Origin of the sequence: Vibrio hannami (genome assembly GCF_029589055.1) — a bacterium.
Classification (GTDB): domain Bacteria; phylum Pseudomonadota; class Gammaproteobacteria; order Enterobacterales; family Vibrionaceae; genus Vibrio; species Vibrio hannami.
This window is the reverse complement of record NZ_JARQZP010000006.1, coordinates 115,344-230,686: the sequence shown is the minus strand read 5'-3', so window position 1 is coordinate 230,686 and position 115,343 is coordinate 115,344. Positions and strand designations below refer to the sequence as shown.

Below are 115,343 nucleotides of genomic sequence, written 5' to 3'. Positions count from 1 at the left end.
TCGCAACCGACATCCTGGCGGGATCTCACCAAGCCTGAGTATTTTGGTCACCTGTCAGCGAGCACTCCTGCCCGTTCGGGAACCAACCAACTGATGCTCGAGAGTCTGCTACAGAAATATGGCTGGAACGAAGGCTGGAAGCTGATCATGAACATGGCTGCAAATCTGACAACCATTTCATCACGGAGTTTTGGTGTCAGTGACGGAGTCGCTAAGGGGCATTCTGCTGTCGGGCCGGTTATTGATAGCTATGCTGTTCGACTCAAGACAAGACTTAGTCATATCAGCTTTGTCTCTTTGTCTGACTTTACACTTATGCCGAGTTACGTAGGAATAATAAATACATCGAAGAACCACTCTTCTGCTGAGATCTTTATTCGCTTTTTACTCTCACAACCCGTGCAGGAGGGTTTGATACAGAAAACCCTTGCGAAACACTCTATGCGAGATTCTGAACTGGCTTTGTCACCTCACACAACTCTATCCACAGACTCAACTTTCAACAGAGAACTAGCTATACAGGTCCTCTTTGATCTCAGCATAACGAGACGGTTACCCGACCTATGTGAAACCTGGCTTTCCATCATCAGCGCAGAAAGAGAATACTCGCACTCTCCTAGCCACTTAGAGCAAATACAGAAGGCAAAAAACATCGCCTTTACCATGCCTGTAAGTCAGAGCACCGCGCTGACAGCACTAAGTAATGATGGTCACTATTCAAACCTAACTCAGCTTGAACGAGATCCCGAACGCCTTGAGGTATTGAAGTTGTGGCAGGGAAAGTTGGCCATTAATCTAAAAAAAGCCAACGAACTCATTGACTCGCTTCCTTACATGAAGGGTATCAACGATGGCAAGTAAGTATCACTCCATTGGAATGAAGCTCAGGCTTGCATTCACAGCCATGACGGTATTGATCACTGTGGTTAGTATGGTTTCATTTGCGACCTGGAATAGCCTGGATAATCACGTAGGAGACATACTTCATACAAATGTCCCCAAATACACTGCTAGCTCTCAATTAGAGTCCGCTAGTTTTCGTATTCATAGCATTGCTGAACAGCTATCTACAGCACGAAACAGATATGAACTTCGCGAGTCATATGAGGCCATTGCACAAGAGCTAAAGACTATTTATTCCACCCTGAATGAGCTTGAAGATACTATTCAGGTAAAAGATCTCAGGCAAGGCTACGCTAAACTTCAACGTAAAATAGATGATTATCACTCATCCATTTCCTTATCCATGAACTCAGAGCGCGACTTAAAGCAAATAAAGAAGCAGATTCAATGGCTGCACCAGGATATCTATTGGGAGTTGCAACCCCTTTATCAAGAAATGCTATGGCAATTATCGAGAAAAACGATGAGCAGGACGTATCTGAGTTTATCGATAATGTAATAACAATTCAGGAACTTATCGAGCAAGAAAAGGAACTTTTCAATATCATAGAAGAAGTTTCTATTGCTTCTTCTTTCTCTCAAATAAATAACGGCACTAAGGTTCTTCAATACCAGCTCGAGAAGCTGACCAATCAGAGCAACAAGATTGACTCTATACCATCAGCAGTAACCTACCTCCAGTTGCTTTCAAATTACGCCGAGCTATTACTTCCGGAAAAAATGCTACACAAAGCTTTGCTCAAAAAGCTTGAAAGCTATCAGGCCGTAGGTGAAGCAAGAGAACACGTAAATAACCTTCTTAAAGCTCAGCATCTTGGAATACAAAGCCTGGTAAGTGAAGCGGATGGTCATTTTGCAGATCTAAAGTCGAATACTTCGAAACAGGTTGCTTACGGAAATAATGTGCTACTACTATGTTTTAGCTTCTCAATTTTAACCAGTGTGATTTTAACCACCTACTTTATAAGAAATAAGATCGTGGGAAGGCTGACTACATTAGGCAATAACCTGGAAGCTATTGGGCAGGGGCGCTGGGATGTGCCTATATATTCTGCTGGCAGAGATGAAATTAGCTTAATAAACCAAAAACTATCTACTTTTATCGATCAGATGAAAGAGATGGAACGTACTAACGCATTGAATCTGTTAAATAATACGCAAGCAAGTATTATTACCTGTGAGCTCAACGGTTGTATCGAATCCATCAACCATTCTGCAAGGCAACTATTCTGCAAAGATACAAAACAGGCTAAATCGCCACTATGGCAATGGTTCCCTGAACAACATCGCTCTCAAATTCAATCACTATTCGAAACCACCAGCCAACTACGAACTAAAGGCCATGATTCTGTTTCGATTACATTTGGAGATAGTCACTCTCCCAGCTTTCTGAAGCTGGACTTACACCAATACCTCCAGGGAAGCCAAACTAAGGTCATCGTTACTATCACGGATATCACCGAGCAAATAGAGATAACTCACCTGCTCGAGAAAAGAGTTGCTGAAAAAACCCAATCACTTCAAAACACGAATATGGAGCTCGTACAAGAAGTAGAAGAGAGAAAGCGCACCGAACAACACCTGAAATCTACGCAGGACGAACTGGTTCATGCTGCCAAAATGGCCGTTGTCGGCCAAACGATGACAAGCCTGGCGCATGAACTCAATCAACCTCTCTCCGCAATCTCAGCGTATCTTTTTAGCGCTAAATACTCGATAAACGCCTCTAATTATGACTCAGTAAATCAGTCACTGACAAAAATAGAGGAGCTCACCGAACGAATGAGCAAAATCATCAATAATCTGCGTCAGTTTGCACGCAAAAAGCCAGGTGATAGCTCTCCGGTGCGTGTAGAACTTTCTGATGCAGTCACTAAAGCGGTTGAAATTATTAGTAGCAAAGCAAAACAACAACAAATAACTATCGAGTCTTTCGTACCTGATGATTTAGCGACATGCGCAGAAGCGGTCCAGATAGAGCAGATTCTTATAAATCTTTTGGTCAATGCATGTGACGCCGTTTCCGAAGCCAACAATTCCAAAGGAAACTGGATAAAAATAGAAGGATATACAACAGAAAAAAACACTATCTGCCTGACCGTATCTGATAGCGGTGACGGATTTAATCACGATGTAATTGATAAGATTTTCACCCCATTTACAACAACAAAAGAAGTTGGATTAGGGTTAGGCTTAATGATATCTCAATCACTGATATCGCGCTTTAATGGCAATATTTATCTAGCCTCTGACCTAAATGGTGGTGCCACGGTTGTAATGGAGGTGCCTTGCTATGAAAGTTGATAACACGACCACTGTACTTATCGTTGATGATGACCAGGATGTACTTGATTCATATAAACACTTGCTGTCCATTACAGACATTCAATCACTTTGTCTTGTCGACCCGACACAGGCGTTGAAGGCTCTTCCACGAGATTGGCCGGGAATAATTGTTCTGGATATGTATATGCCACAGATGAGTGGTATGGACCTTCTGGTTCAGATAAAAGAGTTTGATGAAAATATTCCCATCATATTAGTGACAGGCCATGGCGATATCCCTATGGCAGTTAAAGCCTTGCAACACGGCGCATGCGATTTTCTTGAGAAGCCAATCAATCCGAATGAATTTCTTCAGTTAATCACGCGGCACCTTAAAGTCCGAAACACTTTTTTCCAACGCAAAGAGGAGTTAAGTAAAAGTGTCAAAAGGCACTTTATTGGAAAATCAGCGCGCAGCAAGTTAATCAGAGAACATATAGTGAAACTCTCAATGCTAGATAAGCACATATCTATTATTGGAAAACCTGGCACAGGCAGAAGTCACGTCGCTTCATTGATTCATGAATATCGTCATCAGACTAATGAGAATCTCATAAAAATTAGTGGTCATCAGGTTAAAGGCTTTGCCGAAATTGAGTCTGTGTTTAACCAAAATGCTTCCAGTACCATTTTATTCCGTGGTATCGAAAATCTGGATCTCGAAATCCAACAACAGCTATTAGATACCCTGCTATCTCAGGAACACAAAGCCATATTCAATATTCGTATTATCGCCCTATTTGAAGAAAGCCCGGAAAATCTGATCGCTAACCAACAACTGGTTCCCTCTCTCTATTACATATTGAATCAGGGACATATTGAGGTTCCGCCTCTAGTGGATCGCCCTGATGACATTGCCCATCTGTTCCATCACTTTCTAAAACAGAGCTGCAGGACATTAAATAAAGTTTTGCCGGAAGTAAGTGCAAATTATCTGTCAGTACTCAGAAGTCACTTATGGCTCGGAAATGTAAGGGAGTTAAAAAATGTGGCTGAACTGTACGCTGTCGGCATTGTAAAGCTAACTAAACAAGAACGGTTACATAGTTCCGAGAGTCACGAAACGCCTCTTGACTGCCAGGTTGACAACTTTGAAAAGCAACTAATTGAGGATGCCTTGTTCCTTCATTCTGGCAAAGTTACGGAAGCCGCAAACCATCTGAAGATTCCACGAAAAAAACTTTATCTCAGGATGAAGAAACACGGGTTAGAGAAAGAAGCATTTAAAAGCCGTTAAACGGCTTTTAAATCACTCTGGAAAACTGCTGCTGTCTTGCTCTGTCACGCAAGTACTTATCGAAACACATACAGATATTACGAATCAGCAAACGACCACGAGGGGTTACTTTAATTGTCGTCTCTGAGTCTTCCACCAGCTCATCGTTGATAAATGTCTGAAGTAGCTTTAGGTCTTCATCAAAGTACTGGCTGAACTTAAGGTCGAATCTCTGTTCGATTTTTGTCTTATCCAGAGAGAAGTTACAGATAAGCTCTTTGATTACTTCACGGCGAATCAGGTCATCACCATCTAGAGAAACGCCTTTCCACAGCGCATGGCGCATTTCGTCCACCTGAGCATAGTAGTGCTTCAGCTCTTTCTGGTTCTGAGCATAACAGTCTCCAACCATAGATATAGCAGACACACCAAAACCAATCAGGTCACAGTTACCCTGAGTTGTATAGCCCTGGAAGTTACGATGCAGAACACCTTCACGTTGAGCCACAGCCAGCTCATCATCAGGTTTAGCGAAGTGATCCATACCAATAAACTGATAGCCAGCGCCCGTTAAGGTCGCAATTGTATCCTGCAGGATCGCCATTTTTTCTTCTGCTTTCGGCAGCTGATCATCTTTGATCTTACGTTGAGCTGCGAACAACTTAGGCATGTGTGCGTAGTTAAATACAGACAATCGACCCGGCTGCATCTTCAAAACCTGCTCAAGTGTTTCAGCGAAACTTTCCTGAGTCTGTAGAGGCAGACCGTAGATTAAATCCAGGTTTGTAGAACGGAAGCCAAGCTCTTTCGCTCGCTCAACCATCGCAAAAATAAACTCTTCATCCTGCTCACGGTTTACCGTTTTCTGAACTTCTTTGTTAAAGTCCTGAACACCAATACTTAAGCGGTTAAAGCCTTCTGCACGTAAATGGTCCAACATATCCAGTTCGATTTCACGAGGGTCAACCTCGATACTGATTTCAGCATCGTCTTCAAATTCGAATTCTGTGTTTAGCAGCTCCATCAAGCGAGAAATCTGCGCTTTTGTCAGGAAGGTTGGCGTACCGCCACCAAAATGCAGCTGAGTAACTCGCCTTTCATTGAGCAGGAAAGCTCGTTGACGAATCTCATGTTCAAGCGCATCAAGATACTCATCTGCTTTATGGGAGTGTCTGGTTATAACCTTATTACAGCCGCAGTAGTAGCATAGCTTGTGACAGAAAGGGATGTGGATATAGAGTGACAGCGGACGATCCGGGTACTGACGACACGCCATATCAAACTCAGCAATCGTAAAGGCCTCATGAAATTCAAGAGCGGTTGGATAAGATGTGTATCTCGGGCCAGAATAATTGTACTTCTCCAGGATTGACTGATCCCATACGATTTGTTCACTAGACATAGCTTTAATTCCAATTTACGACTTTAATTTGGCTGTGACCGTTTATTTTGCCATATCAGTATGATATGAATGTGTATTAACGGACAGAATACGGAAGAAATGTTCAGAAGTGCTAGATGGATCACTAGCCCTTTTGAGGTATGCACTTGATTGATACAGATAAAGGGCTCTTGCCCCAAATAGGAGCAAGAGTTTAAGCAATTATGCCTGAGTAACTGTGATCTGATCCTTCGGAGCTTCGCTTAGCGGAGCTATGCGAGTTTGAAGCTGTTTTAACTCTTCAGTGATCGCATCCGTTAGTCGAGATTCCGCTTTATGACGCTCTAGATCCTGCTTCATTCGCTCACGCTTCTCTAGCTTCTGGCGCTCCTCACCACGGGCAAAATCTTTTACTACACTGAACAGCTCGAACAGTGCAGGATATTCCTTTTCGACATCGATTCTGTGCTCACCCTGAACGTAATCAAGGATGTGATAAACACGGATACTAACTTCCGCCAAATCACACTGCTTTTGAATACCAGCCAGACAAAGCGTATCCACGCTCTCAAAGATGTTAGCATTACGCTTAGCAATAGAGATATCCATAAACTCCTGACGAAGTTTACTTTGCTTACGAACCTTCAGAATTAAACTAAGGGCGTATCCGGCAAGCGCCAAAATAACCATCCCAGCAAGTATTATTAGTACAGTTAGGTTCATCAGCTACTCCTTAGCTTTTGAAGTCGTTTAAATCCAGATCTTCAAACTGAGATAACAGGTCGTCATCGGAAGACGCTTTCTTAGGTTTTGCAGCTTTAACCGGCTCAATTTCTTCAGCTGGTTCTTCCATCTCTTCAGGTTCGATGAGTCCTAACTGGTTCATCAGAACTTCAATACGATCTAACTTCTCATCGACGTATTTTTGCAATCCTGCACCTAGCTTCTCACCGTTGTCGATACGATCCAGCAATACATTCAGTTGCGCATCATTTTCCAGCATCTCCAGCTCTTTCTCAGCAGAAATACGGCGCTCTTTCTTAGTTTGCTTTGGCTTCGCTTCAACGATCAGAGGAATTTTCTTCTTACTTCCAATACGCGGATCTTTTGCTTGTGAAGCCTTTCTCTCTTTAGTTGCAACAGATTCAGCGTTTCTGTTACCTGTTTTAAGCCCTTTACGCTTCTTCATTTTCTTGCGCAAACGACCTTCAACATCTGCTTCACTTCGGTTTCTAGTTACAATCAGGTCTACGTCACCGGTAGAACCTGGCTTTCTCGATTTTTTCTTTCGACTCATTACTGGGGTTTCCTCAGTAAAATTACATCATTACCAATAAATTCTAGTTGGAGATTATCTCTCTCGGCCAGATGCTGAAACGTTTCTCTGCTGTAGAAACAGACATGCGTAAGGTCATTTTTATAATGCCAACTTGCAAACGCATCTTTATCTATAACTAGCTTAGTCATAATACCAAGCCAGCCTCCAGCCTTCACTAGACTTAACCATTGTTGCCACACCAGATTCGGTTGATACAAATGCTCAATCACCTCAGTGGCTGTCATAAAGTCATATTCGTGCTCGAGCACTTTGGTGTCCGGGTGATAATAAATATCATACAACGCAACTTTATGACCTTGTTCTTCCAATAAAAGAGAGAGTGTCGGACCAGGCCCACAACCAAAATCCAGACCATGCTGACTTTCTACAAGTCTTTCTGTCATAGGTATAGACATTCTTGACAGAAACCTACGATACCCATCATCCAGAGGATCATTGTTGTGCAGATCATAGAAGGCTTTTTCTCTCTCTGCATCTAACCTGTATTCCTCTGGCACAAATACCAGCATACAGTGCTCACACCGATAATAAGGGCGGTGTTTATCCTGATAAAATAGCTGCGAATTCGTCTGCTCACACAAAGGACAAGTGTACATAGATGCATCCTTTAATTAGGGGATGCGAAACATAGCAGAAAAGAGAGCATAAGTGGAGTAAAAAAGCAGCAGGCGTCTTAAGTAATATTCACGTAAATTGTAATATCACTGTGCTGACCAACAGTCACCCTAAGAGTAAAATTAAATGATTAAACTACCACTATACTCCTGGACTCCACCAACTATGTTGCAAAAACTGCTTAAACCCTTTTCTATCCTACTTATAGCAGTATCATTGTCAGCCTGTTCATTGCTGGAAGTTAAGTTTGACTCTCAGACAACGCCGCTAACTCAACAAGAGCTAAATATGCGTATTCTGACCCGTGAATACGCTAAAACGTTTTTTACTCAGGTTGAGGATAGTGCCGAGCGCACCTCTCGCTTATACGCACCAAATGATAAGCAGAACCAAACAAATATCCTTTTGTGGCAAATCTACGCGCTTGAAGGAATGCAGCAGTCAGCCTATCAGGTTTCTCCCACGGCTGGTTTGATTGACTCCTGGGTGTTCACTCTACAAATGGAACAGTTCTTCGAGACTGGTGCTGGTAAAGCGCTCTTTGATGACGACGATGCGGTGTTAACCAGTAAAGCACTGACGACCAAGATAGAACAGCTAGCCAGGCGTATGCTGGATGATCAGTCCTATCAATCTAGTAGCAAGTTTGTACTGGAGTTTGCCAATAACCATCGGTTTGAAGAGATCTGGTTTCGACGCACCCCAGCTTTTGATGCCTGGCTAAAACACCAGGGGCTTGATGAAACCGAAGCAGTAAGCACGCTTGGCACTATGCCGGAAGCTTTGGGTGACGTCTCCGACCGTTTGAGTCTGGTTTCAGAGCAAACACCGAAAATTATGACCTGGAAAGCAGAACTGATTGCTTTAAACAGTACAGTTAGTGGTGAAAAAGTTAACCAGACTTTGGAGAGCATTACGCAATCGTCTGATAAATTTCAGGACTTCGTGGTAAACAATCCCGAATATATGCAGTTTCTCGCGAAGCAGATGGGTAAAGAGCTACAGCCACTACTCAATGACCTTAACTCAATGACCTCAGAACAGATGGTCAAACTTGGTGAAGAGCGACAAGCATTTGAGAAAATGGTAGAGCGCGAGCGCACCGAAATTGGGGTGATGGTATCCGAGCAACGAGCACTAATGACCAAGGATTTGGACAAATTATCTAAGGATGTGGTTTCTTTAGCGATACAAGAACTAACCAGGCTAATCAAAGATGTTCTGATCTACTTTATCCTGTTCGTACTCGTTATCTTCTTTGCGCCATTTGGGCTTGGATTCTTTATCGGTAAGAAGGTCGGCAAGAAATAGCGTCCTGCGGAAATAAAAAAAGCGATAGAAACCTATCGCTTACTAAATTGCCTGAAAAAGTGGCAAATAAACTGTGTGTGCAAACTGCGAACAAACACAACATTCCTTATGTTGTTAGTGCTTTCCGTGCAAATTCTCGTTTGCCATCATCCTGATGCGTTTTACTACTCCTACAACATCCTGTTGCAAGGCTCATCCCAAGCCGTATCCTTAACCTGTTTCATCCTAGAAACGAATTAACCATCCATGTTCCAATGACTCCCTGCCATTGGTTATCTTCTTCCTGAAGAACAGTAGCTCCTTGCTTGAGGTATAATTTACTCTATTCCACCTTTCAGACAAGAAAGAGAAATAAAAAAGCGTATCTTTTTTTCTAAAGAATTTTTCAGGCCATGCTTTTCAACAAGTTATAAAAAGCATTTTCGAAACAAATGGCAGATGTCTCACAAGGTACAAAGACATATCCCACTATGCTTACATTTACAGCCAGTGAAATTAGTCACAAAAAAAGCCACAACAGAACATTTCTCGCCGTGGCTTTAAAAATTTTAGAGCTATCTGCTATTAGTGAAGACCACCAACATACTTAGATAGAATCTCAATATCTTCATCAGTCAGAAGTTTTGCAACATCTTGCATCATGCCATTCAGATCGTTGCTTCGTTCACCTTTACGGAACTTCTCAAGCTGCAGTTTAACGTAATCTGCGTGCTGACCAGAGATCTTAGGGAATCCTGACAACTCAGTGCCATTACCTCTTGGGCCATGACATGCAATACAAGCGGTTAAGCCACGCTCTTTGTCTCCAGCGAGGTAAAGTACCTTACCTTGCTCTACAACATTTTCTGGGGTTGAGTTGTCAGAGATAGGAAGAGATGCATAGTAAGCAGCCAGATCTGCCATATCCTGCTCAGAAAGTGGCATTGCCATTGGGCTCATTACCGGGTCGTAACGCCCTTTTTCTCCAGCTGTTTCACCACCAAGCTTTAACTCTGCAAGCTGTTTTTTAATGTAGGTTTCGTGCTGACCTGCCAATTTTGGATAGTTAGTAATAAGGCTATTACCATCTGCACCATGACATGCAACACAAGTTGCGGTTTTTGCTTTGCCAGCCTCAATATTCCCTTGAGCCCAAACAGTAAAGCTGGCAAACAGGCTCAAGATTAGCGCTAATTTTTTCATGACATTCCATTATAATTATTGAGCTTCCAGTACCACCTATAAATTATTGTCGTGATACAATAGGCGACCTTTCGTGTGTATTTTACACAAATTAACAAAAAATCAATCAACTGACTACATAAAGTCAGATGGAGTTAACATTGAGCGTTAAAATTCATTACCAAAATACGCATTTCATCACTAGTGCACCCGACATTCGTCACCTTCCCGAGGATGAAGGGATCGAAGTTGCTTTTGCAGGACGCTCAAATGCAGGTAAATCAAGTTCTTTAAACCGCCTGACTAATCAACGAAATCTGGCAAAAACCAGTAAGACACCAGGCCGAACTCAGCTGATTAACCTTTTCAAGGTTCAGGAAAACTGCCATATCGTAGACCTTCCGGGATACGGTTTCGCTCAGGTACCTCTGGAAATGAAGAAAAAGTGGCAAAAGTCATTGGGTGAATATCTTCAAAAGCGTGAATGTCTGAAAGGTCTGGTTGTGTTAATGGATATTCGTCACCCGATGAAAGATCTCGACCAGCAACTAATTTACTGGGCTGTTGAATCCAATATCCCGGTTCAGGTACTACTTACTAAAGCAGACAAACTGAAAAGTGGTGCAAGAAAAGCAACCCTTCTAAAGATCCGTGAAGCTTCATTAGCGTTTGGTGGTGATGTAAAAGTTGATGTTTTCTCTTCTCTGAAAGGCATCGGTGTCGATCAGCTAAGAAACACTCTGGACAGCTGGTTTGCACCTGCGCTTGAGATGAACAGCGTTATTGATGCCGAGGACGCTGAAAGCGACGAAGCAGAATAAAAGCTACAAGCTCCCATAAAAATCCCCACCTGATAAGGTGGGGTAACGGGAGAGAATTAGGAGGTATTTATTATTATCCGAACATGATTCAATAATTAAAATTAAATCGCAACAACCTCTCCTTCTAAATCCATCATCGGTCTCGTTTTATCTGAATAAAACAACTCCCAAAGCTGACAACACCCATACATTTTAAAATGCACCACTTTTTTTATCTATAAATAACCACACCAAGAAGAACTAAAATTACAATACTTAAATAAAGACGACTTAGCGATAAAATACCAATAAACATAAGGTTATTAGTGTTTACTAAAATTATTTAACTATTTGAAAGTGATTTCTTTGGATAACTTTGAAGATTTATGGAAAGTACCCAGCGTCAAATGAGTTACGCTAAGTAATTGATTTTATTAAAACTGGCTTTGGTTCGACTTTTTATTTCGCCCAATAAAAAACGCCCCGGTCAAAAACTGACCGGGGCGGCTGAATCAGCCTAATCCAATAACGTGAAACAAAAGGTCTGAAAGATAGAACATCTTACCTCTGTACCCTACGAGAGTTAATGTACAACAATTGAGCGTCTTTGCAAACCCTTTTTGTAATTTTTTTTCATTAAACTTTTATTTAGCTACATACATGAGCTTCTGGCATAAAACTTTATTCAAAAATAAAATAAGCCAGCGCTGTGCGCTGGCTCATACTATTTTTTACTTTTTAGCTAAAAAGTGTCTAATGAGCCTGATCCCAGTTATCACCATGTCCAGCATCAGCAACTAAAGGTACATCCAGAGTAGCGGCTGATTCCATTAGGTTTTGTACTTTACTTTCAATTTCAGTTAATGCGCCCTCTTCAACTTCAAATACAAGTTCATCATGTACTTGCATTAACAGTCGAACCCGATCATTACCTTCAGTCTGAATCCATTCATCAACCAGAAGCATCGCCTTCTTAATAATATCTGCGGCAGTACCTTGCATTGGGGCATTAATCGCAGCTCGTTCAGCAGCTTTTCTGCGCATTCCATTCCGTGACTTGATCTCTGGTAAATGCAGACGACGTCCAAATAGAGTCTCAACATAACCCTGCTCTGAAGCCTGAGCCCGGGTGTCTTCCATATACTGCATAACGCCAGGGTAGCGCTCAAAATAGGTATCCATATAGCTCTGAGCTTCACCACGAGGAATCCCTAACTGTTTAGCCAGACCAAATGCGCTCATGCCATAAATTAGACCGAAGTTAATCGCTTTGGCTCTACGACGTTGCTCGCTGCTTACCTGCTCAATATCAATACCAAGCACTTCTGCTGCGGTTGCAGCATGGATATCTTTGCCATGCTTGAACGCATCAAGAAGAGCCTTATCACCCGACAAATGAGCCATAATTCGCAGCTCAATCTGGGAGTAGTCCACTGCAAGAATCTTCCAACCGTGAGGTGCAACGAACGCCTGACGTATACGACGTCCTTCTTCGTTACGGATTGGGATGTTCTGCAGATTAGGATCCGTAGACGATAAACGACCTGTAGCTGTAACCGCCTGATGATAAGAGGTGTGTACCCTTCCTGTCTCTGGGTTAATCATCTTAGGTAGTTTATCTGTGTAGGTAGATTTCAGTTTAGCCAGACCACGATATTCAAGGATACGTTTTGGCAACGGGTAATCCAGCGCTAGCTCCTGAAGCACTTCTTCATTGGTTGATGGCGCGCCAGAAGGTGTTTTCTTCACAACTGGCAAGCCCATTTTCTCAAATAAAATAGCCTGCAACTGTTTTGGAGAGCTTAGATTAAACTCTTCACCGGCAATCTCATACGCTTCCTGCTCTAGCTGTTCAAGACGAACTGCAATTTCCTGCGACTGCGCACCAAGCAACATATCATCAATAAATACACCCGCCCTCTCTATTCGAGACAGCACTGGAACAAGAGGCACTTCTATCTCTTCATAGACCGACTTAAGCTTTTCATCCTGATCGATATTTTCAATCAGACGATTATGAAGGCGCAGAGTGACATCTGCATCTTCCGCTGCATAAGGCGCTGCCTGCTCTAGATCAATCTGGTTAAAAGTCAGCTGGTTTTTACCTTTACCCGCAATGCTTTCAAATGAGATACAGCTATGTTGTAAGAAGCGTAATGCAAGGCTATCCATATCATGCTTGCCACCCACGCTGTTATATACGTAGGAAGCCAGCATAGTGTCATGCTTGATACCTTTCATCTCGATATCGTAACGAGCAAGCACGCTTGCATCGTACTTTAGGTTCTGACCTACTTTTGCCTGACTTTCATCTTCAAGAATAGGCTTTAGCTGTTCAAGAGCCCACTCTCTGTCCAACTGCTCAGGTGCATCCAAGTAGTCATGCGCAACTGGTACATAAGCAGCAACTCCCTCTTCAACCGCAAACGACAGACCAACAAGGTTCGCGACCATATAATCCAGACTGTCAGTTTCCGTATCAAAAGCAAAAACATCAGCAGCTTTTAGTTTATCCAGCCACTTAGTGAAACTTTCTTTATCCAGAATCGTTTCATACTGGCTACGATCGATCGTTACTGCAGAGGTATTCATTTCACTAGCAGCTGAAGATGGCGTACGACCAGACTTTTCATCAGCCTCAACAACTCCAGTTCCACCTTCAAGCAACTCGTTCAGCCATGATTTGAAGGTTAACTTTCCATAAAGCTGTATCAGTTCATCTTTATTTGGATCCGCTTTAACAAGAGACTCTATCGTTTCTTCCAGCTCCACATCCAGTTTGATGGTTGCTAGCTCATAAGATAGGAAAGCATTCTCTTTGTTGTCCACCAGCTTCTTAGCCATGGTTTTAGAACCACGGAAGCCAAGTGCAGCAATATCATCTAGCTGTTCATACAGTTTATCTAGGCCACCGATACCCTGAAGTAAGGCTGTCGCGGTTTTATCACCAACACCTGGTACACCAGGAATGTTGTCGACTTTATCTCCCATGAGCGCCAGATAATCGATGATCAGCTCAGGTGGAATACCAAACTTCTCAACCACACCTTCACGATCCATCACAACATTCGTCATGGTGTTAATAAGTGTGACATTTTCATCCACCAGCTGAGCCATATCCTTATCACCCGTACTGATCAATACAGGCATACTGGCTTTTGAAGCTTGCGAAGCAAGGGTGCCAATCACATCATCGGCTTCAACACCCGGAATAGATATAAGAGGTAATCCCATTGCTTTAATAACATTGTGCAAAGGTTCAATCTGGCATCGAAGATCATCAGGCATTGGCGGACGATTAGCTTTGTACTCTGGATACATGTCATCCCGGAAAGTTTTACCTTTGGCGTCAAAGATAACGGCAATTTTATCTGACGGATATTGCCTCATCATGCTTCTAAGCATGTTCACTACACCGTAAACAGCATTGGTAGGAATGTCGCCATTGCTCATAGTGCCTGGGTATGCGTGAAAAGCTCGGTAGAGATAGGATGAACCATCGATAAGAATGAGTGGGTTTTCTGGAATGCTTGCCATGCGCTTCTAAATCCAATGAGTAGAGTAAGATGCGCTAAGGATGCCATGAAGTTGTTTACGATTCTATGCTGAGTATGTGAGATTCAGAGTAAATCACCATACCTCCTGTGGATAAGTCTGTTTGTAACTTAAGATCACATTTTTGACACTTACTTTTCTAGAGTAAGAAATCAATAATAAGTCTTTAAATTACATATTCTTACAATCAGATCTAACCATAATTAGGAGATCCTAAAATGATCACTCAATGTGGAAAAGTTATCTGAGGGTTAATAGATAGATAACTAATGAAAAAGGACGTAACAGAGCATTTTATGCTAGATCTGCTAAGTGATTCCTACAAAAAAAGAAAGCGACATCTTTCGATGTCGCCTAGCATAAGTGGTAAAGCGAGAACTTCGGAGAATGTTATCTATTTACCCTAAAGCTTAAATTACACTGGAAGCAATGTGAGCAATGTCGTGTCATTCAAGAAGTTAAAGTAAATTCGTTTCCGAAGATTCCTTAACTCCTCAAGACAAGTTAATAATAACCATTCTCATTTGAGAGTCAACACCTAATTGATAACTTTTCTCATTTATTTTTCTTCAATGCTCTCTTTCGCTTTTGCATTGTCTTCAGCCAACCAAAGTGCCACATCTTTAGCAAAATAAGTAAGGATTCCGTCCGCACCTGCTCGTTTAAAGCATAGTAACGATTCAAGAACAATCTCTTTCTCTTTCAACCAACCATTTTGAATCGCAGCTTTATGCATCGCATATTCACCAGACACCTGATAGGCGTATGTCGGCACCTGTAGCTCAGATTTAACTCTTCGAACAACATCTAGATATGGCATACCTGGTTTCACCATCACCATATCAGCACCTTCGTTGATATCCATCGCAACTTCGTGCAACGCCTCATCGCTATTTGCTGGATCCATCTGGTAATTCTTCTTGTTACCACCTTTCAGGTTTGAAGCAGAGCCGACTGCATCACGGAAAGGGCCATAGTAACTTGAAGCATACTTCGCTGAATAAGCCATGATTTGTGTATAGATATATCCAGCTTCTTCAAGAGCTTCGCGGATTTTTCCAATACGGCCATCCATCATGTCAGAAGGCGCAACCACATCTGCACCCGCTTCTGCGTGTGAAAGTGCCTGCTTAATCAATACTTCTGTAGTTTCATCATTTAGCACATAACCGGTTTCATCGATAATTCCATCCTGGCCATGTGTGGTAAAAGGATCTAATGCAACATCGGTAATAACACCCATATCTGGTACATGCTCCTTCAATGCCCGCACGGCTCTTTGAACCAGACCTTCAGGGTTATAAGCTTCTTCAGCATTCAGGGTTTTTACGTCCTGATTAACGACCGGAAATAGAGCAATAGCAGGAACGCCAAGCTTAGACAGCAGTTGAGCTTCTTCGATCAACAAATCGATAGATACACGTTCAATACCCGGCATCGACTCAACAGCTTCACGCCTGTTCTTACCCATCAATACAAACATAGGGTAAATCAGGTCATTTACAGATAGCTGATTCTCAGCCATTAGACGGCGGCTAAAGTCGTGTTTACGCATACGACGCATTCTGCGCCCCGGAAATTGTCCTTGAATTGAAACGCTCACAAGAGTCTCCTGACTACATTAAAAAATACTTCAACATCATATCACTACAGGGATTGCAGACCAGTTTGTAGCTTGAAAAATAACTATCCAGAATACAATTTTGAGATATCACCGTATAATCTACCCATTAAAGATTAGAGACGACAGACCCATGATTGATACCCATGCCCATATTTATGCCCAGGAATTTGATAACGACAGAAATGAAGTGATTTGCAGAGCGGTTGAACAAGGTGTAAACCAGATTCTGATGCCAAACATCGATCTGGAATCCATTGCACCTATGCTAGAAACTGAAAAAGCATACCCAGAAATCTGTCGATCAATGATGGGACTTCACCCTTGTTATGTGGATGCTGATGTAAAGCAGACCCTTGCTACGATTCACTCATGGTTTGAGAAGCATAACTTTATTGCAGTGGGTGAAATTGGTATCGATTTATATTGGGATAAAACCTATCGGACTGAACAAGAGTTTGCGTTTGTTACCCAACTTAACTGGGCAAAAGAGATGGGACTTCCTGTCGTCATTCATACCCGAGACTCTATTTCCGAAACATTAGAGCTGTTAAAAGGGGAACAGGATGGCTCCTTAAGTGGCGTATTTCATTGCTTTGGCGGTTCAGTAGAAGAAGCAAAAGCAATTACGGATTTAGGATTCCACCTTGGACTTGGTGGTGTATCTACATTTAAAAATGGCGGTATGGATAAGGTGATACCACATCTGGACTTAAAAGATATCATTCTGGAAACAGACTGCCCGTATCTTGCTCCGGTGCCGCATCGTGGTAAGCGTAATGAACCTTCATATACCGAACTGGTCGCTAAAAGAGTGGCGGATTTGAAAGAGTTGACTCTAGCTGAAGTCGATAAGTTAACGACTAACAATGCGACTAAGCTGTTTAAGCTTTAGACACTAAAAGAGGAGCTCATTCGCTCAACAAGGAAGCCACCACTATACAAAAAACTGTCATCCCTACGAAGGCAGGAATCTATGCTCTTTTACTGTGTTGATTAGATTCCCGCTTCCGCGGGAATGACTACGACGTTAGGATTCACTGCTCTCTTCGGCTTCATCACGTCGGGTATAGAAACGCGCAAAGAACAGTCCCACCTCAAACAGTAAACACATAGGTATAGCAAGAAGTGTTTGAGAGATCATATCTGGTGGGGTCAGCATCATGCCGACAATAAAGGCACCTACCACTATATAAGGGCGCTTTTCAGAAAGGCTCTTAACATCTGTAGCACCAGTCCAGCAAAGCAAAATAATCGCTACAGGAACCTCAAAAGCGATACCAAACGCTAAAAACAGAGCTAACACAAAATCCAGATAACTGGATATATCCGTAGCAAACTCAACTCCACCTAGCGATATTGCAGTGAAGAAGCCAAACACCAGCGGGAACACCACGTAGTAAGCAAAGGCAACGCCACAATAGAACAACAATGAGCTAGAGAACATCAACGGCATAATGAGCTTACGCTCATGCTTATACAAACCAGGAGCCACAAATGCCCAAACCTGATAAAGAATAAACGGTACTGCTATAAATACAGATGCGATCAAAGTTAACTTTAACGGCGTAAAGAACGGTGATGCTACGTCTGTTGCAATCATTGTTGCGTCTTCCGGCAATCGCTCAATTAGAGGCGCCGAAATAAACTCATAAATATGGTTCGAGAAATAGATTAGCGCTATAAAAATGACAAGTACCGCCGCCAATGCTCTAAGCAGGCGGTTTCTCAACTCTAAAAGATGGCTAATAAGTGGCTGCGTCTGCTGATTCACCGACGACATATAAACCTCACTGAAAAACAAAAAGAGCTGCATATCGGCAGCTCTGTCTATATTGCCGAATAATAAATTACGTTATTACTCAGCCTTTTTTCTTTCTCGGATTCAGAATTCTGCTCTTTCGCAGCCGCAGGAGCATCGTTAGCAAAAGGTCTTTGCACATCTTTTGCAGCCTGCTTAAGCTCCTCAACCGACGCCTTCAGATCTGGAGATAACTCTTCCATACTCATCTGCTCAGCTTTTTTGAGGTTCTCTTGCATTTCCTGAATCTTTAGTTCATGGGAGAGCTCATCTTTCACTCCGTTCGCCATGGCTTTCGCACCATTGATGAACTTTGCCACACTACGAATAGCAGTTGGCAAACGCTCCGGTCCTAATACGACTAGACCAACGACTGAAATTAATATCAGCTCCCAAAAACCGATATCGAACACGGTTTATGCCTGCTCTTTGTCTTTTTTAACTTCTTCAGAAGAAGCTTGTTCTTTCTTCTGCTCAATATTCTGAGGCTCAAAGTCTGCGTCTTTCTCTGTCGACTTAGAAGTTGGCTCATCATCGTTCATTGCTTTTTTGAAACCTTTCACTGCTGAACCTAAATCACCGCCCATATTACGTAGCTTTTTAGTTCCAAACAGCAACACAACGATTACAGCAATAATAAGTAATTGCCAAATACTAATACCACCCATTTCCAATACCTCGGGGATTATTATTGAACATGAAATTTATTCCGCTAAGTGTACTATTTTTTAATGTACGCACGCCAACTTAGCAGCCAAAATGTGACACCAGTAATGCCGCTACCCAAAGCGAGGTAGTTATACGGGCCGATCACCAGTATCGTAGAGCATACGACGAGAGTTGAGCCAATACCAAGTAATAATTTACCTTTTGCGTGATTTCGCTTGGTTTGTTGATAGCCCTGATAGATTTTATCCATCTTTTGGTCTATTTCACGACCTCGTTTTAACCCATCGTAAATCAACTCTGGCAACTCTGGGAGTCTCTCAGCCCAAAAAGGTGCCTTTTCCTTCACCGCATCGATTACCGCCTGCGGACCAACCTGATGCGCCATCCAGTTTTCAAGAAACGGCTTGGCGGTAGCCCACAGATCCAGCTGAGGATATAACTGTCTTCCCAGCCCTTCTACATAGAGCAGAGTTTTTTGCAGAAGTACCAGTTGAGGTTGTACCTCCATGTTGAATCGACGCGCTGTATTAAACAGGTTTAACAACACATGACCAAACGATATCTCACACAGCGGCTTAGCAAAGATAGGCTCACACACCACGCGTATCGCGAACTCAAACTCCTGTACATTGGTATCAACAGGCACCCAGCCCGAATCAACATGAAGTTGAGCAACTTTATGATAATCACGGTTAAAGAATGCAAGGAAGTTTTCCGCCAGATAACGTTTATCTTCGCTATTAAGGGTTCCTACAATTCCGCAATCCAGGCCGATCCATTGAGGGTTTTCCGGATGGTCATACTGTACAAACACATTTCCGGGATGCATATCTGCATGGAAGAAACTATCGCGGAAAACCTGAGTGAAAAATACACTCACTCCACGCTCAGCCAATAGTTTCATATTGGTGCCGTTTGCCCTGAGCCCCTCGATATCAGACACCTGAATCCCATAGATTCGTTCTGATACCATTAGTGTTTCGCTACTAAAGTCAGGAAGCACTTCTGGCACATACAGCTCTTCGCTGCCTTCGAAGTTTCTGCGCAACTGAATGGCGTTTGCGGCTTCACGCCTTAAATCCAGTTCATCAAGTAACGTTTTTTCGTACTCGCGCACAACCTCAACTGGTTTAAGCCTGCGAGCATCAGGTAGTGCTTTAGCTACGATACGCGCCATTCGGTACATCAATTTGATATCCGCGTCGATAATAGGGCGGATATCCGGACGAATGACTTTAAGAACAATTTCCTGTCCGGTTTCTTTTACTTTGGCAGTATGAACCTGAGCAATTGAAGCCGAAGCCAACGGCTCGATATCAAAATCGGTGAACCAGTTTTCCAGAGGACCACCCAGTGCTTCCTCCATTTGCTCTTTAGCCAGGGAGCCATCAAACGGCTCTACCTGATCCTGCAGTAACGCTAACTGATCAGCTAAGAATGGCGGAAATAAATCCCGACGGGTGGACATCATCTGCCCAAACTTAATCCAGACCGGACCAAGTTCTTGCAGAACAAGCCTTAACCGAACCCCTAAATCTTTGTCTGCGTGCTTGTTTTTCAGCCAGAATAGAGCTTTTCTGGCTAACAATGGCGTTCTGGTAAGTTGATGATCCGGGAGTAGCTCATCCAGTCCGTATTCCAGTTGGACTTTGGTTATTTTGTAGAGTCTTTTCAGTTCTGTTGGAGTCATGCGTGCTCCAACAGCTTATTCAGGCGAGATTCTAACTGCTCTGCCTTCGATTTAACGTCATCAACCTGATCACAAAAATAAGCGACTTCCAGTGGTGGCGGAGCAATTTTCCACTCTTCGGTAAGCGCCTGCCCCAGATGATTTTCGTGTTTTTTTGCCTGCTTCTTAACCCAGCAGCCGAAATATTTTGCGCTCTGAACAACAGAGTGAGCAACAATATCGCCGGTATAGCGAGACATCCACTCTTCAATGTCCGGTCTGATATCTTTAAGCAACTGAGAAAAGTGCTGAACGAGCTTAATGTCACCTTCAAGCTCAACTTTCTCTTGCTTGATTAGTCTGGTGATATTGGATTCATCCCGTAGTTCTGGAAGCGCGGAAAGATGAAGCGAGACATAACAATCTGGCTGACCTTCATATCTGGCCAGCACATCAACCTGCTGGCTGAAGATAAATGTCAGTGTTTTATTCACTTCGATAAGGTGAATCTGTAATACCTGCCCCTTCAAGCGGAGCAGTTGCTTACTCTGCTCTGGGCTCTCCTTGAGCAAAGTATTGAGTGCAGTTTCAATGGCAGCCGTTGCCATTGGGTCAAGTGACATTAACTCAGGCATAACGTCCTCAGAATTTATAGCCACGGTGAAGCGCAACGATTCCGCCAGTCAGGTTGTAGTAGCTGGTCTTCTCAAAACCCGCTTCATCCATCATGCCCTGGAGCGTGTCTTGATCTGGGTGCATACGGATAGATTCAGCCAGATAGCGATAACTCTCTGAGTCATTAGCAATAATCTCTCCCATCTTAGGAAGCAGGTGGAAAGAGTATGCGTCATATATCTTGGATAACGGCTCTAGTATTGGCTTAGAAAATTCAAGAACCAGAAGACGGCCACCCGGCTTAAGAACGCGGAACATTGAGCGAAGCGCTTTGTCTTTATCTGTTACGTTTCTCAGGCAGAAGCTTATCGTAATGCAGTCAAAATAGTCATCAGGAAAAGGGAGCTCTTCCGCATTCGCCTGCACGTAATGCACATTCCCGACAACCCCTGAATCTCTTAACTTATCACGGCCAACATTCAGCATTGAGTTGTTGATATCAGCAAGGATTACATGACCTTTTTCGCCAACAATACGTGAGAACTTTGCCGTCAAATCTCCGGTGCCACCGCCAAGATCCAGAATTCTCTGACCAGGGCGAGCGCCACTGCAATCAATAGTAAATCGTTTCCAGACCCTGTGAATGCCCCCAGACATCAGGTCATTCATGATGTCGTATTTAGTCGCTACCGAGTGGAAAACCTCGGCAACTTTGGCAACTTTTTCTTCTTTGGCAACGGTTTTAAAACCAAAATGTGTCGTTTCTTCAGTTTGAGCGGCTGAATTTGCGTCTAAGCTTATATCTGTCATTATTTCCCTCACTGGCATCCACTAATTCCTCGAAGAGGATGCGAGCGCTCAGTTTACTTTATCCTTATCGGGATGTCTTTCTACCAGAGCCTCATTTTGGTTAATTTCTAACAGGCTGGTAGAAATGGGCTTTTTAATCTCAACACCCAACTCTTTAAAGCTTTCTGCCTGACGCAAAACATTTCCCCTACCTGTAGCCAGCTTGTTCATCGCGCCCTGATAGTTCTGACTCGCTTTATCTAATGAGCTGCCAATAGACTCCATATCATCCAGGAATAGCCGAAGCTTGTCGTACAGTTTGCTCGCTCTTTCTGCTATCACCTGAGCATTTTGATTCTGTCTTTCATTCCGCCAGAGGTTATCAATGGTTCTTAAAGCGACCAGCAGCGTTGTCGGGCTCACCAGGATAATATTGTTCTCCATAGCATCCTTTACGAGGGAAGGATCAGCTTCGATAGCAACCTGAAACGCAGGTTCCACCGGGATAAACATCAGCACATAATCAAGAGAATGAATACCTTTTAGCTTATGGTAGTCCTTTTGGCTCAAACCCCGGATATGTCCTCTAATCGCGGTTAGGTGATCGCTTAACGCCTGAGATTTTTCCTCATTCGATTCCGAATTAAAGTAACGCTCGTAAGCAACCAATGCCATTTTTGAATCGATAACCACTTGCTTGTTGTCAGGTAAGTGAACAATCACATCCGGTTGATAACGCTTGCCAGCTTCATCTTGTAGACTAACCTGCGTTTGATATTCGTGTCCTTCTCGTAACCCCGACTCAGCAAGAACTCTGGCTAAAACCACTTCCCCCCAGTTGCCTTGTTGCTTATTGTCACCCTTCAGAGCCTGAGTGAGATTCACTGCTTCGCGAGTCATCTGTTCGTTCAGCTTCTGTAAGCTTTTGATCTCATGAACTAAGGTATGGCGCTCTTTGGCTTCATTACCAAAACTGTCTGTTACTTGTTTTTTAAAGCCCTCTAACTGTTCTTTTAATGGCGAGAGTAAGCCTTCTAAGCTCTGACGGTTCTGTTGGTCAACTTTGGCAGTTTTGGCCTCAAAGAGTTGGTTAGCTAAATGCTCAAACTGTTGTTTTAACCTTTCCTCTGCCTTCTCCAGTAACTGAAGTTTCTCAAGATTCGCTTTGCTCTCTTCCCGATGACGCGCATCCTGCTCACGCAGATCTGCGGTTAGTTGTGCAATATCATCCCGCGCCTGGCTCAGTGCCTCTACATGATTCTGTCTCTCCTGATTAACAGCATCGAAGTGACGCAGCTTTTCCATCGCTGCCATTAGTTTGCCGTGCGATTGCTTGAGCTCAAAAGCAGCTTTGTCGCGCTCTATATCCAGCTCATCAAGCTCACTCTGACTTTCAGCCAGAGCTTTTTCTGCTTCTGCCAGCCGGGTTAAGATCAGTTGCTGCTCAGATTCTGCTTTCTGCTTTTGAAGTTCTAAGCTGAAATTCATTTTCTGCTTAATCCACCAGCCAGATATAAATGCCGCAGCACATCCACTGCCCAGAACAGAAATGACGATAAGCTGATTCTCAATAATCCACTGCATACGTTAACCAAGTTACTTTTTTGAAAATCTTATGTAGATACTGGATAAATGTCCAGCCATGAATAGTATCGTTGTATTCTGTACACTGTGCGCGTCAGACTAATACTAAGAATCAAATAATGAAAAACGAGAAACACGCGTTGGCTTTTGGCTTATCAGCGGTGCTACTTTGGTCCACCGTCGCAACCGCATTTAAGCTAACTTTACAGGAATTTACCCCTATACAGATGCTTGCTGTCGCCAGTTTGGTTTCTGCATTGGCACTGATTTTTATCTGTTACTTTCAGGGCAAGCTTGGGCAGCTTTATACAACGTTTTTTTCCAATCCTCTTTACTATCTGGTTCTCGGGCTGATTAATCCCCTTGCCTACTATTTGATCCTGTTTAAGGCTTATGACTTACTTCCTGCCTCTCAGGCTCAGCCATTAAACTACAGCTGGGCAATTACTCTGACCTTAATGGCAGCGGTCTTTCTCGGACAAAAAATTCGTAAGCAGGACTGGATCGCTTGTGTGCTCGGCTATGCTGGTGTTGTGGTAATAGCGACAAAAGGCGATGTTCTGGCGCTAAACTTTGACAGTCCTCTGGGTGTTGGCCTGGCTCTGTTGTCTACTTTGCTTTGGGCGGGGTACTGGATTCTCAATACCAAAAACAAAGCCGATCCAGTTGTTGGTGTCCTGCTTGGCTTTCTGGTTGCACTACCATTCACATTCGGAATTGCTTTCTTTGAAGGGGCCAGCTGGAACATTACAAGCAAGGGATGGATGGCTGTCACTTATGTGGGGCTGTTTGAAATGGGTGTGACTTTTGTTCTTTGGTTGTCAGCACTAAAAGCAACCTCCAACACTGCAAGAATCAGCAATCTGATTTTTATCTCTCCGTTTATCTCACTCATTTTGCTTGCTTATATAATCGGAGAAACAATCCCACCTTCGACTCTTGTTGGCCTGGTCATGATTGTATCCGGATTAGTCATCCAGCAGATTAAGGGAAAAACAAAAGCCGCTACTAGCTAAATAGCTGGTATGCCAGCTCATAACCCTCACCCCTAATTTCATTGATAATATCTACAGTATCAGGGGTAAAGCCCAGTATTTTACTGCATGGGTGCATGGTCACAAAAGTTACTTTATCTCTGTCTAAAAGAGAGTCCCATGCCTTGTGCACATCAATAGAGAAACGAAGCAAATAAGCCAGTTCGGGGGACACTTTCGCCTTAGCCGGTGAGTGAGAGTGAGCAATGGCATCGACCATTTGAGGAGGAAACTCCCACGCCTGAGCCAGTTTTGCTCCAATAGCAGGAACATCGGTACCAAGTACGTCTCTTTGCACTGCAAACGGCTTCTCACCACCTTCAATTCGCTGGGTAATGATTTTAGCTTGCTCTGGCGCATTGGCGTGTATCATCAACAAACCTATGTTGTGAAGCGTACCTGTTGTAAAGACTTCATCCGGATCCAGATTTGCACGAGGTGCCAGTTGACCAGCAATCATCGACACTTCAAAGGTATTAGCCCAATAATCCTTCAAGCTAATGGTCTTTAATTTTGGGAAAGCTTGAGACAACACCGAAGCGCGAACCAAAGAACGAACAGACTCACTACCAACCCGAACAATGGCTTCATTAATGGAGGATACCTCCCTACGCCCGCCAAATTGGGCAGAATTAGCCAGCCTCAACATTCTGGTACTAAGAACCTGATCCATTGAAACTTTCAAAGCAAGCTCATTAAAGTCAAAATCTAACTGATTCACCATATCAAGAATTTCATTCAATACCTTTTCCAATCTTGGGAGTTCTTCTATTTTTTTTAGTAACTCTTCTTGATTCATCAGCTCAGCCTCTATTCAACTTCCCTATAAAATATAGTTCAAAACGCCATAAGTCGACGGCTAATTTTTGTTCAATTAGCAGCAACGAACTCGCTACAAGCTTCCCTGTCACAAGACTGAAAAAAAATAACTAAGAACCCAAAAAACTCTGACATGCTAATTACCTGGTTTAGATACAGTTTTCTGATTCAATACCAACCTGAATTACTCATGCGTCGTTATTTAATTTTGTCTCTAAGCCTATTTGTCCTAATAGCCTGCTCTTCCAAACCTATTCTTAAGGCAATAAATCAAAGCCATTTTTTTGCGGAAAATGTCTATCAGAATATGTCTGCAAAAAATGAAGCCAATCTATATAAAGCCCCGAAGACTTCCGACTGGTCAAAAAAAGGCGTTGTAATACAGGGAGTTCCCAGAGGTGACGCGACACCAGAATTTTGGTCTGAAGATATCGTCAACAAATCTCTTACTTCCAGCGAGCCATGGAATGCTATCACCGGCTGGGTAACCATTTTTGAAGCCAGTAAGAACAAAGCTCGCAATGTTCGTGTCGCTCTGGGTGATATGGATATATGGGTATTACGAGGAAAAAGTGTGAGGCACGCTAAGTGGGAAAATATCACTCCTTCAGGTGCAAACATCAGTTGGGCAGCATACTTTGCAAATAATATGATTCAGCTTGAGTCAAACGCTCAAAACAGATCTTCAGATAAAGAGTTTGTCAGTTACTCTTTAAGTAATCAGCGCTTTCCAATCCATGGTGGAACTCACAACATCGCCATGAATGGTAAAGATGTGCTTGCTTCTTTTATCAGGGTCAAGGCATGGCTGGAACCTGATAACAAGAGCCTGACAAGTGATGTAAATAAAGCAAAAGTGCTTATGAGTGTGGGAGCTGACTACTATCCATCGGTTGAAACGTCAGTAAGAAAAGGCTCGTTTGCAAACGCAAACTACCTGCCAGGAGCCGGTGGCAGCCGCTTTAAGTACCTGACGACGGAGCCATCCTGGTTCTATATGGCTACCGTAGCAGCCGACGATTTGTCCAATGTGGACAAAAGCAGTGAGTACTATAAGTCTGGCGGCAGAACTTATTTAACTAAAGATGAGTGGTTAAACAACCACCCTAACCTGTTGATTAATTGACAACAGCCTTAAATCAGCCCAATAGCGAACGTTTTCCTGCTCGTGAAGTTTCTATGACATTTAGAGGTAGTTAACTAATTTAGAATTTGTAAACCTCCACATATGTTTAGGTTTTCAAACTCTATGAAACACACTTTAGCTATCTCTTTAAGTCTTTTAGCTTTATCTGCTTACGCAAACGAACCATCCCCCGTTAACCAGAGCACAAACTATGCTACAGATGCCTATAACTCTATGGCTTTGTGGAACGATGCTCCTTTATATAACGCTCCAACAGTTCCTTCTTGGGCATATCGTGCCGTTATCGTGCAGGGCATACCACGAGGAGATGCCGCACCATCCTGGTGGTCAGACTCAATCATCGATAAATCAATTACAACAAGCAACTCTTGGAATGCTATAACTGCATGGTTTTCAGTTTTTGAAGGTGAAGATAATACAGCTCGCAATGTTCGTGTTGCTGTTGGTCCAACAGATATCTGGATACTAAGAGCAAGTAAAGCAGATGACGATACCAGAGATGCCATATAGGAAAATATTACATCGTTTGGTGAAGAGATTCGTTGGGCAAGCTATACCGACAATAATATTGGCTCTTTTATCTCCCCAGCAATTAATCGCCCTCTAGAAAACAAAACTGTATCGTATCCTTTAAGCGACAATCGTTATCCGATTCATGGTGGTACAAAAATGTTGTACGTACATGGAAAAAATATAAGAGCTATACTGATCAGAATGAAAGCTTGGTTAATACCAGACGACAAATATCAGATTGATGATACAGAGCAAGCAAAGGTGCTAATGAGTATCGGTGGTGACTACTACCCTACAACCAACTCAACAGTATCAAAAGGCTCATTTGCGAACGCCAACTATCTGCCGGGAGCTGGTGGCAGCCGTTTTCAATACCTGACAACCGAACCAACCTGGATATATATGGTAACCGTATCTCCGGACGATTTATCAATTGTAGATAAGAGCAGTGAGTACTATAAGTCTGGCGGTAAAACTTACTTAACCAAAGAGGAGTGGTTGAACAACCACCCTAACCTGTTGATTAATTGACACTAGGCCAAAGCAAACGTTTGCCTGCTCGTGAAATTTCTATGACATACAGAGATAGTTAACTAACTTAGAATTTGAAAACCTCCACATATGTTTAGGTTTTCAAACTCTATGAAACACACTTTAGCTATCTCTTTAAGTCTTTTAGCTTTATCTGCTTACGCAAACGAACCATCCCCCGTTAACCAAAGCACAAACTATGCTACAGATGCCTATAATTCTATGGCACAGTGGAATGATGCTCCTTTATATAACGCTCCCACAGTTCCTGCCTGGGCATATCGTGCCGTTATCATGCAAGGTGTACCACGTGGGGACGCTGCACCTTCCTGGTGGTCAGACTCAGTCATTGATAAATCAATTACAACAAGCAACTATTGGAACGCTATAACTGCATGGTTTTCTGTTTTTGAGGGAGAAGATAATACAGCTCGCAATGTTCGTGTTGCAGTAGGCCCAACGGATATCTGGGTATTGAGAGCACGCAAAGCAGATGAAGATACCCAAAATGCCAAGTGGGAAAATATTACATCATTTGGTGAAGAGATTCGTTGGGCAAACTATACCGACAATAACATCGGTTATTTTATCTCCCCGGCAATTAATCGCCCTCTAGAAAACAAAATTGTATCGTATCCTCTGAGCGACAATCGTTATCCGATTCATGGTGGAACAAAAGTATTGTACATGCATGGAGAAAATGTAAGAGCTGTACTGATCAGAATGAAAGCCTGGTTAATACAAGACGACAAATATCAGGTTAATGATACAGAGCAAGCCAAGGTGTTAATGAGTATCGGTGGTGACTACTACCCTACAACCACATCAACAGTATCAAAAGGCTCATTTGCGAACGCAAACTATCTGCCTGGAGCTGGCGGCAGCCGTTTTCAATACCTGACACCCGAACCAACCTGGATATATATGGTAACCGTATCTCCGGACGATTTATCAATTGTAGATAAGAGCAGTCCATACTTTAACTCAGGAGGAAAACCTTACATAACTAAGGACGAATGGTTTGATAACCATCCAGACTTGCCAGCAGAGCTAAAGGCTACGCCCACTGACCAGCAACAAAACCGCTACTCCAGCACCACTGGAAATTGAACCCACCGAGGTGACCGCTTACGTCGAGCACCTCACCGATAAAGAAGAGTCCGGGGATGGTTTTAACTTCCATCGTTTTGGAAGAGATATGATCGGTGTTAACGCCTCCCAGAGTTACCTCTGCAGTTCGGTACCCCTCAGTGCCGTTTGGTTTAATTTCCCAGTTCTCTAGCAAGTGAGTAATTGCACTCAACTCTTTCTGGTTAAACTGCTTAAGTGGTTTGTCGCTTAGATCTTTTCTATCGATAAGCTGTTCGACAAGTCGCTTAGGCAGCACCTTAGCAAGTGTATTTTTGAGGCTTTGATTTGGATGCTTCTCTACTGAGCGGGAAAGAAGCTCCTCTACATCCGTTTCCGGGATCAGGTTAATAGTTACCTTTTGCCCTACTTTCCAGTATGAAGAGATCTGCAACACCGCTGGCCCTGACAGCCCTCTATGCGTAAACAGTAGGGCTTCTTTAAAGCTTGTGCCATCTTCCGCTGTTATCTCGGATGGAATAGCGATGCCGGAAAGCTCTGAAAGCAGCTCTTTGTCTTCTTTGTGTAATGTGAAAGGCACTAAGCCAGCCGTTGTAGGAACCATCGTTAGCCCAAATTGTTCTGCGACTTTATAACCAAAAGGTGTTGCCCCAAGTTTAGGCATAGATAAACCACCAGTTGCGATGACTAAAGAATCACACTCAACCAATTCTGTATTGGCATGCAACTGAAAGCCCGTGTCTTTTTTCTCGATTGAGTGTGCGTCCACCTGATACTGGAACTCAACATCTAGTCCATTGCACTCCTGAAGAAGCATTGAAACAATTTCTTTCGCTGAATCGAGACAGAACAGCTGACCATGATCCCGCTCTTCAAACTCGATGCCATATTTTGAAACTAGAGCAATAAAGTCCCAGTTGGTATATTGAGACAGTGCTGATTTAACAAAGTGAGGATTCTGGCATAGATAGTTGGAAGCACTCACGTCGTAGTTGGTGAAGTTACACTTGCCGCCACCAGAAATAAGGATCTTTCGGCCAGGCTTTTTGGCATGGTCGAGTACAAGCACTTTTCGTCCACGCTTACCTGCTTCAATGGCACACATCAAACCTGCGGCACCAGCACCAATAATAACAACGTCGACTTTTTTACTCATACCCATCCAGTCCAAATAAAAAGGATGTACGAAAATCGTACATCCTTACATAAAGAATGAGTATTTTAGCGCCTCTGCACGCCGATGCCAATCAGCAGCAGACGAATACTACAACAGTATAGATGCTAACAGCGTCACCCCTAACAGGGAAACAAACAGAATAAACAGCTCTCTTACCTTCTCACACTTTCTCAAAAATACTGGATCGTGGTGATGTAGATACTCTTTGTCTCTGATATAAGAGAACAAACGAACCTGTTTGGTCATGTTTCCGTGCCCGGTAAAGAATCCTCCACCATCAACTTGCTGATAAAGCAGCGGGTGAGCTTCCCGCATAACATAAATGAGTGAGCGCAGTGCACTTAAATAACGAGCCAGGTTGACACACAGAACAACCATCAATGCAAAAAGAACTGTATCTCCATTGATCATCTTTTCCTCCCTACATCTTCTAGGATGCCAAAGGAAAAGACGATCGCGGTATCTTTCCTTTACACTGAGTTACTCAGCTGAAGCTGCATCCATAATAGAAGACGAACCTTCTTTTGCCATCACTGCTAAGTCCTTATCGATAAAGAACAGCGCTTTACCATCTTCGCCGACAAGTTCCAGCTTATCTAATATCCCTTTAAACAATTTCTCTTCCTCGTGCTGTTCTGCAACGTACCACTGTAAGAAATTGAACGTTGAGTAATCCTGGTTAGTAAACGCAGCATGAGCAAGTTTATTGATTTTTTCAGTAATCATCTTTTCATGCTCATAGGTCTCGCGGAACACTTCACCAAGGCTTTCGAAGTCGAAACGTGGAGCTTCAATTGCGCCTAATACAGGCATAGCTCCTGTCTCGCTGACATAGGTAAACAGACGCTGCATATGCTCCATTTCCTCTGTCGCATGAGCTCTTAAAAACTCTGCTGCCCCTTCGAATCCTTGATCTTCACACCAAGCACTCATTTGTAAGTATAGATTGGATGAGAAAAATTCTAGGTTAATTTGCTCATTTAATTGATCGACCATAGCTTGAGACAACATATTTTCTCCTTTTTAACGTCCTTTTTAAGGCATTCTTAGTCTTATCCCACTATAGCACGAAGTCACCTTGATATTTGTCCCATTTTGTAGCCTCTAAACCTGAATGAGATCATAACGACAAAAAATATCTGGATTAGGTGCTAATCTTTATTTGTATTAGAGAGTTAAAGGTGTATTTGGGATTTAATGGAGATGGCACTATGAGTTACAAACATATACTTGTTGCAATAGATCTTACCGACGAAAGCAAAGTTCTTATCGATAAAGCTGTGGCTCTGGCTAAGCCGCTTGATGCCGAAATATCTTTTATACATATCGACGTGAACTACGCAGAAATCTATACCGGCTTAATTGATATCAATCTGGCAGAGACTCAGAACCACGCAATGGAAGCTTCAATGACTCAGCTAAACAACCTGGCTGATCATGCTAATTATCCAATTAAGCATACTTTAGTCGGAAGTGGCGATTTAGGTTACGAATTAAAAGATGCAATTAAGCAAAGAGATGTCGATTTGGTTATTTGCGGGCATCATCAGGACTTCTGGAGTGTGCTCTTGTCTTCAACCAAGCAACTACTTAACAGCGTACCAGTTGATATGTTGGTCGTTCCACTACATGACGAATAATGATCGATTAACTCAAAACAAATCAGGTCGCGTTTGCGACCTAATTTGTTAGTGAATAGCCTGATTGGATGGCGAATCATTAGAATTGAGCAGTGCCAGATCAATATGAGCCATCTCTTTCTCTATCCTTTGATGCTTTTTAACCATCTTCTTTTGCTTTTTAAGCACTTTTTCTAGCTTTTTCTGATATTTTTTCTGCTTCTTTGCCTCTTTTTTAGCCTTTTTCAGCGCATTTTTAGGGAGCGCTGCTTTATCTTCCCGAGGCTTAAAATCAACTTTTTCTGTTTTCTCATGTGAAATAGCAAGAGGTTTACAAAGAGAGGATTTTTCGATGGAAGAGCGTGCACAAGACCCACATAAATATTGAGGCTGAGAAACCAATCTGGTTATCTCACCAAAACTTTCTGTAATGTCATGCCGTCTTAATTTGCACAATCGCTTCGCCATTTTACCGCTCCCAGCAAAGTGTAATGATAATGATTCTTTGTTAGGTATAACGTTTTAGAGGGACGAATACAAGGAGAATTTTTGAGCGATTGTTTAACTTAAGATCTAACTCATTGAAGCCAGTACATAAACGTCAAAACGATTTTTTTTGGTTTCTATAGCCATGGTCGGCTTTTCATTTGCCAGCCAGCTAGCGTAGTTTGGTCTTTTCACGACAACACGTTTTCCTGCAAGCTTAATCGCCGGGGCTAAAAGGGAGTCGGCATCTTCATCGGCACCAACAAGTGACTGAAATACCCGCATCTCTTTTTTAACTAGCGCACTTTTCTTTTTGTTTTCCGGATGTGGATACATTGGATCCAGATAAACAACATCTGGCTGTTCGAAGTCAGGATCATTTGCTAGCTCATCCAGAGCATCATGACTAGAGGCATGTACCATCGACATTCTTTCTGATACCCACGCTCCGATCTCCGGGTCTTGCTTGGCTCTCTCCAGTCCGTCACTTAATAGCGCCGCAACAACCGGATTTCTTTCAACCATCTTAACTTTGCAGCCTAATGAAGCCAGAACGAAAGCATCTCGCCCCAAACCAGCAGTACCATCGAGTACTGTTGGCGTTGCACCTTTGTTCAAACCAGCGGCTTTCGCAATCGCCTGACCTTTTCCACCACCAAACTTCCGCCTATGACCAACAGCGCCACCAACAAGATCAACATAAATAGCACCCAGTTTAGGTTCATCAAGCTTACGCAACTCAAGTCTTTCGTCCGTTAACACCAATGCAAACTCACTGCTATCATCGTGCGTCAACTGCCACTCAGAAGCTATTTTTTCCAGTACTGACAATTTAGCTGGGTCTTCACATATTAGTTGTAGTTGCAAGGTATTCTCCGAAACTCTGGTGCTAAGCGCGGCGTATTCTAACGCAACTCGGGCAGTAACTCACTGACGAGTTCATCCAATGGTTTAGGGCGGGCGATAACATACCCTTGAGCAAAGTCTACTCCCAGCTCTATAAGGTTTTCGAGTATCTCTTCGTTTTCAACAAACTCAGCCACTGTCTTTTTGCCCATTTGTTTTGCAAGATCATTTATTGACCGCACCATAATGTAGTCGGTCTCGTTTCGATCCATGTCCCGAACAAATAAGCCGTCAATTTTCACAGTATCAACCGGTAGTTTTTTCAAATAACCAAATGATGATAGACCAGAGCCAAAATCATCCAGCGCTATTCTGCACCCGCACCGCTTAATCTTTGAAAAATGTTTAATGGCCTGGTCAACATTTCCCATTGCGGCTGTTTCAGTAATTTCTATCGCCAGCTTACTTCCCGGAACAGCACTATGCTCAATAGCATCAACCAAAAAGTTAATAAACTCGGTATTACCAAAAGACTGCCCCGAAAGGTTAATGGCACATGTACCCAAATGAGTAACAACTTCCGGGTGCGACTCAAGCCAGGCCAACGCCTTCGTTACCACCGCTTTATCGATTAGGTGTGCAACATTGTATTTTTCAGAAGCCGGCATAAAGATTCCCGGAGAGATAAAGTCACCGTTGATATCCCGGATACGTACTAGGATCTCGAAACCAATATAGTTTTTCTCTTGCTCCTCATCCAAACTCAGGATTCTTTGTGCAAACAGTTCAACCCTATCCTTGGCCAAGGCATCATGAACAAGGTTAACGCTTTCCATTTCGAGCTGACGACGCTGTAAGTCCTCATCGTCAACATGATAAAGGTGATATCGGTTACGCCCTTCCTCTTTTGCTGCATGGCAAGCCGTATCTGCCTGAGCGTGAACCATCTGAGTCGAGGTCGCAGTGTCATCAATCAATCGAATGCCCAATGAGCAGGTAAGGCTCAGAACAATTTCATCCCATGTAAATGGATTTGAAGCGAGAGAGTTGATGATGTTTTTTGCAATTTTCTTAGCATCAAGCTCAGTACAGTCTCGCAGAAGTACCGCAAACTCATCACCACCCATTCTGGCCAGAATCGCTTTATAAGGCAGGACAGACTCAATAATCGACGCTGCAAACTTGATAGCAGAATCTCCGGCTTCATGCCCAGCGGTATCATTAAGAACCTTCAGTTGATCGAGATCGATGTAAAGCATCGCATGGGTTCTGAGTTGATTGTGTACCTCTTTAAGAGCATCCCCAAGTTCTGCTTCAAAATGGTTCCTATTAAAGGCTTCCGTAAGTACATCATACCGAGCCTGGTATTCGAGCTGCTCGGTCAATGAATGAATTTCTGTGATGTCCTCACCAACAATCAACAACTGCCCGGTATCATCGAGTGGGCGAATGTTCTCCCGAATCCATAAAGTGCGTCCACTTTGATGCCTGTAGCGTAGTTCCCTACGCCATACGTCTTTCATTGCCCGTTGTGGCTGTAAAAGCATCTTTCTAGCCGGTAAAGAGCTTTCATCAATATAAAAGTCAGTAAGATGGTGTCCGAGTATCGCCATCTCTTCGTAACCCAACAACTCACTGGTAAAGCGGTTTGCAGCCTGAACTCGGTTACGTTCATCCAGCGTCAGCATCATGACTGGTTGCTGCTCATAATAGACCCGCATCTTAGACTCACGCTCAACCAGTTTCTGCTCTGTTAACTTTTCAGAGGTAATGTCTGTCCCTTCAAACAGAAATTGATTTTCTTCTTTCTCTAAAGAGGGAAGCGGATTAATCACGATATCAAGCAGACGACTTCCAGTCTCCTGACAAAGCACCTCCACATCCAGGCGAATAGATAAATCGTTACTCCGATTTTCAAAGTAGCCAAGCATCTTAGTTCGGCTCTCTTCCTCCCACCCTTTGTGGTGCCAAATCGGTTTATCCAGATTTAATCCCTGCCCAAATAGTAAATTATGTAGCTTGTTGTTACAGGAAATCAGCCTTCCATGCTCATCAAGAATGCCGATGTACTGGTGACTTTGATCGAAGATAGACTCTAAGAGTAACTGACTTTGCTTAGCGCGCTTTTCACTCGCTTTCAGCTTTTGCATGTAGTAAAGCAGTGACAAAATAATCACGAGTAAAAACAGTATGCTAATGACAACATACGTGAGCTGGGAGGACTGCATCACAAGAACTTCGGAGGTTGTTGCCTGAGCCAGGCTACTCCAGAGCAGAGCAATAACGAACATGAATTTGTGCACAACCAACAATTCCTTAAGATAATTAACCCAAACTCAGGGATCACTTATAGTATCACTGTAGCTAATAAAATATACTTTTACGATTCAACAAGTTCGATTGACGCAGGTATCAATATGGATTCGACTATTCGTCTGGATGATCTGGACAGAGCCATTCTAAAAACACTGCTGGAAGATGCTCGCAGGCCATATGCTGAAATGGCAAAGCAATTTGACGTTAGTCCAGCAACTATCCATGTTCGCATTGAAAAGATGAAGGCAGCCGAAATCATTGAGGGTACTGAGGTTATCGTGAACCCTAAGAAGCTGGGTTACGATGTTTGCTGCTTTATCGGGATTAATTTAAACGCCGCGCGCGACTATCACTCTGCGCTGGAAAAGTTGAATGCTCTGGATGAGGTGGTGGAAGCTTACTACACAACCGGTGCCTACAATATCTTTGTAAAGCTTATGTGTAAGTCAATTGAAGAACTGCAGTATGTACTGATTGATAAACTTCAGGCGATCGATGAAGTACAGTCAACGGAGACGCTTATCTCGCTGCAAAACCCGATTAATCGTAATGTGAATCCATAAAAAACAGAACCGGAGATCTGGCTTCTCTTTAACGGGAATTAGCCAGATAATCGTATTGTCAGATACATTTTAAAGAGCATTTTTCAATGCTCAACTATCGTCATTCCTTATAGCGAGGCACGAGCGTTGTAAGGAATCTATTCTGAAGTAGATCACGGACTTCGCTCTGGCTCATCCGAGATGACGGATATTTTAGCAAAAAGGCTCGATTTCCGAGCCTTATAATTTGTTTACCTTATGCACTAATTCCTGCATGTCTTAGCAGAGCATCAATTTCTGGCTCACGACCTCTGAATCGCTTGAACAACTCCATAGGCTCTTCACTACCACCCATTTCCAGGATGTTGTTAAGGAAGCTCTTACCTGTGTCCGTGTTGAAGATTCCTTCCTCTTCAAATCGAGAGAATGCATCTGCTGAAAGCACTTCAGCCCACAGATAGCTATAGTAGCCAGCACTGTAACCACCAGCGAAAATATGACTAAATGCGTGAGAGAAGCGGTTCCACTCAAGGCTTGGCAAAACAGCCACCTTCTTCTTAACCTCTTCTAAAGTCTCTAGCACTTTCGCACCAACCTCAGGATCGTACTCGGTATGAAGGGTGAAATCGAATAGTCCGAACTCTAGCTGACGAAGGATAAACATCGCAGACTGGAAGTTCTTCGCTGCTAGCATTTTTTCAAGCATCTCTTTAGGCAGAGCTTCGCCAGTTTCGTAATGACCTGAAATAAACTTCAGCGCTTCCTCTTCCCAGCACCAGTTCTCTAAAAACTGGCTTGGAAGCTCAACCGCATCCCATGGAACACCGTTAATACCAGAAACAGAAGAGACATCAACCTGTGTCAGCATATGATGAATACCGTGACCAAATTCGTGGAATAGCGTCACTACTTCGTCGTGAGTAAACAGCGCTGGTTTGTCACCAACCGGCTTGTTGAAGTTACAGGTCAGATACGCGACCGGAGAAATCAACTCACCATCATCAGTTACACGGCGAACTCGGCATTCGTCCATCCACGCTCCACCTCGCTTATGCTCACGAGCATAAAGATCTAGATAGAAACTGCCGCGTAGTTTGCCTTCGCTATCCAGAATATCAAAGAAGCGAACCGACTCATGCCAGGTATCCACGCCTTCTTTTTCAACAACCTTCATCCCGAACACGCGGCTCAGCACTTCAAACAACCCGTTAACCGCCTTTGATTCAGGGAAATAAGGACGAAGTTCTTCGTCAGAGATTTGGAACAGATGCTGTTTCTGTTTTTCGCTGTAGTAAGCAATATCCCAAAGATTAAGCTCTGTTACACCAAACTCTTTTTCAGCAAATGCTTTTAGCTCCTGGACTTCTCTTTCGCCTTGCGGTTTAGCTTTAGCGGCTAAGTCATTCAGGAAGCCAAGCACTTGCTCTGGTGTTTCTGCCATTTTGGTTGCCAGTGACTTCTCACTGTATGTGCCAAAGCCAAGCATACGGGCGATTTCATGACGCAGCTTCAGTTGCTCGACCATGATTTCACTGTTGTCCCACTTAACTGCATTCGGACCACGATCAGAAGCACGAGTTACGTACGCTTCATACATCTCTTTTCGCAGTTCCTGATTGTCACAGTACGTCAATACAGGAAGGTAAGAAGGAATATCTAGCGTAAGCAACCAGCCCTCTAACTCCTTAGCCTGTGCTGCTGCTTTCGCAGCATCCAGAGCTGATTCTGGCATTCCTGCTAGCTGAGCTTCATCAGTAATGTGTTTGCTCCAGCCCATTGTGGCATCAAGTACATTGTTCGAGAACTGAGAGCCTAGCTCTGACATGCGCTTGCTGATCTCACCATATCTATGCTGCTCATCAGCAGGTAGGCCGATTCCCGATAGTTCGAAATCTCGAAGTGCGTCTGTAATCGTCTTCTTTTGAGCCTGGCTCAAGCCTTCAAACTCATCACTCGCCTTAATCGACTTGTATGCCTCATAAAGCCCTTTGTGTTGTCCAACCCAGGTTCCGTACTCAGATAGCAAAGGAAGGCAGCTTTCGTAAGCGTCTCTTAGCTCCTGACTATTCACTACCGAGTTCATATGGCTGACAGGTGACCAGATTCGGCTTAAGCGATCATCCACTTCTGCCAAAGGAGCACAGATATTGTCCCAACCCGGTTCGCGGTTACCCTGCAAAACCTCTTCAACTTTTAAACGACAATCAGCAATCGCTTTTTCAACTGCTGGTTTTACATGTTCAGGCTTAATCTGAGAAAACGGTGGGAGATCTGTAAAAGTAAGGAGTGGGTTGGGCATATAGAATTCCTTGTTTATTTTTTCTTATTTATACTGAAGTGACCTAGGTTATAAGTGTAGGCCGCTTATAGTATTTTCAATAGTGGCGTATAATTCATGATATTGAAAGTTCACCATTAATCACACTTAGCAGGTAATACCCTTTCAGCTGACTCAATTCAGTATAAAACCGAAAGTGAACTATTGCATAGAAGTGTTTCGCGAGAAGAAATTGTTAAGTTACCGACATAGCTTTCACGCCGGCAACCATGCTGACGTTGTAAAACATATCGTCCAGAGTCTAATTCTGGATTCTCTGAAGCAAAAAGATAAACCATTTGTTTATCACGATACTCATTCGGGCGTTGGCCGATACGATCTTACCCACGAATGGTCTGAGAAGACCGGGGAATACAAGCAAGGCATAGAAAAAGTCTGGCAAAGCACATCTATACCTGAAGAGGTACAAAGCTACTTAAAAGCGGTGCAAAACCTCAACGAAGGTTCAGATCTTCGTTATTACCCCGGCTCACCAAGGGTTGCCAGAGCTCAGATTCGCCCACAAGATCGGATGGTGCTTACTGAACTTCATCCAAGCGACTACCCTCTTCTTCAACAAGAATTTCACCGCGATAGACAGGTAAAAATATTTAAAGAAGATGGCTTTCAGCGCCTCAAAGCAAGCCTGCCACCAGCAGAACGTCGCGGACTTGTATTAATCGACCCGCCATACGAACTGGCAAAAGAGTATCGCGATGTTGTAAGAGCTATAGCACAGAGCCATAAGCGCTGGGCAACTGGTATTTACGCTATCTGGTATCCGGTGGTCAATCGCTCAGATATCGACGATATGATCGAAGGGTTAGAAGGACTGGGTATTCGTAAAATTCTGAAAATCGAGCTCGCGGTCTCACCAGACACTAACGAACGAGGTATGACTGCGTCGGGCATGATTGTTATCAACCCACCCTGGAAGTTGGAACAACAGATGAAACAAGTTCTACCTTTCCTAAAGGAAACAATCGCGCCAGTAACCGGAAGCTATAAGTTAGATTGGATTGTTCCTGAATAAGAATTGAACTTTCACCGGTCTAACCCAATATGGGAATTATATCTAAGTAAAAATAATAATTTGGAGAAAGTAATGGCAACGCATTTTGATTATATCTGTATCGGCGGCGGTAGTGGCGGTATCGCATCAGCAAATCGCGCATCAATGTACGGCGCGAAAGTCGCTTTGATTGAAGCCAAAGATCTTGGTGGTACTTGTGTAAACGTTGGTTGTGTACCTAAAAAGGTGATGTGGCATGGTGCTCAGGTTGCTGAAGCCATCAATCTATACTCTGAAGATTATGGTTTTGATGTAGATGTTAAGAGCTTCAATTGGGATAAACTGGTTGAAAATCGCCAGGCTTATATTGGTCGAATCCATCAGTCGTATGACCGCGTTCTTGGCAACAACAAGGTTGAAGTCATTAAAGGCTTCGCTAAGTTTGTTGACGAAAAGACAGTAGAAGTAAACGGTGAGCACTATACCGCTGATCATATTTTGATTGCTGTCGGTGGCCGCCCTACTATACCTAATGTTCCGGGTGCAGAATATGGTATCGATTCTAACGGCTTCTTCGAGCTAGACGCGCTTCCAAAACGCACTGCGGTTATCGGAGCTGGTTATATTGCCGTTGAGATCGCAGGCGTACTGAATGCTCTGGGAAGTGAAACTCACCTATTTGTACGTAAGCAATCTCCTATTCGTACTTTCGACCCGATGGTTATCGATACTTTGGTTGAGGTAATGGAAGCGGAAGGCCCAACCCTACATACTCATTCAATTCCAAAAGAAGTTGTGAAAGAAGAGGATGGAAGCCTTACTCTGCACCTTGAAAATGGCAACACTCAGAACGTTGATACCCTAATTTGGGCAATTGGACGTCACCCGGCTACGGATGCTATCAATCTTGGCGTAACTGGTGTTGAGCTAAATGATCGCGGCTATATCAAGGTCGATGAGTATCAGGAAACCAACGTTAAAGGCATCTACTGCGTTGGTGACATCATGGAAGGCGGTATTGAGCTGACTCCTGTAGCTGTAAAAGCTGGTCGTCAACTATCTGAGCGTCTGTTTAACAGCAAGCCTGAAGCGAAAATGGATTATGAGCTGGTTCCTACCGTGGTATTCAGCCACCCACCAATTGGCACTATCGGGTTAACTGAGCCAGAAGCCATCGAAAAATACGGTGAAGAGAATGTGAAGGTTTATTCTTCGAGCTTTACTGCGATGTACACAGCGGTCACTCAGCACCGTCAACCATGTAAGATGAAGTTGGTTTGTGCTGGTGAAGACGAAAAAGTTGTTGGCCTACACGGTATTGGTTTTGCCGTAGACGAAATGATTCAGGGCTTTGGCGTAGCAATGAAGATGGGCGCAACCAAAGCGGACTTCGACAGTGTGGTCGCGATACACCCAACTGGTTCTGAAGAGTTTGTTACCATGAGATGATCATCAGTATAAGAAAATAAATATCGGCCCATGCTTACATGTATGGGCCGTTTTTTTATGAGCGCTTATAGCACACCTAACATCTGTGTATTCCACATGCTCTGCCCTAGAGTGAATTTGCCTTTTTACTACTAAGGTGCAAAGATTTACCTGTTCAATGAATAGACAGCAGGGATATGAAATGCGGATACTTTTTCTCGCACTCTTCGCTCTTATTGGCAATGGATGTAGCACATACAGTTCTGTTGATAACGTTCCTATCGAGGATTCGATGGGCAAGAAAGCTTATTCTTTTGAAAACTCCGTTAAGATGCTAAATGATGGGAAATATACCATTGTTATTGCCATGTCAGGAGGTGGAACCAGGGCTGCGGCGCTATCGTATGGCGTCTTAAAAGCTTTACATGAGCAAGCTCACCCAGTGGTGCAACATAGCAACTTGTTAGATGAAGTAGACGTGATGAGTGCCGTATCCGGTGGAAGCTTCACTGCTGCATATTACGGCCTGTATGGAGAGCGCATCTTCTCTGATTACGAGAAAGACTTTCTCTATCATGATGTCGGTGGAGATTTAACGACGCATTTTTTTAATCCGTTCTTGTGGTTTTCTACACAAGGACTCACAGAAAAAGCCGTTGGTTATTATCAAAGAAACCTGTTTGGGGATGCGACCTTTGCCGATCTTCAACGGGAAGGCAGCCCACTTATTATCTTGAATGCATCAGATCTTGGGAATGGTGTCCGCTTTTCATTCCTTCAAGAATACTTTGATTTCGTTTGCTCTGACTTGCTTGAATACCCTGTAGCCAATGCAGTTACAGCCTCCTCTGCTGTCCCCGTTTTGTTTAATCCGATTGTGCTAAAAAATTATGACACCTGTGAAATCGACGACAGTTTCTTAATGCGAGACCTAGAGGCACTGCCTCCAATAACGCGCGATACACTAAAGGGGTTGGCCAGCTACGGGAACAAGGAACAACGTAAATATATTCATTTAGTGGATGGGGGAATTACAGACAACCTGGGCCTGCTATCACTATACGACATTGCTGATCTGGGTAATGGGAAAATGGAGTTCTTAGAGCAAACCAAGGATCAAATTCTTCCCCATTACGTGATTATTTCTATAGATGCATCCGCCAAGCCAGAAACCGACCTCGAGAGCTCACCGCTAGCTCCAGGAATTACAGAAACTATTTCGGCAATGACGGATGTTCAGCTTCATCGATTCAATGCAACCACGTACGGACTGATTGAAAAGTGGCGAGAGGACTATACAGCAATGACATCCAAAATGATGGGAATTGGTGTAGAAACGTACCTGATTAATATTAATCTCTCTGAACTTGCTGTAAAAAACGAGGAAAAACACCGTTTATTAAACAACATACCAACCAGCTTTTCTCTCGAGAGCGAAGAAATTGATGCGCTCATTAAAGAGGGAGAAACTCAACTGCAAAACCACCCCGACTTTATCCGATTCTTAAGCAACATATCGGAACAGGCTAACTATCACTCGAAGTCTCATTAGTTTATCAAACTGCCATATAGTGAGAACCTGTTTACCGCTTGAAAGTGCTAGTACATAACATAATAAAGCCCGGAAAAACCGGGCTAAATTTATGGTTTTAAAAGGTGTCATCAATCCATACAGATAACATTCAACAGTGACGTTCCTGTTAATTGAGTCACTTTTCCGCTGGTAAACAAGCCGCGCTTGCCTTTACCCCAATACGGCAAGTGAAGTGGCAGACTTTTTTGACTCATCTTTTTAGAATCAATAAGTTGCTGCCAACTTGTTTCGTCAACCAATGTCATTCCTATATTGCTGCAAATCATATTCGATTTATCATAACTCAAGCGATTCCAGGCAATACCGTGTTCCATATAGAACTGTTCGTTACCCTCCATCAAAAATGGAATAACAAACTTCTTAGACCCGACTTTTACTTCTCGTCTGATAACAATAGAGTCATCGCCAACAGCTTGTGACGTTTTTTTGGCAGGTTGTGTTTTTTGGGTTACAACTTCAGGCTTTTTCGGCTCAGCTTTAGGAGCCACTACTTGTGGTTTTGGAGTTGGTTTCGGCTTAGGTGTTACAACTGGTTTTGGCTTCGACGCTTTTTTAGGTTCCGACTTGGCTTTGGTATTCACAGCTCGCACAAAAGAGTCTTTATATGCCGTAATTTCCCTTATTAGCTTCGCTTCGTATTGCGCTACTCCAAACTGATCATAAGGGCCAATTAAGCAACGATGCCCTTTAGCTTCCGGTTTCAACCAAACATCGACACTGATTTTCTCATAAATTTCCTGAACATCACCTAGCGCTAAAGGCTCAGGGAATACGCCACATTGAATCCAGAAAAGGTCATCATTCGCAGACGGCTTTCTGCCCCACAACCCTTTACCTATAGGACACGCCTCAGATAGCACAGGCAGTTCATTATTCGAGTTTTGCCTCGCTTCACACACATACTCTTCATCGGCTAAGGCTGAGCCAGAAAAAAACAATTGGCCGGATATAAGCAGAGATACAGCTAGTAAAGACTTACCTGTCAGAAAGTTTTTCATACGTCCTTCTCTAAACCTTAAATTTAACGCTTATTTTTTGACACTTGAAACTTATAGATCATCCAATGCAAAAAAAGAGCCGTATTTGATACGACTCTTCTAGTTTATGTAGCTTTAAGGTTAAAGATCAATCGGTTTGGTCACCCTTTGTATATTTTCGGGTTAAATACATCCCTTAACCAGTCACCCAACAAGTTGATTACCAGAACCAGAGTTACCAGAACAAACCCTGGGAACGCAGTAATCCACCACGCACCAGAGAAAATGTAGTTAAATCCGATACTAATTAAGGCACCTAGCGATGGCTGATCAACCGGAAGACCCAGACCAAGGAAAGAAAGCGCCGCTTCTGACATGATAGCGTTTGCTACCTGGACTGTTGAGATAACCAAAATTGGAGACAGGCAGTTCGGCAGAATATGACGGAACATAATGCGTGGAGACTTAAAGCCCATTACGCGAGCTGCCTCAACGTACTCTTTCTTCTTCTCTGCAAGAACCGATGCACGAATAGTACGAGCATACTGTGGCCACTCAGCCACACCGATAATCACCACCAGCATGATAACCGCATACTGACTATAGAACTCACTGCCAAAGCTAGCTTTAAAGATTGCCGACACAATGATGGCAACCATCATGGTAGAGAACGAAAGCTGCACATCAGCAAAACGCATCAGGAAGCTATCAATACGGCCACCAAAGTAACCCGCAGACAGGCCAATGACGATACCCAAAAACAACTGAAGTCCTACGGCTAAGAAACCGATAGTCAGGGATAGGCGAGAACCGTAAAGAATCGTCGAAAGAATGTCACGACCTTGTTCGTCAGTACCGAGGACGAATCGCTCATCACCATCTTCCATCCATGATGGAGGAAGCTCTGAGTCCATAATATCAATAGAGGACAGGTCATATGGGTCTGACGGCGCGATCAGCGGTGCCGCAATCGACATAACCAGGAATAACATAAATACGGTAAAACTAGCCATCGCCACTTTGTCGCGAAGGAAGTAGTACATAAAATCAGATTGTCTGAAACGCTCCCAACGACCTGGAACTGTATTTTCTTGACTCATTCTTAAGCTCCTTTACCAGTCAGGTTTACAGTTGGGTTAATCAGACCATACATAAGGTCAACGATGGTGTTGGTTACTACAAACACAAGACCAACAAAGATTACGTATGCTGTGATAAGTGGCGTATCAACCCGGTTTATTGCTTCTAAGAATAGGAACCCAGTACCCGGCCATTGGAATACCGTCTCTGTAAGAATGGTATACGCAACCATGGTACCAATCTGAACACCACCAACAGTAAGTACTGGAAGCATGGTATTTTTCAGAGCGTGCTGATAGTAAATTTTGTTCATCGCCAGACCTTTTGCCTTAGCGAACTTAATATATTCTGAGCTCAGTACTTCCAACATCTCAGAGCGAACAAGGCGAATGAATAGCGGCAGCATAATGGAGGCCAGTGCGATACTTGGCAGTATCAGATGTGCAAGACCATCCATAGTAAAGAAACCAGACTCCCACCAAGTACATTAGCGGTTTCCCCTCGACCATAGGAAGGTAACCACTGCAGCTCTATAGAGAAAACATACATCAACATAATCGCGGTAAGGAATACCGGGATGGAGATACCAACACTACTCAAGGCCATCACTACCTTAGTAAATATACTTTTTGGATGGATAGCGGAATAAACCCCGAGTGGGATTGATAAGCAAACAATTATTAAGGACGCACCGAACACCAGTTCAAGTGTCGCCACCAGTTTATCGAGAATAACCTCTGTCGCTGGTTTTTTGAAAAAATAAGATGTACCAAGGTCGCCATGAAGCGCATTGGTTACAAATCTCGTATATTTGGTAATAAACGGGTCATTCAGGCCAAGCTCATCACGAAGAGCCTGACGCTCTGCTTCCGAGACTGACTGACCAACAAGCTCACGCAACGGGTCACCCAGGTTATCTTGTATTGCAAACGCCACAAGGCTGATTACAAACATCACTATTATTGCCTGATACAGGCGCTTGACCAGAAACGAAAACATTCCCTGTCCCTCTGTAAATCAATATTCAGTCTTAAATTTCAGTCTAAAAATGGCACCCAGCCCGACTGAAATAAGGCAAGGCACCAAAAAATAATCACTAAGCTCATCATTCCTGCGAAGGCAGGAATCTAAATAACCTGATCATCAACTTATACTTACTAATGAGCGTTATTAGATCCCGGACAATCGCTTAGGCGATTTCCGGGATGACGGCTATGTGTTTTTTATTTAACTTCCAGGTCACCGAAGTACGGGAAGTTCATTGCGTTCACGATAGGCGCGATATCAACGTTAGATTTTGCACCCCAAGCAAGGTTCTGCCAGTGTAGAGGTACAAACGCAGCTTCGTTGTAAAGCGTTGCTTCAACCTGCTGTAGCATCTTCGCTCGCTTAGCTGGATCTGTTTCAACGTTAGACTCTTCAACCAGACGGTCTACATCAGCATTTGAGTAGTGACCACTAGTTGTACTGACCACGACCGGTTTCTTCGTTACGAGTCATTGTCAGGAATTCAGAGAAGTTCGCAGAATCCTCTGTATCCGAGTGCCAACCGATCATCATCATGTCTGCAGCACAAACATCGAACTCAGGCCAGTACTGCGCTTTAGGAAGAGTTTTCAGATCAACCTTGATACCGATCTTAGAAAGCATTGCAGCCGCTGCTTGAGCAATCTTCGCATCGTTCACGTAACGGTTGTTTGGAGCCATCATTGTTAGAGAGAAGCCATCTGCATAGCCAGCTTCTTTCATTAGCTCTTTAGCTTTTTTCAGGTCGTAACGAGGAACAAGGTTCGCATCGTAACCAGCGTAGCCTTCTGGACCTTGCTGACCAGCAGTTGTCGCGAAGCCTTTCATGATTTTCTTCACGATACCTTCGTTGTTGATCGCGTGTACAATCGCCTGACGAACACGAACATCTTTAAGCGCTTCGTTGCTGTTCTGGTTCATCTGGAAAGTGATGATACGAGTACCAGGTAGCGTTACCAGATCAACATTTTTCGCATCTTTAACGCGCTTGTGGTCGTTAGGTGCAACTGGTGCAATCATATCTACGTCACCAGAAAGAAGTGCAGCAACACGAGTTGCGTCTTCTTTGATTGGCACTAGAGTTAGCTTATCTACGTTACCTTTAGACTCTTTGTCCCAGTAACCATCAAAGCGAGCGAACTCTACTTTTACGCCCTGCTCACGTGATGTAACAGTGAAAGGACCAGTACCAGATACGTTTGTAGATGCGAAAGAGTTACCGTGCTTAACAACTTCAGCTTTATCTTTACCGTCAGCAGTTTCACCAGAGTAGAACTTGCTGTCCATTGGGAAGATGTAAGTTGCAGTCTGTAGCACTAGAGGGTAAGCACCAGTAGAAACGATATCTACAGTGTAATCATCCACTTTAACCATCTTCTCATATGGTGCAAAGATAGCTTTAAAGTCTGGAGAAGCTTTCAGACGATCGAATGTCCATACAACATCGTCTGCAGTCATCATGTTACCAGAGTGGAATTTCACGCCTTCACGTAGTTTGAAACGGAAAGTTTTGTCGTCTACACGTTCCCAGCTTGATGCCAAGCGAGGTTCAAAATCCAGTTTTTGTGTGTAGCGGACTAGAGGGTCAAATACCATGTGAGACATTTGCAGTGTACCACCAGATAGCTGCTCATGCGGGTCCAGTGATACTGGGTCTGCATCGTAAGCTACTGTGATATCTGCAGCAGCAGCGCTAAAAGATAGGCCAGCAGCCATTAGAGCCACTGCTAGTTTGGTCTTAATGGTTTTCATTGCATAACTCCTTATGCGGGAATCCGAATCCCTGTTTGTTTTGTTGTATTTGCTTCTGTTACTTTTGTTGTTCCAGAGCTGATTGGCTCAAGAAATCTTTCTGTCTGCTGAGTAAAACGGCATCCCAACAGACAAAAATTCGACAGCTTATAATTCCTCACGAAGTCCGGTAAATTCCGGCATCAATGAGATAAGTTGCTTGCTGTATTCGTGTTGTGGTTCTTTAAATAATTGTTCTGTAGGAGCTACTTCCAGTAGCGTACCCATCTTCATCACACCAATGCGATCACACATCTGGCGGATAACTGGTAAGTCATGGCTGATAAACAGCATGGTCAGATTTAGCTCATCCTGAAGGTCTTTTAGCAGGTTAAGGATTTGAGCTTGAACCGATACATCTAGTGCCGATGTTGGTTCATCACAAATAAGAAGACGAGGACGAGTCGCCAATGCACGAGCTATCGAAATACGTTGGCGCTGACCACCAGAGAACTCATGTGGATACTTCACACCTGCCATTTTTCCTAAACCTACATGCTCTAGTAGATCGTTTACGATTTGGCGAGTCTCTGCCTCGTTACGTGTCAGTTTATGGAAACGAATAGGCTCTGCAATGATATCGAATATCTTCATTCGCGGGTTCATTGAGGTGTATGGGTTCTGGAACACCATCTGCATCTGACGACGCATTGGGCGACGTTCTTTTTCAGATTTCAAAGAAGTAAGGTCAACGCCTTCAAACGTTACTTTACCTGCATTTGGTTCATACAACCCTGCAATTACTCGTGCGATAGTAGATTTACCAGAACCAGATTCACCTACCAGCCCAAAGGTTTCACCCTCAAATACTTCAAAGCTTACGTCATTAGATGCCTGAACATACTCACGACGGCTTTCAAACAGCGAGTCTTTGGTTACAAAACGCAGACTCACATTCTCAACATTTAATAGAGGGCCCGCATATGAACGATGATCCTGGCTCTGACCAAGCCAATGGTTCTTAACATCAAGAGGCTCCATTTCATGAGCTTCTTCTATATAGCTAACAAGAGGGAAGCGATCCAGTTTTCTATCTGAGCGAGGTACAGCTGAAATCAGGCTGCGAGTATAGGAGTGATCTGGGTCGCCAAGTACTTTTTCTGTCTTGCCAAACTCAACCAAATCACCACGGTACATTACTGCAACTTTATCGGTAACGTTAGATACTACACCCATATCGTGGGTAACCAGCATACAGCCTACATTATTCTTAACACACAACTCACGGATAAGGCTCAGGATCTGATCCTGGATGGATACATCCAGAGCAGTTGTTGGTTCGTCTGCGATAATTAGATCCGGTTCACCAGCCAATGCGATAGCGATTACCACACGCTGACGCATACCACCAGAAAACTGGTGAGGGAACTGTTTGAGACGGTTTTCTGGTTGAGGTATACCAACCTGCTTCATCAGATTCAGAGCTCTTTCGTAAGCTTCTTCATCAGACACCTTCATATTGGTGTGAATCGTCTCTTTTAGCTGGTGCTCGACAGTAAAAAGAGGGTTTAGAGATGTCATCGGATCCTGGAAAATAAAGCCGATTTTAGATCCGCGAACTTTGCGCATCTCTTCTGGCTTCAGACCCGAGATTTTTCCCCATCAAGATAAACATCGCCGCTTGCGATGAGGCCAGGAGGGCTCAATAGATCGATAACAGCATTGCCTACCGTTGATTTACCTGCACCAGACTCACCTACAACACCTACAATCTCACCACGTTCAATAGAAAACGATAACTCCTTTACCGCTGCATGCACACCATGACGCGACGGATATTCGATACGTAGGTTCTTAACTTCTAAAAGGGACATTACCAGACCTCTAAACTGCGTGGGCATCTAGCCCAGTCTGCAAAATTGATTCCATTCATCACCAGAATAAAGTACTGGCAAAACACTAACTGACAAATTTGGCAAAAAATTCACACAAAAGCAACAATAATAGGATAAAAGATGGTAAAAAAGTGGATTTGAAGCATAGTTGCGTAATATTTATGCATGAAATGTGGTTTTTATGCATAACCATCCACGCATCAAATAATCCATATTTCGTTAACACATCAGAATAATTCACCAATAAACACAAAAACATCAAGATCAGAAGCCAAAATTACAACTAATGACATATGAATTATTATTCCAGCCCAATTTTAACAAAACAAAAACAAACACCACAAACCAAGGTCAGGTTAGAGCATAAACCTAGAAAACAACAACAAACCCAAACATAACACTAATTCACATTAGAAATAGCATACGCTATATCCATTGTTAAATTAGGCTATTTACACTATTAAAGTAAGGAGTCGCTGTTTAGATCGGAACAAAGATATAAACATAGACCAAAGTGCACCATTTTGATCAGAAATCTTGCCCCGAACTGGGGAAAGTTAGAGGTAAAAGCGGTTAGGTATCCAAGTTTACTGAACTACAGATGCAAAAAAACCCAGCATTTCTGCCGGGGTTCAATATAGTGGTCGGTGAAGAGGAATTCGATCGGACTGGCGTTCCAGCCCCCGACCTCAGCTTGCAAAGCTGATAAAACGAAAAAGGCCTCGTCGTTTGACGAGGCCTTGTGTAATGGCTGGTGAAGAGCCAATTCAAAGAACAGGCGAACCCCAACTGGTTATCCATATTTACAGTTCTGCAGATACACAAAACCCCAGCATTTCTGCTGGGGTTCAATATAGTGGTCGGTGAAGAGGGATTCGAACCCCCGACCCTCTGGTCCCAAACCAGATGCGCTACCAAACTGCGCTATTCACCGACGTAGTTTTGGCTCAGAAATTCGATTCAGAGGGTCGCCCTCTGATCCGCTATTCCTAAACCCGGAGATGCACTATCAAAAAGCGCTATTCACCGACTTTTATTTTGTTTAGAAGCTCTAAACAGGAAGCTAAAGCTACCTAAATAATGGGGTGGCTAACGAGACTTGAACTCGCGACAACCGGAATCACAATCCGGGGCTCTACCAACTGAGCTATAGCCACCACTGAGAGATGTAAAAGCCCCAGCGTTTCGCTGGGGCTTCCTTGTAGTGGTCGGTGAAGAGGGATTCGAACCCCCGACCCTCTGGTCCCAAACCAGATGCGCTACCAAACTGCGCTATTCACCGACTAAGATTTCGCTTCGAATCAATTCAAAGCAGGAAGCAAAGCTACCTAAATAATGGGGTGGCTAACGAGACTTGAACTCGCGACAACCGGAATCACAATCCGGGGCTCTACCAACTGAGCTATAGCCACCACTGATTTCACCGATATAAACACCCTCCGGGATAAATGGCGCGCCCGAAAGGATTCGAACCTTCGACCTTTGGCTCCGGAGGCCAACGCTCTATCCAGCTGAGCTACGGGCGCATGCCCTATCGGCGAGTGGAATAATACGTATATCACCATGCCTCGTCTAGCTTTTTTTGCAGTTTTTTTATTATTTGTTGTCTTTTTCAACAGTTAGGATGTGATTAACCGCTAATCATGGTGATCTTGCTGTTTATCGCAACATATTTACAGGATATAATCACGCGACATTTACAATAAGTTAACAAACAATTATCAGCGAATTTATCTAATACAAACACTCTAACAATATTAGTAGATAAGCAAACCTTATAAAAATGAAAACTGTAAAGTGAGCAAAATGGATATGTCTCGAAAATTAATTTGCGTGTTATTTGCTGCAATCACGACCTTTTCTACCGCGACTTTAGCCTCTAAAGTGAGTGATGAAGAGTATCAAGCTATTGCAGATCGTATTAAGCCCGTTGGCGATGTTTACCTTGCTGGTGCAGAGCCTGTTGTTGAAGAACCTACTGGCCCTCGTGATGCAGCCACCATTTACAATACCTTCTGTACTGCATGTCACTCAACTGGCGTGTCTGGTGCTCCGATAAAAGGCGACGCTGGACAGTGGGCACCGCGTATCGCTCAGGGTAAAGATATAATGAACGACCATGCGATCAATGGCTTCAATGCTATGCCAGCAAAAGGGTCATGTATGGATTGTTCAGACGATGAAATCATCGCAACCATAGAGTATATGATTGAAGGTCTATAAATAGAAAACGACTGACAGGTACAAAAAGGATTGAGTGATTTGCTCAATCCTTTTTTTGTTCTAAGAGTTATTTCTTAAATAGAGATTTGAGATTGGCAATATGCGCCTGACCTTTTGCCATCCTTTCTTCCTGAGATACAGGTTTCTTAACGGTTTCCCACTCCACATCATCAAAAGGAAGCTCATCGAGAAAGCGACTGTGCTGAGGTTTGATGAGTTCACCAAACTGACGACGCTCTTTGCATAGAGTAAATGTCAGCTCTTTCTGAGCCCGTGTAATTCCTACATAAGCCAGACGACGCTCTTCCTCAACATTTTCTTCATCAATACTGGTTTGGTGTGGCAAGATGCCTTCTTCTGACCCCATCAGATATACATATGGAAACTCAAGCCCTTTGGACGCATGAAGTGTCATTAGCTGAACCTGGTCGGCATCGTCGTCATCTTCACCTCGTTCCATCATATCTCTGAGAGTCAGCCTCTGAACCACTTCTTTTAGTGTCTTCTCTTCCTGATCGTAGTTATCACCCTCGAGGTCAGCAACAATCCAGCTATAGAGATCTGAGACGTTCTTCATTCTCATTTCAGCAGCTTTGGCGCTTGAAGAGGTCTCGTATAGCCAGTCTTCATAGTTTATGTCACGAACAAGAGAGCGAACCGCTTCAACTGTATTTCCTCTCTCAGCGTTATCTGATATCGCAACAACCCACTGGGTAAACTTGCGCAGGTTATCCAGACCACGGCCAGATAAATGTTGTTCCAGTCCAAGCTCAAAGCTCGCCTCAAACAAACTCTTACCTCGCATATTGGCGTAACTGCCCAGCTTTTCTAAGGTAACTGGGCCAATTTCCCGACGAGGTGTATTTACGATTCGAAGAAACGCATTATCATCATCCGGATTCACAAGAACCTTCAAGTACGCCATGATGTCTTTAATTTCAGCCCTAGCAAAGAATGAGGTACCTCCGGAAATCTTGTATGGAACCCGGTTCTGCATTAATGACTTCTCTATGAGTCGAGACTGGTGATTCCCTCGATATAAAATCGCATAGTCTTTATAGTTGGTACGATTCAAGAAGCGATGCGCAATTAGCTCACCTGTTACCCTTTCTGCTTCATGGTCTTCGTTCTTTGCAGTAAGAACTTTTATCTTTTCCCCCTCAGGGATTTCAGAAAATAGTGTTTTCTCGAAAACATGAGGATTGTTTGCGATCAGGATATTCGCAGCCCGAAGAATACGGCTGGTTGAGCGGTAGTTTTGCTCAAGCTTAATTACTCTCAGATTTGGATAGTCCTGGCTAAGCAGAACCAGGTTCTGAGGCTTAGCACCACGCCATGAATAGATGGACTGATCATCATCACCCACAACGGTAAGCCTTCCACGCTCACCAACGATCAGCTTAACCAACTCATATTGACTGGTGTTGGTATCCTGATACTCGTCCACTAACAAGTAGCGAATTCTGGATTGCCAACGTTGGCGCACTTCTTCATTAGTTTTGAGAAGTAATACCGGCATTAAAATGAGATCGTCAAAATCCAGAGCGTTATAGGCTTTCATCTGGTTCTGATACATTTCAAAGCAGAAGGCAAATAAGTGCTCCTGTTCTGAGCGAGCGTTCGCCTTGGCCTGCTCTGGAGAAAGCATGTCATTCTTCCAGTTTGAAATAGTACTCAGTAACATACGAAGCAGATCTTTATCGCCATCTAGCTGCTTTTCTGTCAGTTCTTTCAATAACGCTAGCTGATCCTGGTCATCAAATAGCGAGAAACCCGCTTTTAAGCCAAGCGCTTTGTATTCGCGTCGAATGATATTCAAGCCAAGGGTATGAAAGGTGGAAACCATTAACCCTCGGGATTCTTTTTTCCCAAGAGTCTGAGCAACACGTTCTGTCATCTCCCTTGCGGCTTTATTGGTAAAGGTTACCGCAGCGATATTTCTGGCTTTGTAATCACACTGCTGCACGAGGTAAGCAATTTTGTTGGTAATAACTCGTGTCTTGCCTGAACCAGCACCAGCCAGTACCAAACATGGTCCTGATACAAATTTTACGGCTTCGTCCTGTCTTGGGTTGAGCTTCATCGAGTTACCTGAATCATACTGAAGAATTGGCTGCCTATAATAATCGCATGGCGACATTTTTACTACGGCATCTAGCCTTACACTATTTTCTACAGAATGTGATCTCTTTCCGCTGAAAACCGTACAAAATATAACCGTAAAAAGTTTGCGGTTGAAAAACTGTAACTAAATGTGAAACAATGAATGAACGTTCATTCATTTTGATAGAAACATGGTAGCAAATACATCAGACAAGAGAGTCTTAATTCTTAATGCAGTTGAAAAACTAGTGGCAAAAGAAGGATTTGAAGGCATTTCTATGCAAAAGCTCGCGAAGGAAGCAGGTGTTGCTGCAGGTACTATCTATCGATATTTTGAGGATAAAACTCACCTTTTAAGAGAAACACGCCTACATAGTACAGCTAAAACAGCTGATATCATTCAGGCTGGTGTTTGCGATGATCTCCCTCTTAAAGAGAGATATCGAATCTTTTGGCTAAATATCTGGAAATACGCTCAAACTAAAAGCGCGGTACAAGCTCACCTGTTATACGAGCAGTTTCAACCAGATGATATAGAGCAAGTTCAAAAGCTCGAAAAAGAGATGTTTTTCAAGATAGAACAGATGTTTGATGAAGGAAAATTAAACGGATTATTTAAGAATCTTGACAATAATTTGCTGGCAGGCGTTAGCTTGGAAACAAGCGCAACACTCGCCAGGAAGCAGAGAAAAAGTTGTGCAAAGCTAACTGAAGAACAGATAGAGCAAGCTATCGAAGCCAGTTGGGATGCATTAATAAAACACTGATTTGGGGATCAGAAAACGATGAAAATGAAAAAAGTTGGGTGGATGCTAGGAGCACTCATTGTAGCTGGCGGGCTATTTGGCACCGTTATCTACAGCAAAATTACCGGCTTTCAGCAAATGAAAGAAGCGATGGCAAACAGGCCAGAGCCAGAATTTCCGGTAACTACAGTAAAAGTAGACACTGTGAATTGGATTCCAACCATTCAGGCAATAGGCTTTATTGAACCAAATCAAGGGGTGACTCTTACTTCCGAATCAAACGGTGTTATTAAGAAAATTGAATTCCAGTCTGGTGAAACTGTCAGCAAAGGTAAGAAGCTTGTCATTCTTGATACTGAAGTAGAAAAAGCAAACCTGGAAAGTGCTAAAGCGCGATTCCCAGCCGCTCAAGCAAAATATAAGCGATACGAAGGGCTTTATAAAAAAGGTTCTGTATCGAAAGAGTCTTTTGATAGTGCTGAAGCAGACTATTTCTCTCTAAGAGCCGATATCCAGGCACTTGAAGCAGCTATTGACCGTAGGGAAATATCGGCACCATTTGATGGTATTGTTGGTATTCGAAACGTGTTCCTTGGCCAGTATTTGCAGCCAGGTACTGAGATCGTCCGCCTTGAAGATACCAGTGTAATGCGCTTACGCTTTACTATTCCTCAAACTGACATTTCCAAAATTTATCTTGGCCAGGAAGTGGATATCGCTGTTGAGTCATACCCAGAAGAGACCTTCAAAGGCTCTATCTCAGCAGTGGAACCAGCTGTAGATCACCAGACTGGTCTGGTACAGGTTCAGGCAGATATTCCAAACAATGGTGGAAAGCTTCGTAGCGGCATGTTTGCTCGAGCTGAAGTTATTCTTCCAACTATCCACGATCAGGTCGTTCTTCCGCAGACCGCTATCACTTATACCTTATATGGTGACAATGTTTATGTTGCTTCTGAAGTAGATGGAGCACTGCGTGTTCAGCAGCAGGTTGTAAAAGTTGGTGAACGTAAAGAAGATATTGCACATATCCTCGAAGGCGTAAAAGCCGGAGACGTTATTGTGACTTCAGGACAGATTCGTCTGAGAAACGGCGCAAAAGTAAAAGTTGTTGAAAGCGACGCGCTTAATACTCCTGATGAAACACCAATGCTCTAATCAGAGGATTTAAAATGCGTTTTACAGACATTTTTATTAAACGTCCGGTACTTGCCGTATCTATCAGCTTTTTGATAGCACTGCTTGGTTTGCAGGCTATCTTCAAAATGCAGGTACGAGAATATCCGGAAATGACGAATACCGTGGTAACAGTCACAACCAGTTACTACGGTGCAAGTGCCGATCTAATTCAGGGTTTTATTACTCAACCTCTAGAGCAGGCCATCGCTCAAGCAGATAATATCGACTTTATGACTTCACAGTCCGTTTTGGGTAGTTCAACCATTACGGTAACAATGAAGCTGAATACAGATCCTAACGCCGCGCTATCAGATATATTGGCAAAGACTAACTCTGTTCGTTCTCAGCTACCTAGTGAAGCTGAAGATCCAACGGTAACCATGTCTACGGGCTCAACAACTGCGGTTCTTTATATTGGTTTCACCAGTGATGAACTAGCGTCGAGCCAGGTTACGGACTACCTTGAGCGAGTTATTGATCCACAGTTATTCTCTGTGAATGGTGTTTCTAAAGTCGATCACTATGGTGGTACCAAATACGCAATGCGTATATGGCTGGATCCAGCAAAGATGGGCGCTTATAAGTTAACCGCAACAGAAGTAATGAACATTCTGAGAGCGAATAACTACCAGTCTGCAACTGGTCAGTCTATTGGTGAGTTTGTTCTTTATAACGGTAGTGCAGACACTCAAATCTCTAGTGTTGATGAACTAAAACAGCTGGTTATTAGGCAAGATAATGGCGAAGTCATCCGACTAAGTGATATCGCGAAGGTTACCAGAGAAAAGAGCCACGATTATGTAAGGGCAAATGCTAACGGGCGCGAAGCTGTAGTTGCAGCAATAAATGCAGCGCCTAGTGCAAACCCGATCAATATTGCTAAAGACGTTCTTGCTATTCTCCCTGAATTGCAAAAGAACATGCCTAGCAATATTGAAATGAACGTTCTTTATGACTCGACGGTTGCAATCAACGAATCGATCAATGAAGTAATTAAGACTATTGCAGAAGCTGCCCTTATTGTATTGGTGGTAATAACCCTGTTCCTGGGTTCCTTCCGAGCAGTAATCATTCCAATTGTTACTATCCCTCTATCACTAATTGGTGTAGCGATGGTAATGCAATCAATTGGATTCTCCTGGAACCTAATGACGCTGCTGGCAATGGTTCTGGCAATCGGCCTAGTGGTGGACGATGCTATCGTTGTTCTTGAAAACGTAGACCGTCATATCAAACTTGGTGAGTCTCCTTTCAGAGCTGCCATTATCGGTACTCGTGAAATCGCAGTTCCAGTTATTGCGATGACTTTAACACTTGGTGCTGTATACGCTCCTATCGCAATGATGGGTGGTATTACCGGCTCCTTATTTAAAGAGTTTGCATTAACACTGGCAGGTTCGGTATTTGTATCAGGTATCATTGCACTAACATTGTCTCCAATGATGTGTTCAAAGATGCTTAAGGCACACGATAAGCCAAGCTGGTTTGAAAGTCGAGTACACAGTTTGCTTGACCGAATGACCGAGGGTTACTCGAAAATCCTTGGTAAAGTGATGCAAAACCGAGCTTCTATAATTCTGTTCTCGGTACTCGTAGTAGTTGCGCTTCCTGTCTTATTTAAGCTAATCCCGAGTGAGCTAGCACCCTCAGAAGATAAAGGTATTGTTGTGCTAATGGGTACAGGCCCATCCAACGCAAACCTCGATTATCTTCAGAATACTATGGCTGGTGTAAACGAGATTATGGCCGAACAGCCTGAAGTTGCCTATTCACAGGTATTTGTTGGTGTTCCTCAGTCGAACCAGGCGTTTGGTATTGCTTCTATGGTTCCATGGAGTGAGCGTGAAGCAAGCCAGGCTGAAGTAACAGGTCGTGTTGGCAAACTGATTAAAGATGTTCCCGGGATGGCAGTTACTGCGTTCCAGATGCCAGAACTTCCTGGTGCTGGTTCTGGTCTGCCGATTCAGTTTGTTATCACAACACCAAACAACTTCGAAAGCCTGTTCCAAATTGCTACCGATGTACTGGTTGAGACGATGCAGAGCCCGAACTTCGCATTCTCTAACATTGACCTGAACTACGATTCAGCAACAATGAAGATCAGTATCGACAAAGATAAAGCTGGTGCATATGGCGTGACGATGCAAGACATTGGTATTACGCTAAGTACTATGATGGCTGATGGTTACGTTAACCGTATAGACCTTGATGGTCGTTCGTATGAGGTTATTCCTCAGGTAGAACGTAAATACCGCTTGAACCCAGAAACAATGAAGAATTACTACGTTAAATCTTCAACTGGTGCAGCGATTCCTCTGAGCAGCCTGATTGAAATTGATGTAGTTGCTGAACCAAGAGCGCTACCACACTTCAACCAGCTAAACTCCGCAACCATTGGTGCAGTACCTATGGTTCCAATGGGAGACGCAATCGCATGGTTTGAGGACATCGCAGAAACCAAGCTACCTGCTGGCTATACTCATGATTACATGGGTGAAGCTCGCCAGTTTGTGACTGAAGGCAGTTCACTAGTGACAACCTTTGGTCTGGCACTGGCGATTATCTTCCTAGTTCTGGCTATTCAGTTTGAATCATTAAAAGATCCAATCGTAATCATGGTATCTGTACCACTGGCAATATCAGGAGCTTTGGTTGCTCTGGCCTGGGGCTTCGCAACGATGAACATCTATTCGCAAGTAGGGCTTATCACGCTAGTTGGCCTGATAACCAAACACGGTATTCTTATTTGTGAAGTTGCAAAAGAAGAGCAGCTAAACCATGGCAAGAATCGAATGGAAGCGGTAATGGAAGCAGCGAAAGTTCGTCTTCGCCCTATCCTGATGACAACAGCTGCGATGATTGCAGGTCTGATCCCGCTAATGTACGCAACTGGTGCAGGTGCCGCTCAGCGCTTCAGTATCGGTATTGTAATCGTTGCTGGCCTGGCTATAGGTACACTGTTTACTCTGTTTGTTCTTCCGGTGATTTATACATTCCTAGCCGAGAAGCACAAGCCACTTCCAGTGTTTGTTGAAGACAAAGACCTGGAGAAACTGGCAAGAATTGATGAAGCAAAAGCGGCTCAAAGAGAAGTTTCTGCTCATCACTAATAAGAGCTAGTTAGGTTAAAGGTCACTTCGGTGGCCTTTTTTATTGGGCATAGCGTATTAAATTGCATAAAATGAGCGCATATCAAAAGGAGTTTTATTAGTTATGTTTGACCCAAAAAAATTAGAACAAGTTGCTAAGCAAATTCATGAGTCTATGCCTGCACCAGTGAAAGAGCTGGGTGCGGATGTGGATGCAAAAGTCCGCCAGGTAATTCAAGGCCAGCTAAACAAGCTGGATGTAGTAAGCCGTGAAGAGTTTGATGTACAAACTCAGGTTCTGCTTCGCACTCGCCAGAAGCTAACAGAGATGGAGCAGAAACTGGCAGATCTTGAAGCTAAGCTTTCTGATAAAGAATAAATAGAGGTTTTAGAGAGCAATGGGGCACTGGCGATTGGGTTAATGTTTCTCAGGACACCGTGAATACATCCCTGTAGGCTTGGACACAGCATCCATGCTGTGAACACCTGATAAACATCAGCCCAACCACCTCTCACTACCTTCTAAATTAACAAAGGGCTTGGTCAAAACCAAGCCCCTTGTCTTTAGAACCTTTAGGGAAGTAAATTACGCAGGGTTATGGGTTGAGTTCAAGGAAAAGGCGCGGAGTTTACGATAGTAAATGAGCACCTTTGACGCAGAAATCAGCCCATAGGACCAGTAATTTAGCCGCCAACGGCGATACGCTTCATATCAGTCATGTAACCACGTAGCTCTTCACCAATGTACTCAACTGGGTGGTTGCGGATAGCTTCGTTAACTTCAATCAGAGTCGCGTTATCAACCTGGTTTGAAGTTTCACCTAGACCTTTACCGATTACGTCAGTACCAACTTTAGGCATGAACTTCTCGCGTAGAAGCGGAGTAGCAACGTTAGCAAATAGGTAGTTACCGTATTCAGCTGTGTCAGAGATTACTACGTTCATTTCGTATAGACGCTTACGAGCAACTGTGTTTGCGATTAGCGGTAGCTCGTGTAGAGATTCGTAGTATGCAGACTCGTCGATGATACCTGAAGCTGTCATTGCTTCGAACGCTAGCTCAACACCTGCACGAACCATAGCGATCATCAGGATACCGTTATCAAAGTACTCTTGCTCTGGGATTTCTACATCTGATTCTGGGTAGTTTTCGAACGCAGTCTCACCAGTCTCTGCACGCCAGCCTAGAAGGTTAACATCATCGTTAGCCCAGTCAGCCATCATTGTGCTTGAGAACTCACCCTGGATGATGTCATCCATGTGCTTGTTGTAAAGTGGACGCATTAGCTCTTTTAGCTCTTCAGAAAGCTCAAACGCTTTGATTTTCGCTGGGTTAGACAGACGATCCATCATGTGAGTGATACCACCGAACTTGAGTGCTTCCGTGATAGTTTCCCAGCCGTACTGAAGAAGTTTACCAGCGTAACCAGCATCGATACCGTCAGCAATCATCTTCTCGTAACATACGATAGAGCCAGCCTGTAACATGCCACAAAGGATGGTTTGCTCACCCATAAGGTCAGATTTAACTTCTGCAACGAAAGAAGACTCAAGACAACCCGCACGGTGACCACCTGTAGCTGCAGCCCAGGCTTTAGCGATATCCCAACCTTCACCTTTAGGATCGTTCTCCGGGTGAACAGCGATTAGTGTAGGTACACCAAAGCCACGCTTGTACTCTTCACGTACTTCAGTACCAGGACACTTAGGTGCAACCATTACTACTGTAAGGTCTTCACGAATCTGCATACCTTCTTCAACAACGTTGAAACCGTGAGAGTAACCTAGCGCAGCGCCTTCTTTCATTAGAGGCATTACAGTTTCAACAACATTTGTGTGTTGCTTATCTGGAGTCAGGTTAACAACAAGGTCTGCCTGAGGAATTAGTTTCTCGTAGCTATCTACCACAAAGCCATTTTCGCTCGCGTTTTTGAACGACTGACGCTTCTCATCGATTGCTGCCTGGCGCAGTGCATAAGAAACATCAAGGCCAGAATCACGCATGTTAAGACCCTGGTTAAGACCCTGAGCACCACAACCTACGATTACAACTTTCTTACCTTTCAGGTAATCTGCTTCATCCGCGAACTCTTCGCGATCCATGAAGCGACAACGACCTAACTGGTCTAGTTGCTGACGTAGGTTTAGTGTATTGAAATAGTTAGCCATTTTTAAAGACTCCTTTAAGAAACTTTCCGTTGGTCGACTTTCTTTGTCGAATGTCCACATACTAATGCAGGATTTAAATTGCTTAAAGTGATATATTCACAATTAGTTATTGCGCTTTACGCAACACACTTTATCGAGAAAATAATGACTTATGAACATTAAAAGCCTGCAGTTATTTATCCATTTGTGCGATAGCAAAAGCTTCAGCAAAACCTCGGCTGCTATGCACATCAGTCCTTCAGCACTTAGTCGTCAGATTCAGAAACTTGAAGAAGAGGTAGGTCAAAGCCTCTTTATCCGGGACAACAGAAGTGTAGACCTAACCAACGCAGGTAGAAAACTTTTTACCTGTCGCTTTATCAATTACTGGGGATTGGCACTCATATCGCTCTGATCTTTCAGAACAATCTAAAGAGCTGGAAGGGGAGATACGACTGTTCTGTTCTGTAACTGCTAGCTATAGCCACTTACCAGATCTACTTAATGATTTTCGCCTAAACTACCCGCAGATAGAACTCAAGCTCTCTACTGGCGACCCGGCACAGGCAATAGATAAGATTCTAGAAGACGAAGCGGATATCGCTATATCTGCAAAGCCAGAGCAGTTACCAGCAAGGCTGGCTTTTGAGACTATCAGTACAATTCCATTATCAGTTATTGCTCCAAATGGGGTTAGTAGCTTCTCATCCGAATTACAGAAAGATGATCCGGATTGGAATCAAATCCCGTTTATTCTTCCAGAAGCAGGTACGGCAAGAGATCGAGCCAATAGCTGGTTTAAAAAAATGAAGATTAAACCCAATATTTATGCTCAGGTATCCGGTCACGAAGCGATTGCAAGTATGGTGGCGTTGGGGTGTGGTATAGGAATTGCGCCTGATGTTGTGATTAACAACAGCCCGGTAAAAGATAAGATTCAGAGGCTCAAAGTGGACTCTATTAAACCATTTGATCTTGGTATCTGCTGCAACCGTTCAAGACTAAACGATCCGCTTGTTAAAGCCTTATGGGAGCTAGCCGAAGGGAAATTTATCGCTCCTTAACGTCTACCATTCTAAAACGAAAAAAGCCTTCCAAACGGAAGGCCTTCTATACAAACAAAGTCTTATATCTCTTAGCTTTGTTGTTTTAAATTAAAACCTGGCAATGTCCTACTCTCACATGGGGAAACCCCACACTACCATCGGCGCTATTGCGTTTCACTTCTGAGTTCGGCATGGAATCAGGTGGGTCCACAATGCTATGGTCGCCAAGTAAAATTCTGTTGTTTGCTCTCTAGTTATAAGAAACTGGTGCTGATACCCAGACTCGAACTGGGGACCTCATCCTTACCAAGGATGCGCTCTACCACCTGAGCTATATCAGCAAATTTGCAGTTGCTTCAAGAGCAAAAAACCCGTTCTGAGAACGGGTTCTTATGATTTAAAGCCTGGCGATGTCCTACTCTCACATGGGGAAGCCCCACACTACCATCGGCGCTATTGCGTTTCACTTCTGAGTTCGGCATGGAATCAGGTGGGTCCACAACGCTATGGTCGCCAAGCAAATTCTTTAATTCGGAAAGCTGTTTCTATGTTCTCTACACATTCAATTCTGTTCTTGGCTCTGAGCCCACAAAACCCTTTGGGTGTTGTATGGTTAAGCCTCACGGGCAATTAGTACAGGTTAGCTCAACGCCTCACAACGCTTACACACCCTGCCTATCAACGTCGTAGTCTACGACAACCCTTTAGGACACTTTAAGTGCCAGGGAGAACTCATCTCAAGGCTCGCTTCCCGCTTAGATGCTTTCAGCGGTTATCGATTCCGAACTTAGCTACCGGGCAATGCCATTGGCATGACAACCCGAACACCAGAGGTTCGTCCACTCCGGTCCTCTCGTACTAGGAGCAGCCCCTTTCAATTCTCCAACGCCCACGGCAGATAGGGACCGAACTGTCTCACGACGTTCTAAACCCAGCTCGCGTACCACTTTAAATGGCGAACAGCCATACCCTTGGGACCGACTTCAGCCCCAGGATGTGATGAGCCGACATCGAGGTGCCAAACACCGCCGTCGATATGAACTCTTGGGCGGTATCAGCCTGTTATCCCCGGAGTACCTTTTATCCGTTGAGCGATGGCCCTTCCATTCAGAACCACCGGATCACTATGACCTGCTTTCGCACCTGCTCGAATTGTCATTCTCGCAGTCAAGCGGGCTTATGCCATTGCACTAACCTCACGATGTCCAACCGTGATTAGCCCACCTTCGTGCTCCTCCGTTACGCTTTGGGAGGAGACCGCCCCAGTCAAACTACCCACCAGGCACTGTCCTCACCCCAGATAATGGGGCTAAGTTAGAACATCAAACATACAAGGGTGGTATTTCAAGGATGGCTCCACACTATCTGGCGACAGTGTTTCAAAGCCTCCCACCTATCCTACACATGTAGGCTCAATGTTCAGTGCCAAGCTGTAGTAAAGGTTCACGGGGTCTTTCCGTCTAGCCGCGGGTACACTGCATCTTCACAGCGATTTCAATTTCACTGAGTCTCGGGTGGAGACAGCGTGGCCATCATTACGCCATTCGTGCAGGTCGGAACTTACCCGACAAGGAATTTCGCTACCTTAGGACCGTTATAGTTACGGCCGCCGTTTACCGGGGCTTCGATCAAGAGCTTCGACACAAGGTCTAACCCCATCAATTAACCTTCCGGCACCGGGCAGGCGTCACACCGTATACGTCATCTTACGATTTTGCACAGTGCTGTGTTTTTAATAAACAGTTGCAGCCACCTGGTATCTGCGACTCTCAATAGCTCCAAGAGTAAATCTCTTCACCGTCGAGAGCGTACCTTCTCCCGAAGTTACGGTACCATTTTGCCTAGTTCCTTCACCCGAGTTCTCTCAAGCGCCTTGGTATTCTCTACCCGACCACCTGTGTCGGTTTGGGGTACGATTCCTTACAATCTGAAGCTTAGAGGCTTTTCCTGGAAGCATGGCATCAATGACTTCACACCCGTAGGTGCTCGACATCGTGTCTCAGCCTTAAAGAGAGCCGGATTTACCTAACTCTCAAGCCTACGCACTTGAACCTGGACAACCGTCGCCAGGCCCACCTAGCCTTCTCCGTCCCCCCATCGCAATTGTAAGAAGTACGGGAATATTAACCCGTTTCCCATCGACTACGCCTTTCGGCCTCGCCTTAGGGGTCGACTTACCCTGCCCCGATTAACGTTGGACAGGAACCCTTGGTCTTCCGGCGAGGAGGTTTTTCACCCCCTTTATCGTTACTCATGTCAGCATTCGCACTTCTGATACCTCCAGCAGCCCTTACAGACCACCTTCAACGGCTTACAGAACGCTCCCCTACCCCGCTAGCAAATGCTAGCAGCCGCAGCTTCGGTTTATTACTTAGCCCCGTTACATCTTCCGCGCAGGCCGACTCGACTAGTGAGCTATTACGCTTTCTTTAAATGATGGCTGCTTCTAAGCCAACATCCTAGCTGTTTTAGCCTTCCCACATCGTTTCCCACTTAGTAATAATTTGGGACCTTAGCTGGCGGTCTGGGTTGTTTCCCTCTCCACGACGGACGTTAGCACCCGCCGTGTGTCTCCCGGATAGTACTTACTGGTATTCGGAGTTTGCAAAGGGTTGGTAAGTCGGGATGACCCCCTAGCCTTAACAGTGCTCTACCCCCAGTAGTATTCGTCCGAGGCGCTACCTAAATAGCTTTCGGGGAGAACCAGCTATCTCCAGGTTTGATTGGCCTTTCACCCCTAGCCACAAGTCATCCGCTAATTTTTCAACATTAGTCGGTTCGGTCCTCCAGTTGATGTTACTCAACCTTCAACCTGCCCATGGCTAGATCACCTGGTTTCGGGTCTATATCCAGAGACTGAGCGCCCAGTTAAGACTCGGTTTCCCTACGGCTCCCCTAAACGGTTAACCTTGCCACTGAATATAAGTCGCTGACCCATTATACAAAAGGTACGCAGTCACCCCACAAGGAGGCTCCTACTGCTTGTACGTACACGGTTTCAGGTTCTATTTCACTCCCCTCACAGGGGTTCTTTTCGCCTTTCCCTCACGGTACTGGTTCACTATCGGTCAGTCAGTAGTATTTAGCCTTGGAGGATGGTCCCCCCATATTCAGACAGGATATCACGTGTCCCGCCTTACTCGATTTCACGTAAAAGGGTTTGTCGGTTACGGGGCTATCACCCTGTATCGCCAAGCTTTCCAGCTTGTTCACCTGAACCATTAAACGCTTAAGGGCTAGTCCAATTTCGCTCGCCGCTACTTTCGGAATCTCGGTTGATTTCTTTTCCTCGGGGTACTTAGATGTTTCAGTTCCCCCGGTTCGCCTCATTAACCTATGTATTCAGTTAATGATAATTGCTTATGCAATTGGGTTTCCCCATTCAGGAATCGCAGACTCAAGTGGTTTTTACTACCTCATCTGCGCTTATCGCAAGTTAATACGCCTTTCATCGCCTCTGACTGCCAAGGCATCCACCGTGTACGCTTAGTCACTTAACCATACAACCCCAAAGAGTTTCGAAGAAACCTTTAAGATTGTTTAATCAAACAACCAAAGTTGTCTGCAATTATTTAAACATGATGCAGACACGATTTTGCCGGACTCAAATATGAACACTACATAAAATGTTGTTCCCAAGAACACTTGAATGTGTGTTGGTACCTACATCTTTAAAAGACATAGGATTTGAGAACTTTTAATTGAATAACAACGCATATCAATTGATATGGGGATTGTTGTTATTCGTCAGCTTTCCAAATTGTTAAAGAGCAAAGTGTACAAAACACTTTCTAAATAATCTCAAGTCGTAAAAGCAACCAACAATGAACACTATTGGTTTGGATACAACACCAAAAATACTTAGAGATGGTGGAGCGATACCGGGCTCGAACCAGTGACCCCCTGCTTGCAAGGCAGGTGCTCTCCCAGCTGAGCTAATCGCCCACATTGTTTTTATTCTCGTGGAAGAGAATGGTGGGTCGTGCAGGATTCGAACCTGCGACCAATTGATTAAAAGTCAACTGCTCTACCAACTGAGCTAACGACCCAATGGTATCCGTAGGGAGTCGAACCTCTGTTACCGCCGTGAAAGGGCGGTGTCCAGACCTCTAGACGAACGTGACACTAAAACCGAAGGTGTTGGCACCTTCATACTCTAAACTACATAAACCATCAATCTGTGTGGACACTAATCAACAACAATCTTATCGTTAAGGAGGTGATCCAGCCCCAGGTTCCCCTAGGGCTACCTTGTTACGACTTCACCCCAGTCATGAACCACAAAGTGGTAAGCGTCCCCCCGAAGGTTAAACTACCTACTTCTTTTGCAGCCCACTCCCATGGTGTGACGGGCGGTGTGTACAAGGCCCGGGAACGTATTCACCGTAGCATTCTGATCTACGATTACTAGCGATTCCGACTTCATGGAGTCGAGTTGCAGACTCCAATCCGGACTACGACGCACTTTTTGGGATTCGCTTACTCTCGCAAGTTAGCCGCCCTCTGTATGCGCCATTGTAGCACGTGTGTAGCCCTACTCGTAAGGGCCATGATGACTTGACGTCGTCCCCACCTTCCTCCGGTTTATCACCGGCAGTCTCCCCAAAGTTCCCACCCGAAGTGCTGGCAATTAAGGATAAGGGTTGCGCTCGTTGCGGGACTTAACCCAACATTTCACAACACGAGCTGACGACAGCCATGCAGCACCTGTCTCAGAGCTCCCGAAGGCACACCTGCGTCTCCGCTGGCTTCTCTGGATGTCAAGAGTAGGTAAGGTTCTTCGCGTTGCATCGAATTAAACCACATGCTCCACCGCTTGTGCGGGCCCCCGTCAATTCATTTGAGTTTTAATCTTGCGACCGTACTCCCCAGGCGGTCTACTTAACGCGTTAGCTCCGAAAGCCACTCCTCAAGGGAACAACCTCCAAGTAGACATCGTTTACGGCGTGGACTACCAGGGTATCTAATCCTGTTTGCTCCCCACGCTTTCGCATCTGAGTGTCAGTATCTGTCCAGGGGGCCGCCTTCGCCACCGGTATTCCTTCAGATCTCTACGCATTTCACCGCTACACCTGAAATTCTACCCCCCTCTACAGTACTCTAGTTAACCAGTTTCAAATGGCCTTCCGAGGTTGAGCCCCGGGCTTTCACATCTGACTTAATTAACCACCTGCATGCGCTTTACGCCCAGTAATTCCGATTAACGCTCGCACCCTCCGTATTACCGCGGCTGCTGGCACGGAGTTAGCCGGTGCTTCTTCTGCAGCTAACGTCAAATGATGAACGTATTAAGCTCACCACCTTCCTCACTGCTGAAAGTGCTTTACAACCCGAAGGCCTTCTTCACACACGCGGCATGGCTGCATCAGGCTTGCGCCCATTGTGCAATATTCCCCACTGCTGCCTCCCGTAGGAGTCTGGACCGTGTCTCAGTTCCAGTGTGGCTGATCATCCTCTCAGACCAGCTAGAGATCGTCGCCTTGGTGAGCTCTTACCTCACCAACTAGCTAATCTCACTTAGGCTTATCCAATCGCGAAAGGTCCGAAGATCCCCTCCTTTCCCCCTTAGGGCGTATGCGGTATTAGCTATCGTTTCCAATAGTTATCCCCCTCGACTGGGCAAATTCCTAAGCATTACTCACCCGTCCGCCGCTCGACGCCCAACAAATCGTCCGAAGAGTCAATGTTGTCGTTTCCGCTCGACTTGCATGTGTTAGGCCTGCCGCCAGCGTTCAATCTGAGCCATGATCAAACTCTTCAATTTAAGATTTTGGTGACTCAATGAATACTGAACATTCTTTTGCTAATAAATAGCTAAGTAATGTTTGAATTGACTGTGCCGATGTAACTATAAGTTACTTCGCTTGGTCACTCTGTATCATTGAAATCATTGTGATTCCGAAGAATCAGTTTTGATTATCATCAACGAGTGCCCACACAGATTGATAGGTTTATATTGTTAAAGAGCAGTGCTTTGAAAGGCTTTCTCTCAAAGCGGACGTGCATTCTAGCGAGATAATCGTCAGTGTCAAACACTTTTTAAAATCTTTTTTGCTAGTCACTCTTTCGAGTGATTCGTCCAACTGATATCAGCGTTTCCGTTAGGAGTCCGCCGTGTCAGTGAGGGCGCATTATAGAGACCTGTGTCACATTGGCAAGCCCTTTTTTAACTTTTTTTGAATTTATTTTGCTTTCGCAGAAAAATTGAGCAAAAAGGGCTAAAATAAGAAGTTATGTTTACATCTCCTTAAAGGAATGAGCAAATTTAGTAACCTTTTCCCAGTTGGTGTACTCAATTTCTTTGGTAGGGTCGGTCTCACCACCAGTGATTTTCATGATTAACTGGATACAAATTCGATCAAACAACTTATATTGAGGGTATCTAAGCGCACCAGCAAAAACGCCAATCTTAGATGGTTGCCATGGAGACTTCTTCTTAAATGTCTTCACATAAGCACTTCCTTCCGGGGTATCTTTGCCTTGGTCCTCTTTTCTTGCCGTTAGGTTCACTAAGAAGAAAGCTGCATTAATCTCTTCTAGTTTGGTCTTATTTTTAGTCACAAAACGGTAAAAGTGCTTACTTAGATGGCCATATCTGATAGACGCTCCGATAAGTACTTTATCAAACCCAACAAAATCAGCTTCTTCTATAGTGTGCAAATCACTAATCTCGCATTCAAAGCCTTCCATCTGTTCTGCTATAAAGTTACAAATCTTTATTGTTTGACCATCTGTGCTCGAGTAGAGCAAAAGTGCTTTTTTCACGTTATATCCTTTTTAGCTTCGCCAGAACGTAGGCGTAAGCAAAATTAGTAAAGTAAATATCTCAAGACGGCCAAATAGCATGGAGACTACTAAAACCCATTTAGCCTTGTCGTTAATATCTCCATAGTGGAGAGCAACATCCCCTAGCCCAGGGCCAAGGTTGTTCAGAGTCGATGCTACCGCTGAAAATGCACTCAGCTCGTCGATACCGGTTGCAATAAGGGCTAACATACATACAACAAACACAAGAGCGTAAGCAGAAAAGAAGCCCCACACAGCATCAACGACTCTTTGAGGAAGCGCTTTATCACCTAACTTAATAGTGAAAACGGCTCTTGGGTGGATAAGCCGTTTAATTTCACGAGCCCCCTGCAAAAACAGCAGAAGAATACGAATCACTTTCATACCACCACCAGTTGAGCCCGCGCAGCCACCTATAAATGAAGAAAACAGTAACAACACTGGCAAGAACAATGGCCACTCAGCAAAGCTTGTTGTGGTGAATCCTGCTGTTGTTGATATAGAAACAGTCTGAAACAGAGCCTGATCAAAGGCATCGTAGATTGAATCGTATGAGTGGTGATTAAGAAGCAACAGGAAACAAACTACAAAAAGAATAAACTGTATAAAAAAGAAAGACCGGAACTCGGGATCCTTAAAGTAGTATTGTGGGTGCACGCCACCTGATGCAAATGCAGCAAAGTGCAAAGAGAAGTTACACCCTGAGATCAACAGGAAAACAACAGTAATCATGTTGATTGCGTGACTATCGAAATAGCCCATACTTGCATCATGGGTAGAGAAACCACCAATAGCTATCGTCGAGAAGCTATGACATATAGCGTCGAATGGCGTCATCCCTGCCAACCAGAAAGCCGCAGCACAAGCTAATGTGAGACTCAAATAGATATACCACAATACCTTTGCGGTTTCGGCTATTCGAGGAGTCATCTTGCTGTCTTTTACAGGGCCAGGGATCTCTGCCCGGTAGAGCTGCATACCACCGATACCAAGAACAGGAAGAATAGCAACAGCCAATACGATGATACCCATACCACCAAACCACTGCAGAATTTGCCGATAGAATAGGATAGCCTTAGGAAGCTCATCCAAACCGACAATAACTGTCGCGCCTGTTGTAGTTAATGCAGAAAAAGATTCAAAGAAGGCGTCAGTTACAGATATGTTAGGGTTTTCAGATAAAAGAAAAGGAATCGCACCTGCGCTACCGATTACCGTCCAGAAAAGAACAACGATAAGAAAACCATCCCGCGCTTTCAGCTCCCTTTTATGGTATCGGTTAGGAAACCAGCAAATCCCCCCACAAACCAGGAGTACAAAGAAGGTAGTAACAAAAGGAACACCCGCACCATCCCTAAAGACCAGCGCTACAAATGCAGGAGCTAGCATAGATACGCTGAACAAAGCCAGAAGTAGCCCGACGATGCGGATTATTGAACGAAATTGCATGATTTATTATTTGAAGCGCAAGCTTCCGACTTCCTAGTTCTTTTCTTCGGTGACAATAACCTTTGCACCACTTTTATTCACAACTGCCTGTGTAAACTCTTCGACAACTAACTTTTCAAGCTCAATAACCAAACTTACCTTGTCGCTATAGTCAGAACTCACTTGTGTCGCACCATACTGACTCAACATAGACTGGAGTATCGGCATAAAACCGTAGTCTAACGTCAGAGTCAATTTAGTGGTTATTTTTTTCTCAATAGTTTGAAGCAGCTTAAGTGCCTGTTGAACCCCCCCACCATATGCCTTTACTAAACCACCAGTCCCCAGTTTGATACCACCAGAGTATCGGGTTACCACCGCGGTAATTTCACCAACACCAGAGCCACTTAACTGAGCCAGTATTGGCTTACCCGCAGTACCAGAAGGCTCACCATCATCACTAAAGCCCCATTTCATCGAATCTTCAGGTCGCCCGGCTACAAAACCCCAGCAATTATGGCGCGCATCTGAGTGCTTTTTCTTTATCTGCTCTACAAACGCTTTTGCATCATCGATTGAGGGAGTGTGTGCTAGATAGGTGATAAATACACTTTTCTTGATCTCTTCTTCAAAAACAGCAGGCGCAGACGGTATTAAATAAGGTTGCTCGTTCATTCTTTACTTAGAAACTTCAAATCTGATTACAGTGTATCACGCTATAAAATTAAATAGATAGCCGCATCAATCTCACAAATGTTAAACACTTGTTTAAATTATGTTGCAATTAACTTTTCTCTGGTACAAAATCTAGCCACTGGTCATACCATCAAAACTAAATGGTAATCCAGACAATAATTAATAGATGGAGTCAGCTCTGGATAAAAAGAACAAGACAGAGCTGATAAGTGCTCGATAGCAATCTCAGATTGTTCATCACGGAGAAAGATAATGATTTATCAAGCCACTACCCTACAAGTAAAGGAATTACGAGACGGTATTGCAGAGCTTTGCTTTTGCGCTCCCGCTTCTGTAAACAAGCTCGATTTAGCCACTCTTGAATCCCTAAATCAGGCTCTCGATACGATTAGAGAAAACAACAATATCAAAGGCCTGATTTTAACATCAGACAAAGACACCTTTATCGTTGGAGCTGACATCACCGAGTTCTTAGGTCTATTTGCCAAGCCAGCAGATGAGCTTGATAAATGGCTGCAATTTGCCAATGCTATTTTTAACAAACTTGAAGACCTGCCTTTCCCTACACTTTCAGCTCTTAAAGGTCATACACTTGGTGGAGGGTGTGAGTGTGTACTTGCTACTGATTTCCGTATTGGTGATAAAACCACCAGCATCGGCCTTCCTGAAACTCAGCTAGGTATTATGCCTGGCTTTGGCGGTACGGTTCGCATGCCAAGACTGGTTGGTGCAGACACTGCCATGGAGTTAATTACCACAGGCAGACCACAGCGTGCTAACGATGCTCTGAAGATTGGTCTTTTAGATGCAGTTGTAGATTCTGAAGCTCTGACAGAATCAGCAATTGAAACAATATCTCAGGCCATCAATGAAAAAATTGACTGGCAAGGAAGACGTAAGCAAAAAACATCGGCTCTTAGTTTAAGTAAAATTGAGGCCATGATGAGCTTCACTATGGCGAAAGGTCTGGTAGCACAAAAGGCTGGCCCGCACTACCCCGCTCCTATCACTTCGGTTAAAACTATTGAAGAAGCAGCAACTCTATCCCGTAATGCAGCGTTAGATGTAGAGCGTAAACACTTTATAAAGTTAGCTAAGTCAGAAGAAGCTAAGTCGCTGGTTGGTATATTCCTAAACGATCAGTACATTAAAGGGCTCGCGAAAAAGTCGGCTGAATCAGCGAGCAAAGATACTGAAAGAGCGGCTGTTCTTGGGGCAGGCATTATGGGTGGCGGCATTGCTTATCAATCAGCCCTTAAAGGCGTACCAGTATTGATGAAAGATATTGCGCAAGCTTCCCTTGATCTTGGTATGAACGAAGCATCCAAGTTACTGAATAAAAGGCTGGAGCGTGGAAGACTAGACGGATTCAAAATGGCGGGAATCCTGTCTTCCATCACTCCAAGCCTCCACTATGCTGGCATTGAGCAATCAGACGTGATTGTTGAAGCCGTTGTAGAAAATCCAAAAATCAAAGCCGCTGTGCTTTCTGAGGTAGAAGGTAATGTGTCCGAAGAGACTGTTATTACTTCGAATACTTCAACCATTCCAATCAACTTGCTCGCGAAGTCTCTCAAACGTCCGGAAAACTTCTGTGGGATGCACTTCTTCAACCCTGTACACAGAATGCCACTGGTGGAGATCATCCGCGGCGAACACACCTCAGAAGATACTATTAATCGTGTAGTCGCTTACGCTGCAAAAATGGGTAAGTCACCGATCGTAGTGAATGACTGCCCAGGGTTCTTTGTAAACCGCGTTCTGTTCCCATACTTCGGTGGCTTTAGCAAACTGATGAGTGATGGTGCTGACTTTACGAAAATCGATAAAGTAATGGAAAAACGCTTTGGCTGGCCTATGGGTCCTGCATACTTGCTTGATGTAGTTGGTATTGATACCGCTCATCATGCTCAGGAAGTAATGTCTCAAGGCTTCCCGCAGCGTATGGCAAAAGACGGCAGAGATGTGATTGATGCTCTGTTTGAAGCCAGCAAGTATGGCCAGAAAAATGGCAGCGGTTTCTACGCTTATACGATGGATAAGAAAGGGCGTCCGAAAAAAGCCTTTAGTGAAGACGTAATACCTTTGCTTAAAGATGTATGCGCGGAACAACAAGAATTTGATGATGAAACCATTATTAACCGAATGATGATTCCTATGATTAACGAAGTGGTTCTTTGTCTTGAAGAGGGAATTATCGCCTCACCACAAGAAGCCGATATGGCGCTGGTATACGGGCTTGGCTTCCCTCCATTCCGAGGCGGTGTATTCCGTTATCTGGATAGCATCGGTGTTAAGCAATATGTCGAAGCTGCTGCGAAGCTTCAGGATCTGGGCTCGCTTTACCAGGTACCTCAGATGCTTCTGGACATGGCTGAATCTGGCGAGACTTTTTATCAGTCTCAGCAAGCCAGCTCGCTTTAACTTCACTTTTGGATAAGGAATATCATAATGAATAACGTAGTTGTTGTTGATTGCCTTCGTACACCTATGGGTCGTTCCAAAGGTGGGGCATTTAGAAATGTACGAGCTGAAGATTTGTCTGCTCATCTAATGAAAGGCATTCTGGCACGTAATCCAGAAGTTGATCCTAATCAGATTGAAGACATCTACTGGGGTTGTGTGCAGCAAACGCTTGAGCAAGGATTCAACGTTGCTCGAAACGCTGCCTTATTGGCAGATCTGCCTAAACAGATTGGTGCAGTAACAGTAAACCGCCTTTGTGGCTCTTCTATGCAGGCGCTTCACGACGCTTCACGCGCTATTATGGTTGGTGATGCAGATATCTGCCTAATTGGTGGTGTGGAACATATGGGTCATGTACCTATGAACCACGGTGTCGATTTCCACCCTGGGCTGTCAAAGAATGTAGCCAAAGCCGCAGGCATGATGGGGTTAACTGCTGAAATGCTGGGAAAACTACATGGAATAAGCCGTGCACAACAAGATGAGTTTGCCGCAAGGTCTCACGCCAGAGCCCATGCAGCAACGACTGAAGGCCGATTTAAGAATGAAATACTGCCAACCGAAGGCCATGCAGCTGATGGCTCATTAATCCAACTGGATTATGATGAAGTTATCCGCCCAGAAACTACAGTGGATGGACTATCCCAGCTTCGCCCTGTGTTTGACCCGGCTAATGGTACAGTTACCGCTGGTACTTCATCTGCTCTGTCAGATGGTGCTTCCGCTATGTTGCTGATGAGCGAAGAGAAGGCAAAAGAGCTCGGCGTCAAAATCCGCGCTCGTGTTAAATCGATGGCAGTTTCTGGCTGCGATCCTTCTATCATGGGCTATGGGCCAGTACCTGCAACCCAAAAAGCATTGAAACGTGCAGGCCTTTCTATTGAAGATATGGGTGTTGTTGAACTTAATGAAGCATTTGCCGCTCAGTCACTTCCATGCGCCAAAGACCTTGGTCTTCTAGATGTAATGGATGAGAAAGTGAACCTGAACGGTGGTGCTATTGCACTTGGACACCCTCTGGGTTGTTCGGGAGCAAGAATCTCGACAACGCTTATCAACCTGATGGAAGCCAAGGATGCTAAATACGGCCTGGCTACCATGTGTATCGGGCTCGGTCAGGGCATAGCAACAGTATTTGAAAGGGATTAACTCATCCTGATTTTAAAAGCGGCTTCGGCCGCTTTTTTCTTATATGCGAGTTGCGCATAGATAAAATGATTAAGTTTCATTTTCTACATACCGCATAAAGGTCTACACTTAATCACACAAAATTTCAGTGCCCCCCTATAACTATGTGGAGATAAGCATGTTTAAGGCTTTAGTTCTAAATCAAGAAGATAAACGTACTCTTTCAGCAATCGAACAAATCGACGAAACACAACTTCCTGAAGGTGAAGTTCTGGTCGCTGTAGATTATTCATCGCTGAACTACAAAGACGGCCTAGCAATTACAGGTAAAGGCAAAATCATCCGCAACTTCCCAATGGTTCCCGGTATAGATATGGCTGGTAAAGTAATCAGCTCTGACGACGCTCGCTATAAAGAAGGCGATGAAGTTGTTCTTACTGGCTGGGGTGTAGGCGAAAACCACTGGGGTGGTATGGCTGAAAAAGCAAAACTAAAGGCAGACTGGCTGGTTCCTCTTCCAAAAGGCTTAGACAGCAAAAAAGCAATGATGGTTGGTACCGCAGGCTTTACTGCAATGCTTTGTGTTCAGGCTATCCTGGATAGCGGTGTAAAACCTGAAGATGGTGAAATCCTTGTAACAGGCGCAAGTGGCGGTGTAGGTTCAGTATCAGTCACTCTTCTTGCACAACTTGGCTATAAAGTAGCAGCGCTAACTGGTCGTGTTGAAACAAATGGCCCGCTACTAGAAAAACTAGGTGCAAGCCGCATTATCGACCGCACAGAGTTTGAAGAACCAGCTCGTCCACTTGAGAAGCAAGTGTGGGCAGGTGCTGTTGATACTGTAGGTACTAAGGTTCTGGCTAAAGTTCTAGCTCAAATGGACTACGATAGCACTGTGGCGGCGTGTGGCCTTGCTGGCGGTTTTGACCTACCAACAACTGTAATGCCATTTATTCTGCGCAATGTACGTCTACAAGGCGTGGATTCTGTTTCTTGCCCAGTTGAGAAGCGTATCGCTGCATGGGAAAAACTATCTGAGCTTCTGCCTGAAAGCTACTTCGAGCAAGCATGTACTGAAATTGCTCTTGAAGAAGCACCAAAGTACGCAGAAGACATCACTAACGGTCAGGTAACTGGTCGAGTAGTTATTAAGCTTTAATTAAACACGCTACCGACTTATAAGCAGGTTGGTGGTGTTTGTACAGCAGGTGTTCGCAGCATGGATGCTGCGTCCAAGCCTACATGGACGTATCTACGGCGTCCTGCAGTATAAATATCACCAACTTGCTAGACACCTAACCCTCGAGTCCTAAATCCTCTACTCGCTTAGCAATCAACTTACCGCACTCTTCTTTAAGCAGGTTGCGTAACCACTCCTGAGATTGTGAGTGATCACATCTTGAATGCCAGATCATAGAGTAATCAAAAGGAGTAAACTGAAATGGTAATGGTTTAATGACCAAACCATAGCGCTCAGCGACCAGATAAGCGAGGTCAGCTGGTACTGTTATGATAAGAGGAATATTGTCGATAACAGCTAGAGCGGATTCTAAGTGGTACCCTCTGATAAGCACCTTTCTTTCAGGCTGATCAGCAAGCGCTTCATCAATCAACGCTTTCACCCCATCACTAATCGCTATTGTTGCATGGGGAAAACTTAAAAAATCTTCCAGATTCATATCTTTGTCAGCCAGAGGATGACTTTTAGATACCATACAAAACACCCCTACTTTACCAAGCACATCCCTATGTAAAGGCTCTACAGATGAAGTAGGTCGACAGATAGCTAAATCTGCACCGTGGGTTGTTAACTGTTCTAATAGCTGGTCGTGTTGCAACGGCAAAAAGTTAAGAGACACATTAGGTGCTTCTTTGTAGATTCGAGGAAGTGCAAAAGGCAAGATAGTTTGCATCGCATAGTCTGTTGTCGCAATGGTAAAAGTCTGATCACAACTTTGAGCATCAAATTCTTTATCAGATAGTAAAGCCCGGATTGACTCTAATGGTTCTCCTAAAGAACGATCAAACTCTAATGCTTTTTCAGTAGGTAGTAACTTATGTCCCTGACGAGTAAACAGAGGATCATCTAATAGCTCTCTTAAACGTCCTAATACCCGACTCATTGCTGACTGACTAAGATTAAGTCGATTGGCAGCTCTGCTAACACTCTGCTCTTCAATCATAACCCTTAAGGCCACCAGCAAATTCAGATCACGTCGATAAATATCTTCCAGTTCCACAGCTTTAGACTCTTTAAATTCTTACAGATGAACATATACTAAGCGATATTGCTAAGTTGCAGGCAAAAAAATCCCGCCTTTCGGCGGGGAAGCCCAAGAAAACTGGGGATAGTGCTGGAACACATTTGATAATGTTGCGCATTTGTTAATTAAATGTATACATAAAATTTACATTTGCCAAGTTTTAATTGCACTTTTTTTCGTGCTACTTAACAAAAATATAATTTATAGGCTATTTTTCAAATAGTTAAACTGAGTAAATAATTGAGAGCCATACCCATGACCTTTAATCCTGAATTGGCAAACAAAATCTTAGAGGCAGAAGGATTACGCTGCCCAGAGCCAGTAATGATGGTCAGGAAGACAATTCGTAACATGCAAGACGGTGAAGTTCTGCTTATAAAGGCGGATGACCCATCAACAACACGAGATATTCCGAGTTTCTGTCGTTTTATGGACCATGAACTAATCGGTTCGCAAACTGAAGACCTTCCATATCAATACCTGATAAAGAAAGGACTAAGTTAGTCCAATCAAAGAGTGGTTAACTGCCACTCTTTTTAGTTTCCGGTAACCCAAAAGCTCCTTTTCCAACTAAAAACCTGCCCAAATCGTAAAAAACTCACCAAACACTGTTAAATAAACAGGATTAGCCCTACTCCGACGCACAATATCTCGCTATACTTTATCGTTATTTTTTAATCATTCAGACAGAAGAATCGCGCGAACCTGACTATGCAAAAATACGATATCAAAACCTTTCAAGGTATGATCCTCGCGCTGCAGGATTATTGGGCACAACAGGGCTGTACTATCGTTCAGCCTCTAGATATGGAAGTGGGTGCAGGTACTTCTCACCCTATGACGTGCTTAAGAGCACTTGGCCCAGAGCCAATCGCAACTGCTTACGTACAGCCATCACGTCGTCCTACTGACGGCCGCTACGGTGAGAACCCGAACCGCCTGCAACACTACTACCAGTTCCAGGTAATTATTAAGCCTTCTCCAGACAATATTCAGGAACTATACCTAGGCTCTCTTGAAGCACTTGGTATTGACCCACAAGTACACGACATTCGCTTCGTGGAAGATAACTGGGAAAACCCGACTCTTGGTGCATGGGGTCTTGGCTGGGAAGTTTGGCTAAACGGTATGGAAGTAACTCAGTTTACTTACTTCCAGCAGGTTGGCGGCCTTGAGTGTAAGCCAGTTACCGGCGAAATCACTTACGGTATCGAGCGTCTTGCGATGTATATTCAGGGCGTAGACTCTGTTTATGACCTTGTTTGGGCTGACGGCCCTCTTGGAAAAACCACTTACGGTGATATCTTCCATCAGAACGAAGTTGAGCAATCAACTTACAACTTCGAGCACGCAGATGTAGACTTCCTATTCACCTTTTTCGATCAGTGCGAGAAAGAGTGTAAAGAGCTATTAGAGCTTGAAACTCCACTTTCGCTACCAGCATACGAGCGAATCCTTAAAGCGGGACATGCATTTAACCTGCTTGATGCACGTAAAGCTATCTCAGTGACAGAACGCCAGCGTTACATCCTACGTATCCGCAACCTGACTAAAGCAGTTGCAGAAGCATACTACGCATCTCGTGAAGCTCTTGGCTTCCCAATGTGTAAAAAAGAAGGTGAGGAGAAGTAAGATGGCTAAGAATTTTCTAATTGAACTAGGTACGGAAGAGCTGCCACCAACGCAACTTCGTACTCTTGCTGAAGCATTTGCTACAAACTTCGAAGCGGCGCTTAAAGATGCTGACTTAGCACACGAAGGTGTTAAGTGGTATGCGGCTCCTCGTCGTCTTGCGCTTAAAGTTGCGGCACTAGCAGAAGGCCAGCCAGACAAAGTAGTAGAAAAACGCGGTCCTGCGGTTTCTGTTGCTTTTGATGCTGATGGCAACCCAACTAAAGCAGCACAAGGCTGGGCTCGTGGTAACGGTATTACTGTTGATCAGACAGAGCGTCTGAAGACAGATAAAGGCGAATGGCTTCTGTTCAAACAAGAAGTTAAAGGTAAGCCTGTAAATGAGTTAGTTGTAGACCTTGCTGCTAAGGCTCTTGGCAACCTACCTATCGCAAAACCAATGCGCTGGGGTGACAAAGATACCCAGTTTATCCGTCCGGTTAAGACTTTGACCATCCTTCTTGGTGAAGAGCTAATCGAAGGTGAAATCCTTGGTGTGGCTTCTGATCGTACTATCCGTGGTCACCGCTTTATGGGTGAGCAAGAGTTCACTATCGACAGTGCTGACCAGTACCCTGCAATCCTTGCTGAACGCGGTAAGGTAATGGCAGATTACGAAGAACGTAAAGCAATTATCGTTGCGGACTCTCAGAAAGCAGCAGCCGCTGTAGGTGGTGTTGCTGACCTTGAAGATGATCTGGTTGAAGAAGTGACCTCTCTGGTTGAGTGGCCAGTTGTACTAACAGCTAAGTTTGAAGAAGAGTTCCTGAAAGTACCTTCTGAAGCACTGGTTTACACCATGAAAGGCGATCAGAAGTACTTCCCTGTGTACTCACATGAGAATGGCGATGACAATAAGAAGCTACTTCCTAACTTTATCTTTGTTTCCAACATCGAGTCTAAAGAGCCTCGTCACGTTATCGAAGGTAACGAGAAAGTAGTTCGTCCACGTCTTGCTGACGCAGAGTTCTTCTTTAACACAGACCGTAAGCGTCCTCTGATTGACCGTCTTCCTGAGCTGGAAAACGCAATCTTCCAAAAGCAGCTTGGTACTATCAAAGATAAGACCGACCGTATCGCGGTTCTTGCTGGCTTTATCGCTAAGAAAATTGATGCTGACGTTGAGAAATCAACTCGCGCGGGACTTCTTGCTAAATGTGACCTAATGACCTCGATGGTATTCGAGTTTACCGATACTCAGGGTGTTATGGGTATGCACTATGCTCGTCACGACGGTGAAGATGAAGAAGTAGCAGTAGCCCTAAACGAGCAGTACATGCCTCGCTTCGCTGGCGATGACCTTCCAAGCTCTGGTGTTTCTTCTGCTGTAGCAATGGCAGATAAACTGGATACTATCGTAGGTATCTTCGGCATCGGACAGGCACCAAAAGGCTCTGACCCATTTGCGCTTCGTCGTGCATCTCTGGGTGTTCTGCGCATTATCGTTGAGAACGGCTACAAGCTGGATCTGGTAGAGCTTATCGCTGAAGCGAAGACTCTGTTCGGTGACAAGCTGACTAACGAGAACGTAGAAACTGACGTACTTGAGTTTATGCTTGGTCGTTTCCGTGCATGGTATCAGGATGAAGGCTTCTCTGTTGATATCATCCAGGCAGTTCTTGCTCGTCGTCCAACTAAGCCAGCTGACTTTGACCAGCGCGTTAAAGCGGTATCTCACTTCCGTGGTCTTGATGCAGCAGAATCACTTGCCGCTGCGAACAAGCGAGTAGGTAACATCCTTGCTAAGTTCGATGGTGAACTAGCTGAAGAGATCGACCTATCTCTACTTCAGGAAGATGCTGAAAAAGCACTGGCTGAGAACGTAGAAGTAATGACAGAAGCTCTAGAGCCTGCTTTTGCTACAGGTAACTACCAGGAAGCACTGAGCAAGCTGGCAGATCTGCGCGAGCCTGTTGATACTTTCTTCGATTCAGTAATGGTTATGGCTGATGATGAAGCACTTAAGAAGAACCGTCTGACGCTTCTCAACAACCTCCGTAACCTCTTCCTGCAGATCGCGGATATCTCGCTCCTGCAAAAATAATGGGGTAAACCCTTTGAGCTAAGCCCCGTTCAAAATAACGGGGCTTTTTTATACATAATTAAAATGGCAACTGGCATGAGTTCCACAAATCGCTCAAGTCGTCCCTGAGCGCTTAAACAAGAACATCCATGTTCTTGTATATTTGTTCCACTCACACCACCAGCCAATTGGTAAGCAGCTAGGTGTAACAATGCAATTTTCTAAATTTGGTGAAAAATTTACTCAGCACTCTGGAATAACTCAGTTAATGGATGACTTGAACGATGGTCTGCGTACACCCGGAGCAATAATGCTCGGTGGTGGTAACCCGGCAGCCATTCCAGCCATGCTCGATTACTTTCATCAGGCCAGCAGCGATATGCTGACTAATGGAAAATTGGTGGAAGCGATGGCTAACTATGATGGCCCTCAAGGTAAAGACGCATTTGTAAAAGCACTAGCAGGACTACTGAGAGAAACCTATGGCTGGGAGATTTCAGAGAAAAACATCAGCCTTACCAACGGCAGCCAAAGCGCTTTCTTTTACCTGTTTAACCTTTTCGCTGGCGAACAACCTGATGGTTCACACAAAAAAATACTGCTGCCATTAGCACCTGAATACATCGGATACAGCGACTCTGGTGTCGATGAAGATATCTTCGTTTCTTACCGCCCAGAAATTTCTCTATTAGATAATGGCATGTTTAAGTACCACGTTGATTTTGAAAACATTAAAGTGGACGAGTCTGTTGCGGCAATTTGTGCGTCAAGACCAACAAACCCAACAGGCAACGTACTTACCGATGAAGAGATAGAAAAGCTGGATACGCTTGCAAGAGAAAACAATGTTCCTCTTATTATCGACAATGCTTACGGTACACCTTTCCCAAATATCATCTTTGAAGAAGTGAAACCATTCTGGAATGACAATACTATCCTTTGCATGAGCTTATCTAAACTTGGTTTACCTGGAGTTCGCTGCGGGATCGTTATTGCTAACGAAGAAGTGACCACAGCTATCTCCAATATGAACGGAATAGTCAGTCTTGCTCCTAGTGGTATTGGACCTGCAATCGCTACTCATATGATTGAATCAGGCGATCTATTGCAGCTTAGCCAAATGATTGTGAAGCCTTTCTATCAACAAAAAGCGCAACACGCAGTAGAACTTCTCAAAGAACATATCGATGATCCACGCTTCAGAATTCATAAGCCAGAAGGTGCTATCTTCTTGTGGCTATGGTTTGATGAACTACCTATTCCGACTATGGAACTGTACAAACGACTTAAAGCTCGTGGAGTATTAATTGTACCTGGTGAGTACTTCTTCTTTGGTCAAGATACTAGCTGGCAACATACAAAACAGTGTCTGCGTATGAACTATGTGCAGGATGAAAAAGCGATGCGTGATGGTATTAAGGTCATTGCAGAAGAAGTACTGAAAGCTTATTCGGAGTAAGAAAAGCAGGTTGTTATGAAGAAAGCTCGCCCTACACTGCAAGATATCGCAGACAAAGTTGGTGTCACTAAGATGACCGTAAGCCGTTATCTAAGGGACCCAGAAAAAGTCTCTGAAAACCTGGGGGCTAAGATAGCCACTGTGGTAGAAGAGCTGGGCTACATTCATAACCGAGCTCCGGATATTTTGTCGAATGCTAAAAGTTACTCAATTGGAGTACTTGTACCCTCATTGAGTAACCAGGTATTTGAAGACGTCATAAAAGGCATCGAACAGGTAATAGAGCCACAAGGTTACCAGGCTATGATCACTCATTATGGATATAGCAAAACAACCGAAGAAAAGCGTATTGAGACCCTGCTTTCTTACCATGTCGATGGAATAATACTCTCCGGAAGCAAACACACAGCTCGTTCAGTTCGTATGCTTGAAGCCTCAGGTATACCAGTAATCGAGATAATGGATTCTACCCTACCTCCAATACAGCAAGCCGTAGGTTACGACAACTACCTCGCCAGTCGTAAAATGACTGATGAAATCATTAGGTCTGGTAAAAAATCTATTGTTTATCTTGCTGCAAAGATGGATGAAAGAGCCAAGCAAAAGATAAATGGTTACTCCGATTCAATGACCGAAGCGGGACTAGAGCCAGTGATTATCTCGAGCAAAGAGTCTTCATCCTACTTAACTGGAGCAGAGCTACTTAGAGAAGCTAAGAAGAAAAACCCTAAGTTAGATGGAATCTATTGTACTAACGATGTCTTAGCTACAGGAGCTCTTTTAGAATGCTTAAAGCTTGGTATGGATATCCCTTCCGAAGTCGCTATAGCCGGTTTCCACGGCAACGACATAACATCAGTATTGAGCCCTCGTTTGGCAACGGTTGTGACACCAAGGTATGAGATAGGGAAAATCGCAGCAAAGCAGCTACTAGAAAGAATCACTAGCCCACAAATTACTGTCGCCAACAAGATTATCGAGCTAGAGCCTCAGATAGATTTAGGTGAAAGTGTTTAAGATCAAAAAGAGCGCCCACCTGGACGCTCTTACTATAACTAACCTGGGGTTCAGTTAATTACTTTCCCTCAATTAGGTTACTTCCGTTAATAGCGATCTTACGTGGTTTCATCGCTTCAGGGATTTCTCTTTCAAGATCTACGTGTAGCAGACCATTTTCCATTGTTGCACCAATCACTTTTACATAATCAGCAAGCTGGAATTTACGCTCGAAATCGCGCTCTGCAATACCCTGATAAACGTATTTTTTGCCTTCTTCCGATTTACGCTCTCCGCGAACGATCAGTACATTCTCTTTCTGAGTAATATCTAGCTGATCTTCAGCAAAACCTGCTACCGCCATAGTAATGCGATATTTGTTTTCATCTTGCTGTTCGATGTTATATGGAGGGTAACCGTTAGAGGCATTCTTAGCTGCACCCGCTTCCATCAAGTCAAAAAGACGATCGAAGCCAATAGCATTACGGTATAGTGGTGTGAAATCTACAGTTCTCATGATTCTATCCTCATAAATAAGCAATAGCCTTAAAATCACCAAACTCTAATGTGGTGTCTAAGGTAGTTAGCCCAGCTCACTCCATAGGACGTGGCTGTCTAATTGCGGTGTTAAATTGTGTGCTTTCCTTTTTGCCATTCGCCTTCTGCTCTAGTAGCTGCGACATGGCTGGACAAGCTATTCCAGAGGTCCATTTGGCATCCCCTGTACTTTAAATATAGGTCCGAAAAAATGGGATTCAAGGGGTATCAATGAATTTTTTTCGAAAAAAACACCGCCAAAAGACGGTGTTTTCATACATTAAATCTATTTAGATTTAGTTGCTCTAATTGAAGTTGTATGGGCTGAGTTCAAGGAAAAGGCGCGGAGTTTACAAGTGTAAATGAGCACCTTTGACGCAGAAATCAGTTCATACAGCGTAAAAGTAGAGTGACTACTAAACGTCTAGGTTAGCTACTTTAAGCGCATTTTCCTCGATGAAATTACGACGCGGCTCTACCTGATCACCCATTAGCGTAGTAAACAACTGGTCTGCACCTACTGCATCATCAATTGTTACCTGCATCATACGACGAGTTTCTGGATCCATAGTGGTTTCCCAAAGCTGGTCAGGGTTCATCTCGCCAAGTCCTTTGTATCGCTGTAGGCTAAGACCACGACGAGACTCTTTGATCAACCAATTAAGCGCATCTGCGAAGTTACTTACCGCGTAAGTACGTTCACCACGCTTAATAAATGCACCTTCTTCAATCAAGCCGTCAAGAGCTTCAGAAAGAGCAGCAAGTTTGCCGTATTCTTTGGTAGCCAGAAGATCCAGACCAATTACGTGCTCGTGAACAACACCGTGAGTACGCACAACAATCTTAGCCAGACTTACATTTAGCTCTTCATGCTTTTCAATTTCTAGGCTGTACTGACTTGCGCCCACTTCTTTCGCATTCAGTTGCTCGACAAGCTGTTTACCCCATGCTTCAACCTGAGCTTCATCCTGACACGCTTCAGCAGTCAGACGAGGAACGTAAACTAACTCATGAACAAGAGCGCGTGGGAAACGGCGAGCCATACGATCAACCAGCTTCATACCACTGTTGTACTGCATAACAAGCTGCTCTAGAGCTTCACCAGCAATAGCAGGAGCATCTTCAGTCACATGCAGTGCCGCGTTATCAAGAGCAAGAGCTACCTGATACTGGTCCATTGCTTCTTCATCTTTGATGTACTGCTCTTGTTTACCTTTCTTCACTTTGTAAAGCGGTGGCTGAGCAATATACACATAACCACGCTCAATCAGCTCAGGCATTTGACGATAGAAGAACGTCAGTAGCAGAGTACGGATGTGCGAACCATCGACATCGGCATCGGTCATGATGATGATGTTGTGGTAGCGCAGCTTATCTGGGTTGTATTCGTCACGACCGATACCACAGCCAAGAGCAGTAATAAGAGTCGCCACTTCCTGAGAGGATAGCATCTTGTCGAAACGCGCTTTTTCTACGTTAAGAATCTTACCTTTCAGAGGAAGGATTGCCTGATTCTTACGGTTACGACCCTGCTTAGCACTACCGCCCGCAGAATCACCCTCCACAATATATAGTTCAGACAGTGCAGGATCTTTTTCCTGACAGTCCGCAAGTTTACCTGGAAGGCCAGCTAGATCGAGAGCACCTTTACGGCGAGTCATTTCTCGCGCTTTACGTGCGGCATCACGAGCTCGAGCTGCATCAATAATTTTAGTACATACAATCTTCGCTTCACCTGGGTTCTCAATCAGGAATTCGGCTAACTTCTCACCCATTGCAGATTCAACTGCTGATTTAACTTCAGAAGAAACCAGCTTGTCTTTTGTCTGACTTGAGAACTTAGGATCCGGCACTTTAACCGAAACGATAGCAGTAAGACCTTCACGAGCATCATCACCAGATGTTGCCGTTTTCGCCTTCTTGGAGAAACCTTCTTTATCCATAAAGCTGTTCAGTGTACGCGTCAGCGCTGCACGGAAACCAGCTAGGTGAGTACCACCATCTTTTTGTGGAATGTTGTTGGTAAAACAGTAGATATTTTCCTGATAACCATCATTCCACTGCATCGCTACTTCTACAGCGATACCATCTTCGCGTTCGAATTCAAAGTGGAACACTTTCTGAATGATTGGTGTTTTGTTTGTATTAAGGTAGTCAACAAACGCTTGTGTACCACCTTCATACATAAAGTGATCCATTTTATCTTCTTCGCGCTCATCAATCAGCTTGATAGAAACACCAGAGTTAAGGAAAGATAGTTCGCGCAGACGCTTTGCCAATATCTCGTAGTGGAACTCAATATTGCTGAAAGTCTCTTCACTTGGCCAGAATCGGATTTTTGTACCTGATGCTTCTGTTTTTCCTACAACGGTTAGAGGCGCTTTTGGCTCTCCATGATTGTATGACTGTTCAAAAATCTCACCTGCACGGTGAATAGTCAGGTCAACCTGCTTTGAAAGTGCGTTTACTACTGAAACACCTACACCGTGAAGACCACCAGATACTTTGTAAGAGTTATCATCAAACTTACCACCAGCGTGAAGTACTGTCATGATAACTTCTGCTGCTGATACACCTTCTTCAGGGTGCATTTCAGTCGGGATACCACGACCGTCATCACTAACAGATACAGAGTTATCATCATGTATTGTCACAATGATGTCGTTACAGTGACCAGCCAACGCTTCATCGATAGAGTTATCCACTACCTCGAATACCATGTGGTGAAGACCAGTACCATCGTCGGTATCACCAATGTACATTCCCGGACGTTTTCTTACCGCATCCAATCCTTTTAGTACTTTAATACTCGATGAATCGTAATTTTCTGCCATGAGTTACTCTCTTCTTAGAACCTGTAAAGCATTAACAGGCCGTTAATTTAGTTGCTCTATTTTGCCATGTTCCACATGGAACATTCTGCAGTTGTCATCCTGCATATCATTAACCTGACTGGCTGTAATAGAACTTACAAAAACCTGAGCGCCCGTTTGCTTTAAGCAATCGGCTAAGCGTTTACGACGCAGGCTATCTAATTCCGAAGCAAAGTCATCGATCAGATAGATACTTTGCTTTCCTGTCATCTGAGTAAGGTGCTGCCCCTGAGCTAATCTCAGCGCACATACCATTAACTTCAGCTGACCTCGTGATAAAACATCCTCTACGGGTGTTCCATTCACTTTTATTCGTAAATCAGCCTTGTTTGGTCCACTAAAAGTGTAACCAAGCTGCTGATCTCGCTCAAAATTCTTCTCCAGAATAGCTTTGTATTCTGTCTCTTTTTCCCATCCGCGGTAGTAGCTCAGTATTATCTCAAACTCGGGAAGAAAGGTTTTACAAATCTCTTCCGCTACTGTTTTGAGCTGTTCTACATAAACAGAGCGCCATTCACTAATTGTCTCTGCTAATTGTGCAAGTTCCTGATCCCAGTAACTAAGTTCTCTGTAACTTGTTGCTGTTTTCAGCAGTGCATTTCTTTGCTTGGTTAACCGTTTCAATCTTCCCCAAGCGTCGTAGAAACCGGGTTCCGTATGAAATACTCCCCAGTCTATAAATGCCCGGCGAAACTTTGGACCATCAGTTAACAAATCAAACCCTTCCGGGTGTATAAGCTGAAGCGGTAAAACCTGAGCCAAATGTGCCAGTTTTTGTCCTGACTGACCGCCTATTTTAACCTCTGTTGAGCCATCGCGCTGCTTATTTATTCCAATTGGTAGCTCAAATTGATCGGAATTCAAAAAACGACCATGAACAAACAGCTCACTGTACTCATTTTGAATAACCCTGCCAGTAAGTGAGCTCTTAAACGAGCGACCATGTCCGAGCATGTATATCGCTTCGAGGACACTGGTTTTTCCGCTTCCGTTAGGTCCGATAAGAAAATTAAAGCCTGGCGATAACTCTATATCGCAGGCTTCAATGTTTCTGAATTGTTTTATAATGAGGCGTTTAAGAGGCATCTGAACTTAATAACTTGTTACAGACGAATCGGCATCACTACATACAGGGCGCTGTCATCTTCGGCGTTTTCAACCAAAGCACTGGCGTTAGCATCTGACATCGAAAGCCTTACCTGATCGCACTTGAGCGTATTCAGAACATCCAACACATAACTAACGTTAAAGCCTATTTCGATAGCATCACCCTGGAAGCTAACATCCAGCAACTCTTCTGCTTCTTCCTGCTCCGGGTTATTTGCAGTAATGCGCATTTCACTACCATCAAGGTTAACCCTTACACCACGGAATTTCTCGTTAGAAAGTATTGCTGCACGAGAAAAAGCCTGCTTTAGCTCATCGCAACTTGCTTCAAGTGTCTTGTTACTACTTTGTGGCATTACGCGGCGATAATCAGGGAAACGACCATCAACAAGCTTAGATGTGTAGGTAAAGTTGTTCACATCTGCACGTACATTAGACTGACCAATTTGCAATGTAACCGGGTTTTCAGGGGCATCAAGCAGTTTAACTAGTTCCTGAATACCTTTGCGAGGCACAATAACTTGCTGCTTTTCGAAACTAGCTTCAAGAGCAGTTTGAGCTACCGCCATACGGTGACCATCTGTAGCTACAGATCGCAATGTCGACTCTTCAATCTCAAACAACATACCATTCAGATAATAACGAACGTCCTGGTTCGCCATAGAAAACTGGGTTTTCTCAATAATTGCACGAAGTTCAGCCTGAGATAGCGTAATCTCCACCTCACTCTGCCAATCTTCAATGTTTGGAAAATCAGCGGCTGGTAAAGTAACAAGGGTAAATCGGCTTCGACCCGAGCGAACGATGACACGCTCACCTTCGAGAACGACTGTAATAACTGAATCATCAGGTAAGCCACGGCAAATATCTAGGAACTTGCGAGATGGCACCGTAATGCTTCCAGGTTCAAAATCACCTTCTAGAGCTATACGAGCAACTAGCTCTACTTCCAGATCTGTCGCCGTAAGCGATAAAGTACCTTCCTCTACTTTTAGTAACAGGTTGCCAAGAATTGGCAGCGTTGGACGCCCACCTAATGCACCAGATACTTGTTGTAGAGGTTTAATAAGATGATTACGTTCAATGGTAAATTTCATATTGGTCTCTTTGTTTCCAACAAGTAATTCTGATTAAGAAGAAAGTGTACGGATCAGGTTTGAATAATCTTCTTTGATATCGTGGCTCTCTTCGCGAAGCTGCTCTATTTTACGGCAGGCATGAAGAACCGTAGTATGGTCACGTCCACCGAATGCATCACCAATCTCAGGAAGGCTGTGGTTAGTCAGCTCTTTAGCCAGAGCCATCGCTAACTGCCTTGGACGGGCAACTGAACGCGAACGACGCTTAGAAAGCAGATCAGCTACTTTAATTTTGTAGTATTCAGCAACTGTCTTCTGAATATTGTCGATAGTGACTAGTTTTTCCTGAAGTGCGAGCAGATCCCGCAGAGCTTCACGAACAAAATCGATAGTAATTGGGCGCCCGGTAAAGTTCGCGTTTGCAATAACACGGTTTAGCGCACCTTCAAGCTCACGAACATTGGAGCGAAGGCGTTTTGCAATAAAGAAAGCCACTTCATCAGCAAGATGAATCTGATGGTCTTCTGCTTTCTTCATAAGAATCGCAACTCGAGTTTCCAGTTCTGGTGGCTCGATGGCGACTGTCAAACCCCAACCAAAGCGGGATTTAAGGCGATCCTCTACACCATTAATCTCTTTAGGATAACGGTCAGAAGTAAGAATAATTTGCTGGTTGCCTTCAAGCAGTGCATTGAACGTATGGAAGAACTCTTCCTGAGAGCGCTCTTTATTGGCAAAAAATTGGATGTCATCGATAAGTAGCGCATCAACACTTCGATAGTAGCGTTTGAACTCTTCTATAGCGTTATTCTGCAGCGCTTTAACCATATCCTGAACAAAACGCTCGGAATGCATATAAACAACCCTAGCATTTGGGTTGTTATCCACAATAGCGTTACCTACCGCATGAAGCAGGTGAGTTTTACCTAAACCTGTACCACCATACAAAAACAAAGGGTTATAAGAAACACCAGGGTTATCAGCTACTTGCCTCGCAGCAGCTAAGCCAAGCTGGTTAGATTTACCCTCAACAAAGTTATTAAACTTATGCTTAAAGTTGACGTTCGAACGGTGGGTAATATTGGTCGGCTCTGACTCATCATCCCAGGTTTTATGAACAGGTTTAGCAGCCTGCAACTGTGCAGGTGCAGAAGATTCTGCAGCAACATCCGCTTTGGTTTTCTGTGGTGCAGGTTTTGGTGGCGCAGAAATAGGTTTACTGCCTATTTCAAATCTTAAGTTAGGAATATCGTTACCACAAAATTCCTGAAGCAACCTATTGATACTGTTCAGGTACTTATCACGCACCCAATCTAGTACAAAACGGTTTGGCGCAAATAAGGTCAATGTATTGTCACTGAGCTCCGCCTGTAACGGTCGTAACCACATACTGAATTCTGTAGCTGGCAGCTCTTCTTGAAGCTGTTGTAAGCACTGCATCCAAAGCGAAGATGACACGGTGACCCCACTGTTATTATTTACTTTTTAAAGGACTGACAATTCTACTCCCACAAATTCAAGATCTCCACAAAAAGATCGCAGATCCAGTGAATAAGATCAAAGTTATTCACAAATTCATTTTTTATATACCTTGGATCCACACATTTTTCCCCAGGATAATCCACACAAGAGTCAACAAATTCGGGATCCTTAGCAGTTATCCCCAGCCTGTAAAAATATTTATACTCAGACAAGTAAGTTTATTGTGAATATCTAATAACAACTGGTTATTTTATTCGACACGCATTCTGGCAGTAACATTCATTTCATCCAGAAAGAGAGGTTTTTACAAAATGAAATTTGGCATTAAAACATTATTAACAGTTATAACTCTGCTAACTTCCATAACCCAGGTTGCTCATGCGGCAACAGAAGTAAAAGTAGGTATGTCAGGTCGCTACTTCCCGTTTACTTTTGTAGAGAAAGATAAACTACAAGGATTTGAAGTTGACGTTTGGGATGAGATTGGTCGTCGTAACGACTACAACGTCGAATATGTCACTGCTAACTTTTCAGGTCTGTTCGGACTTCTTGAAACTGGCCGTATAGACACTATCTCTAACCAAATAACAATTACAGATGCACGTAAAGCAAAATACCTATTCGCAGACCCATATGTTATCGACGGTGCTCAGGTTGCAGTTCGTAAAGGTAACGACAGTATCAATGGCCTTCAGGACCTGGAAGGTAAAACCGTTGCAGTGAACCTTGGTTCTAACTTTGAAGAGCTACTTCGTAAAAATGACACTGAAGGTAAGATCAATATCAAAACTTATGAAACAGGCTTTGAGCATGAAACCGCATTGGGTCGAGTAGATGCATTCGTTATGGACAGAATTTCAGTTCTGGAAGTGATCAAAAAAACAGGTCTTCCTCTTCAGCTGGCAGGTGAACCATTTGAAACTATCGAAAATGCGTGGCCATTCGTAAATAACGGCAATGGTAAGAAACTTCAGGGCGAAGTTAACCAGGCGCTGGCAGCAATGCGCTCTGATGGCACACTGGCTAAGATATCTGATAAATGGTTTGGTGCTGACATTACTCAATAATAACTCCTATCTACTTTGTCCCGGACTTTGACTCAACCACAGTCCGGGATGAATTGCTTCCTATCTCCTACTCTGTCGTTTAAGAGGTTTTCATGGGTTTTGATATCAACTACATGCTGGAACTAATGCCAATACTACTCAAGTATCTGAGCACTACTATGGAAATGGCTATTCTGGGATTGATATTCTCTACGATTCTGGCTGTCATCATTGCTAATATTAGAGTGTTCAAGATTCCGGTTCTGGATCAACTTAGCCAGTTGTACATTAGCTTTTTCAGAGGAACGCCATTGCTCGTTCAGCTATTCCTCTTTTACTACGGCTTACCTCAGATTTTTCCTATCTTTGTTGGTCTAGATGCATTTGGAGCAGCGGTTATCGGGCTTGCCCTCCATTTTGCAGCCTATATGGCAGAGACCATCCGTGCAGCAATTATTGGTATCGACAGAAGCCAGATGGAAGCGAGTTTATCCATTGGCATGACAACCCCTCAGGCAATGAGAAGAATCATTCTTCCTCAGGCAAGCCGTGTCGCTCTGCCTTCGATGATGAACTATTTTATCGATATGATTAAATCTACCTCTCTTGCCTTCACCTTTGGTGTTGCAGAAATCATGGCCAAAGCGCAGATGGAAGCTGCATCGAGCTTTCGCTTCTTCGAAGCATTCCTGGCGGTGGCTTTAATTTACTGGGTGATTGTAGTGTTGCTCACTCAGGTACAGAACAGAGTTGAAGTTAGATTGAATAAGGCATATCAAAGATGATCAAACTGGAAAATATTCACAAGCAATTTGGTGATACGTCTGTTCTTTCAGGAATTGATCTGGATATCAAAAAAGGCGAAATCATCGTAATCATTGGCTCTAGCGGTACAGGTAAATCTACCCTTCTGCGTTGCGTTAACTTCCTTGAGTCTGCAGATAAAGGAAAGATAACGATAGGAGATGCCACAGTTGATAGTGAAAATAGCCATAAAAAGGAAGTCTTGAACCTTAGACGCAAGACTGGTTTTGTATTTCAGAATTACGCACTCTTTGCTCACCTAACAGCAAAACATAACATTGCCGAGGGTTTGATTACCGTTCATGGCTGGAAAAAAGAAGATGCTTATAACAAAGCCCAAGCAATCTTAGATGAAATTGGTTTAGGAGATAAAGCCGATAGTTACCCAACTGCACTTTCTGGTGGCCAGCAGCAGCGAGTAGGTATTGGCAGAGCAATGGCACTATCTCCAGAGCTACTTCTTTTTGATGAACCAACATCAGCTCTAGATCCAGAATGGGTTGGTGAAGTACTTAACCTTATGAAAAATCTCGCTAACCAACATCAGACAATGATGGTAGTCACACATGAAATGCAATTTGCCAAAGAAGTGGCGGACAGAGTGATCTTTATGGCTGAGGGAAAAATAGTTGAGCAAGGTTCTCCACAAGAAATCTTTAGTAATCCACAAGATCATCGTCTAAAGAAGTTCTTGAACCGCGTAGGGATCTAAATATTTATCCACTATTGTGGATAATCTTTAGTGATCAGGTATTGAATCGATCTGATCAAAAGATCCTTGAGATTTGGTTCACAAAACGTATAATCCGCCAACCGGAATAAAATCGCTCTGTGAGCCTTATAATGATTGACTCTTGTGTAGTCAGTGATTACAATTCCGCCTCTTTGTTGAGAGGCGTCGGATGTTAAGTCCCACGCCGGGTTTAACAAAAACCTATAAACTACTGATCAGTAAAGGTATATACCATGAAACGCACTTTTCAACCTTCAGTTCTAAAGCGTAAGCGTACTCACGGTTTCCGTGCACGTATGGCTACTAAGAACGGTCGTAAAGTTATTAATGCACGTCGTGCTAAAGGCCGTAAGCGCCTATCAAAATAATTCGCGGTTATTTTGAGTAAGTACGCGTTCAATCGGGAGTTACGTCTGTTAACTCCCGAGCATTATCAAACAGTATTCAAGCAAGCACATAGTGCTGGCTCCCCTCATTTCACTATCATTGCTCGTAACAATTCTCTTTCTCACCCTCGTCTGGGCTTAGCTGTTCCTAAGAAACAAATCAAAACTGCTGTCGGTCGAAATCGCTTCAAACGTTTGACTCGCGAAAGCTTCAGAACAAGACAACACAAACTTCCAAATAAAGATTTTGTTGTAATTGCGAAAAAGAGCGCGCAAGATTTGAGTAATGAGGAAATGTTTAAATTATTAGATAAATTATGGCGTCGCCTTTCTCGCCCTTCTCGTGGCTAGCTATCGGATTGATATATATATATAAGTGGGTAATTAGTCCGCTTATAGGTCCGCGTTGCCGCTTTACACCAACCTGCTCAACTTATGCTATTGAGGCAATAAAAATGCATGGTTTTGTAAAAGGGTGTTGGTTATCTGGCAAACGTCTATTAAAATGCCACCCTTTGAATGAAGGGGGATATGACCCCGTTCCACCAATACAAGAAACTGACAGAGATAAATAACAATGGATTCTCAACGTAATATCCTGCTTCTTGCACTGGCTTTGGTTTCTTTCTTGCTGTATCAACAGTGGCAAGTAGAGAAAAATCCGGCGCCACAGCAAGTTGTTCAAGCACAAAATGACGGTACACTGCCGGCCCCGGCAATTGCTGATGAGCTTGACCCTGCACCTGAACAAAACGCTTCTGCAAAACTGGTAACTGTTACGACTGATGTACTGACTCTGTCAATCGATACATTTGGTGGTGATGTTGTTTCAGCAAAACTGAACGAATATGCTAAAGAGTTTGAGTCTGATGAACCATTCCAGATTCTTAAAAACACTCAAGGTCACGTTTATATTGCTCAAAGTGGTTTAGTTGGACCGCAAGGTATCGACCTGAGCAGTACTAGCCGCCCTAACTACTCTGTTTCAGCTGACGCATTCACTCTTGAAGATGGTCAAGATGAACTACGCGTACCTCTGACATACACAGCTAACGGTATTCAATACACCAAAACCTTCGTTCTTAAGCGTGGTTCTTACGCTGTAGATGTTGATTTTGATGTAACTAACAACTCTGGCAGCAACGCTACTTTTGGTATGTATACTCACCTTCGTCAAAATCTTGTAGACGCTGGTGGTAGCCTAACAATGCCAACATACCGTGGTGGTGCGTATTCAACAGAAGATGTACGTTACAAAAAGTATAGCTTTGATGATATGCAAGATCGTAACCTTTCTCTTAACCTGACTGAAGGTAAAGGTTGGGTTGCAATGCTTGAGCATTACTTCGCATCAGCATGGGTTCCACGTAACGAGCCAGGTTCAACTCTGTATACACGTGTCATCGGCAATCTTGGTGATATCGGTGTTCGTATGCCAAACAAAACTGTTGCTAACGGCGAAAGTGCGAATTTTGAAGCGACTCTGTGGGTAGGTCCAAAACTACAAACCCAAATGGCTGCAGTAGCTCCGAGCCTTGATCTGGTTGTGGATTATGGCTGGCTATGGTTTATCGCAAAACCTCTTCACTGGCTACTATCAATGATCCAGGGCATTGTTGTTAACTGGGGCGTGGCAATCATCTGTCTGACCTTCATTGTTCGTGGTGCGATGTACCCACTAACCAAAGCGCAGTACACCTCTATGGCTAAAATGCGTATGCTTCAGCCTAAGCTACAGGCAATGCGTGAGCGCATCGGTGATGACCGTCAGCGTATGAGCCAGGAAATGATGGAACTGTACAAGAAAGAGAAAGTAAACCCACTTGGTGGCTGTCTACCAATCTTCCTACAGATGCCAATCTTCATTGCACTATACTGGTCTCTGATGGAATCGGTTGAGCTTCGTCACTCGCCATTCTTCGGCTGGATTACTGACCTTTCAGCTCAGGACCCATACTACATCCTTCCTCTATTAATGGGTGCAAGTATGTTCATGATCCAGAAGATGAGCCCGACAACTGTAACGGATCCAATGCAGCAGAAGATCATGACCTTTATGCCGGTTATGTTTACATTCTTCTTCCTGTTCTTCCCATCAGGTCTGGTTCTATACTGGTTGGTATCGAACATCGTAACGCTGATTCAACAGACGCTTATCTATAAGAATCTGGAGAAGAAGGGCTTACACTCTAAGAACTAAGATTTGAAAAAATCGAAGAAAGGCGGCCAAAGGGTCGCCTTTTTGTTATTGGCTGATAATATTAATAAAGCTTTATGCTTTGATGGTATTAGCGTAACAAGCATACAAGGACATGGATGGCCTTGTTTAAGCGTATAGGGATATCTTGAGCGGCTTGTGGAGTTAATTCCATTAAAGCAATGATAATAATCTGGAGCATGGGAAATTAGTTTGTATGACGCCGTAAATCCATCCCTGGAGGCTTGAGCAAAACATCCTTGTTTTGCACACATACAAACCAACACCCCCATACTCCCCCAACATCCCCGGAATTTAACAAATGACTACAGACACTATTGTTGCTCAGGCAACAGCACCCGGCCGTGGTGGTGTGGGAATTATCCGTGTATCAGGCTCAAAAGCAGCTGAAGTAGCACAAGAAGTAACAGGTAAAGCTCTAAGGCCAAGATACGCAGAATACCTGCCATTTAAAATGGCAGATGGTACCGAACTTGACCAGGGCATCGCTCTGTTCTTCCCTAACCCGCACTCGTTTACCGGAGAAGACGTTCTCGAGCTTCAGGGACATGGTGGTCCGGTAGTTATGGACATGTTGATTAAACGCATACTGGAGATATCCGGAGTACGTCCAGCTCGTCCAGGAGAGTTTTCAGAACGAGCCTTCCTGAACGATAAGATGGATTTAACCCAGGCAGAAGCTATTGCCGACCTTATCGATGCAAGCTCAGAAGAAGCTGCCAAATCAGCTCTTCAATCGCTTCAGGGACAGTTTTCAAAACGCATAAATACGCTGGTGGAGTCACTTATCCATCTGCGCATTTATGTAGAAGCGGCTATTGATTTCCCGGAAGAAGAGATCGATTTTCTGTCAGATGGAAAAGTAAGTGGGGACTTACAAACCATTATTGATAACCTTGAGGCTGTTCGTAAGGAAGCTAATCAAGGAGCCATCATGCGTGAAGGTATGAAGGTGGTTATCGCGGGTCGCCCAAACGCTGGTAAATCAAGCCTGCTCAATGCCCTTTCAGGTAAAGATACCGCCATAGTCACTGATATAGCAGGAACAACACGAGATGTTCTGAGAGAGCATATCCACATCGATGGTATGCCTCTGCATATTATTGATACCGCTGGTTTGCGCAATGCTTCAGACGAAGTAGAACGTATTGGCATAGATAGAGCCTGGGAAGAAATAGCTCAGGCCGATCGTGTACTATTCATGGTTGACGGAACAACAACCGATGCAACAGATCCAAAAGATATTTGGCCAGACTTTATTGATCGCTTACCTGAAAACATTGGAATGACAGTGATCCGTAATAAAGCCGATCAGACTCAGGAAGAGCTTGGGATTTGTCATGTTAATTCTCCGACTCTAATTCGTCTCTCCGCAAAAACAGGCGGAGGGGTTGATGCACTTCGTAATCATCTGAAAGAGTGTATGGGCTTTGCTGGGAACAGCGAAGGTGGCTTTATGGCGCGCAGACGACATTTAGATGCGCTAGAAAAGGCAGCAGAGCACTTTGATATTGGTCAACAACAACTCGAAGGCTTTATGGCTGGCGAAATACTCGCTGAAGAGCTTCGAATTGCTCAGCAACACCTGAATGAAATTACCGGGGAGTTCACCTCTGATGACCTTCTGGGAAGGATATTTACTTCTTTCTGTATCGGGAAGTAGTTACCAGGGGAGCTTTATAGCTCCCTTTTTAATACGTGTCATTATCCCAAATAACACTCTAGGCTCCTACCGTTCTCCAAGCCTAAAAGTCCCTTCACTCAATACCGTTGATTCCAATACAATTTCATTGAATACTGGATCTCAATTAACACACATTAATGAGGCTATATCTGACTATGATCCAGATAATTACAGGTAGCACACTTGGTGGTGCAGAATATGTTGGCGATCATCTTAGCGATCTCCTGATTGAAAGTGGCCTAGAGACAGAGATCCACAACAACCCTGTCCTGGAAGACATTCCGACCCAGGGAACCTGGCTGATCATCACTTCTACACATGGTGCTGGTGACTATCCGGAAAATATCCAACCCTTTATCAACAGCCTGATTGCAACACCACCAAAGATGCAACATGTTAAATTTGCAGTAGTGGCAATTGGAGATTCAAGCTATGACACCTTCTGCCAGGCAGGAAAACGAGCGTACGAAGTTCTATGTGATATAGGCGCAAAGCCAATAGCAGAGTGCTTTACAATAGATGTGCTAGAGTCTCAAGTTCCTGAGGAGCCCGCAGAAGAATGGCTAAAAACACATATTAGTTTATTTTAACATTTAGTCTAAGAAAACAAACCTGGCGGAGTTAGATACATAGATTGTGGATAACTAAACTGAACTTATTCTCTTTAGTTATTCAGACCATAAAATAACGAATGTGGATAAAATTGAGATTAACAAGTGATCAAGCTATAGTTATCCAATTAATAACTTTGATCACTTTTAATCTCTGTTGATAAGTAGCCGTTTTGATCCCAGCAATCACAAAGGAAGATCAAAACCTGATCACATCATTTGATCACTCTCTAACTCATGATCTTATTGATCTTTTTCTGCTTACCCACAAGATCATGTTTCCCTAATAGTAGATCTAATAAAAAGATCTTTATATAGATCATATATACATTAATCTTTTCTGACGAAACCAAAAAATAGTGAAATAGATTTTCTCAGTGCAGCAAAACAGGTAAAATGCTGCTCCTTTTTATTATTCCATTTTCTTTGAGTCTGATATTTGTCATCAGTCTCTTTAGCTCTATCTAAGGTCGTTCAATGCTTTATCACGAATCATTTGATGTTATCGTCGTTGGTGGCGGACATGCAGGAACGGAAGCTGCATTAGCATCAGCTAGAACAGGATGCAAAACTCTGTTGCTGACTCACAATATCGATACCTTAGGCCAGATGTCATGTAATCCGGCTATTGGCGGTATAGGTAAAGGACATTTGGTAAAAGAGGTTGATGCACTAGGTGGTATCATGGCTCAAGCCATAGACAAAGCTGGAATTCAGTTTCGAACACTTAATGCATCTAAGGGGCCGGCTGTCAGAGCTACACGAGCCCAAGCTGATCGCGTTCTTTATAAAAACGCCATTCGCAACGTTTTAGAAAACACTCCAAATCTGACTTTATTTCAACAGCCCGCAGATGATCTAATTGTTGAAAATGATCGTGTAGCCGGTGTTATTACTCAAATGGGGCTCAAATTCCTCGCCAAATCGGTTGTATTGACCGTTGGTACCTTCTTGGGAGGAAAGATCCATATTGGTATGGAAAGCTCCTCAGGAGGCCGTGCAGGCGATCCTCCATCGATCGCTTTAGCGAACAGATTGCGAGATTTGCCACTTCGCGTGGATCGTCTAAAAACGGGTACCCCTCCTCGTATCGATGCTAATAGTGTTGATTTTTCAGTGTTGGAAGCTCAGCACGGCGATAACCCAACACCAGTATTTTCGTTTTTAGGTAACAGAGAACAGCATCCGCGTCAGATTCCTTGTTATATAACGCATACAAATGAGAAGACCCATGATGTTATTCGGGCTAACCTGGATCGAAGCCCTATGTATGCTGGGGTTATCGAAGGTATTGGTCCGCGTTATTGCCCATCAATTGAAGATAAAGTGATGCGTTTTGCTGATAAAAACAGTCACCAGATCTTTATTGAGCCAGAAGGCTTAACGACGACAGAGCTTTATCCAAATGGGATTTCAACAAGTTTACCATTTGATGTTCAGGTTCAGATTGTTCGTTCAATGAAAGGGATGGAGAACGCTCATATTGTTCGCCCAGGATATGCAATCGAGTACGATTTCTTTGATCCAAGAGATCTGAAGAACACTTACGAAAATAAGTATATTCAGGGGCTATTCTTTGCCGGACAGATCAACGGTACCACAGGGTATGAAGAAGCTGCTGCTCAAGGTTTGATGGCTGGTCTGAATGCTAGTTTGTACTCTCAGGATAAAGAAGGCTGGAGCCCGCGTCGTGATGAGGCGTACATGGGCGTTCTTATCGATGATCTCTCTACAATGGGTACTAAAGAACCTTACCGTATGTTTACTTCTCGTGCTGAGTATCGATTACTGCTTCGTGAAGACAATGCAGATCTTCGTTTGACTGAAAAAGGCAGAGAGCTTGGATTGGTTGATGACGAGCGTTGGGCTCGATTCAACGAAAAGATCGAGAATATGGAAAAAGAGCGTCAACGCCTGAAAGAAACCTGGATGAATCCTAAATCAGAAGGGGTTGATGCGTTGAATGCTCTTCTGAAAACGCCTATGTCACGTGAAGCTAGCGGTGAAGATCTTCTTAGACGCCCTGAGATTACCTACGATCAGCTTACCGAGTTAGATGCTTTCTCTCCGTCGTTAGAAGATAAACAAGCGGCTGAGCAAGTTGAGATTCAGGTTAAATATGAAGGTTATATCCAGCGTCAGCGTGATGAAATTGAGAAATCGCTTCGTCATGAAAATACGAAGATCCCTGCAGATTTCGATTATGACACTGTGCATGGACTATCCAACGAAGTTGTTGCCAAGCTTAAAGACGCCAAACCAGACACCATTGGTATTGCGTCTCGCATTTCTGGAATAACCCCTGCCGCTATTTCCATTGTTTTGGTATATCTGAAAAAACAAGGCTTACTCAAGAAAGGTGAAGAGTAATGAATCCGCTTAGAACAAAACTTGATTCTCTTCTTTTGCAAACTGAACTTGATGTTTCAGAACAGCAGAGGCAGCAACTGGTTGGTTACGTAGAGTTATTGAACAAGTGGAACAAAGCGTATAACTTAACTTCGGTCAGAAAGCCTGAGGATATGTTAGTGAAACATATTCTCGATAGCATTGTTGTGAGCCCGCTTCTTAATGAGCAAAGATATATTGACGTTGGAACTGGCCCAGGACTGCCGGGCATTCCACTAGCAATTATGAAACCTGATTGTGAGTTTTTCCTTCTTGATAGTCTTGGAAAGCGAATTCGGTTTATTAAACAGGTACTGCATGAGTTGAAGATAACGAATGTAACTACTGTACAAAATCGTGTTGAAGAGTTTCAACCGGAAGAAAAGTTTGATGCTGTATTGAGCCGGGCTTTTGCATCAATGACGGACATGGTGGAATGGTGTCGCCATTTACCAAAGCCAGAAACAGGTAAATTTTTTGCGCTAAAAGGACAATATTCAGAGCAAGAGGTTGCGGAGTTACCGGATTGGTGTAGTGTGATCGATTTCAAAGCTTTGAAAGTTCCAGAGCTTGAAGGCGAAAGACATCTAGTAACCTTAGCGGATAAGGGTTTGTAGAGAGGTTAATTGTGGGAAGAATCATAGCAATCGCTAACCAGAAAGGTGGAGTAGGAAAAACTACCACTTGTGTCAATCTTGCTGCTTCTATGGCAGCAACAAAGCGTAAAGTTTTAGTTATCGATCTCGACCCTCAAGGCAACGCAACTATGGCTAGCGGCGTTGATAAGTATCAGATCGATGCGACTGCTTATGACCTGCTTGTTGAAGATACGCCATTTGAGGAAGTTGTTTGTCGAAAGACAAGTGGAGGTTACGACTTAATAGGTGCAAATGGTGATGTAACCGCCGCTGAAATCAAGTTAATGGAAGTATTTGCCCGCGAAGTAAGGCTAAAAAATGCTTTAGCCATGGTTCGTGATAACTATGATTTCATCTTTATAGATTGTCCCCCTGCTCTAAACCTACTTACAATCAATGCCATGGCCGCAGCAGATTCAGTGCTAGTTCCAATGCAGTGCGAGTATTTCGCCCTTGAAGGTTTAACTGCATTGATGGATACCATTAGCAAATTAGCTGCGGTAGTAAATGAAAACTTGAAGATTGAAGGATTGCTCAGAACCATGTTCGACCCGCGTAACCGTCTGTCGAACGAAGTATCTGATCAACTTAAGAAGCACTTTGGTGACAAAGTATACAGAACTGTTATTCCAAGAAATGTGCGACTTGCCGAAGCTCCAAGTCATGGCAGACCCGCTATGTACTATGACAAACATTCTGCTGGTTCAAAAGCGTATTTAGCTTTAGCTGGTGAGATGCTTCGCCGAGAAGAAGTACCCGCATAAATTTTTGAGGAATAATCATAAATGTCTAAACGTGGTTTAGGAAAAGGCCTGGACGCGCTTCTGGCAACCAGTTCAATTGCCAGGGAGAAGCAACAGATTGCTTCTCATAGTCAATCTTTGTCTGCTGACGGTGAATTGGCTGATATTTCTGTATCCGATCTAAAACCGGGTATTTATCAGCCCCGTAAAGAAATGTCACCCGAAGCTCTGGAAGAACTTTCTGCTTCTATTCAGTCTCAAGGGATTATTCAGCCTATTGTTGTTAGACAGCTGGCTGATAGTTCTTACGAAATTATTGCAGGTGAGCGACGCTGGAGAGCGGCTAAGCAAGCTGGATTGCGTCAGGTCCCATGTATTGTAAAGAACGTTCAGGATAATGCTGCTATAGCAATGGCTCTGATTGAGAACATTCAACGTGAAGATCTGAATGCGATTGAGGAAGCTCAGGCATTAGAAAGGCTTCAAGATGAATTTGAGTTAACTCATCAACAGGTCGCAGATGTTATTGGGAAGTCGAGAACAACAGTAACTAACTTACTAAGACTCAATCAGCTGGATACCGATGTTAAAAGCCTTGTTGAGCAGAAAAAACTAGAGATGGGGCATGCAAGAACGCTATTGTCTCTGGAGAGTGGTCAGCAATTTGAAGTAGCAAATGTCATTGCGGCTAAGCAAATGACGGTTCGTCAGGCCGAAAAATTTGTAAAAAAATATTTAGAGCCTAAAAAAGAGCAGCAAGACAAAGAAGTTGATCAGGAAGCAGTTGATATATCTGAGAGATTAACAAAAAGTATTGGCTCAGAGGTTTCTCTGGTTCGTTCCAGTAAAGGTAAGTCTAAGTTAACAATAACATTTGACGAACCTCACAAATTAGAGCAGTTGATAAAACTGCTTGATAGCGATTCATAAGTGGCTTAGAAGCTACACTTGTTGCATCAGATATTTTGAAAGTTGTAGGTTTGTAAACAAAATTGTTATTAAATGCTGCGTTTTTATTGCATTAATAATAGCTCAACGTATAATTTTCGCCGAAATTCCATGCACAGTTATATGTGCGAAGTTGGAAGTATAAAAAGAGGTAAGAATACATGGTAGCTGCGCTGGCTAGACCAGGACGAGCGCTTGCAAAGCGATTGTTATTGATTCAATCTAGCGTGGTTATATTAGTGGCAATAGGAATGGCACTAGCCGTGAGTATTGACTGGGGAATGTCTGCGTTAATTGGCGGTGGTATCTTCGTAATAGCAAATGCGGTCTTTGCGTTTTGTGCTTTCTTGTATAGTGGCGCAAGGGTGGCTCGTGCTGTAACGGTTTCGTTTTACACCGGCGAAACGCTGAAAATCCTTATCACAGCAATCCTGTTCTCTATAGCCTACGTGTATATCCCAGTGGAACTTGTTCCACTAAAAACAACCTATTTGCTGGCTTTAGGTCTTAATATCTTTTTGCCCGCGTTTTTCATTAACAACAAAAAAATAGGATAAGTTATGGCTGCTGCGCATGGTGAAGCGCTTACGTCTACAGGATATATTGATCACCACCTGACCAACCTTTCTTTATATAAGTTGGGCTTGGTTGCGGAGGAGACAAGCTTCTGGAACGTACATATCGATAGCCTGTTCTTTTCTATGTTTACAGGGATGTTATTCCTTTGGGTATTTCATTCTGTAGCAAAGAAAGCGACTACAGGTGTGCCAGGCAAGCTTCAGTGTGCTGTTGAAATGATTGTTGAATTTGTCGCTGATAACGTCAAAGAGACATTTCATGGACGCAACCCATTGATTGCACCGTTGGCACTGACTATCTTTTGTTGGGTTCTGCTAATGAATATCATGGACTTGGTTCCAATTGATTTCTTACCGTACCCAGCTGAACATTGGTTAGGTATCCCTTACCTAAAAGTGGTGCCTTCTGCTGATGTTAACATCACCATGGCTATGGCACTTGGCGTCTTTACTTTGATGATTTACTACAGCATCAAGATAAAGGGGCTGGGAGGCTTTGCGAAAGAATTAGCTCTACATCCATTTAATCACCCTGTGATGATTCCGTTTAACCTGCTTCTTGAAGTGGTATCGCTGTTAGCGAAACCTCTTTCTCTTGGTATGCGTTTATTCGGTAACATGTTTGCGGGTGAGGTTGTATTCATTCTTATCGCTGCATTGCTACCATGGTGGCTACAATGGTTGGGGGCTCTTCCTTGGGCAATCTTCCATATTCTAGTTATTTGTATCCAGGCGTTTGTATTCATGATGTTGACTATCGTATATCTGTCGATGGCTCATGAAGACCCTGATCATTAATATTAATTTTTTTAAAGTTTTATTCGGCATAATAAGCCAACAACTATAAATTGGAGATAGTAATGGAAACTTTACTGAGCTTTTCAGCAATCGCCGTAGGTATCATCGTCGGTCTTGCTTCTCTTGGTACAGCGATCGGTTTCGCAATTCTTGGTGGTAAATTCCTTGAAGGTGCTGCTCGTCAACCAGAAATGGCTCCTATGCTACAGGTTAAGATGTTCATCATCGCTGGTCTACTGGATGCGATCCCAATGATCGGTATCGTAATCGCTCTTCTATTTACGTTCGCGAACCCATTTGTTGGTTCTCTATAATCGACAGATCTAAAGCTAAATAGAAACTTTGTCGTTTAAGAACAAATAGAGAGGGGTAGCTGTTGTGAATATGAACGCAACTCTGCTAGGTCAGGCAATAGCATTTACAATGTTTGTGTGGTTCTGCATGAAATACGTGTGGCCACCAATCATGAATGCGATTGAAGAGCGTCAGAAAAAAATTGCTGACGGTCTGCAGGCTGCTGAAAGAGCAGCAAAAGATCTAGACCTGGCACAAGCCAACGCTTCTGATCAATTGAAAGAAGCGAAGCGCACAGCAACAGAGATCATTGAGCAAGCGAATAAGCGTAAAGCACAGATCGTAGACGAAGCTCGTGAAGAAGCTCAGGCAGAACGCCAGAAGATTCTTACTCAAGCAGAAGCTGAAATCGAAGCAGAACGCAATCGTGCGCGCGATGACCTGCGCAAACAAGTTGCTACTCTGGCATTAGCTGGTGCTGAGAAAATCCTTGAGCGTTCCATCGATAAAGATGCGCACAAAGATATTCTCGATAACATTACTGCAAAACTTTAAAGCGAGGGGCGCATATGTCTGAATTGACTACAATAGCACGCCCCTATGCTAAAGCAGCGTTTGATTTTGCGGTAGAAAAAGGCGCATTAGACCAATGGGGTCAGATGCTTACCTTTGCTGCCGAAGTTACAAAGAATGAAGATATTGTTGGACTATTAACCAGTTCAGCGTCTGCAGATAAACTGTCAGAAATATTTATCGCGATTTGTGGCGAACAGTTTGATGAACATGGCCAGAACCTTCTGAAGGTGATGGCTCAGAATGGCCGACTATTGGCCCTTCCTGAAGTTTGTGATGAGTTTTTTGCTCTTAAACAAGAGCATGAAAAGATGGTTGATGCAGAAGTTATTTCTGCAACTGAACTAACCAAAAAACAAATTGCAGATATCAGCAGCAAACTTGAGCAGCGTCTGGAACGCAAAGTTAACCTGAATTGCAGTGTAGATGAGGCCCTACTTGGTGGGGTTGTTATTCGAGCCGGAGACTTAATCATCGATAACTCAACGCGCGGTCAATTAAGCCGCCTGAGCGATGCATTACAGTCTTAATGGGGATTGGAAGCATGCAACTAAATTCCACGGAAATTAGCGATCTAATCAAACAGCGTATCGAATCTTTCGAAGTTGTTAGTGAAGCTCGTAATGAAGGTACTATCGTATCGGTAAGCGATGGTATCATTCGCATCCACGGCCTTGCGGACGTGATGCAAGGTGAAATGATTGAAGTACCGGGTGGCCGTTATGCACTTGCACTTAACCTTGAGCGTGACTCGGTTGGTGCGGTAGTAATGGGCCCATATGCCGACCTTAAGGAAGGCATGAAAGTAACAGGCACAGGTCGTATTCTTGAAGTACCTGTAGGTCCTGAAATGCTTGGTCGTGTGGTTAACACACTGGGTGAGCCTATCGATGGTAAAGGTCCAATCGAAGCGAAGCTATCTTCTCCTGTAGAAGTTATCGCTCCGGGTGTAATCGACCGTAAATCGGTAGACCAACCTGTACAAACTGGTTATAAGTCTGTTGACTCCATGATCCCAATCGGTCGTGGTCAGCGTGAACTTGTTATCGGTGACCGTCAGACTGGTAAAACAGCATTGGCTATCGATGCTATCATCAACCAGAAAGACTCAGGTATTTACTCTATCTACGTAGCAATTGGTCAGAAAGCATCGACTATCGCTAACGTAGTACGCAAACTGGAAGAGCACGGCGCGCTGGAAAACACCATCGTAGTTGTTGCATCTGCTTCTGAATCTGCAGCGCTGCAATACCTTGCACCGTACGCAGGTTGTGCAATGGGTGAATACTTCCGAGATCGCGGTGAAGATGCTCTGATTGTTTATGATGATCTATCTAAGCAAGCGGTAGCTTACCGTCAAATCTCTCTACTACTTAAACGTCCACCAGGTCGTGAAGCATTCCCGGGTGACGTATTCTACCTTCACTCTCGTCTACTAGAGCGTGCTGCTCGTGTAAACGAAGAGTATGTAGAACGTTTCACTAACGGTGAAGTGAAAGGTAAGACTGGTTCTTTGACTGCTCTTCCTATCATCGAAACACAGGCTGGTGACGTATCGGCATTCGTACCGACTAACGTAATCTCGATTACCGATGGTCAGATCTTCCTACAGACAGAACTGTTTAACTCTGGTGTTCGCCCTGCGGTTGACCCAGGTATCTCAGTATCTCGTGTAGGTGGCTCAGCGCAGACTAAGATCATCAAGAAACTATCAGGTGGTATCCGTACAGCTCTTGCTGCATACCGTGAACTTGCAGCGTTTGCTCAGTTCTCATCTGATCTTGATGAAGCAACTAAGAAGCAGCTAGACCACGGCCAGAAGGTTACTGAACTGATGAAGCAGAAGCAATATGCTCCAATGTCAGTATTTGCTCAGGCACTGGTAATTTTTGCGGCAGAGCGTGGCTATCTTGAAGATATCGAACTTAACAAGGTTCTGGACTTCGAAGCAGCTCTACTATCGTATGCTCACAGCCACTTTGCAGATTTCGCAGAAGAAATCAGCAAAACGGGTGCTTATAACGATGAAATCGAAGCTCAACTTAAGAAGATTGTTGACGATTTCAAGGCAACCCAAACTTGGTAATTGGTTCTTTGCAAGTGGCCTGTTAGGTCACTGGCAATAATCCATAGAGAGAGAGTAATACGATGGCCGGCGCAAAAGAGATACGTAATAAGATCGGGAGTGTTAAAAGCACTCAGAAGATCACGAAAGCGATGGAAATGGTAGCAGCTTCTAAAATGAGACGTTCTCAGGACGCTCGTGAAGCTTCTCGTCCATACGCGGAAACAATGCGTAAAGTGATCGGTCATTTGGCTTGCGGTAATCTAGAATACAAACATCCGTATCTGGAAGAGCGCGAAGCTAAGCGTGTTGGTTACATCATCGTTTCTACAGACCGCGGTCTTTGTGGTGGCCTGAACATTAACTTGTTCAAGAAAGCCATACATGACATTCAGGACTGGAAAGAGAAGGGTGCAGATATCGAGCTTGCAATTGTTGGCTCAAAAGCGACTGCATTTTTCAACAACAGTGGCGCTAAGGTGGCCGCTCAGGTATCTGGTCTTGGTGACAACCCAAGCGTAGAAGACCTGATTGGTTCTGTTGGCGTGATGCTGAAGAAATATGATGAAGGTGAATTGGACCGCTTGTACGTGGTGTTCAACAAGTTTGTGAACACTATGGTTCAGGAACCAACGATCGATCAATTGCTACCACTGCCTAAATCGGAAAATGAAGAGCTGCAGAAACGCGAGCATTCATGGGACTACATTTACGAGCCAGAGCCGAAGCCGCTTCTGGATGCACTGTTGATTCGCTATGTTGAATCTCAGGTGTACCAGGGGGTGGTTGAGAATCTGGCATGTGAAATGGCTGCCCGAATGATTGCGATGAAGGCGGCAACAGATAATGCAACAAACCTAATCGAAGACTTAGAGCTTGTGTACAACAAGGCGCGTCAGGCGGCTATCACACAAGAACTATCTGAGATTGTAGGTGGTGCTGCAGCGGTTTAAGCATTGGTAAAACTAATTAGTTAGAGGATTAACGATGGCTACAGGTAAGATCGTACAGATCATCGGTGCGGTAGTCGACGTAGAGTTCCCACAAGGCGATGTACCTCGTGTATATGACGCGCTTAATGTGGTTGAAGCTCAAGAGCGTCTTGTTCTTGAAGTTCAGCAGCAGCTGGGCGGCGGTGTTGTTCGCTGTATCGTAATGGGTAGCTCTGATGGTTTACGTCGTGGACTGGCGGTAGAAAATACTGGCGCTCCAATCACTGTACCAGTAGGTACAAAGACCCTTGGACGTATCATGAACGTTCTGGGTGACGCGATTGATGAGCGTGGTGAAGTAGAAGCTGAAGAGCACTACGCAATTCACCGTGAAGCTCCAAGCTATGAAGAGCAGTCGAACGCGACTGAACTTCTTGAGACAGGTGTTAAAGTAATCGACCTGGTTTGCCCATTCGCTAAGGGTGGTAAAATCGGTCTATTTGGTGGTGCAGGTGTAGGTAAGACCGTTAACATGATGGAACTTATCAACAACATCGCACTTCAGCACTCTGGTCTATCAGTATTCGCGGGTGTAGGTGAACGTACTCGTGAAGGTAACGACTTCTACTTTGAAATGCAGGAAGCGGGTGTTGTAAACATCGAAAACCCTGAAGAATCAAAAGTAGCAATGGTATATGGTCAGATGAACGAGCCACCAGGCAACCGTCTGCGTGTAGCACTGACTGGCCTTACAATGGCAGAGCGTTTCCGTGACGAAGGTCGTGACGTACTGCTGTTCGTTGATAACATTTACCGTTATACCCTTGCGGGTACTGAGGTATCGGCACTTCTTGGTCGTATGCCATCTGCGGTAGGTTACCAGCCAACACTAGCTGAAGAAATGGGTGTTCTTCAGGAGCGTATTACATCAACTAAACAGGGTTCTATCACCTCTGTTCAGGCAGTATACGTACCTGCGGATGACTTGACTGACCCATCTCCAGCAACAACGTTCGCGCACCTGGATGCAACGGTTGTACTTAGCCGTAACATCGCTGCAATGGGTCTATACCCAGCGATCGACCCGCTAGACTCAACTTCTCGTCAGCTTGACCCACTAGTTGTTGGTCAGGATCACTACGACGTAGCTCGTGGTGTTCAGCAGACGCTTCAGCGCTATAAAGAGCTGAAAGACATCATCGCAATCCTTGGTATGGATGAACTGTCTGAAGAAGATAAGCTAGTTGTAGCACGTGCACGTAAGATTGAGCGTTTCCTAACTCAGCCTTATCACGTAGCGGAAGTATTTACCGGTCAGCCTGGCTGTTATGTATCTCTTAAAGAAACTCTTCGTGGTTTCAAAGGGCTACTAAGCGGTGAATACGATGACATTCCAGAGCAAGCGTTTATGTACTGCGGTACTATCGACGAAGCTATCGAGAATGCTAAGAAGCTATAAGGCTAAATAGGAGGCGATATGGCAGCAATTACCTTTCACCTGGATGTAGTTAGCGCGGAAAAGAGTCTTTTCTCTGGTCGTGTTGAAACATTTCAGGCGACCGGGAGCGAAGGTGAACTTGGTATTTTCCATGGTCACACACCGCTGCTGACCGCTATTAAGCCTGGCATGGTGCGTATCGTTAAACAGCACGGCCACGAGGAATTTATTTATGTTTCTGGTGGTATTATTGAAGTTCAGCCTGGTACGGCTACCGTACTGGCTGATACAGCAATCCGTGGTGAAGACCTTGACGCTGCTAAGGCAGAAGAAGCCAAGCGCAAAGCTGAGGAGCACATCCAGAATCAGCATGGTGATATGGACTTCGCACAAGCGGCCAGTGAACTGGCTAAAGCCATTGCTCAGCTTCGAGTTATCGAACTGACAAAGCAAAGAAGACGCTAATCTGTTTAGTGCATTGCTATAAAGGCGGCCAATTTGGTCGCCTTTTTGTTTTATATCACTTTATATCCTGTTTAATTTGCCAATTCTTAACATTTCGCTTTTATACTTTTTTTCGAACAAGTTAGAATCACATCTCAATATAAATAAGACAACAAGGTTATCTCCATGAAGTTTAGCGCGGTTATCCTGGCGGCGGGAAAAGGAACCCGTATGTACTCCAATATGCCAAAAGTTCTACATACTTTGGCAGGGAAACCGATGGCAAAGCACGTCATTGATACATGTACTGGCTTAGGTGCTCAGAATATTCATTTAGTTTACGGTCACGCTGGTGAACAGATGAAAGAGGTTCTGGGACAAGAGCCTGTAAGCTGGGTTCTTCAGGCTGAACAACTAGGTACCGGACATGCGGTTGATCAGGCTTCCCTAGTTTTGATGATAATGAAAAAGTGCTGGTACTTTATGGAGATGTTCCACTTATTTCAGAGGAAACCATAGTCAACTTGCTCGAAGCTCAGCCTACTGGCGGTATCGCATTGCTTACTGTTGTTCTTGACGATCCTACTGGCTATGGTCGAATCGTTCGTAAAAATGGTCCTGTAGTAGCGATCGTTGAGCAAAAAGATGCAAGCGAAGAACAAAAACTTATCAAAGAAGTGAATACCGGTGTTCTGGTTGCTACTGGTAAAGATCTGAAGCGTTGGTTATCTGACCTTAGTAACGATAACGCACAAGGTGAGTACTATCTGACTGATATTATTGCTGCAGCACACCAGGAAGGTGGTGCTGTGGAGGCTGTTCACCCTGCAAATCCTATTGAAGTTGAAGGGGTAAATAACCGCATTCAACTGGCTAAGCTAGAGCGTGCTTTCCAGGCGATGCAAGCAGAGAAGCTTTTGGAACAAGGTGTGATGCTACGTGATCCAAGCCGTTTTGATTTGCGCGGTAGCCTTCAGTGCGGATTGGATGTGGAGATTGACGTAAACGTAATTATCGAAGGTAGTGTAACCATTGGTGATAACGTGGTTATTGGCGCAGGCTGTATTCTGAAAGATTGTGAAATTGATGATAACTCTGTACTAAGTCCATACACGGTTATTGAGGAGTCTACAGTAGGTGAAGATTGTACGGTTGGGCCATTTGCCCGCCTTCGTCCGGGTGCAGAGCTTAAAAATGAAGCTCATGTTGGTAACTTCGTTGAGATTAAAAATGGTGTTATCGGTCTGGCATCTAAAGTTGGCCATTTGACGTATATTGGCGATACAGAGATCGGTAAAGATACCAATATCGGTGCGGGTACCATTACCTGCAACTATGATGGTGCCAATAAGTTTAAGACAATCATCGGTGACGATGTGTTTGTTGGCTCTGATACACAGCTGGTGGCGCCTGTTACGGTTGGTAATGGCGCTACTATTGGAGCAGGTACAACAGTCACTAAAAATATTGACGAAGGTGAGCTGGTTATTACTCGCGCCAAAGAGCGTCGAATTTCTGGTTGGCAACGCCCGGTGAAGAAGAAAAAGTAAGCACTATTCTTCGATGATTTGAAATATACTAGAGGTGACTTATGGATAGTCGCCTTTTTTTGTTAACGCTTAGCTGGAGATACTATGAGCGTCACTACTTTCTACCTTGATGTTGTCAGTGCTGAGAAACAGATATTTTCAGGTCGTGTCGAGACTTTTCAGGTAACAGGTAGCGAGGGGGAGTTTGGTATATATCATGGCCACGCGCCGCTACTAACTGCAATTAAGCCCGGTATATTGCGAATAGTTAAACAGCATGGACATGAAGAGCTTATCTATGTATCTGGAGGAATTGTTGAGGTTCAGCCAGGTATGGCTAATATTCTGGCAGATACTGCGATTCGTGGAGAGGATATTGATGCTGCAAAGGCTGAAGAGGCGAAACGGAAAGCTGAGGAGCGCATTCAGAACCAGCATGGAGATATGGATTTTGCCAAAGCAGCAAGAGAACTGGCGAAAGCAATTGCCCAGTTACGAGTGGCTGAGTTGACGAAAAAAGGAGAAAGACCGTTTAGTACGATATTTCTCCTTTTTGGATACGACTAAAAGCAGATTTAAGACAAAAAGAACTTATAAGTCTCGTTGTCCGTTTCGTCTTTATATGGGTAATCCAGCTCAAATAAATGCTCTGAGAATCTAGCCAGGTCTGATTCTTCCAGCTCAAACCCACAAAGAACACGGCCATAATCAGCACCGTGATTACGGTAGTTGAATAGCGTTATGTTCCAGTGTGTACCAAGAGTGCTCAGGAACTTAAGCAGAGCCCCGGGATATTCTGGAAATTCAAAGCTGTATAAGCGTTCCTGAAGCTGTTTCTTCGGACGACCACCAATCATGTATCGGATATGCTGCTTTGCTGTCTCATCATCTGATAGGTCGATTACAGGGTATCCTCCATCACGGAGATCGTGAATCACACTTTCTAGTTCTTCCTGACCCCCCTGAAGTCTTAAACCTACGAAGATATTTGCTAGGCTTTCATCGCTATAGCGGTAGTTAAATTCGGTAACTGCTCGACCACCAATGATCTGGCAGAACTTAAAGAAAGCTCCCGCCTCTTCGGGGATAGTAACAGCTAACAGACCTTCCTTTTTTTCACCAATTTCACAGCGTTCTGAAACGTAGCGAAGTCCATGGAAATTAGTGTTTGCACCTGATAGAACAGTACCCAGTTTTTTATCTTTCAGATTGTTTACTTCAGCGAATTTCTTAAGCCCTGCCAATGCTAGTGCACCTGAAGGCTCTGCAATGGCACGAGTATCTTCAAAGATATCCTTAACTGCAGCACAGATCTCATCACTGGAAACTGTAATGTGCCCATCAAGATACTCGTTACATACACGGAAGGTTTCATCACCAATACGCTTAACAGCAACGCCGTCTGCGAACATACTTACCTGATCAAGAACAACAGGTTCTCCCGCATCCATAGCAGCTTTCAGGCAGCATGAATCTTCTGGTTCAACAGCGATAACCTTGATCTCAGGCATGAGTTGCTTGACCAGAACGGCAACACCGGCTGCAAGACCACCACCGCCAACCTGTACAAATATATAGTCCAGATGACCATTTTGCTGCAGCATCTCCATACCGATGGTTCCCTGACCTGCAATCACTAGTGGGTGATCGAAAGGGGGAACGAAGGTATAGCCATGCAGCTTGGCCAGACGTTCAGCTTCGGCTTTTGCTTCATCAAAGTTACTGCCATGCAGAACGACTTCACCACCAAAGCCTCGAACAGCATCAACCTTGATATCAGGTGTTGTTTTGGGCATTACAATAATGGCTTTAATGCCCAGATGCTTACCCGAATAAGCAATACCCTGTGCATGGTTTCCCGCAGAAGCTGCAATAACCCCTGCTTTTTTCTGCTCCTCAGTCAGAGTTGCAACCATATTGTAAGCACCACGTAGTTTAAACGAGTTAACCGGCTGGCGGTCTTCTCGTTTTAACTGAACCTGATTGCCAATGCGCTCAGAGAGTCTTGGCATATCCTGAAGTGGTGTTTTGGAAGCTACCTCGTAGACTGGAGCACGAAGAATATGGCGCAGATATTCTGCGCCAGTTTTCGGTAAAGGATGTTGCGTATTACCCATTTAGCTTAGCCTTCAAGCTTGGATTTATCGCGAACAGCACCTTTATCAGCACTTGTTGCCATGCTTGCATATGCTTTTAGTGCAAAAGAGACTTCGCGCTGACGGTTAGCTGGTTTCCAGCCAAGTTCGTCTTGTTTTGCACGACGAGCGGCTAGTTCATCTTCCGCTACATCCAGAGTGATAGAGCGGTTAGGGATATCAATAGTAACTGTGTCACCATCGTTAACTAGTCCAATCGTACCGCCATTAGCAGCTTCAGGAGACGCGTGACCAATAGACAGGCCAGATGTACCACCAGAGAAGCGACCATCAGTAAGAAGCGCGCACTCTTTACCTAAACCCATAGATTTAAGGTAAGTGGTTGGGTAAAGCATTTCCTGCATACCTGGTCCACCTTTAGGACCTTCGTAACGAATGATTACTACGTCACCAGCTTTAACTTTGCCACCCAGAATGCCGTCAACTGCATCTTCCTGACTTTCAAATACAACAGCAGGGCCCTGGAACTTGAGGATGCTTTCATCAACACCAGCAGTTTTTACAATACAGCCATCCAGTGCAATATTACCTTTTAGTACTGCAAGGCCACCATCTTGACTGAATGCATTTTCTTTGGTGCGGATACAGCCGTTTTCGCGGTCATCATCCAAACTATCCCAGCGACAATCCTGAGAGAAAGCTTCTGTTGTGCGTATACCAGCAGGACCTGCACGGAAGAAGTTTTTCACTTCTTCTGATTCTGTTTGCATGATGTCGTACTGAGCAAGCTGTTCCTGCATGGTTATGCCAAGTACAGTTTTAGTCTGATTATTGATAAGACCAGCACGATCCAGCTCACCAAGAATAGCCAGTACACCACCAGCGCGGTGAACATCTTCCATATGATACTTCTGAGTAGAAGGTGCTACTTTACATAGATGAGGTACACGGCGCGACATTGCATCGATATCTGTCATATCGAAATCAACTTCACCTTCCTGAGCTGCCGCCAGCAAGTGAAGTACGGTGTTTGTTGAACCACCCATTGCAATATCAAGCGCCATTGCGTTTTCAAATGCTTGTTTGGTAGCAATACTACGTGGAGCGGCAGATTCGTCACCTTGTTCGTAGTAGCGTTTCGTCATATCAACAATACGGCGGCCAGCGTTCAGGAATAGCTCCTTACGATCTGCGTGAGTAGCCAGCATAGAACCATTACCTGGTTGGCTTAGACCAAGTGCTTCTGTCAGGCAGTTCATCGAGTTTGCTGTAAACATACCAGAACATGAACCACATGTTGGACATGCACTGCGCTCGATCTGTTCGCTCTGTTCATCAGAAACGTTTGGATCGGCACCTTGGATCATCGCATCAACAAGGTCTAGCTTGATCAGCTGATCAGAAAGCTTAGTTTTACCTGCTTCCATTGGGCCACCTGAAACAAAGATCGTCGGGATATTCAGGCGTAGTGACGCCATCAACATTCCCGGAGTAATCTTGTCACAGTTAGAGATACAAACCATAGCATCCGCGCAGTGAGCGTTAACCATATACTCAACAGAATCAGCGATCAGTTCTCGAGATGGTAGCGAGTAAAGCATACCACCGTGGCCCATTGCGATACCGTCATCAACAGCGATAGTGTTGAACTCTTTCGCGATACCACCAGCAGCTTCAATTTCTTTGGCTACCATCTGACCTAAATCTTTAAGGTGTACGTGACCCGGAACAAACTGAGTAAACGAGTTTACGACAGCGATGATAGGTTTGCCGAAATCTTCATCTTTTACGCCAGTTGCACGCCATAGTGCACGAGCACCTGCCATATTTCGACCATGAGTGGTCGTGGCGCTGCGATATTTCTTTGGTGTAGACATTGTGTTTGAATTCCTTTAATTATTTGTTCTGCGGATAAACCGGATCTAACCAACCCCATTTATCTTCTGTTGTTCCGTCAAATAGTCCGAAGAAGGTGGACTGGATCTTCTCTGTAATAGGACCACGTTTACCTTCACCAACTGTGATCTGATCAACACTGCGTACAGGAACGATCTCCGCCGCAGTACCTGTCATAAAGATCTCATCAGCAAGGTAAAGTGCTTCACGAGCAATATTCTCTTCACGGATCTCGTAACCAAGATCTTTTGCGATGGTCATGATGGCATCACGAGTGATACCCGGAAGGATTGCGCTGGTTGCTGGTGGAGTGGAAAGCACACCGTTCTTGATTACAAAGATATTTTCACCGGCACCTTCAGAAAGGTAGCCATCAACACTTAGTGCAATACCTTCCGCATAACCATGGCGACGAGCTTCACCGCCAACTAGTAGAGATGAAAGATAGTTACCACCAGCTTTAGCTGCTGTTGGAATTGTATTTGGAGCTGCGCGGTTCCAGCTAGAAATCATCGCGTCCACACCGTTAGCAAGTGCTTCTTCACCAAGGTAAGAACCCCATGGGAAAGCCGCAATAATCAAATCCATCTCTGTATCTACTGGTGGGCAAACACCCAGACCAACGTTACCAACAAAACCAAGTGGACGGATATAAGCTGAATCAAGCTTGTTTTCACGCAGTGTCTCTTTACACGCTTCCATTAACTCATCTACAGAGTATGGGATAGGGAATCGGTATATCTTCGCAGAGTCTTTCAGGCGCTGCATATGTTCTTTATGGCGGAATACAATAGGTCCGTTAGGCGTGTTGTAGCAACGGATACCTTCAAAGACAGAAGTACCGTAGTGCATAGCGTGAGTAAGAACATGGACGTTTGCTTCTGCCCATGGAACCATCTCTCCGTTGAACCAAATATAATCAGCTGTATTTGTTGCCATTCTAAAATCCTTCTTTAAATTTTGTATGCACTGAGCAGTTCATCTTTTTCCAGATGAGAAGTTACGACATGTGTTACGTCCCATAGCTTTTCTATCTGATTAGTGATCAGAGTAATTGGACGATCACTGTCTACCACGATTTCAATCTTAGCTAATTTACTCTCCTGGTTCTGTGTCGCAAGTATCTGCTTAATAATAAATCCACGGTGACGTACAACACGAAGAATACGCTCAACCAGTACAGGCTTGTCATTTGCTTCAATGGTTACTAAATATCTTTCCATTAGGTGTTCTCCAACATATCCTGGTTTGCTGCACCTGGTGGTACAAGTGGCCATACATTCTCTTCTTCAGCGATAGCGACATGCAGCATGTAAGCTGTTTCACTTTCCAGCATCTCTTTTAGTGCTGGTTCTACTTCTTCTTTTCTGGTGATTGTTTTACCTGGAATGCCAAACGAAGCCGCCAGTGCTACAAAGTCAGGGTTATCATCCAGAATA

Annotated in this window: 93 protein-coding genes, 9 tRNA genes, 4 rRNA genes and 6 pseudogenes (2 of these 112 cut by a window edge); 55 read left to right on the top strand and 57 right to left on the bottom strand. The window is 44.0% G+C overall.

Annotated features, from left to right (window positions below):
* The 4 genes in view from P7F88_RS12350 to P7F88_RS12335 are tightly spaced (each overlapping or abutting the next) and all read left to right on the top strand, a layout consistent with a single transcriptional unit that may run on beyond the window.
* Positions 1-861, top strand: the 3' portion of a protein-coding gene (locus P7F88_RS12350) for an ABC transporter substrate-binding protein (RefSeq protein ID WP_277825121.1). It extends 459 nt beyond the left edge of the window; 861 of the gene's 1,320 nt are visible here — the last part of the coding sequence; its start codon lies off the left edge, out of view; the stop codon is at positions 859-861.
* A complete protein-coding gene (locus tag P7F88_RS12345; protein ID WP_277825120.1) occupies positions 851-1,402 on the top strand; it encodes an MCP four helix bundle domain-containing protein in 552 nt (183 codons plus the stop codon). Before P7F88_RS12350 ends, P7F88_RS12345 begins: the two co-directional genes overlap by 11 nt.
* Positions 1,345-3,207 (top strand): ATP-binding protein, encoded by a 1,863-nt coding sequence (locus P7F88_RS12340; protein ID WP_277825119.1) that lies wholly within the window; start codon positions 1,345-1,347, stop codon positions 3,205-3,207. The genes P7F88_RS12345 and P7F88_RS12340 overlap by 58 nt, the downstream gene beginning before the upstream one ends.
* A complete protein-coding gene (locus P7F88_RS12335; RefSeq protein WP_277825118.1) occupies positions 3,197-4,465 on the top strand; it encodes a sigma-54-dependent transcriptional regulator in 1,269 nt (422 codons plus the stop codon). Before P7F88_RS12340 ends, P7F88_RS12335 begins: the two co-directional genes overlap by 11 nt.
* A gap of 7 nt (positions 4,466-4,472) precedes the next feature.
* On the opposite strand, the gene hemN is transcribed toward P7F88_RS12335, so the two are convergent.
* From hemN to P7F88_RS12315, 4 genes are all read right to left on the bottom strand, one after another.
* Complete coding sequence (gene hemN / locus P7F88_RS12330; RefSeq protein WP_277825117.1) at positions 4,473-5,846, bottom strand: oxygen-independent coproporphyrinogen III oxidase; 1,374 nt, start codon at positions 5,844-5,846, stop codon at positions 4,473-4,475.
* 201 nt (positions 5,847-6,047) lie between these two features.
* Positions 6,048-6,548, bottom strand: a complete 501-nt coding sequence (locus P7F88_RS12325) for a DUF2489 domain-containing protein (RefSeq protein WP_277825116.1) — start codon at positions 6,546-6,548, stop codon at positions 6,048-6,050.
* Between the two features lie 10 nt (positions 6,549-6,558).
* Entirely contained in the window at positions 6,559-7,122 is a 564-nt protein-coding gene (gene yihI / locus P7F88_RS12320; protein WP_277825115.1) for a Der GTPase-activating protein YihI, read from the bottom strand.
* Complete coding sequence (locus P7F88_RS12315) at positions 7,122-7,760, bottom strand: class I SAM-dependent methyltransferase (protein ID WP_277825114.1); 639 nt, start codon at positions 7,758-7,760, stop codon at positions 7,122-7,124. Before P7F88_RS12315 ends, yihI begins: the two co-directional genes overlap by 1 nt.
* A 184-nt stretch (positions 7,761-7,944) precedes the next feature.
* Here P7F88_RS12315 and P7F88_RS12310 point away from each other — a divergent pair, with 184 nt between their 5' ends.
* Positions 7,945-9,090, top strand: a complete 1,146-nt coding sequence (locus P7F88_RS12310; protein ID WP_277825769.1) for a chemotaxis protein — start codon at positions 7,945-7,947, stop codon at positions 9,088-9,090.
* Positions 9,091-9,654: 564 nt separating this feature from the next.
* Here the strand turns inward: P7F88_RS12310 and P7F88_RS12305 are convergent.
* The gene (locus tag P7F88_RS12305) at positions 9,655-10,272 is read right to left on the bottom strand and encodes a c-type cytochrome (RefSeq protein WP_277825113.1); all 618 of its coding nucleotides are present in this window, start codon (positions 10,270-10,272) and stop codon (positions 9,655-9,657) included.
* Between the two features lie 128 nt (positions 10,273-10,400).
* On the opposite strand from P7F88_RS12305, the gene yihA reads away from it, so the two are divergent.
* Positions 10,401-11,072: a ribosome biogenesis GTP-binding protein YihA/YsxC gene (gene yihA / locus P7F88_RS12300; RefSeq protein ID WP_277825112.1), complete on the top strand. Its 672-nt coding sequence runs from the start codon at positions 10,401-10,403 to the stop codon at positions 11,070-11,072.
* Between the two features lie 491 nt (positions 11,073-11,563).
* On the opposite strand, the gene spfP is transcribed toward yihA, so the two are convergent.
* The 3 genes from spfP to hemB form a co-directional block, all read right to left on the bottom strand.
* Entirely contained in the window at positions 11,564-11,611 is a 48-nt protein-coding gene (gene spfP, locus P7F88_RS27225) for a small protein SpfP (protein ID WP_438356636.1), read from the bottom strand.
* A gap of 193 nt (positions 11,612-11,804) precedes the next feature.
* A complete protein-coding gene (gene polA, locus P7F88_RS12295; protein WP_277825111.1) occupies positions 11,805-14,588 on the bottom strand; it encodes a DNA polymerase I in 2,784 nt (927 codons plus the stop codon).
* Between the two features lie 577 nt (positions 14,589-15,165).
* Positions 15,166-16,209, bottom strand: coding sequence for a porphobilinogen synthase (gene hemB / locus P7F88_RS12290; protein ID WP_277825110.1), 1,044 nt, complete (start codon positions 16,207-16,209; stop codon positions 15,166-15,168).
* A 151-nt stretch (positions 16,210-16,360) separates the two neighbouring features.
* On the opposite strand from hemB, the gene P7F88_RS12285 reads away from it, so the two are divergent.
* Positions 16,361-17,122 carry a TatD family hydrolase gene (locus tag P7F88_RS12285; protein WP_277825108.1) on the top strand — a complete coding sequence of 254 codons (762 nt, stop codon included), beginning with the start codon at positions 16,361-16,363 and terminating at the stop codon, positions 17,120-17,122.
* 135 nt (positions 17,123-17,257) lie between these two features.
* Here the strand turns inward: P7F88_RS12285 and tatC are convergent, their stop codons facing one another.
* Genes tatC through rmuC form a run of 7 tightly spaced genes read right to left on the bottom strand, consistent with a single transcriptional unit; the run spans position 17,258 to position 23,354 of the window.
* Complete coding sequence (gene tatC / locus P7F88_RS12280) at positions 17,258-18,010, bottom strand: twin-arginine translocase subunit TatC (protein ID WP_277825106.1); 753 nt, start codon at positions 18,008-18,010, stop codon at positions 17,258-17,260.
* 47 nt (positions 18,011-18,057) lie between these two features.
* A complete protein-coding gene (gene tatB / locus P7F88_RS12275; protein ID WP_277825104.1) occupies positions 18,058-18,441 on the bottom strand; it encodes a Sec-independent protein translocase protein TatB in 384 nt (127 codons plus the stop codon).
* Positions 18,442-18,444: 3 nt separating this feature from the next.
* A complete protein-coding gene (tatA, locus tag P7F88_RS12270) occupies positions 18,445-18,696 on the bottom strand; it encodes a Sec-independent protein translocase subunit TatA (RefSeq protein WP_277825103.1) in 252 nt (83 codons plus the stop codon).
* Between the two features lie 53 nt (positions 18,697-18,749).
* On the bottom strand, positions 18,750-20,387 hold the full coding sequence (gene ubiB / locus P7F88_RS12265) for a ubiquinone biosynthesis regulatory protein kinase UbiB (RefSeq protein WP_277825102.1): 1,638 nt from the start codon (positions 20,385-20,387) through the stop codon (positions 18,750-18,752).
* On the bottom strand, positions 20,384-20,989 hold the full coding sequence (locus P7F88_RS12260) for a ubiquinone biosynthesis accessory factor UbiJ (protein WP_277825767.1): 606 nt from the start codon (positions 20,987-20,989) through the stop codon (positions 20,384-20,386). The genes ubiB and P7F88_RS12260 overlap by 4 nt, the downstream gene beginning before the upstream one ends.
* 19 nt (positions 20,990-21,008) lie before the next feature.
* Positions 21,009-21,791: a bifunctional demethylmenaquinone methyltransferase/2-methoxy-6-polyprenyl-1,4-benzoquinol methylase UbiE gene (ubiE, locus tag P7F88_RS12255; protein ID WP_277825101.1), complete on the bottom strand. Its 783-nt coding sequence runs from the start codon at positions 21,789-21,791 to the stop codon at positions 21,009-21,011.
* 48 nt (positions 21,792-21,839) lie between these two features.
* Positions 21,840-23,354: a DNA recombination protein RmuC gene (gene rmuC, locus P7F88_RS12250; RefSeq protein WP_277825099.1), complete on the bottom strand. Its 1,515-nt coding sequence runs from the start codon at positions 23,352-23,354 to the stop codon at positions 21,840-21,842.
* A gap of 119 nt (positions 23,355-23,473) precedes the next feature.
* On the opposite strand from rmuC, the gene P7F88_RS12245 reads away from it, so the two are divergent.
* Positions 23,474-24,370, top strand: a complete 897-nt coding sequence (locus P7F88_RS12245; RefSeq protein WP_277825097.1) for a DMT family transporter — start codon at positions 23,474-23,476, stop codon at positions 24,368-24,370.
* On the opposite strand, the gene P7F88_RS12240 is transcribed toward P7F88_RS12245, so the two are convergent.
* Positions 24,363-25,187 carry an HDOD domain-containing protein gene (locus P7F88_RS12240; protein ID WP_277825095.1) on the bottom strand — a complete coding sequence of 275 codons (825 nt, stop codon included), beginning with the start codon at positions 25,185-25,187 and terminating at the stop codon, positions 24,363-24,365. The two genes, P7F88_RS12245 and P7F88_RS12240, sit on opposite strands and share 8 nt — an antisense overlap.
* 210 nt (positions 25,188-25,397) lie before the next feature.
* Between P7F88_RS12240 and P7F88_RS12235 the strand changes: the two genes are divergently transcribed.
* From P7F88_RS12235 to P7F88_RS12220, 4 genes are all read left to right on the top strand, one after another.
* The gene (locus tag P7F88_RS12235) at positions 25,398-26,333 is read left to right on the top strand and encodes a hypothetical protein (protein ID WP_277825094.1); all 936 of its coding nucleotides are present in this window, start codon (positions 25,398-25,400) and stop codon (positions 26,331-26,333) included.
* A 123-nt stretch (positions 26,334-26,456) separates the two neighbouring features.
* A complete protein-coding gene (locus P7F88_RS12230) occupies positions 26,457-26,864 on the top strand; it encodes a hypothetical protein (RefSeq protein WP_277825093.1) in 408 nt (135 codons plus the stop codon).
* Between the two features lie 204 nt (positions 26,865-27,068).
* Positions 27,069-27,398, top strand: a complete 330-nt coding sequence (locus P7F88_RS12225) for a hypothetical protein (RefSeq protein ID WP_277825092.1) — start codon at positions 27,069-27,071, stop codon at positions 27,396-27,398.
* 111 nt (positions 27,399-27,509) lie between these two features.
* Positions 27,510-28,508 (top strand): hypothetical protein, encoded by a 999-nt coding sequence (locus P7F88_RS12220; protein ID WP_277825090.1) that lies wholly within the window; start codon positions 27,510-27,512, stop codon positions 28,506-28,508.
* Here the strand turns inward: P7F88_RS12220 and P7F88_RS12215 are convergent.
* From P7F88_RS12215 to ftnA, 3 genes are all read right to left on the bottom strand, one after another.
* Positions 28,456-29,643, bottom strand: a complete 1,188-nt coding sequence (locus P7F88_RS12215) for a BaiN/RdsA family NAD(P)/FAD-dependent oxidoreductase (RefSeq protein WP_277825088.1) — start codon at positions 29,641-29,643, stop codon at positions 28,456-28,458. The genes P7F88_RS12220 and P7F88_RS12215 overlap by 53 nt on opposite strands.
* 108 nt (positions 29,644-29,751) lie before the next feature.
* Positions 29,752-30,075, bottom strand: coding sequence for a universal stress protein UspB (gene uspB / locus P7F88_RS12210; protein WP_277825086.1), 324 nt, complete (start codon positions 30,073-30,075; stop codon positions 29,752-29,754).
* Positions 30,076-30,144: 69 nt separating this feature from the next.
* On the bottom strand, positions 30,145-30,675 hold the full coding sequence (gene ftnA / locus P7F88_RS12205) for a non-heme ferritin (protein ID WP_277825084.1): 531 nt from the start codon (positions 30,673-30,675) through the stop codon (positions 30,145-30,147).
* Between the two features lie 200 nt (positions 30,676-30,875).
* On the opposite strand from ftnA, the gene uspA reads away from it, so the two are divergent.
* Complete coding sequence (gene uspA / locus P7F88_RS12200) at positions 30,876-31,304, top strand: universal stress protein UspA (RefSeq protein WP_277825082.1); 429 nt, start codon at positions 30,876-30,878, stop codon at positions 31,302-31,304.
* Between the two features lie 48 nt (positions 31,305-31,352).
* On the opposite strand, the gene P7F88_RS12195 is transcribed toward uspA, so the two are convergent.
* From P7F88_RS12195 to P7F88_RS12185, 3 genes and pseudogenes are all read right to left on the bottom strand, one after another.
* A complete protein-coding gene (locus tag P7F88_RS12195) occupies positions 31,353-31,751 on the bottom strand; it encodes a hypothetical protein (protein WP_277825080.1) in 399 nt (132 codons plus the stop codon).
* Positions 31,752-31,856: 105 nt separating this feature from the next.
* Entirely contained in the window at positions 31,857-32,636 is a 780-nt protein-coding gene (locus P7F88_RS12190) for a class I SAM-dependent methyltransferase (protein WP_277825078.1), read from the bottom strand.
* Positions 32,637-32,674: 38 nt separating this feature from the next.
* Positions 32,675-34,813, bottom strand: a pseudogene (locus P7F88_RS12185) (sensor domain-containing protein); the annotation flags it as partial.
* 219 nt (positions 34,814-35,032) lie between these two features.
* Between P7F88_RS12185 and asnC the strand changes: the two are divergent.
* On the top strand, positions 35,033-35,494 hold the full coding sequence (gene asnC, locus P7F88_RS12180; protein WP_277825076.1) for a transcriptional regulator AsnC: 462 nt from the start codon (positions 35,033-35,035) through the stop codon (positions 35,492-35,494).
* Positions 35,495-35,729: 235 nt separating this feature from the next.
* On the opposite strand, the gene prlC is transcribed toward asnC, so the two are convergent.
* Entirely contained in the window at positions 35,730-37,772 is a 2,043-nt protein-coding gene (gene prlC / locus P7F88_RS12175) for an oligopeptidase A (RefSeq protein ID WP_277825074.1), read from the bottom strand.
* 211 nt (positions 37,773-37,983) lie between these two features.
* Between prlC and P7F88_RS12170 the strand changes: the two genes are divergently transcribed.
* The 3 genes from P7F88_RS12170 to P7F88_RS12160 all read left to right on the top strand — a co-directional run bounded on the left by P7F88_RS12170 (position 37,984) and on the right by P7F88_RS12160 (position 41,782).
* Complete coding sequence (locus tag P7F88_RS12170) at positions 37,984-38,823, top strand: 23S rRNA (adenine(2030)-N(6))-methyltransferase RlmJ (RefSeq protein WP_277825072.1); 840 nt, start codon at positions 37,984-37,986, stop codon at positions 38,821-38,823.
* A gap of 72 nt (positions 38,824-38,895) precedes the next feature.
* Entirely contained in the window at positions 38,896-40,251 is a 1,356-nt protein-coding gene (gorA, locus tag P7F88_RS12165) for a glutathione-disulfide reductase (RefSeq protein WP_277825070.1), read from the top strand.
* A gap of 271 nt (positions 40,252-40,522) precedes the next feature.
* On the top strand, positions 40,523-41,782 hold the full coding sequence (locus tag P7F88_RS12160) for a patatin-like phospholipase family protein (protein ID WP_277825068.1): 1,260 nt from the start codon (positions 40,523-40,525) through the stop codon (positions 41,780-41,782).
* Positions 41,783-41,892: 110 nt separating this feature from the next.
* On the opposite strand, the gene P7F88_RS12155 is transcribed toward P7F88_RS12160, so the two are convergent.
* The 10 genes and pseudogenes from P7F88_RS12155 to P7F88_RS12110 form a co-directional block, all read right to left on the bottom strand.
* Positions 41,893-42,822, bottom strand: a complete 930-nt coding sequence (locus tag P7F88_RS12155; RefSeq protein ID WP_277825066.1) for an SPOR domain-containing protein — start codon at positions 42,820-42,822, stop codon at positions 41,893-41,895.
* 140 nt (positions 42,823-42,962) lie between these two features.
* Positions 42,963-43,901: an ABC transporter permease gene (locus P7F88_RS12150; protein ID WP_277825064.1), complete on the bottom strand. Its 939-nt coding sequence runs from the start codon at positions 43,899-43,901 to the stop codon at positions 42,963-42,965.
* A 2-nt stretch (positions 43,902-43,903) separates the two neighbouring features.
* Positions 43,904-44,880, bottom strand: a pseudogene (locus tag P7F88_RS12145) (ABC transporter permease).
* Positions 44,881-45,104: 224 nt separating this feature from the next.
* Positions 45,105-46,659: pseudogene (locus tag P7F88_RS12140) on the bottom strand (ABC transporter substrate-binding protein).
* A gap of 147 nt (positions 46,660-46,806) precedes the next feature.
* Positions 46,807-48,512 (bottom strand): annotated as a pseudogene (locus P7F88_RS12135) (dipeptide ABC transporter ATP-binding protein).
* An 878-nt stretch (positions 48,513-49,390) separates the two neighbouring features.
* Positions 49,391-49,467, bottom strand: a tRNA-Pro gene (locus P7F88_RS12130).
* Positions 49,468-49,614: 147 nt separating this feature from the next.
* Positions 49,615-49,690, bottom strand: a tRNA-His gene (locus tag P7F88_RS12125).
* A 48-nt stretch (positions 49,691-49,738) separates the two neighbouring features.
* Positions 49,739-49,815: transfer RNA gene (locus tag P7F88_RS12120), tRNA-Pro, on the bottom strand.
* A 54-nt stretch (positions 49,816-49,869) separates the two neighbouring features.
* Positions 49,870-49,945 (bottom strand) — tRNA-His (locus tag P7F88_RS12115).
* 37 nt (positions 49,946-49,982) lie between these two features.
* A tRNA-Arg gene (locus tag P7F88_RS12110) sits at positions 49,983-50,059 on the bottom strand.
* 280 nt (positions 50,060-50,339) lie between these two features.
* On the opposite strand from P7F88_RS12110, the gene P7F88_RS12105 reads away from it, so the two are divergent.
* Positions 50,340-50,756, top strand: a complete 417-nt coding sequence (locus tag P7F88_RS12105; RefSeq protein ID WP_277825062.1) for a c-type cytochrome — start codon at positions 50,340-50,342, stop codon at positions 50,754-50,756.
* Positions 50,757-50,823: 67 nt separating this feature from the next.
* On the opposite strand, the gene rep is transcribed toward P7F88_RS12105, so the two are convergent.
* The gene (rep, locus tag P7F88_RS12100) at positions 50,824-52,839 is read right to left on the bottom strand and encodes a DNA helicase Rep (protein WP_277825060.1); all 2,016 of its coding nucleotides are present in this window, start codon (positions 52,837-52,839) and stop codon (positions 50,824-50,826) included.
* Between the two features lie 211 nt (positions 52,840-53,050).
* Between rep and P7F88_RS12095 the strand changes: the two genes are divergently transcribed.
* From P7F88_RS12095 to ubiK, 4 genes are all read left to right on the top strand, one after another.
* Positions 53,051-53,626 (top strand): TetR/AcrR family transcriptional regulator, encoded by a 576-nt coding sequence (locus tag P7F88_RS12095; protein ID WP_277825058.1) that lies wholly within the window; start codon positions 53,051-53,053, stop codon positions 53,624-53,626.
* A 24-nt stretch (positions 53,627-53,650) separates the two neighbouring features.
* Complete coding sequence (locus tag P7F88_RS12090) at positions 53,651-54,763, top strand: efflux RND transporter periplasmic adaptor subunit (protein WP_277825765.1); 1,113 nt, start codon at positions 53,651-53,653, stop codon at positions 54,761-54,763.
* Positions 54,764-54,777: 14 nt separating this feature from the next.
* Complete coding sequence (locus P7F88_RS12085) at positions 54,778-57,894, top strand: multidrug efflux RND transporter permease subunit (protein ID WP_277825056.1); 3,117 nt, start codon at positions 54,778-54,780, stop codon at positions 57,892-57,894.
* Between the two features lie 103 nt (positions 57,895-57,997).
* Positions 57,998-58,252 (top strand): ubiquinone biosynthesis accessory factor UbiK, encoded by a 255-nt coding sequence (gene ubiK / locus P7F88_RS12080; RefSeq protein ID WP_277825054.1) that lies wholly within the window; start codon positions 57,998-58,000, stop codon positions 58,250-58,252.
* A 305-nt stretch (positions 58,253-58,557) separates the two neighbouring features.
* Here ubiK and ilvC read toward each other — a convergent pair whose 3' ends face one another.
* Positions 58,558-60,042, bottom strand: a complete 1,485-nt coding sequence (gene ilvC / locus P7F88_RS12075) for a ketol-acid reductoisomerase (protein WP_277825052.1) — start codon at positions 60,040-60,042, stop codon at positions 58,558-58,560.
* A 151-nt stretch (positions 60,043-60,193) separates the two neighbouring features.
* On the opposite strand from ilvC, the pseudogene ilvY reads away from it, so the two are divergent.
* Positions 60,194-61,085, top strand: a pseudogene (gene ilvY / locus P7F88_RS12070) (HTH-type transcriptional activator IlvY).
* 95 nt (positions 61,086-61,180) lie between these two features.
* Here the strand turns inward: ilvY and rrf (P7F88_RS12065) are convergent.
* The 11 genes from rrf (P7F88_RS12065) to P7F88_RS12015 all read right to left on the bottom strand — a co-directional run bounded on the left by rrf (P7F88_RS12065) (position 61,181) and on the right by P7F88_RS12015 (position 69,956).
* Positions 61,181-61,296 (bottom strand): 5S ribosomal RNA (gene rrf / locus P7F88_RS12065).
* Positions 61,297-61,332: 36 nt separating this feature from the next.
* Positions 61,333-61,408, bottom strand: a tRNA-Thr gene (locus tag P7F88_RS12060).
* Positions 61,409-61,469: 61 nt separating this feature from the next.
* Positions 61,470-61,585 (bottom strand): 5S ribosomal RNA (rrf, locus tag P7F88_RS12055).
* 91 nt (positions 61,586-61,676) lie between these two features.
* Positions 61,677-64,567, bottom strand: a 23S ribosomal RNA gene (locus P7F88_RS12050).
* Between the two features lie 372 nt (positions 64,568-64,939).
* A tRNA-Ala gene (locus tag P7F88_RS12045) sits at positions 64,940-65,012 on the bottom strand.
* Positions 65,013-65,040: 28 nt separating this feature from the next.
* Positions 65,041-65,116 (bottom strand) — tRNA-Lys (locus tag P7F88_RS12040).
* A 2-nt stretch (positions 65,117-65,118) separates the two neighbouring features.
* Positions 65,119-65,191, bottom strand: a tRNA-Glu gene (locus P7F88_RS12035).
* Between the two features lie 88 nt (positions 65,192-65,279).
* Positions 65,280-66,831 (bottom strand): 16S ribosomal RNA (locus P7F88_RS12030).
* The 16S, 23S and 5S rRNA genes sit together here with 4 tRNA genes alongside, the layout of an rRNA operon.
* A 473-nt stretch (positions 66,832-67,304) precedes the next feature.
* Positions 67,305-67,832 (bottom strand): menaquinone-dependent protoporphyrinogen IX dehydrogenase, encoded by a 528-nt coding sequence (gene hemG, locus P7F88_RS12025; protein WP_277825050.1) that lies wholly within the window; start codon positions 67,830-67,832, stop codon positions 67,305-67,307.
* A 12-nt stretch (positions 67,833-67,844) separates the two neighbouring features.
* Positions 67,845-69,302, bottom strand: a complete 1,458-nt coding sequence (locus tag P7F88_RS12020; protein WP_277825048.1) for a TrkH family potassium uptake protein — start codon at positions 69,300-69,302, stop codon at positions 67,845-67,847.
* 33 nt (positions 69,303-69,335) lie between these two features.
* On the bottom strand, positions 69,336-69,956 hold the full coding sequence (locus P7F88_RS12015) for a YigZ family protein (RefSeq protein WP_277825046.1): 621 nt from the start codon (positions 69,954-69,956) through the stop codon (positions 69,336-69,338).
* A 273-nt stretch (positions 69,957-70,229) separates the two neighbouring features.
* Between P7F88_RS12015 and fadB the strand changes: the two genes are divergently transcribed.
* The 3 genes from fadB to acuI all read left to right on the top strand — a co-directional run bounded on the left by fadB (position 70,230) and on the right by acuI (position 74,730).
* On the top strand, positions 70,230-72,401 hold the full coding sequence (gene fadB, locus P7F88_RS12010) for a fatty acid oxidation complex subunit alpha FadB (RefSeq protein WP_277825044.1): 2,172 nt from the start codon (positions 70,230-70,232) through the stop codon (positions 72,399-72,401).
* A gap of 27 nt (positions 72,402-72,428) precedes the next feature.
* Positions 72,429-73,592, top strand: coding sequence for an acetyl-CoA C-acyltransferase FadA (fadA, locus tag P7F88_RS12005; RefSeq protein WP_277825042.1), 1,164 nt, complete (start codon positions 72,429-72,431; stop codon positions 73,590-73,592).
* Between the two features lie 157 nt (positions 73,593-73,749).
* A complete protein-coding gene (gene acuI, locus P7F88_RS12000; RefSeq protein ID WP_277825040.1) occupies positions 73,750-74,730 on the top strand; it encodes an acrylyl-CoA reductase (NADPH) in 981 nt (326 codons plus the stop codon).
* Positions 74,731-74,866: 136 nt separating this feature from the next.
* Here acuI and P7F88_RS11995 read toward each other — a convergent pair whose 3' ends face one another.
* Positions 74,867-75,811 carry a LysR family transcriptional regulator gene (locus P7F88_RS11995; RefSeq protein ID WP_277825038.1) on the bottom strand — a complete coding sequence of 315 codons (945 nt, stop codon included), beginning with the start codon at positions 75,809-75,811 and terminating at the stop codon, positions 74,867-74,869.
* A gap of 279 nt (positions 75,812-76,090) precedes the next feature.
* Here P7F88_RS11995 and tusA point away from each other — a divergent pair, with 279 nt between their 5' ends.
* The 5 genes from tusA to P7F88_RS11970 all read left to right on the top strand — a co-directional run bounded on the left by tusA (position 76,091) and on the right by P7F88_RS11970 (position 82,005).
* The gene (tusA, locus tag P7F88_RS11990; protein ID WP_277825036.1) at positions 76,091-76,339 is read left to right on the top strand and encodes a sulfurtransferase TusA; all 249 of its coding nucleotides are present in this window, start codon (positions 76,091-76,093) and stop codon (positions 76,337-76,339) included.
* Positions 76,340-76,546: 207 nt separating this feature from the next.
* Entirely contained in the window at positions 76,547-77,467 is a 921-nt protein-coding gene (gene glyQ / locus P7F88_RS11985) for a glycine--tRNA ligase subunit alpha (RefSeq protein ID WP_277825034.1), read from the top strand.
* 1 nt (position 77,468) lies between these two features.
* The gene (gene glyS, locus P7F88_RS11980) at positions 77,469-79,550 is read left to right on the top strand and encodes a glycine--tRNA ligase subunit beta (RefSeq protein WP_277825032.1); all 2,082 of its coding nucleotides are present in this window, start codon (positions 77,469-77,471) and stop codon (positions 79,548-79,550) included.
* A gap of 190 nt (positions 79,551-79,740) precedes the next feature.
* Positions 79,741-80,988 carry a valine--pyruvate transaminase gene (locus P7F88_RS11975; protein WP_277825030.1) on the top strand — a complete coding sequence of 416 codons (1,248 nt, stop codon included), beginning with the start codon at positions 79,741-79,743 and terminating at the stop codon, positions 80,986-80,988.
* Positions 80,989-81,003: 15 nt separating this feature from the next.
* A complete protein-coding gene (locus P7F88_RS11970; protein WP_277825028.1) occupies positions 81,004-82,005 on the top strand; it encodes a substrate-binding domain-containing protein in 1,002 nt (333 codons plus the stop codon).
* 58 nt (positions 82,006-82,063) lie between these two features.
* Here the strand turns inward: P7F88_RS11970 and P7F88_RS11965 are convergent, their stop codons facing one another.
* The 5 genes from P7F88_RS11965 to dnaA form a co-directional block, all read right to left on the bottom strand.
* Entirely contained in the window at positions 82,064-82,501 is a 438-nt protein-coding gene (locus P7F88_RS11965; protein WP_277825026.1) for an Hsp20 family protein, read from the bottom strand.
* A 436-nt stretch (positions 82,502-82,937) separates the two neighbouring features.
* Entirely contained in the window at positions 82,938-85,355 is a 2,418-nt protein-coding gene (gene gyrB, locus P7F88_RS11960; RefSeq protein WP_277825024.1) for a DNA topoisomerase (ATP-hydrolyzing) subunit B, read from the bottom strand.
* Positions 85,356-85,397: 42 nt separating this feature from the next.
* Entirely contained in the window at positions 85,398-86,480 is a 1,083-nt protein-coding gene (gene recF / locus P7F88_RS11955; RefSeq protein ID WP_277825022.1) for a DNA replication/repair protein RecF, read from the bottom strand.
* 17 nt (positions 86,481-86,497) lie between these two features.
* On the bottom strand, positions 86,498-87,598 hold the full coding sequence (gene dnaN, locus P7F88_RS11950) for a DNA polymerase III subunit beta (protein WP_277825020.1): 1,101 nt from the start codon (positions 87,596-87,598) through the stop codon (positions 86,498-86,500).
* Between the two features lie 33 nt (positions 87,599-87,631).
* On the bottom strand, positions 87,632-89,038 hold the full coding sequence (gene dnaA / locus P7F88_RS11945; protein WP_277825018.1) for a chromosomal replication initiator protein DnaA: 1,407 nt from the start codon (positions 89,036-89,038) through the stop codon (positions 87,632-87,634).
* 335 nt (positions 89,039-89,373) lie between these two features.
* Between dnaA and P7F88_RS11940 the strand changes: the two genes are divergently transcribed.
* From P7F88_RS11940 to P7F88_RS11825, 24 genes and pseudogenes are all read left to right on the top strand, one after another.
* Positions 89,374-90,129 carry an amino acid ABC transporter substrate-binding protein gene (locus tag P7F88_RS11940; RefSeq protein ID WP_277825016.1) on the top strand — a complete coding sequence of 252 codons (756 nt, stop codon included), beginning with the start codon at positions 89,374-89,376 and terminating at the stop codon, positions 90,127-90,129.
* 92 nt (positions 90,130-90,221) lie between these two features.
* Positions 90,222-90,893, top strand: a complete 672-nt coding sequence (locus P7F88_RS11935) for an amino acid ABC transporter permease (RefSeq protein WP_277825014.1) — start codon at positions 90,222-90,224, stop codon at positions 90,891-90,893.
* A complete protein-coding gene (locus tag P7F88_RS11930) occupies positions 90,890-91,624 on the top strand; it encodes an amino acid ABC transporter ATP-binding protein (protein ID WP_277825012.1) in 735 nt (244 codons plus the stop codon). The genes P7F88_RS11935 and P7F88_RS11930 overlap by 4 nt, the downstream gene beginning before the upstream one ends.
* A 254-nt stretch (positions 91,625-91,878) precedes the next feature.
* Complete coding sequence (gene rpmH / locus P7F88_RS11925) at positions 91,879-92,013, top strand: 50S ribosomal protein L34 (RefSeq protein WP_093278272.1); 135 nt, start codon at positions 91,879-91,881, stop codon at positions 92,011-92,013.
* 12 nt (positions 92,014-92,025) lie between these two features.
* Positions 92,026-92,382, top strand: a complete 357-nt coding sequence (rnpA, locus tag P7F88_RS11920) for a ribonuclease P protein component (RefSeq protein ID WP_277825010.1) — start codon at positions 92,026-92,028, stop codon at positions 92,380-92,382.
* Positions 92,349-92,606, top strand: a complete 258-nt coding sequence (gene yidD, locus P7F88_RS11915) for a membrane protein insertion efficiency factor YidD (protein ID WP_277825008.1) — start codon at positions 92,349-92,351, stop codon at positions 92,604-92,606. The genes rnpA and yidD overlap by 34 nt, the downstream gene beginning before the upstream one ends.
* 2 nt (positions 92,607-92,608) lie before the next feature.
* Complete coding sequence (yidC, locus tag P7F88_RS11910; RefSeq protein WP_277825006.1) at positions 92,609-94,231, top strand: membrane protein insertase YidC; 1,623 nt, start codon at positions 92,609-92,611, stop codon at positions 94,229-94,231.
* A gap of 319 nt (positions 94,232-94,550) precedes the next feature.
* On the top strand, positions 94,551-95,912 hold the full coding sequence (gene mnmE, locus P7F88_RS11905) for a tRNA uridine-5-carboxymethylaminomethyl(34) synthesis GTPase MnmE (RefSeq protein WP_277825004.1): 1,362 nt from the start codon (positions 94,551-94,553) through the stop codon (positions 95,910-95,912).
* Positions 95,913-96,088: 176 nt separating this feature from the next.
* Positions 96,089-96,523, top strand: coding sequence for an FMN-binding protein MioC (gene mioC / locus P7F88_RS11900; protein WP_277825002.1), 435 nt, complete (start codon positions 96,089-96,091; stop codon positions 96,521-96,523).
* Between the two features lie 498 nt (positions 96,524-97,021).
* Positions 97,022-98,914, top strand: a complete 1,893-nt coding sequence (gene mnmG, locus P7F88_RS11895) for a tRNA uridine-5-carboxymethylaminomethyl(34) synthesis enzyme MnmG (RefSeq protein WP_277825000.1) — start codon at positions 97,022-97,024, stop codon at positions 98,912-98,914.
* Complete coding sequence (rsmG, locus tag P7F88_RS11890; protein ID WP_277824998.1) at positions 98,914-99,549, top strand: 16S rRNA (guanine(527)-N(7))-methyltransferase RsmG; 636 nt, start codon at positions 98,914-98,916, stop codon at positions 99,547-99,549. Before mnmG ends, rsmG begins: the two co-directional genes overlap by 1 nt.
* Before the next feature lie 11 nt (positions 99,550-99,560).
* Positions 99,561-100,334 carry a ParA family protein gene (locus tag P7F88_RS11885; protein ID WP_277824996.1) on the top strand — a complete coding sequence of 258 codons (774 nt, stop codon included), beginning with the start codon at positions 99,561-99,563 and terminating at the stop codon, positions 100,332-100,334.
* 21 nt (positions 100,335-100,355) lie between these two features.
* The gene (locus P7F88_RS11880) at positions 100,356-101,243 is read left to right on the top strand and encodes a ParB/RepB/Spo0J family partition protein (RefSeq protein ID WP_277824994.1); all 888 of its coding nucleotides are present in this window, start codon (positions 100,356-100,358) and stop codon (positions 101,241-101,243) included.
* Between the two features lie 179 nt (positions 101,244-101,422).
* The gene (locus P7F88_RS11875) at positions 101,423-101,818 is read left to right on the top strand and encodes a F0F1 ATP synthase subunit I (RefSeq protein ID WP_277824992.1); all 396 of its coding nucleotides are present in this window, start codon (positions 101,423-101,425) and stop codon (positions 101,816-101,818) included.
* A gap of 3 nt (positions 101,819-101,821) precedes the next feature.
* Positions 101,822-102,637, top strand: a complete 816-nt coding sequence (gene atpB / locus P7F88_RS11870; protein ID WP_277824990.1) for a F0F1 ATP synthase subunit A — start codon at positions 101,822-101,824, stop codon at positions 102,635-102,637.
* A 62-nt stretch (positions 102,638-102,699) separates the two neighbouring features.
* On the top strand, positions 102,700-102,951 hold the full coding sequence (gene atpE, locus P7F88_RS11865; RefSeq protein WP_275130663.1) for a F0F1 ATP synthase subunit C: 252 nt from the start codon (positions 102,700-102,702) through the stop codon (positions 102,949-102,951).
* Positions 102,952-103,015: 64 nt separating this feature from the next.
* On the top strand, positions 103,016-103,486 hold the full coding sequence (atpF, locus tag P7F88_RS11860) for a F0F1 ATP synthase subunit B (RefSeq protein WP_277824988.1): 471 nt from the start codon (positions 103,016-103,018) through the stop codon (positions 103,484-103,486).
* Between the two features lie 14 nt (positions 103,487-103,500).
* Positions 103,501-104,034: a F0F1 ATP synthase subunit delta gene (gene atpH, locus P7F88_RS11855; RefSeq protein ID WP_277824986.1), complete on the top strand. Its 534-nt coding sequence runs from the start codon at positions 103,501-103,503 to the stop codon at positions 104,032-104,034.
* A gap of 14 nt (positions 104,035-104,048) precedes the next feature.
* Positions 104,049-105,590 carry a F0F1 ATP synthase subunit alpha gene (gene atpA, locus P7F88_RS11850; protein ID WP_277824984.1) on the top strand — a complete coding sequence of 514 codons (1,542 nt, stop codon included), beginning with the start codon at positions 104,049-104,051 and terminating at the stop codon, positions 105,588-105,590.
* A 62-nt stretch (positions 105,591-105,652) separates the two neighbouring features.
* A complete protein-coding gene (gene atpG, locus P7F88_RS11845; RefSeq protein WP_277824982.1) occupies positions 105,653-106,522 on the top strand; it encodes a F0F1 ATP synthase subunit gamma in 870 nt (289 codons plus the stop codon).
* 34 nt (positions 106,523-106,556) lie between these two features.
* Entirely contained in the window at positions 106,557-107,960 is a 1,404-nt protein-coding gene (gene atpD, locus P7F88_RS11840) for a F0F1 ATP synthase subunit beta (protein WP_277824980.1), read from the top strand.
* A gap of 18 nt (positions 107,961-107,978) precedes the next feature.
* Entirely contained in the window at positions 107,979-108,404 is a 426-nt protein-coding gene (locus tag P7F88_RS11835) for a F0F1 ATP synthase subunit epsilon (protein ID WP_277824978.1), read from the top strand.
* A gap of 165 nt (positions 108,405-108,569) precedes the next feature.
* A pseudogene (gene glmU, locus P7F88_RS11830) lies at positions 108,570-109,933 on the top strand (bifunctional UDP-N-acetylglucosamine diphosphorylase/glucosamine-1-phosphate N-acetyltransferase GlmU).
* 84 nt (positions 109,934-110,017) lie between these two features.
* Positions 110,018-110,479 carry a F0F1 ATP synthase subunit epsilon gene (locus tag P7F88_RS11825; protein ID WP_277824976.1) on the top strand — a complete coding sequence of 154 codons (462 nt, stop codon included), beginning with the start codon at positions 110,018-110,020 and terminating at the stop codon, positions 110,477-110,479.
* 8 nt (positions 110,480-110,487) lie between these two features.
* Here P7F88_RS11825 and ilvA read toward each other — a convergent pair whose 3' ends face one another.
* The 5 genes in view from ilvA to ilvG are tightly spaced (at most 19 nt apart) and all read right to left on the bottom strand, a layout consistent with a single transcriptional unit that may run on beyond the window.
* Entirely contained in the window at positions 110,488-112,029 is a 1,542-nt protein-coding gene (ilvA, locus tag P7F88_RS11820) for a threonine ammonia-lyase, biosynthetic (protein WP_277824974.1), read from the bottom strand.
* Positions 112,030-112,034: 5 nt separating this feature from the next.
* Positions 112,035-113,885 (bottom strand): dihydroxy-acid dehydratase, encoded by a 1,851-nt coding sequence (ilvD, locus tag P7F88_RS11815; protein ID WP_277824972.1) that lies wholly within the window; start codon positions 113,883-113,885, stop codon positions 112,035-112,037.
* A gap of 19 nt (positions 113,886-113,904) precedes the next feature.
* Positions 113,905-114,843: a branched-chain amino acid transaminase gene (locus P7F88_RS11810; RefSeq protein ID WP_277824970.1), complete on the bottom strand. Its 939-nt coding sequence runs from the start codon at positions 114,841-114,843 to the stop codon at positions 113,905-113,907.
* 14 nt (positions 114,844-114,857) lie between these two features.
* Positions 114,858-115,127 (bottom strand): acetolactate synthase 2 small subunit, encoded by a 270-nt coding sequence (gene ilvM / locus P7F88_RS11805; protein ID WP_277824968.1) that lies wholly within the window; start codon positions 115,125-115,127, stop codon positions 114,858-114,860.
* Positions 115,127-115,343 carry the 3' end of an acetolactate synthase 2 catalytic subunit gene (gene ilvG, locus P7F88_RS11800; protein ID WP_277824966.1) on the bottom strand. Its footprint extends 1,430 nt past the window's final position, so the window shows 217 of its 1,647 coding nt (coding positions 1,431-1,647); its start codon lies beyond the right edge, outside the window; it ends in the stop codon at positions 115,127-115,129. The genes ilvM and ilvG overlap by 1 nt, the downstream gene beginning before the upstream one ends.

Excerpts from the sequence above, each read along its gene's own strand:
- P7F88_RS12345 (WP_277825120.1), top strand. The coding sequence starts at position 851 with ATGGCAAGTAAGTATCACTCCATTGGAATGAAGCTCAGGCTTGCATTC.
- P7F88_RS12340 (WP_277825119.1), top strand. The coding sequence starts at position 1,345 with ATGGCAATTATCGAGAAAAACGATGAGCAGGACGTATCTGAGTTTATC.
- P7F88_RS12335 (WP_277825118.1), top strand. The coding sequence starts at position 3,197 with ATGAAAGTTGATAACACGACCACTGTACTTATCGTTGATGATGACCAG.
- hemN (WP_277825117.1), bottom strand. The coding sequence starts at position 5,846 with ATGTCTAGTGAACAAATCGTATGGGATCAGTCAATCCTGGAGAAGTAC.
- P7F88_RS12325 (WP_277825116.1), bottom strand. The coding sequence starts at position 6,548 with ATGAACCTAACTGTACTAATAATACTTGCTGGGATGGTTATTTTGGCG.
- yihI (WP_277825115.1), bottom strand. The coding sequence starts at position 7,122 with ATGAGTCGAAAGAAAAAATCGAGAAAGCCAGGTTCTACCGGTGACGTA.
- P7F88_RS12315 (WP_277825114.1), bottom strand. The coding sequence starts at position 7,760 with ATGTACACTTGTCCTTTGTGTGAGCAGACGAATTCGCAGCTATTTTAT.
- P7F88_RS12310 (WP_277825769.1), top strand. The coding sequence starts at position 7,945 with ATGTTGCAAAAACTGCTTAAACCCTTTTCTATCCTACTTATAGCAGTA.
- P7F88_RS12305 (WP_277825113.1), bottom strand. The coding sequence starts at position 10,272 with ATGAAAAAATTAGCGCTAATCTTGAGCCTGTTTGCCAGCTTTACTGTT.
- yihA (WP_277825112.1), top strand. The coding sequence starts at position 10,401 with ATGGAGTTAACATTGAGCGTTAAAATTCATTACCAAAATACGCATTTC.
- polA (WP_277825111.1), bottom strand. The coding sequence starts at position 14,588 with ATGGCAAGCATTCCAGAAAACCCACTCATTCTTATCGATGGTTCATCC.
- P7F88_RS12285 (WP_277825108.1), top strand. The coding sequence starts at position 16,361 with ATGATTGATACCCATGCCCATATTTATGCCCAGGAATTTGATAACGAC.
- tatC (WP_277825106.1), bottom strand. The coding sequence starts at position 18,010 with ATGTCGTCGGTGAATCAGCAGACGCAGCCACTTATTAGCCATCTTTTA.
- tatA (WP_277825103.1), bottom strand. The coding sequence starts at position 18,696 with ATGGGTGGTATTAGTATTTGGCAATTACTTATTATTGCTGTAATCGTT.
- ubiB (WP_277825102.1), bottom strand. The coding sequence starts at position 20,387 with ATGACTCCAACAGAACTGAAAAGACTCTACAAAATAACCAAAGTCCAA.
- P7F88_RS12260 (WP_277825767.1), bottom strand. The coding sequence starts at position 20,989 with ATGTCACTTGACCCAATGGCAACGGCTGCCATTGAAACTGCACTCAAT.
- ubiE (WP_277825101.1), bottom strand. The coding sequence starts at position 21,791 with ATGACAGATATAAGCTTAGACGCAAATTCAGCCGCTCAAACTGAAGAA.
- rmuC (WP_277825099.1), bottom strand. The coding sequence starts at position 23,354 with ATGCAGTGGATTATTGAGAATCAGCTTATCGTCATTTCTGTTCTGGGC.
- P7F88_RS12245 (WP_277825097.1), top strand. The coding sequence starts at position 23,474 with ATGAAAAACGAGAAACACGCGTTGGCTTTTGGCTTATCAGCGGTGCTA.
- P7F88_RS12240 (WP_277825095.1), bottom strand. The coding sequence starts at position 25,187 with ATGAATCAAGAAGAGTTACTAAAAAAAATAGAAGAACTCCCAAGATTG.
- P7F88_RS12235 (WP_277825094.1), top strand. The coding sequence starts at position 25,398 with ATGCGTCGTTATTTAATTTTGTCTCTAAGCCTATTTGTCCTAATAGCC.
- P7F88_RS12230 (WP_277825093.1), top strand. The coding sequence starts at position 26,457 with ATGAAACACACTTTAGCTATCTCTTTAAGTCTTTTAGCTTTATCTGCT.
- P7F88_RS12225 (WP_277825092.1), top strand. The coding sequence starts at position 27,069 with ATGAAAGCTTGGTTAATACCAGACGACAAATATCAGATTGATGATACA.
- P7F88_RS12220 (WP_277825090.1), top strand. The coding sequence starts at position 27,510 with ATGAAACACACTTTAGCTATCTCTTTAAGTCTTTTAGCTTTATCTGCT.
- P7F88_RS12215 (WP_277825088.1), bottom strand. The coding sequence starts at position 29,643 with ATGAGTAAAAAAGTCGACGTTGTTATTATTGGTGCTGGTGCCGCAGGT.
- uspB (WP_277825086.1), bottom strand. The coding sequence starts at position 30,075 with ATGATCAATGGAGATACAGTTCTTTTTGCATTGATGGTTGTTCTGTGT.
- ftnA (WP_277825084.1), bottom strand. The coding sequence starts at position 30,675 with ATGTTGTCTCAAGCTATGGTCGATCAATTAAATGAGCAAATTAACCTA.
- uspA (WP_277825082.1), top strand. The coding sequence starts at position 30,876 with ATGAGTTACAAACATATACTTGTTGCAATAGATCTTACCGACGAAAGC.
- P7F88_RS12195 (WP_277825080.1), bottom strand. The coding sequence starts at position 31,751 with ATGGCGAAGCGATTGTGCAAATTAAGACGGCATGACATTACAGAAAGT.
- asnC (WP_277825076.1), top strand. The coding sequence starts at position 35,033 with ATGGATTCGACTATTCGTCTGGATGATCTGGACAGAGCCATTCTAAAA.
- prlC (WP_277825074.1), bottom strand. The coding sequence starts at position 37,772 with ATGCCCAACCCACTCCTTACTTTTACAGATCTCCCACCGTTTTCTCAG.
- gorA (WP_277825070.1), top strand. The coding sequence starts at position 38,896 with ATGGCAACGCATTTTGATTATATCTGTATCGGCGGCGGTAGTGGCGGT.
- P7F88_RS12160 (WP_277825068.1), top strand. The coding sequence starts at position 40,523 with ATGGGCAAGAAAGCTTATTCTTTTGAAAACTCCGTTAAGATGCTAAAT.
- P7F88_RS12155 (WP_277825066.1), bottom strand. The coding sequence starts at position 42,822 with ATGAAAAACTTTCTGACAGGTAAGTCTTTACTAGCTGTATCTCTGCTT.
- P7F88_RS12150 (WP_277825064.1), bottom strand. The coding sequence starts at position 43,901 with ATGAGTCAAGAAAATACAGTTCCAGGTCGTTGGGAGCGTTTCAGACAA.
- P7F88_RS12105 (WP_277825062.1), top strand. The coding sequence starts at position 50,340 with ATGGATATGTCTCGAAAATTAATTTGCGTGTTATTTGCTGCAATCACG.
- rep (WP_277825060.1), bottom strand. The coding sequence starts at position 52,839 with ATGAAGCTCAACCCAAGACAGGACGAAGCCGTAAAATTTGTATCAGGA.
- P7F88_RS12095 (WP_277825058.1), top strand. The coding sequence starts at position 53,051 with ATGGTAGCAAATACATCAGACAAGAGAGTCTTAATTCTTAATGCAGTT.
- P7F88_RS12090 (WP_277825765.1), top strand. The coding sequence starts at position 53,651 with ATGAAAAAAGTTGGGTGGATGCTAGGAGCACTCATTGTAGCTGGCGGG.
- P7F88_RS12085 (WP_277825056.1), top strand. The coding sequence starts at position 54,778 with ATGCGTTTTACAGACATTTTTATTAAACGTCCGGTACTTGCCGTATCT.
- ubiK (WP_277825054.1), top strand. The coding sequence starts at position 57,998 with ATGTTTGACCCAAAAAAATTAGAACAAGTTGCTAAGCAAATTCATGAG.
- ilvC (WP_277825052.1), bottom strand. The coding sequence starts at position 60,042 with ATGGCTAACTATTTCAATACACTAAACCTACGTCAGCAACTAGACCAG.
- P7F88_RS12020 (WP_277825048.1), bottom strand. The coding sequence starts at position 69,302 with ATGCAATTTCGTTCAATAATCCGCATCGTCGGGCTACTTCTGGCTTTG.
- P7F88_RS12015 (WP_277825046.1), bottom strand. The coding sequence starts at position 69,956 with ATGAACGAGCAACCTTATTTAATACCGTCTGCGCCTGCTGTTTTTGAA.
- fadB (WP_277825044.1), top strand. The coding sequence starts at position 70,230 with ATGATTTATCAAGCCACTACCCTACAAGTAAAGGAATTACGAGACGGT.
- fadA (WP_277825042.1), top strand. The coding sequence starts at position 72,429 with ATGAATAACGTAGTTGTTGTTGATTGCCTTCGTACACCTATGGGTCGT.
- acuI (WP_277825040.1), top strand. The coding sequence starts at position 73,750 with ATGTTTAAGGCTTTAGTTCTAAATCAAGAAGATAAACGTACTCTTTCA.
- tusA (WP_277825036.1), top strand. The coding sequence starts at position 76,091 with ATGACCTTTAATCCTGAATTGGCAAACAAAATCTTAGAGGCAGAAGGA.
- glyQ (WP_277825034.1), top strand. The coding sequence starts at position 76,547 with ATGCAAAAATACGATATCAAAACCTTTCAAGGTATGATCCTCGCGCTG.
- glyS (WP_277825032.1), top strand. The coding sequence starts at position 77,469 with ATGGCTAAGAATTTTCTAATTGAACTAGGTACGGAAGAGCTGCCACCA.
- P7F88_RS11975 (WP_277825030.1), top strand. The coding sequence starts at position 79,741 with ATGCAATTTTCTAAATTTGGTGAAAAATTTACTCAGCACTCTGGAATA.
- P7F88_RS11970 (WP_277825028.1), top strand. The coding sequence starts at position 81,004 with ATGAAGAAAGCTCGCCCTACACTGCAAGATATCGCAGACAAAGTTGGT.
- P7F88_RS11965 (WP_277825026.1), bottom strand. The coding sequence starts at position 82,501 with ATGAGAACTGTAGATTTCACACCACTATACCGTAATGCTATTGGCTTC.
- gyrB (WP_277825024.1), bottom strand. The coding sequence starts at position 85,355 with ATGGCAGAAAATTACGATTCATCGAGTATTAAAGTACTAAAAGGATTG.
- recF (WP_277825022.1), bottom strand. The coding sequence starts at position 86,480 with ATGCCTCTTAAACGCCTCATTATAAAACAATTCAGAAACATTGAAGCC.
- dnaN (WP_277825020.1), bottom strand. The coding sequence starts at position 87,598 with ATGAAATTTACCATTGAACGTAATCATCTTATTAAACCTCTACAACAA.
- P7F88_RS11940 (WP_277825016.1), top strand. The coding sequence starts at position 89,374 with ATGAAATTTGGCATTAAAACATTATTAACAGTTATAACTCTGCTAACT.
- P7F88_RS11935 (WP_277825014.1), top strand. The coding sequence starts at position 90,222 with ATGGGTTTTGATATCAACTACATGCTGGAACTAATGCCAATACTACTC.
- P7F88_RS11930 (WP_277825012.1), top strand. The coding sequence starts at position 90,890 with ATGATCAAACTGGAAAATATTCACAAGCAATTTGGTGATACGTCTGTT.
- rpmH (WP_093278272.1), top strand. The coding sequence starts at position 91,879 with ATGAAACGCACTTTTCAACCTTCAGTTCTAAAGCGTAAGCGTACTCAC.
- yidD (WP_277825008.1), top strand. The coding sequence starts at position 92,349 with ATGGCGTCGCCTTTCTCGCCCTTCTCGTGGCTAGCTATCGGATTGATA.
- yidC (WP_277825006.1), top strand. The coding sequence starts at position 92,609 with ATGGATTCTCAACGTAATATCCTGCTTCTTGCACTGGCTTTGGTTTCT.
- mnmE (WP_277825004.1), top strand. The coding sequence starts at position 94,551 with ATGACTACAGACACTATTGTTGCTCAGGCAACAGCACCCGGCCGTGGT.
- mioC (WP_277825002.1), top strand. The coding sequence starts at position 96,089 with ATGATCCAGATAATTACAGGTAGCACACTTGGTGGTGCAGAATATGTT.
- mnmG (WP_277825000.1), top strand. The coding sequence starts at position 97,022 with ATGCTTTATCACGAATCATTTGATGTTATCGTCGTTGGTGGCGGACAT.
- rsmG (WP_277824998.1), top strand. The coding sequence starts at position 98,914 with ATGAATCCGCTTAGAACAAAACTTGATTCTCTTCTTTTGCAAACTGAA.
- P7F88_RS11880 (WP_277824994.1), top strand. The coding sequence starts at position 100,356 with ATGTCTAAACGTGGTTTAGGAAAAGGCCTGGACGCGCTTCTGGCAACC.
- P7F88_RS11875 (WP_277824992.1), top strand. The coding sequence starts at position 101,423 with ATGGTAGCTGCGCTGGCTAGACCAGGACGAGCGCTTGCAAAGCGATTG.
- atpB (WP_277824990.1), top strand. The coding sequence starts at position 101,822 with ATGGCTGCTGCGCATGGTGAAGCGCTTACGTCTACAGGATATATTGAT.
- atpE (WP_275130663.1), top strand. The coding sequence starts at position 102,700 with ATGGAAACTTTACTGAGCTTTTCAGCAATCGCCGTAGGTATCATCGTC.
- atpH (WP_277824986.1), top strand. The coding sequence starts at position 103,501 with ATGTCTGAATTGACTACAATAGCACGCCCCTATGCTAAAGCAGCGTTT.
- atpA (WP_277824984.1), top strand. The coding sequence starts at position 104,049 with ATGCAACTAAATTCCACGGAAATTAGCGATCTAATCAAACAGCGTATC.
- atpG (WP_277824982.1), top strand. The coding sequence starts at position 105,653 with ATGGCCGGCGCAAAAGAGATACGTAATAAGATCGGGAGTGTTAAAAGC.
- atpD (WP_277824980.1), top strand. The coding sequence starts at position 106,557 with ATGGCTACAGGTAAGATCGTACAGATCATCGGTGCGGTAGTCGACGTA.
- P7F88_RS11835 (WP_277824978.1), top strand. The coding sequence starts at position 107,979 with ATGGCAGCAATTACCTTTCACCTGGATGTAGTTAGCGCGGAAAAGAGT.
- P7F88_RS11825 (WP_277824976.1), top strand. The coding sequence starts at position 110,018 with ATGAGCGTCACTACTTTCTACCTTGATGTTGTCAGTGCTGAGAAACAG.
- ilvA (WP_277824974.1), bottom strand. The coding sequence starts at position 112,029 with ATGGGTAATACGCAACATCCTTTACCGAAAACTGGCGCAGAATATCTG.
- ilvD (WP_277824972.1), bottom strand. The coding sequence starts at position 113,885 with ATGTCTACACCAAAGAAATATCGCAGCGCCACGACCACTCATGGTCGA.
- P7F88_RS11810 (WP_277824970.1), bottom strand. The coding sequence starts at position 114,843 with ATGGCAACAAATACAGCTGATTATATTTGGTTCAACGGAGAGATGGTT.
- ilvM (WP_277824968.1), bottom strand. The coding sequence starts at position 115,127 with ATGGAAAGATATTTAGTAACCATTGAAGCAAATGACAAGCCTGTACTG.